The organism is Hallella seregens ATCC 51272, from assembly GCF_000518545.1.
Taxonomy (GTDB): Bacteria; Bacteroidota; Bacteroidia; order Bacteroidales; family Bacteroidaceae; genus Prevotella; species Prevotella seregens.
This window is the reverse complement of record NZ_JADU01000015.1, coordinates 1-105,367: the sequence shown is the minus strand read 5'-3', so window position 1 is coordinate 105,367 and position 105,367 is coordinate 1. Positions and strand designations below refer to the sequence as shown.

General features: G+C 58.2%; 97 protein-coding genes, 2 tRNA genes and 1 pseudogene. 39 read left to right on the top strand and 61 right to left on the bottom strand.

Annotated features, from left to right (window positions below; genetic code table 11):
* Positions 1–370: 370 nt before the first annotated feature.
* Genes L888_RS0106295 through L888_RS0106270 form a run of 6 tightly spaced genes read left to right on the top strand, consistent with a single transcriptional unit; the run spans position 371 to position 4,906 of the window.
* Positions 371–769 (top strand): PH domain-containing protein, encoded by a 399-nt coding sequence (locus tag L888_RS0106295; RefSeq protein WP_027952268.1) that lies wholly within the window; start codon positions 371–373, stop codon positions 767–769.
* 12 nt (positions 770–781) lie between these two features.
* Positions 782–2,059 (top strand): D-alanyl-D-alanine carboxypeptidase/D-alanyl-D-alanine endopeptidase, encoded by a 1,278-nt coding sequence (dacB, locus tag L888_RS0106290; RefSeq protein WP_005844594.1) that lies wholly within the window; start codon positions 782–784, stop codon positions 2,057–2,059.
* A 24-nt stretch (positions 2,060–2,083) separates the two neighbouring features.
* Positions 2,084–3,199, top strand: coding sequence for a mechanosensitive ion channel family protein (locus L888_RS0106285; RefSeq protein WP_027952267.1), 1,116 nt, complete (start codon positions 2,084–2,086; stop codon positions 3,197–3,199).
* A 28-nt stretch (positions 3,200–3,227) separates the two neighbouring features.
* Positions 3,228–3,821 carry a cytidylate kinase-like family protein gene (locus tag L888_RS0106280; protein WP_005844591.1) on the top strand — a complete coding sequence of 198 codons (594 nt, stop codon included), beginning with the start codon at positions 3,228–3,230 and terminating at the stop codon, positions 3,819–3,821.
* 27 nt (positions 3,822–3,848) lie between these two features.
* Entirely contained in the window at positions 3,849–4,217 is a 369-nt protein-coding gene (locus tag L888_RS0106275; protein WP_005844589.1) for a CidA/LrgA family protein, read from the top strand.
* Positions 4,214–4,906, top strand: a complete 693-nt coding sequence (locus L888_RS0106270) for an LrgB family protein (RefSeq protein WP_005844587.1) — start codon at positions 4,214–4,216, stop codon at positions 4,904–4,906. The genes L888_RS0106275 and L888_RS0106270 overlap by 4 nt, the downstream gene beginning before the upstream one ends.
* Positions 4,907–5,005: 99 nt before the next feature.
* Here L888_RS0106270 and L888_RS0106265 read toward each other — a convergent pair whose 3' ends face one another.
* The 3 genes from L888_RS0106265 to L888_RS0106255 form a co-directional block, all read right to left on the bottom strand.
* On the bottom strand, positions 5,006–5,350 hold the full coding sequence (locus L888_RS0106265; RefSeq protein WP_027952266.1) for a HigA family addiction module antitoxin: 345 nt from the start codon (positions 5,348–5,350) through the stop codon (positions 5,006–5,008).
* A gap of 16 nt (positions 5,351–5,366) precedes the next feature.
* Positions 5,367–5,684: a type II toxin-antitoxin system RelE/ParE family toxin gene (locus tag L888_RS0106260; RefSeq protein ID WP_005844584.1), complete on the bottom strand. Its 318-nt coding sequence runs from the start codon at positions 5,682–5,684 to the stop codon at positions 5,367–5,369.
* Positions 5,685–5,785: 101 nt separating this feature from the next.
* Positions 5,786–7,357, bottom strand: a complete 1,572-nt coding sequence (locus L888_RS0106255) for a ComEC/Rec2 family competence protein (protein WP_245594834.1) — start codon at positions 7,355–7,357, stop codon at positions 5,786–5,788.
* 82 nt (positions 7,358–7,439) lie between these two features.
* On the opposite strand from L888_RS0106255, the gene L888_RS0106250 reads away from it, so the two are divergent.
* Complete coding sequence (locus L888_RS0106250) at positions 7,440–9,302, top strand: ATP-dependent DNA helicase (protein WP_027952264.1); 1,863 nt, start codon at positions 7,440–7,442, stop codon at positions 9,300–9,302.
* On the opposite strand, the gene L888_RS0106245 is transcribed toward L888_RS0106250, so the two are convergent.
* The 5 genes from L888_RS0106245 to L888_RS0106225 form a co-directional block, all read right to left on the bottom strand.
* Positions 9,299–9,712 (bottom strand): hypothetical protein, encoded by a 414-nt coding sequence (locus L888_RS0106245; protein WP_027952263.1) that lies wholly within the window; start codon positions 9,710–9,712, stop codon positions 9,299–9,301. The genes L888_RS0106250 and L888_RS0106245 overlap by 4 nt on opposite strands.
* A gap of 36 nt (positions 9,713–9,748) precedes the next feature.
* Positions 9,749–10,951: an L-serine ammonia-lyase, iron-sulfur-dependent, subunit alpha gene (locus tag L888_RS0106240; RefSeq protein ID WP_027952262.1), complete on the bottom strand. Its 1,203-nt coding sequence runs from the start codon at positions 10,949–10,951 to the stop codon at positions 9,749–9,751.
* A 68-nt stretch (positions 10,952–11,019) separates the two neighbouring features.
* Positions 11,020–12,738, bottom strand: a complete 1,719-nt coding sequence (locus L888_RS0106235; protein ID WP_027952261.1) for an acyl-CoA dehydrogenase family protein — start codon at positions 12,736–12,738, stop codon at positions 11,020–11,022.
* Between the two features lie 15 nt (positions 12,739–12,753).
* The gene (locus L888_RS0106230; protein ID WP_027952260.1) at positions 12,754–13,776 is read right to left on the bottom strand and encodes an electron transfer flavoprotein subunit alpha/FixB family protein; all 1,023 of its coding nucleotides are present in this window, start codon (positions 13,774–13,776) and stop codon (positions 12,754–12,756) included.
* Positions 13,777–13,827: 51 nt separating this feature from the next.
* A complete protein-coding gene (locus L888_RS0106225; protein ID WP_005844572.1) occupies positions 13,828–14,697 on the bottom strand; it encodes an electron transfer flavoprotein subunit beta/FixA family protein in 870 nt (289 codons plus the stop codon).
* 159 nt (positions 14,698–14,856) lie between these two features.
* Here L888_RS0106225 and L888_RS0106220 point away from each other — a divergent pair, with 159 nt between their 5' ends.
* The 4 genes from L888_RS0106220 to cls all read left to right on the top strand — a co-directional run bounded on the left by L888_RS0106220 (position 14,857) and on the right by cls (position 21,813).
* On the top strand, positions 14,857–16,491 hold the full coding sequence (locus L888_RS0106220) for a rhamnogalacturonan acetylesterase (protein ID WP_027952259.1): 1,635 nt from the start codon (positions 14,857–14,859) through the stop codon (positions 16,489–16,491).
* Positions 16,492–16,529: 38 nt separating this feature from the next.
* Positions 16,530–18,509: a DNA primase gene (dnaG, locus tag L888_RS0106215; protein ID WP_027952258.1), complete on the top strand. Its 1,980-nt coding sequence runs from the start codon at positions 16,530–16,532 to the stop codon at positions 18,507–18,509.
* A gap of 129 nt (positions 18,510–18,638) precedes the next feature.
* A complete protein-coding gene (locus L888_RS0106210) occupies positions 18,639–20,360 on the top strand; it encodes a hypothetical protein (protein WP_027952257.1) in 1,722 nt (573 codons plus the stop codon).
* Positions 20,361–20,388: 28 nt separating this feature from the next.
* Entirely contained in the window at positions 20,389–21,813 is a 1,425-nt protein-coding gene (gene cls, locus L888_RS0106205) for a cardiolipin synthase (protein WP_027952256.1), read from the top strand.
* A gap of 196 nt (positions 21,814–22,009) precedes the next feature.
* On the opposite strand, the gene rsmD is transcribed toward cls, so the two are convergent.
* The 3 genes from rsmD to L888_RS0106190 all read right to left on the bottom strand — a co-directional run bounded on the left by rsmD (position 22,010) and on the right by L888_RS0106190 (position 23,965).
* Positions 22,010–22,540, bottom strand: a complete 531-nt coding sequence (rsmD, locus tag L888_RS0106200; protein WP_027952255.1) for a 16S rRNA (guanine(966)-N(2))-methyltransferase RsmD — start codon at positions 22,538–22,540, stop codon at positions 22,010–22,012.
* 83 nt (positions 22,541–22,623) lie between these two features.
* Positions 22,624–23,418: a DUF3822 family protein gene (locus tag L888_RS0106195; protein WP_027952254.1), complete on the bottom strand. Its 795-nt coding sequence runs from the start codon at positions 23,416–23,418 to the stop codon at positions 22,624–22,626.
* Positions 23,419–23,470: 52 nt separating this feature from the next.
* Positions 23,471–23,965 carry a hypothetical protein gene (locus L888_RS0106190; RefSeq protein WP_044248799.1) on the bottom strand — a complete coding sequence of 165 codons (495 nt, stop codon included), beginning with the start codon at positions 23,963–23,965 and terminating at the stop codon, positions 23,471–23,473.
* Positions 23,966–24,065: 100 nt separating this feature from the next.
* On the opposite strand from L888_RS0106190, the gene L888_RS0106185 reads away from it, so the two are divergent.
* Positions 24,066–25,586 carry an ATP-dependent DNA helicase gene (locus L888_RS0106185; protein ID WP_027952252.1) on the top strand — a complete coding sequence of 507 codons (1,521 nt, stop codon included), beginning with the start codon at positions 24,066–24,068 and terminating at the stop codon, positions 25,584–25,586.
* On the opposite strand, the gene L888_RS0106180 is transcribed toward L888_RS0106185, so the two are convergent.
* From L888_RS0106180 to alaS, 5 genes are read right to left on the bottom strand one after another with little or no spacing between them, the layout of a single operon-like run.
* Positions 25,576–26,229 carry a SprT-like domain-containing protein gene (locus L888_RS0106180; protein WP_027952251.1) on the bottom strand — a complete coding sequence of 218 codons (654 nt, stop codon included), beginning with the start codon at positions 26,227–26,229 and terminating at the stop codon, positions 25,576–25,578. The genes L888_RS0106185 and L888_RS0106180 overlap by 11 nt on opposite strands.
* Complete coding sequence (locus tag L888_RS0106175) at positions 26,219–27,322, bottom strand: metallophosphoesterase (protein ID WP_027952250.1); 1,104 nt, start codon at positions 27,320–27,322, stop codon at positions 26,219–26,221. Before L888_RS0106175 ends, L888_RS0106180 begins: the two co-directional genes overlap by 11 nt.
* Before the next feature lie 15 nt (positions 27,323–27,337).
* The gene (locus tag L888_RS15000) at positions 27,338–27,466 is read right to left on the bottom strand and encodes a hypothetical protein (RefSeq protein ID WP_262489288.1); all 129 of its coding nucleotides are present in this window, start codon (positions 27,464–27,466) and stop codon (positions 27,338–27,340) included.
* Positions 27,450–27,725 (bottom strand): hypothetical protein, encoded by a 276-nt coding sequence (locus L888_RS13450; RefSeq protein ID WP_245594833.1) that lies wholly within the window; start codon positions 27,723–27,725, stop codon positions 27,450–27,452. The genes L888_RS15000 and L888_RS13450 overlap by 17 nt, the downstream gene beginning before the upstream one ends.
* Before the next feature lie 29 nt (positions 27,726–27,754).
* On the bottom strand, positions 27,755–30,415 hold the full coding sequence (alaS, locus tag L888_RS0106165) for an alanine--tRNA ligase (RefSeq protein ID WP_027952249.1): 2,661 nt from the start codon (positions 30,413–30,415) through the stop codon (positions 27,755–27,757).
* Between the two features lie 194 nt (positions 30,416–30,609).
* Here alaS and L888_RS0106160 point away from each other — a divergent pair, with 194 nt between their 5' ends.
* On the top strand, positions 30,610–30,960 hold the full coding sequence (locus L888_RS0106160; protein ID WP_027952248.1) for a MerR family transcriptional regulator: 351 nt from the start codon (positions 30,610–30,612) through the stop codon (positions 30,958–30,960).
* Positions 30,961–31,256: 296 nt separating this feature from the next.
* On the opposite strand, the gene L888_RS0106155 is transcribed toward L888_RS0106160, so the two are convergent.
* From L888_RS0106155 to L888_RS0106125, 7 genes are all read right to left on the bottom strand, one after another.
* Entirely contained in the window at positions 31,257–35,372 is a 4,116-nt protein-coding gene (locus L888_RS0106155; RefSeq protein WP_027952247.1) for a pectinesterase family protein, read from the bottom strand.
* A gap of 94 nt (positions 35,373–35,466) precedes the next feature.
* A complete protein-coding gene (locus L888_RS0106150) occupies positions 35,467–36,444 on the bottom strand; it encodes a pectinesterase family protein (protein WP_027952246.1) in 978 nt (325 codons plus the stop codon).
* Between the two features lie 3 nt (positions 36,445–36,447).
* A complete protein-coding gene (locus L888_RS0106145; protein WP_027952245.1) occupies positions 36,448–38,733 on the bottom strand; it encodes a RelA/SpoT family protein in 2,286 nt (761 codons plus the stop codon).
* 30 nt (positions 38,734–38,763) lie between these two features.
* A complete protein-coding gene (locus L888_RS0106140; RefSeq protein ID WP_027952244.1) occupies positions 38,764–40,179 on the bottom strand; it encodes a lytic transglycosylase domain-containing protein in 1,416 nt (471 codons plus the stop codon).
* A 20-nt stretch (positions 40,180–40,199) separates the two neighbouring features.
* On the bottom strand, positions 40,200–40,949 hold the full coding sequence (locus L888_RS0106135; protein ID WP_005844541.1) for a DUF5683 domain-containing protein: 750 nt from the start codon (positions 40,947–40,949) through the stop codon (positions 40,200–40,202).
* Positions 40,950–41,846, bottom strand: a complete 897-nt coding sequence (locus tag L888_RS0106130) for a ParB/RepB/Spo0J family partition protein (RefSeq protein WP_027952243.1) — start codon at positions 41,844–41,846, stop codon at positions 40,950–40,952. It lies immediately after the preceding gene.
* Between the two features lie 21 nt (positions 41,847–41,867).
* Entirely contained in the window at positions 41,868–42,632 is a 765-nt protein-coding gene (locus L888_RS0106125) for a ParA family protein (RefSeq protein WP_005844536.1), read from the bottom strand.
* Positions 42,633–42,798: 166 nt separating this feature from the next.
* Between L888_RS0106125 and surE the strand changes: the two genes are divergently transcribed.
* Complete coding sequence (surE, locus tag L888_RS0106120) at positions 42,799–43,575, top strand: 5'/3'-nucleotidase SurE (protein WP_245594832.1); 777 nt, start codon at positions 42,799–42,801, stop codon at positions 43,573–43,575.
* A gap of 39 nt (positions 43,576–43,614) precedes the next feature.
* A complete protein-coding gene (gene lpxB, locus L888_RS0106115; protein WP_005844532.1) occupies positions 43,615–44,775 on the top strand; it encodes a lipid-A-disaccharide synthase in 1,161 nt (386 codons plus the stop codon).
* A gap of 229 nt (positions 44,776–45,004) precedes the next feature.
* Here lpxB and L888_RS0106110 read toward each other — a convergent pair whose 3' ends face one another.
* The 3 genes from L888_RS0106110 to rsfS all read right to left on the bottom strand — a co-directional run bounded on the left by L888_RS0106110 (position 45,005) and on the right by rsfS (position 48,408).
* The gene (locus L888_RS0106110; protein WP_027952241.1) at positions 45,005–45,877 is read right to left on the bottom strand and encodes a phosphatidate cytidylyltransferase; all 873 of its coding nucleotides are present in this window, start codon (positions 45,875–45,877) and stop codon (positions 45,005–45,007) included.
* A 65-nt stretch (positions 45,878–45,942) separates the two neighbouring features.
* Positions 45,943–47,991, bottom strand: a complete 2,049-nt coding sequence (gene ftsH, locus L888_RS0106105; protein WP_005844528.1) for an ATP-dependent zinc metalloprotease FtsH — start codon at positions 47,989–47,991, stop codon at positions 45,943–45,945.
* 57 nt (positions 47,992–48,048) lie between these two features.
* Complete coding sequence (gene rsfS / locus L888_RS0106100; protein ID WP_005844526.1) at positions 48,049–48,408, bottom strand: ribosome silencing factor; 360 nt, start codon at positions 48,406–48,408, stop codon at positions 48,049–48,051.
* Between the two features lie 307 nt (positions 48,409–48,715).
* On the opposite strand from rsfS, the gene L888_RS0106095 reads away from it, so the two are divergent.
* A tRNA-Gln gene (locus tag L888_RS0106095) sits at positions 48,716–48,786 on the top strand.
* A gap of 107 nt (positions 48,787–48,893) precedes the next feature.
* On the opposite strand, the gene hemG is transcribed toward L888_RS0106095, so the two are convergent.
* Positions 48,894–50,258 carry a protoporphyrinogen oxidase gene (gene hemG, locus L888_RS0106090; protein ID WP_027952240.1) on the bottom strand — a complete coding sequence of 455 codons (1,365 nt, stop codon included), beginning with the start codon at positions 50,256–50,258 and terminating at the stop codon, positions 48,894–48,896.
* A gap of 370 nt (positions 50,259–50,628) precedes the next feature.
* Here hemG and L888_RS0106085 point away from each other — a divergent pair, with 370 nt between their 5' ends.
* Both L888_RS0106085 and L888_RS0106080 read left to right on the top strand, forming a co-directional pair.
* The gene (locus L888_RS0106085) at positions 50,629–51,345 is read left to right on the top strand and encodes a M15 family metallopeptidase (protein WP_245594831.1); all 717 of its coding nucleotides are present in this window, start codon (positions 50,629–50,631) and stop codon (positions 51,343–51,345) included.
* A gap of 83 nt (positions 51,346–51,428) precedes the next feature.
* Entirely contained in the window at positions 51,429–51,854 is a 426-nt protein-coding gene (locus L888_RS0106080) for a hypothetical protein (protein ID WP_027952238.1), read from the top strand.
* A gap of 47 nt (positions 51,855–51,901) precedes the next feature.
* Here the strand turns inward: L888_RS0106080 and L888_RS0106075 are convergent, their stop codons facing one another.
* The 14 genes from L888_RS0106075 to rlmN form a co-directional block, all read right to left on the bottom strand.
* Positions 51,902–52,357, bottom strand: coding sequence for a copper resistance protein NlpE N-terminal domain-containing protein (locus L888_RS0106075; protein WP_027952237.1), 456 nt, complete (start codon positions 52,355–52,357; stop codon positions 51,902–51,904).
* 109 nt (positions 52,358–52,466) lie between these two features.
* The gene (locus L888_RS0106070) at positions 52,467–52,949 is read right to left on the bottom strand and encodes a DUF4625 domain-containing protein (protein ID WP_005844517.1); all 483 of its coding nucleotides are present in this window, start codon (positions 52,947–52,949) and stop codon (positions 52,467–52,469) included.
* 18 nt (positions 52,950–52,967) lie between these two features.
* Positions 52,968–53,711, bottom strand: coding sequence for a DUF4625 domain-containing protein (locus L888_RS0106065; RefSeq protein ID WP_027952235.1), 744 nt, complete (start codon positions 53,709–53,711; stop codon positions 52,968–52,970).
* Positions 53,712–53,782: 71 nt separating this feature from the next.
* On the bottom strand, positions 53,783–55,954 hold the full coding sequence (locus L888_RS0106060) for a TonB-dependent receptor (RefSeq protein ID WP_027952234.1): 2,172 nt from the start codon (positions 55,952–55,954) through the stop codon (positions 53,783–53,785).
* A gap of 181 nt (positions 55,955–56,135) precedes the next feature.
* On the bottom strand, positions 56,136–56,462 hold the full coding sequence (locus L888_RS0106055) for a hypothetical protein (protein ID WP_005844509.1): 327 nt from the start codon (positions 56,460–56,462) through the stop codon (positions 56,136–56,138).
* Positions 56,463–56,815: 353 nt separating this feature from the next.
* Positions 56,816–56,892 (bottom strand) — tRNA-His (locus L888_RS0106050).
* Positions 56,893–56,981: 89 nt separating this feature from the next.
* Positions 56,982–57,395 (bottom strand): preprotein translocase subunit SecG, encoded by a 414-nt coding sequence (gene secG / locus L888_RS0106045; RefSeq protein ID WP_005844507.1) that lies wholly within the window; start codon positions 57,393–57,395, stop codon positions 56,982–56,984.
* Between the two features lie 6 nt (positions 57,396–57,401).
* Positions 57,402–58,169, bottom strand: coding sequence for a hypothetical protein (locus L888_RS0106040; RefSeq protein ID WP_027952233.1), 768 nt, complete (start codon positions 58,167–58,169; stop codon positions 57,402–57,404).
* 4 nt (positions 58,170–58,173) lie between these two features.
* Positions 58,174–58,755 (bottom strand): LptE family protein, encoded by a 582-nt coding sequence (locus tag L888_RS0106035; RefSeq protein WP_005844504.1) that lies wholly within the window; start codon positions 58,753–58,755, stop codon positions 58,174–58,176.
* Positions 58,736–59,989, bottom strand: coding sequence for a sigma-54 interaction domain-containing protein (locus L888_RS0106030; protein WP_027952232.1), 1,254 nt, complete (start codon positions 59,987–59,989; stop codon positions 58,736–58,738). Before L888_RS0106030 ends, L888_RS0106035 begins: the two co-directional genes overlap by 20 nt.
* Before the next feature lie 88 nt (positions 59,990–60,077).
* Positions 60,078–61,088, bottom strand: a complete 1,011-nt coding sequence (locus tag L888_RS0106025; protein ID WP_027952231.1) for a lysylphosphatidylglycerol synthase transmembrane domain-containing protein — start codon at positions 61,086–61,088, stop codon at positions 60,078–60,080.
* 33 nt (positions 61,089–61,121) lie between these two features.
* Positions 61,122–62,243: a PdxA family dehydrogenase gene (locus L888_RS0106020; protein WP_027952230.1), complete on the bottom strand. Its 1,122-nt coding sequence runs from the start codon at positions 62,241–62,243 to the stop codon at positions 61,122–61,124.
* 3 nt (positions 62,244–62,246) lie between these two features.
* Positions 62,247–63,194: a DUF4837 family protein gene (locus tag L888_RS0106015; protein ID WP_027952229.1), complete on the bottom strand. Its 948-nt coding sequence runs from the start codon at positions 63,192–63,194 to the stop codon at positions 62,247–62,249.
* An 11-nt stretch (positions 63,195–63,205) separates the two neighbouring features.
* A complete protein-coding gene (gene rlmN, locus L888_RS0106010; protein ID WP_027952228.1) occupies positions 63,206–64,276 on the bottom strand; it encodes a 23S rRNA (adenine(2503)-C(2))-methyltransferase RlmN in 1,071 nt (356 codons plus the stop codon).
* A gap of 186 nt (positions 64,277–64,462) precedes the next feature.
* On the opposite strand from rlmN, the pseudogene L888_RS0106005 reads away from it, so the two are divergent.
* From L888_RS0106005 to L888_RS0105990, 4 genes and pseudogenes are all read left to right on the top strand, one after another.
* Positions 64,463–65,779 (top strand): annotated as a pseudogene (locus L888_RS0106005) (SpoIID/LytB domain-containing protein); the annotation flags it as partial.
* A gap of 16 nt (positions 65,780–65,795) precedes the next feature.
* Positions 65,796–67,112, top strand: coding sequence for an MFS transporter (locus tag L888_RS0106000; protein ID WP_015298483.1), 1,317 nt, complete (start codon positions 65,796–65,798; stop codon positions 67,110–67,112).
* 40 nt (positions 67,113–67,152) lie between these two features.
* Positions 67,153–67,410 (top strand): hypothetical protein, encoded by a 258-nt coding sequence (locus L888_RS13445; RefSeq protein ID WP_156924988.1) that lies wholly within the window; start codon positions 67,153–67,155, stop codon positions 67,408–67,410.
* Between the two features lie 104 nt (positions 67,411–67,514).
* Entirely contained in the window at positions 67,515–67,910 is a 396-nt protein-coding gene (locus L888_RS0105990; protein ID WP_084567346.1) for a DUF6169 family protein, read from the top strand.
* A gap of 104 nt (positions 67,911–68,014) precedes the next feature.
* On the opposite strand, the gene L888_RS0105985 is transcribed toward L888_RS0105990, so the two are convergent.
* The 4 genes from L888_RS0105985 to L888_RS0105970 all read right to left on the bottom strand — a co-directional run bounded on the left by L888_RS0105985 (position 68,015) and on the right by L888_RS0105970 (position 72,153).
* Positions 68,015–70,090: a glycoside hydrolase family 20 protein gene (locus tag L888_RS0105985; RefSeq protein ID WP_245594830.1), complete on the bottom strand. Its 2,076-nt coding sequence runs from the start codon at positions 70,088–70,090 to the stop codon at positions 68,015–68,017.
* Positions 70,091–70,438: 348 nt separating this feature from the next.
* Positions 70,439–70,798, bottom strand: a complete 360-nt coding sequence (locus tag L888_RS0105980; RefSeq protein WP_005844482.1) for a DUF2023 family protein — start codon at positions 70,796–70,798, stop codon at positions 70,439–70,441.
* An 84-nt stretch (positions 70,799–70,882) separates the two neighbouring features.
* Entirely contained in the window at positions 70,883–71,371 is a 489-nt protein-coding gene (gene fldA / locus L888_RS0105975; RefSeq protein WP_005844480.1) for a flavodoxin FldA, read from the bottom strand.
* A 389-nt stretch (positions 71,372–71,760) separates the two neighbouring features.
* Positions 71,761–72,153, bottom strand: a complete 393-nt coding sequence (locus L888_RS0105970) for a hypothetical protein (RefSeq protein WP_005844478.1) — start codon at positions 72,151–72,153, stop codon at positions 71,761–71,763.
* A gap of 320 nt (positions 72,154–72,473) precedes the next feature.
* Here L888_RS0105970 and L888_RS0105965 point away from each other — a divergent pair, with 320 nt between their 5' ends.
* Positions 72,474–73,142, top strand: a complete 669-nt coding sequence (locus L888_RS0105965; protein ID WP_027952223.1) for an FKBP-type peptidyl-prolyl cis-trans isomerase — start codon at positions 72,474–72,476, stop codon at positions 73,140–73,142.
* A gap of 14 nt (positions 73,143–73,156) precedes the next feature.
* The gene (gene aroC / locus L888_RS0105960; RefSeq protein WP_027952222.1) at positions 73,157–74,233 is read left to right on the top strand and encodes a chorismate synthase; all 1,077 of its coding nucleotides are present in this window, start codon (positions 73,157–73,159) and stop codon (positions 74,231–74,233) included.
* A 319-nt stretch (positions 74,234–74,552) separates the two neighbouring features.
* Here the strand turns inward: aroC and L888_RS0105955 are convergent, their stop codons facing one another.
* The 5 genes from L888_RS0105955 to holA all read right to left on the bottom strand — a co-directional run bounded on the left by L888_RS0105955 (position 74,553) and on the right by holA (position 80,973).
* Positions 74,553–76,619 carry a glycoside hydrolase family 43 protein gene (locus L888_RS0105955; protein ID WP_027952221.1) on the bottom strand — a complete coding sequence of 689 codons (2,067 nt, stop codon included), beginning with the start codon at positions 76,617–76,619 and terminating at the stop codon, positions 74,553–74,555.
* Positions 76,620–76,662: 43 nt separating this feature from the next.
* Complete coding sequence (locus L888_RS0105950) at positions 76,663–77,568, bottom strand: dihydroorotate dehydrogenase (protein WP_027952220.1); 906 nt, start codon at positions 77,566–77,568, stop codon at positions 76,663–76,665.
* Positions 77,562–78,335, bottom strand: a complete 774-nt coding sequence (locus L888_RS0105945) for a dihydroorotate dehydrogenase electron transfer subunit (protein ID WP_027952219.1) — start codon at positions 78,333–78,335, stop codon at positions 77,562–77,564. Before L888_RS0105945 ends, L888_RS0105950 begins: the two co-directional genes overlap by 7 nt.
* Positions 78,336–78,701: 366 nt before the next feature.
* Positions 78,702–79,157: a helix-turn-helix domain-containing protein gene (locus tag L888_RS0105940; protein WP_027952218.1), complete on the bottom strand. Its 456-nt coding sequence runs from the start codon at positions 79,155–79,157 to the stop codon at positions 78,702–78,704.
* Positions 79,158–79,944: 787 nt separating this feature from the next.
* Positions 79,945–80,973, bottom strand: coding sequence for a DNA polymerase III subunit delta (gene holA / locus L888_RS0105930; protein WP_027952217.1), 1,029 nt, complete (start codon positions 80,971–80,973; stop codon positions 79,945–79,947).
* A gap of 79 nt (positions 80,974–81,052) precedes the next feature.
* On the opposite strand from holA, the gene L888_RS14040 reads away from it, so the two are divergent.
* Positions 81,053–81,502 (top strand): type I restriction enzyme HsdR N-terminal domain-containing protein, encoded by a 450-nt coding sequence (locus tag L888_RS14040; RefSeq protein ID WP_075261850.1) that lies wholly within the window; start codon positions 81,053–81,055, stop codon positions 81,500–81,502.
* Between the two features lie 122 nt (positions 81,503–81,624).
* Here L888_RS14040 and L888_RS0105920 read toward each other — a convergent pair whose 3' ends face one another.
* Complete coding sequence (locus L888_RS0105920; protein ID WP_027952215.1) at positions 81,625–81,834, bottom strand: hypothetical protein; 210 nt, start codon at positions 81,832–81,834, stop codon at positions 81,625–81,627.
* Between the two features lie 128 nt (positions 81,835–81,962).
* Between L888_RS0105920 and L888_RS0105915 the strand changes: the two genes are divergently transcribed.
* Positions 81,963–82,787, top strand: a complete 825-nt coding sequence (locus L888_RS0105915; protein WP_027952214.1) for a TerB family tellurite resistance protein — start codon at positions 81,963–81,965, stop codon at positions 82,785–82,787.
* A gap of 109 nt (positions 82,788–82,896) precedes the next feature.
* Here L888_RS0105915 and L888_RS0105910 read toward each other — a convergent pair whose 3' ends face one another.
* Positions 82,897–83,739, bottom strand: coding sequence for a zinc ribbon domain-containing protein (locus L888_RS0105910; protein ID WP_005844455.1), 843 nt, complete (start codon positions 83,737–83,739; stop codon positions 82,897–82,899).
* Positions 83,740–83,765: 26 nt separating this feature from the next.
* Positions 83,766–84,587, bottom strand: coding sequence for a Nif3-like dinuclear metal center hexameric protein (locus L888_RS0105905; protein ID WP_027952213.1), 822 nt, complete (start codon positions 84,585–84,587; stop codon positions 83,766–83,768).
* 169 nt (positions 84,588–84,756) lie between these two features.
* On the opposite strand from L888_RS0105905, the gene L888_RS0105900 reads away from it, so the two are divergent.
* A complete protein-coding gene (locus L888_RS0105900) occupies positions 84,757–85,692 on the top strand; it encodes an Rpn family recombination-promoting nuclease/putative transposase (protein ID WP_027952212.1) in 936 nt (311 codons plus the stop codon).
* Positions 85,693–85,777: 85 nt separating this feature from the next.
* Positions 85,778–86,038 (top strand): hypothetical protein, encoded by a 261-nt coding sequence (locus tag L888_RS0105895; RefSeq protein WP_015298476.1) that lies wholly within the window; start codon positions 85,778–85,780, stop codon positions 86,036–86,038.
* A 12-nt stretch (positions 86,039–86,050) separates the two neighbouring features.
* Here the strand turns inward: L888_RS0105895 and L888_RS0105890 are convergent, their stop codons facing one another.
* The 7 genes from L888_RS0105890 to L888_RS0105860 form a co-directional block, all read right to left on the bottom strand.
* A complete protein-coding gene (locus L888_RS0105890) occupies positions 86,051–86,455 on the bottom strand; it encodes a PaaI family thioesterase (protein WP_027952211.1) in 405 nt (134 codons plus the stop codon).
* On the bottom strand, positions 86,455–86,883 hold the full coding sequence (locus L888_RS0105885) for an amino acid-binding protein (RefSeq protein ID WP_027952210.1): 429 nt from the start codon (positions 86,881–86,883) through the stop codon (positions 86,455–86,457). The genes L888_RS0105890 and L888_RS0105885 overlap by 1 nt, the downstream gene beginning before the upstream one ends.
* Before the next feature lie 35 nt (positions 86,884–86,918).
* The gene (locus L888_RS0105880; RefSeq protein ID WP_027952209.1) at positions 86,919–88,241 is read right to left on the bottom strand and encodes a phenylacetate--CoA ligase family protein; all 1,323 of its coding nucleotides are present in this window, start codon (positions 88,239–88,241) and stop codon (positions 86,919–86,921) included.
* 27 nt (positions 88,242–88,268) lie between these two features.
* Positions 88,269–89,579, bottom strand: a complete 1,311-nt coding sequence (locus tag L888_RS0105875) for an aminotransferase class I/II-fold pyridoxal phosphate-dependent enzyme (RefSeq protein WP_027952208.1) — start codon at positions 89,577–89,579, stop codon at positions 88,269–88,271.
* Positions 89,576–90,151 (bottom strand): indolepyruvate oxidoreductase subunit beta, encoded by a 576-nt coding sequence (locus tag L888_RS0105870; protein WP_005844441.1) that lies wholly within the window; start codon positions 90,149–90,151, stop codon positions 89,576–89,578. Before L888_RS0105870 ends, L888_RS0105875 begins: the two co-directional genes overlap by 4 nt.
* On the bottom strand, positions 90,148–91,755 hold the full coding sequence (locus L888_RS0105865; protein ID WP_015298474.1) for a thiamine pyrophosphate-dependent enzyme: 1,608 nt from the start codon (positions 91,753–91,755) through the stop codon (positions 90,148–90,150). The genes L888_RS0105870 and L888_RS0105865 overlap by 4 nt, the downstream gene beginning before the upstream one ends.
* A gap of 178 nt (positions 91,756–91,933) precedes the next feature.
* Positions 91,934–92,686 carry an amidohydrolase gene (locus L888_RS0105860; protein ID WP_005844435.1) on the bottom strand — a complete coding sequence of 251 codons (753 nt, stop codon included), beginning with the start codon at positions 92,684–92,686 and terminating at the stop codon, positions 91,934–91,936.
* Between the two features lie 666 nt (positions 92,687–93,352).
* Between L888_RS0105860 and L888_RS0105855 the strand changes: the two genes are divergently transcribed.
* From L888_RS0105855 to L888_RS0105810, 10 genes are all read left to right on the top strand, one after another.
* Complete coding sequence (locus tag L888_RS0105855) at positions 93,353–94,240, top strand: M48 family metallopeptidase (RefSeq protein ID WP_005844432.1); 888 nt, start codon at positions 93,353–93,355, stop codon at positions 94,238–94,240.
* A gap of 161 nt (positions 94,241–94,401) precedes the next feature.
* Positions 94,402–94,851: an NfeD family protein gene (locus L888_RS0105850; RefSeq protein WP_005844430.1), complete on the top strand. Its 450-nt coding sequence runs from the start codon at positions 94,402–94,404 to the stop codon at positions 94,849–94,851.
* Positions 94,852–94,886: 35 nt separating this feature from the next.
* Complete coding sequence (locus L888_RS0105845; RefSeq protein ID WP_005844428.1) at positions 94,887–95,831, top strand: SPFH domain-containing protein; 945 nt, start codon at positions 94,887–94,889, stop codon at positions 95,829–95,831.
* Positions 95,832–95,948: 117 nt separating this feature from the next.
* On the top strand, positions 95,949–97,052 hold the full coding sequence (locus tag L888_RS0105840) for a UDP-N-acetyl glucosamine 2-epimerase (protein ID WP_027952207.1): 1,104 nt from the start codon (positions 95,949–95,951) through the stop codon (positions 97,050–97,052).
* A gap of 33 nt (positions 97,053–97,085) precedes the next feature.
* Complete coding sequence (locus L888_RS0105835; protein WP_027952206.1) at positions 97,086–98,165, top strand: bifunctional methionine sulfoxide reductase B/A protein; 1,080 nt, start codon at positions 97,086–97,088, stop codon at positions 98,163–98,165.
* A gap of 14 nt (positions 98,166–98,179) precedes the next feature.
* Positions 98,180–99,535 (top strand): MATE family efflux transporter, encoded by a 1,356-nt coding sequence (locus L888_RS0105830; protein WP_005844423.1) that lies wholly within the window; start codon positions 98,180–98,182, stop codon positions 99,533–99,535.
* A gap of 22 nt (positions 99,536–99,557) precedes the next feature.
* On the top strand, positions 99,558–100,127 hold the full coding sequence (locus L888_RS0105825) for an AraC family transcriptional regulator (protein ID WP_027952205.1): 570 nt from the start codon (positions 99,558–99,560) through the stop codon (positions 100,125–100,127).
* Positions 100,128–100,200: 73 nt separating this feature from the next.
* Complete coding sequence (locus tag L888_RS0105820; RefSeq protein ID WP_005844419.1) at positions 100,201–101,154, top strand: DUF4595 domain-containing protein; 954 nt, start codon at positions 100,201–100,203, stop codon at positions 101,152–101,154.
* 158 nt (positions 101,155–101,312) lie between these two features.
* The gene (locus L888_RS0105815; RefSeq protein WP_390182951.1) at positions 101,313–101,528 is read left to right on the top strand and encodes a heavy-metal-associated domain-containing protein; all 216 of its coding nucleotides are present in this window, start codon (positions 101,313–101,315) and stop codon (positions 101,526–101,528) included.
* 54 nt (positions 101,529–101,582) lie between these two features.
* On the top strand, positions 101,583–103,547 hold the full coding sequence (locus tag L888_RS0105810) for a heavy metal translocating P-type ATPase (protein ID WP_027952203.1): 1,965 nt from the start codon (positions 101,583–101,585) through the stop codon (positions 103,545–103,547).
* 18 nt (positions 103,548–103,565) lie between these two features.
* Here the strand turns inward: L888_RS0105810 and L888_RS0105805 are convergent, their stop codons facing one another.
* Positions 103,566–104,198: a hypothetical protein gene (locus tag L888_RS0105805; protein ID WP_027952202.1), complete on the bottom strand. Its 633-nt coding sequence runs from the start codon at positions 104,196–104,198 to the stop codon at positions 103,566–103,568.
* Between the two features lie 202 nt (positions 104,199–104,400).
* Between L888_RS0105805 and L888_RS0105800 the strand changes: the two genes are divergently transcribed.
* Complete coding sequence (locus L888_RS0105800) at positions 104,401–104,976, top strand: hypothetical protein (RefSeq protein WP_245594829.1); 576 nt, start codon at positions 104,401–104,403, stop codon at positions 104,974–104,976.
* The last annotated feature ends 391 nt before the right edge of the window (positions 104,977–105,367 follow it).

The following is a 105,367-nucleotide window of genomic DNA, read 5'->3' as shown; positions in this document are numbered from 1 at the left end:
ACATATAGCTGCGCGGTGTGGTTTTAGACAGAACAACATATTTGAACATATAGCTGCGCGGTGGAAAGGGGCACGCGGATTCCATGCGTGGCGTTTTCCCACAGATTCCATGCGAGGTAATTTCTCACAGATTGTACGGATTTCACAGATGCTGCGCGGAGGGTGCGACATTGGGTTTGGGCGTAGGGGTCGGCACGGAGGCCGGTCTTTACGGCAATACCATGAATTCCGCCCCCTGCTCCTCGCGATGGTGTAAAAAGTTGAAATAAAAGCTAAACGGACACGCCAATTGGCGGAATCTTTGTAATTTTGCAGCCAATATGTTGTTTTACCCAAGGCCCGGACTGCTGGCCCGAGTCAAGAACTCCGAATGACAAACCGAACTTTTCACCACCGGTTCACGCTGGGTGCCCTCTGCGGCATCCTGCTCTTGGCATGCCTGATATTCTGGCTGCTGTGGACCAAGGCCGTGGCAGCGGCCTTGGTGCTGGTGGCGTTCGAGGTGGCACTCGTCGAGCGCACACTCCACTCGGCCTACGTCTTCACCGACGACAGCCTGCTGGTGCGCCGTGGCCGTTTTGCCCGCGAGCGGCGTATCCCGCTGGACAGCATCGTCTCGTGCCGCCCCATGACCACCACTTTCGGACTGGTGCACTATCTGCTCATCGGCTACGGCGCACAGCGCATGCTGGCTGTGCAGCCGGAGAATGAGGCCGAATTTGTGCGCTGTCTGCAAAGGCTCGTGGGGCTTCGGAGGGTGGAAGAATAGATGTAGAGGTATATGTCTTTTGATCTGAAAATAAGAATCAGGCTGACGGCCCTGCTGGCTTTGCTCGCCGTCGTGCCCCTCCAGGCGCAGACCGATGAGGACGAACTCACCGAGGACAACGACACCACGGTGGCCGATTCTGTGTGGGCCGACTCGCTCGTCCTGCGCAATGACACGCTGCCCTGGCCGCAGAACGTGCAGGCCCAGCTCGACGAGCTGCTGCGCCACGACATGTTTTCCACCTCGCAGGTGGGCATCATGGTGTGGGATTTGGATGCCGACTCGGCCATCTACCGCCGCAACGAGCGGCAGCTCATGCGGCCGGCCTCCACGATGAAAGTGGTCACGGCCATCGCGGCCCTCGACCGTCTGGGCGGCGGCTACCCGTTCAAGACCGAGCTGTGCTATACCGGCCGCGTGGACAGCTGCACGCTCACGGGCGATGTTTATTGTGTGGGCGGGTTCGACCCGCGTTTCAACGGCGACGACCTGCGGGCTTTTGTCGAGGCCCTGCACAAGATGGGTGTCGACACCATTCGCGGCAACATCTATGCCGACAAGTCGATGAAAGACCCCGACCGTCTGGGTGAGGGCTGGTGCTGGGACGACGACAACCCCGTGCTCTCGCCGCTGCTTATCTCGCGCAAGGATCGGTTTGTGGAGCGGTTCTACGACGAACTGTGCAAGGTGGGCATCTATCTCACGGGCACTCTCGGCGAGCGTCGCAAGCCGCAGGAGGCTAACTGCATCGTGAGCCGCTTCCACACCATAGACCAAATCCTGATGCGCATGCTCAAGGAGAGCGACAACCTCTATGCCGAGGCCATGTTCTACCAGATTGCCGCCGCCACGGGCAACCACCCGGCCACGGCCAAGAGTGCGCGCGTGCTTATCAAACAGCTGGTGAACAAGCTGGGGCTCGATGCCTCGCGCTACAAGTTTGCCGACGGCTCGGGCCTGTCGCTCTACAATTATGTGAGCGCCGAGCTGGAGGTACGCCTGCTGCGCCATGCCTTCCGCAACGAGAACATCTACAACCATCTGTTGCCCGCCCTGCCCGTTGCCGGGCTCGACGGCACGTTGAAGAAACGCATGCAGACGGAGTTCACCCGTGGCAACGTGCGGGCCAAGACCGGCACCCTGACGGGCATCAGCTCGCTCTGTGGCTATCTCACGGCGGCCAACGGCCACAGGCTCTGCTTCTGCATCATCAATCAGGGTGTGATGCACGGGAGCAACGGCCGCCGATTTCAGGACTGGGTGTGCTCTGTGCTATGCCGTCCGCAGTAGGTGTTTGACCATAAAATTATAGGAATGGAAGAAATCAGAATATTCGTAGAGACGCTGGTGCAGCAGTGGGGTATTTCGGGCTGCATGGTGCCTGTGGTTCGCCATGCGCTGCTCATTGCCGTGGCCGCCCTGCTGGCGCTGCTGGCTGACGTGTTGTGCCGCCGCATACTCATCCCCGTGGTGACCCGGATAACGCGCCGCACAACCGCCCAATGGGACGACGTGGTGCTGGGACGGCCTGTGCTCACGGCCGCCTGCGGTATCGTGCCGGCCATCGTGGTGTGGTGGCTGCTACCCATGGTGTTCTATCAGTTTCCCACGGTGCGTGAGGTGCTGGCCCGCGTTACGGCCATCTATATCACGCTGGCCTCGGTACATCTGTGCTTGGTGTTCATCAGCAGTCTGCACCGGCTCGACAACGGCCGTCGCACGAGCATGCAGCAATACATCCTCTCGTTCTGCAGTCTGTTGCGTGTAGTGGTCATCTTTGTGGCTGTCATCGTGGTGGTGGCCATCGCCCTGGGGCGCAACCCGATGACGCTACTGGCCGGTCTGGGGGCCACGTCGGCCGTGCTCATGCTCGTGTTCAAGGACACCATAGAGGGCCTTGTGGCCGGCATCCGCCTCACCTCAGCCGACATGATGCACGTGGGCGACTGGATCACGGTGCCCGTAGCCGGAGCCAACGGCATTGTCACCGAAATGAGCCTCACCACGGTGAAAGTGCGCAATTTCGACAATACCATCGTCACCGTGTCGCCAACTACGCTGGTGGGTGGCTCGTTCCAGAACTGGAAAGGCATGCAGGCCAGTGCCGGCCGCCGTGTGAAGCGCATGGTCTACTACGACTTCCACAGCATCCGCTTCGTGGACGACGACCGCCGCGAAACCAACATGGCGCGGTATCGTCGGGCCGTGGAGCAGTATCTGGCGGAGTGCGCGTGGGTGAATCATGACATGTTGCTCATGGTGCGCCAGCTGGAAGCCACGCAGAGCGGGCTGCCGCTGGAATTTTATTTCTTTCTCAAGGACAAGGAGTGGAAGACCTATGAACACCAGCTGGCCGCCATTATGGAGTATGTCTATGCCCTGGCACCCGAGTATGGGCTCAAGGTTTACCAGCAATACCCTGAACAGTAACTCCGAACTTCTTAAATTCACAACGCGTATGATTATCACCATTGCCCGCCAGTGCGGCTGTGGGGCCCTGCATGTGGGCGAAGCCCTGGCCCGGCATTACCACCTGCCCATCTACACCCGCATGAACCTGCTCGACATGGCCCGCGGGCGAGGCATTCTGAACGAGATGGACGATTTCTTCGAGGAGCGGCCCGTCGACGACCTCCTGTTTGCCATCTCCGACGACTATCGGGCTGCTACCGGCCACGTGAACGACCGGCCGCAGCGCATGCTGGCCGACATGCTGGGCCGTGAGAGCTGCATCATCGTGGGCCGCTGCGGCAATTATATCTTTCGCCACCGCCCCGATTTGGTGTCGGTTTTCCTCAAGGGCAACATCCACAAGCGCATCCGAAACATCGAGGCGGAGCGCAGCATGCCCTATCGCGAGGCCAAGGAATTTGTGCAGGAGCAGGACGACCGGCGGCTCACCTATCACCGTTTCCACACGGGCCTCACCTGGGGCAATGCCGACGACTACGACCTCTGTCTGGATAGTTGCCGGCTCACGGCCGACCAGGCGGCCCTGCTCATCGAGGATTATATCGACCATGTGCAGGTGAAGCGGCACACGTTCGAGTAGGTTTACGGTAAAAATGGATTTCTGGATATGAAGTTTTTGATTCAGTTTCTCGTCATTGTCATCTTCGCTTTCATGGGCGAAGTGTTGCACCATGCCATTCCTTTCCCCATCCCGTCCAGCATCTACGGCATCATCCTGCTGTTTACAGCGCTCGAACTGAAGTGGATTAAGGTGAAGGACATCCGCGAGGTGACGGTATTTCTCATTGCTGTCATGCCCGTGGTGTTTGTGCCGGCGGCAGCCGGACTCATCGATTCTTGGAGTGTGATAAGCAGTTCCATCGTCGAGTATGCCGTCATCACGGTGGTGAGCACGTTTGTAGTAATGGGTGTGGCCGGTCGTGTGACACAGGCCGTGATTCGCGCCGGGCGGCGACGGAAGGAGGAAGCGCAATGAACGGTTTGTTTCAGAACTCGGTTTTTCTGGGTGTGATGCTCACGCTGGGCAGCTATGGATTGGGCATGGTGCTCAAGCGCAAGACGGGCTGGAGCATCATGAACCCTCTGCTCGTGGCCATTGCGCTGGTCATTGTGTTCCTGTTGTTGAGCGGCGTAAGCTACGAACGCTACAGCGAGGGCACCACCATCATCAGCTATCTGCTCACGCCATCGACCATCTGCCTGGCCGTTCCCCTGTATCAGCAGGTGGAACAGCTCAAGAAAAACTACAAGGCTGTATTGGCCGGCATCCTTTCGGGCGTACTCTCGTCCATGGTTACGGTGCTGGTGTTGGCCCTGCTGTTCCATTTCGACCATGCGGCTTACGTCACTTTTCTGCCCAAGTCCATCACCACGGCCATTGGCATGGGCGTGGCCAAGGAGCTGGGCGGCTATGTGTCGGTGACGGTGGTGGTGATTATCATCACGGGTGTGCTGGGCAATATCTTCGCCGAAAAGTTTCTGGCGTTGCTCAGCATCCGCGAACCCGTAGCCCGTGGCATTGCCATCGGCAGTGCGTCGCATGCCATCGGCACGGCCAAGGCCATGGAAATGGGCTCTGTTGAGGGTGCCATGAGTGGCCTCTCCATCGTAGTGAGCGGCATCCTCACCGTGTTTGGTGCCATGTTGTTTTCGGTGTTCGTGTGATGTTTTATCCTTGGTCGACCGTGTCGGTCAGCATCCACCACGACAGAATCAACGGGCTGCATGGTGGTTTTGTACGGCTATGTTTATGGGCAGACGAATCTACAGCATGGCGGCCAATTGGCGGATATGCTCGAGTCGTTTTTGTAATTTCAGGTCTCTCTTGGCCACTTGTTTGTTGTATTCTGCCTGCATGCCAATCCAAAGGTCGGCATCGATGCCCAGTGCGGCCTCCAGCATCAACGCATATTCCACGCTGACAGGACGCTTTGCGTTTAAAATTTCGTTGAGTACACTGTACGAAACGCCCATTTGCTTGGCCAACTGCCGTTGTGAAATGCCCCGTTCAGCAATTTCCTCCTTGATGGTTTCGCCCGGGTGGGTGGGGACAAATGCCTCCAGATTGTTGGCTATCATATCTGTGCTAACACCTTTCTGTTCTATCATTTTCGTTCCTCCTGTTTTATTGATAATGATTGGATAAATCCGTAATATTGCAAATGGTTGCGATTTCCTCGTCTCCTTCCTTGCGCTCCTCGAACTCAATGCGGTATCGATGGTTGACTCTAACCGAGGATATTCCTTTTTTCTCGCCTATCAGTTTCTCATAGTGCAAGGAGCCGATTGCATTCAGAGCCAGCACATTTTTAGAGTGCTTCATCAGATTGATCATCCTCGCATATTTCTGAATAATCTGAGGTTGAAACCTGTGCTTCTTGTCGTCGGTCTTTCCTTTGGTGTAGAGATCTCGCAGATATTCCTCATTGAATGTAACAATCATGGGCTTTTCGTAACTGGGTGCAAATATAAATTATTTAGTAGTTATTCGCAAATTATCGAATGATTAATTGGTGACTGGTTGGTGAAAACACCCATATTCCCTCATTTATAGAATGCTTCGAGACGTGACTGGTGGCGCACTTTCCAAGCGTAGCGGACAATGACGGTGAATGAACAGAGAATCATATAGATGATGAAGAGTTGGAGGCGGCCGATGACGATACCCTCGATGCTGGATCCGGGCAGGGTGGAGAGGGCTGTGAGCGAGGCGTTGAGCCAGTCGGCCACGTGGCCTAAGGCCGTAGCGATATACTGTTGAAGTGGCGGGATCGGTGTGGCAAGCAACATGAATACGGCCCCATAGAGAATGGCTGTGGCCGCCGGGACAACCAGAAAGTTGGCTGGCAGGAAGTAGCAGGAGAACCGGCCAAAGTAGTACATGACCAGTGGAGCCGTGCCCAGCTGGGCGGCTATGGAGATGCAGGTGAGCCCCCAAATCCATTGAGCAAGCGGGTTTTGCAGGTGGAGCAGCCGGTAGAGCGGCCTGTAATAGATCAGAATGGACAGCACGGCGAGGAATGACAGCTGGAAGCCCACGTCCCAGAGACACAGCGGGTTGGTTATCAACAGGATGATAGCGGCAAAGGCCAGCGTGTTGACCGAGGCCCGCTGTCGGCCCAGCAGCAGGCAGAGGGCGTAGATGGTGAGCATGGAGGCTGAGCGGACTACGCTTGGGGGAAGTCCCACGAGGGCGGCATAGGTCCAGATGGCCGTCAGTACCGCGCCTTGGGCAACTGCCCGATGACGGAAGCGGCCCAGCAACAACGTGAGCAAGGTATAGATGATGCCTAAGTGGAGTCCCGATAGAGCCAGCACGTGCGAGGCTCCGGCGACGGCATAGGCCGACTGCGTGTCGCGGTTGAGTTGGCTTTTGTCACCTAATGTCATGGCAGCCACGACTGCATACGACTGGTGGTTGAGTCCGAGCATGCGGTAACGCTGGAGGAGGCGTTGGCGCAACAGGAGTAGGTGAAGACGGATGCGTTGCAGCCAGGGGAGCGGCCGGAGGTTGGGCGGTGACGCATGCCAGTTGCTTGGGAGAACGAAAGTTTGGGCCACGATGCCGTGCACGTGTAGCCAGCGCACCACGTCGAAGTGGGGGCGTCGGTTCTGGGTGGCGGAGTAAGGGCGGAGTGGTTCCAATTGAGAAGCGGCCCGGATGCCGCTGCCTACGTGCAGACTGCGCCAGCGGTTGGTGAAGGTGTCGCGCAGCAGGGAAGCCTGGATGTGCAGGGGATGGTCGAGCATCCGCCCGATGGGTAGTTGGGTAATCATGAGCTCGCACCGCAGGATTTTGCCCCTGACCTGCGGCTCACCCACGACGACAGCCTCGTAGCTGACGGGGTGGGGAGGGCAGACGACGTGTAGCTGACGATTCTGCCAGTCGGCCAGCGTGGCCCCTACCAGCAGCGTGGTGCACAGAATCAGCGCACCCTGGGCCGTGCGGTGAACCCGAAAAAGTGTGAGGGCCATGCCTAAGCAGATCGCCGCCAAGGCCAGCCACAGCCACAACGGCACATGAAGCCATAGCCCGTCACCGACAAGAATGCCGGCGATAAGGGACAGCGCAATGCGCAGCAGGGGGCGGGTGTCGAGTGTCTTGCCTCGTTCCATGCTGCAAATATAGGACTTTTCCCACATTCTTGGCCCAATTGTCAGACTGTTTTGGAAAAATCACCGTATCTTTGTAGTGACTATGGAACAGAACAAGGAACTGAGGCAGGCCTGGGATTTTGTGGAGCATACAGGCACGAGCATATTTCTGACGGGCAAGGCCGGAACTGGAAAGACCACGTTTCTGAAAGCCATCAAAGAGCGGTCGGCCAAGCGCATGATTGTGGTAGCCCCCACGGGCGTGGCGGCCATCAATGCCGGCGGCGTGACCATTCACTCGTTTTTCCAGCTTCCTTTCACGCCCTTTATTCCCGGAATGGCCATCAAGGACCGTTTCGATTTTGGCAAGGAGAAGCGTCGTATCATCCGTACGCTCGACATGGTGGTCATCGACGAAATCTCGATGGTGCGCAGTGACCTGCTCGATGCCGTCGACTCCGTGTTGCGCCGCTACCGCGACCGCACGCAGCCGTTTGGCGGTGTGCAGTTGCTCATGATTGGCGATTTGCAACAGCTCACCCCTGTGGTAACCCCGCAAGACGAGGAGATGCTTCGCCCATACTATGACACGCCTTATTTTTTCGGGTCGAAGGCCCTGCTGCAAATCAGTTATGTCACTATACAGCTCACCCACGTCTACCGCCAGCAGGACCAGGCTTTCATCGACATTCTGAACCATATTAGAGACGGCCGGCCCACGGCCGGAGACATGGAACGGCTGAACGCACGTTGCCGTCCGGCTTTCTTCCCCAAGGCCGAGGAGGGCTACATTCGTCTCACCACCCACAACCGGCTGGCCGACAACTTCAACGAAACCGAGCTGCAAAAGCTCAAAGGCCGCCGGTACACCTATCGGGCAGAAATCAAAGACACGTTTCCGGAGTATAGTTACCCGGCCGACGTGAACTTGGAACTCAAGGTGGGGGCGCAGGTGATGTTCATCAAGAACGACGGCTCGGGCCGCCACCTTTATTATAATGGCCGCATCGGGCACGTGACGGCTCTCGACGAGAAAGGCATCGAGGTGAAGTGTCCAGGCGACGAGGAGCCCATCAAGGTGGAGCCGCAGGAGTGGGAAAACACGAAATACGCCATTAATGAGCGCACCAAAACCATCGAGCCGCAGGTGCAGGGCGTGTTCCGGCAATATCCGTTGCGGCTGGCTTGGGCCATTACCATCCACAAGAGTCAGGGACTTACGTTCGACCGTGCCATCATCGATGCCGGCCTGTCGTTTGCCTCGGGTCAGGTCTATGTGGCGTTGAGCCGCTGCAAGAGTCTGGAGGGACTGGTGCTGGCATCGCCCATCAGTGCCGGGAATGTCATCAACGACCGGCGTGTGGCCGAGTATATCGCCCATCAACAAGAGGCCGCCGAGGCCAGTATCCGCAACTTGCCGGGGCTGAAAGAGGAATATTTCAGATTCCAACTGCTCGACCTTTTCGACTTTTCGACCCTGTTTGCCGCCGAGCAGATGGTGTACCGCACGCTGTTGGAATACTTTCGCAGCCAGCCCAAACTCTCTACTTTGCATGGCAATCGCATATTGGCGTTCAAGGCCCGGGTGGTGGATGTGGCGTATAAGTGGCTGGCGGTGATTCGGAGCACGCCGTCGGATGAGCTTCACACCGATGATTTTTTGCAGCGGGTAAAGCGCAGTGCCGGCTATTTCCTGCAGACCTTGGAAGAGGAACTGGGCGATGTCATCACGCTTACGCGGCAGGCCAAGAGCCAGAATCAACGCGGCATGGAGCAGATGGAAGAACGCTACAAGGAGTTGTGGCTGGCCTATCTGGCCAAGGACAAGCTGCTTCGGCGGATGGAGGAGGAGCCTTTTACTGTGTCTGCCTACATGCTCGCCAAGCAGGAAGCCATGCTCGACGCACTGGATGTGGTGGCACCGGGAAGTGTGCGGCGGCGTGCGCCCCGCAAGCGCAAGAGTTAGGGCTGGTCCGATGTGGGAACAACCTCTTCCAGTCGGGTAACGAGGGAGTCGCCTCCAGGTGACACCCAGAAGCGGGCGCGCACGATATGGTCGAAGTCTGCATTGCCGCTCACCTTGATATGGCGGCCTTTGCCGTAGACGGCCGTGTCGCGACGGCTGGGATAACTCACCAGCTGTACCGTTGTTTTGTTGGATTCCGAACCGATGTAGAAGATGTCAAGGCTGTCTTTGACGGGGACTGTCGCTGTGTCCTGCATCTGTGTCCTGCGGGCCAGGGTGGTGTCCATGGGTTCAAAGACGTGGGCTTCGACAGTGTCGCCCAGTTGTTGCGACGGGGCCATGCGGCAGGAGGTGGTGAGTGCGGCCGTAGCAACCAGGCCGGTTAGGATGGAGAGCAGTATCTTTTTCATGACAAGAAAAACGTAGGGTTGTGGTAAGGCTTGGGTTTAGAGCGTGACACCCATGCTCTTGGCCAGCCCTCCTTCTGATGTTTCCTTATAGAGCGAAGGCAGGTCGTGTCCGGTCTGATTCATCACTTCGACCACGCGGTCGAAATTCACACGGTGCTTGCCATCGCTGAACGAGGCATAGAGATTGGAGTCGAGGGCACGTGTGGCGGCAAAGGCATTGCGTTCGATGCAGGGAATTTGCACCAGCCCGCACACGGGGTCGCAGGTCATGCCCAGATGATGTTCCAGTCCCATTTCGGCAGCATACTCAATTTGCGACGGACTTCCGCCGAAAAGCTGGCAGGCCGCAGCCGAGGCCATGGCACAGGCTACGCCCACCTCGCCTTGGCAACCCACGTCGGCACCGGAGATGGAAGCGTTCTCCTTGACAATGTTGCCGATGAGTCCGGCGGTGGCCAAGGCGTGGAGAATCTTGCGGTCGGAGAAGTTGTGTCCGCGCGATAGGTGATAAAGCACGGCCGGAATAACGCCACATGCCCCGCAGGTGGGGGCCGTGACGATGGTGCCGCCCGAGGCATTCTCCTCGCTCACGGCCAGGGCATAGGCATAGACCAGCGCGCGGGTTTGCAGACTCTGCTTGTAGCCTTTGGCCTTAATATAATAGGTGGAGGCCTTGCGCTGCAGATTCAGTGGGCCGGGAAGCACGCCTTCGCGGTCGATGCCACGTTCCACCGCAGCTTGCATGGCCTCCCAAACAGTTTGCAGATGATCCCATACGGCCGGGGCTTCGCTCGACTGCACATACTCCCAGTAGGTGCGCCCATGGCTGTCACACCAGTGCTGAATGTCCGCGAGATGGGTCAACGGGTAGATGTCGGGCGATTCCGGGAGCAGTCCTGTGGGTTGGTCGCCCTCCGAAAGTGCACCGCCACCGATGCTGTAGACCGTCCAGGTCTCGCCTTTCTCGGTCTCGAACTTCATGCCGTTGGGATGGAAATTCAAGAAAGTGTCGGGACACCAGACAATCTCTACCGGGGCCGTGGCTTGGAGCACGTCCTGAATGGCAGTGTCGGTCATGTGTCCTTTGCCCGTAGCTGCCAGACTGCCATAGAGCGTCACACGGAAGTTCCGGGCATCCGGATGCTTGGAAAGATAGAGCTGGGCCGCTTTCTGCGGGCCCATGGTGTGGCTGGACGAAGGGCCTTTGCCGATGCGGTATAGTTCTTTTAGTGATTTCATGACGTGAAAAGGGCAAGGTGCGGCCCGCACTCCTTGGGGAGCACGGCCGCACCTTGGCGATGGGATAATTATGCTTCGGCCTCGGTCTGCACGAAATGTTGCAGGTCTTCAGCCTTGAAAGCCTGGATGTAGGCAGCGTGCCCGACAACCTCTTCTTCGGCCATGCGCACGTACACGTTGGTACTCTTGGCAAAGAGTTCGGGAGCTTTCGAGGCATTGTCGAGCAGCAGCAACGACATGACGATGTCGCCGGTCATGTTGTAAAGGCGACGGCCCAGGAAGTCGTGCTCATCCTGATTGTCGTCTGCTTTCACCTTGTCGAGGGCCTGTTCGTAGAGTTCCACGCATTTGGCCATGCGTTCCTGCAGCGGCTTCATGTCCTCAGACACCTCGCCGTCCAGCAGTTCTTTCATGATGCCGAGGTAGGTTCCGTTGGTGATGTAGCGGATGGCGGCCACCACTTGCAGCTGCGTCGTGCCTTCGTAAATGGAGAAGATGCGGGCATCGCGGTAGAGACGCTGGCACTTGTACTCCATGATGAAGCCAGAACCGCCGTGCACGGAGATACTGTCGTAGGCATTCTGGTTGGCATATTCGGAGGCCATTCCCTTGGTCAGCGGTGTGAAAGCATCGGCCAGACGGTTGTATTTCTTCATCTCCTGACGCTCTTCGGGTGTGAGCTTGCGCTCGCGGGAGATGTCGTCCAGCGTCTTGTAGATGTCCACGTAGCGGGCCGTCTGGTACAGAATGGCGCGGCTGGCATCGATTTTTGCTTTCATGCGCGACAGCATATCGTAGACTGCCGGGAAGCTGATAATCTTCTTGCCGAACTGCGCACGCTCCTTGGCGTAGGCCAAGGCCTCGTTGTAAGCCTCCTGCTCCAAGCCTACGCTTTGGGCTCCAATGCCCAGCCGGGCACCGTTCATCAGGCTCATGACGTACTTGATGAGGCCCAGTTTCCGGTCGCCACAGAGCTCGGCCTTGGCATTCTTGTAGACCAGCTCGCAGGTGGGCGAGCCGTGGATGCCGAGCTTGTTTTCTATGTGGCGCACGTCGACACCGCCGTCTCGCTTGTCGTAGATGAACATGGAGAGGCCGCGCCCGTCCTTGGTACCGGCTTCAGAGCGGGCCAGCACGAGGTGAATGTCGGAGTCGCCGTTGGTGATGAAACGCTTTACACCGTTCAGTCTCCACGTGCCGTCCTCGTCCTGCGTGGCTTTCAGCATCACGCGTTGCAGGTCTGAACCGGCGTCGGGCTCGGTGAGATCCATTGACATGGTCTCGCCGGCGGCGATGCGTGGAATGTATTTTTGCTGCTGCTCTTCGGAGCCAAACTCGTAGAGCGTGTCGATACACGACTGCAAAGACCAGATGTTCTGGAAGCCGGAGTCGGCCGCCGCCACCAGCTCGGAGAGCATGGAGAAGACGGTGATGGGCAGGTTCAGTCCGCCGAAACGGCGTGGCATCGACACTCCCCACAAGCCGGCCTGGCGTGTCACGTCAATGTTCTCCTTGGTCTTGCTGGCATAGATCATGCGCCCGTTTTCCAGATGCGGACCTTCCTGGTCCACGCTCTCCGAGTTGGGCTCCAGCACGTTGGCTGCCACGTCGCCCGTAATTTCAAGGATTCGCTTGTAGTTTTCGATGGCATCCTCGTAGTTGACGGGGGCATCGGCATAGTTTTCTTTGTCGGCATAGTTGCGTTCTTTCAGCTCAACGATGCGCTTCATCAGGGGATTGTCCAAATAGAAAGCAATCTCCGGGTGGTCGGTATAATAATTGGCCATGACTGTTTATCTTGATTATTTGCTGTTCTGCTTGTAATACTTAATCATCTTGGGCAGCACCTCTTCCACCGTTCCATTGATTACGTAGTCGGCAATCTGATTGATGGGAGCGTCGGGATCACTGTTCACCGAGATGATGATGCCGGCATCCTGCATGCCGGCGATGTGCTGGATTTGGCCGGAGATACCACAGGCGATATATACTTTCGGGTGCACGGTAACTCCCGTCTGTCCAACCTGCCTGTCGTGGTCAACCCATCCGGCATCGACGGCGGCACGTGAGGCTCCGACCTCGCCATGAAGCTCCTTGGCCAAGTCAAACAGCAGGTTGAAACCCTCCTTGGAACCCACGCCATAGCCTCCGGCCACGACGATGGGCGAGCCCTTAAGGTTGTTTTGGGCTGCTTCCACGTGGCGGTCGATGACCTTCACCACATAGTCCACCTCGGGCACATACTTGGCTACTTCGGGGTAGACCACTTCGGCACGGGCCTGACCCTCGTAAAGGGCTTTCTGCATGACACCCGAGCGCACGGTGGCCATCTGTGGACGGTGGTCGGGATTGACGATGGTGGCCACGATATTGCCGCCGAATGCCGGACGAATCTGGAACAGAAGGTTCTCATAGTGCTTGCCGTTCTTCCTGTCGTCGTAGTCGCCAATCTCCAGTTGGGTGCAGTCGGCCGTAAGACCCGACGTGAGCGAGGACGACACGCGCGGGCCCAAGTCGCGCCCGATCACCGTGGCGCCCATGAGGCAAATCTGCGGTTTCTCCTCTTTAAACAGATTCACGAGAATGTCAGTGTGGGGTGCAGAAGTGTATGGAAAAAGGCCCTCGGCATCGAAGACAAACAGGCGGTCTACGCCGTAGGGCAGGATTTGGTCTTCTACCTTGCCTTTGATGCCGGCTCCGGCCACGACAGCCTCCAGCTCCACGCCCAGCTCGTTGGCCAGCTTGCGGCCTTTGGTCAGCAGTTCCTGGGACACCTCCTGCACGGCGGTTCCCTCTATTTCGCAATATACAAATACGTTGTTCATGTCTTTGTCGTTAAATGGTGAAGAATCGTTTTGGGTCTTCCGATTCTTTCGTTAGCCGATAATCTTTTCTGCCAGGAGCTCTTTCATCAGGCTCTCCACGTCGGCATCGCTGCCAGAAAGCGTCTTGCTCTCCTTGGCTTGGAACACGATGTTCTGTACCGACTTCACTTTCGTAGGCGAACCCGAGAGGCCGCACTGCACCTCGTCGCCGTCCACGTCGGCCACGCTCCATTGGTTCAGGGTCAGGTAAGGCCTCTCCTCGTATAGGTTGGCCCAAGGCTCGTCGCCCTTGCGCTCCATGGGGCAGGTGGCATATTTGTACTTCATCACCAGTTTGGCGTTGCAGGGCCGTGCCGGTGCCGCCGTGCCGTTCACCGTCACGAGCACGGGCAACGGAGCCACCACGGTCTCTACGCCGCCGTCGATGTGGCGGCGGATGGTGGCCTGCCCGTCCTCGATCTTCACAATCTCCTCGGCGTAGGTCACCTGGTTCAGTCCCAGTTTCTGGGCTACCTGCGGCCCCACCTGTGCCGTGTCGCCATCAATGGCTTGGCGGCCCCCCACGATGATGTCCACGTTTCCAATCTTTTTGATGGCGGTGGCCAGCGCATACGAGGTGGCCAACGTGTCGGCTCCGGCAAACTTGCGGTCGGTGAGCAACCAGCCCGTGTCGGCCCCGCGGTAGAGTCCCTGGCGGATGATTTCGCCTGCGCGTGGAGGGCCCATCGTGAGAACGCCCACGGTGGAGCCGGGGTTCTGGTCTTTCAGGCGGAGAGCCTGTTCCAAGGCATTCAAGTCTTCCGGATTGAAGATGGCGGGCAGGGCGGCACGATTCACGGTTCCTTCCGCGGTCATGGCATCCTTGCCCACGTTTCTTGTGTCGGGCACTTGCTTGGCAAGTACAACAATTCTTAATTTCATATCCTATATTATATAATGTGAAGTCGTCTAAGTCGGAGGCAAAAATACGAAGATTTTACTTCCCTGCCAAACAAATGGCACAAAATCCACCGAAATGTGCACGTTTCGTTTGCCAAAAATGACTACCTTTGCACTGTCAACGACCAACTATAACTCCGTATGAAGAGAATACTATCTACTATGATAATGATGGCTGCAGCCCTGTCGATGGCCGTGGCCCAGAACTTTGACAATCTGCCCACGCCTGTAGAGGACGTCAACAAGGTGGTGGACAACACGCCCGACTCCATAGCCAAAGCCTTGATGTCGCGTCCTGCTCCCGGCAGCACGCGGCAGGGCAGCAACCCCGTACTCTTTCTAGTGGGCAACTCCACCATGCGCAATGGCACTCGTGGCGACGGCAGCAACGGCCAGTGGGGCTGGGGATACTATGCCAGCCAATACTTCAATGGCAGCAAGATCAGCGTAGAAAACCAGGCCTTAGGCGGCATGTCCACCCGCACGTTCTACCGCAAACTGTGGCCCGACGTGCGTCAGGCCCTGCGTCCGGGCGACTGGGTCATCATCTCCATCGGGCACAACGACAACGGCCCCTACGATTCCGGCCGGGCCCGCGCCGTGCTCCCCGGCACGGCAGAAGACAGCATCCGCGTGACCATTAAGGAGACGGGCGAAACCGAAACGGTCTATACTTACGGCGGTTATCTGCGCCGCTATATTGCCAATTGCCGTGCTGCCGGAGCCCATCCCGTCCTGATGAGCCTCACCCCCCGCGATGCCTACGACGAGCAGCACCGCATCATCCGCAAGCCGCAGACGGGTTGGGCTGCCCTGGTGGCCGCCGAAGAGGGGGTGCCTTTCGTGGATCTCAACGAGATAAGCGGCAGGAAACTCGACTCCTACAGCCCGTGGAAGGAGAAGTACCACTTCTATGGCGACCACATCCATACCAGCTACTGGGGGGCCGAAATGAATGCACGTTCGGCGGCCGAGGGGCTCATGGCCAGCCGCAATCCCGACCTTCGGCCCCTGCAGGCCATGATGGTGGGCACGTCGCTGCCCGTTTGGCCCGTCAGGCGCGAGGCGGGAAAGCCTGTGGTCTGGATAACGGGCGACTCCACGGTGAAGAACAAAGACAAGGACAGCGACGGCATGTGGGGGTGGGGTGCCTTGGCCGAGACGGTTTTCGATACCCGCAAGTGCACCCCCTACAACGCTGCCCAGGCGGGCCGCTCCACGCGTAGCTACATCCGTGAAGGCCGTTGGGAGAAAGTGTACAATGCGCTTCGCCCCGGCGACATCGTGCTCATCCAGTTCGGCCACAACGACATCTGCCCCATCACCGATGCCAAGGAGCGCGGTGTCATTCCTGGCACGGGCGATACCTGCCACGTCTATAAAATGGAGAAAGACGGCCGCTACGAACTGGTCTACAGCTTTGGCTGGTATCTTCGGAAGATGATCGACGATGCCCGCGAGAAAGGAGCCACGCCCGTTCTCGTGTCGCTCACCACGCGCAACGAGTGGCCCAATGGTAAGGTGGAGCGTCGCAATGACAGCTATGGCCAGTGGTACCGTGAGGTGGTAGAGGCTACGGGCGTGGATTTCGTGGATGCACACAACCTCATTGCCGACTATCTGGACAAGCATTACAAGAACAAGGAGCAAGCCGCCGAGTACTTCAAGCAAGACCACACCCACACCTCGCTCAAGGGCGCGCTCACCAATGCCCGCATCATTGCCAAGGCGTTGGCCGCCTTGCCGTCGGGCAAGTTTAGGCAACTTGTCAAGTAAATCGATAGTTTTAAGCACCAAGGATCACACAAAGACCTATGATAGACCGCCAGACCGTAGAGAAAATCAAGGATGCTGCCAATATTGTGGACGTGGTGTCCGAGTTTGTCACGCTGAAACGGGCCGGGGCCAACTACAAGGGTCTCTGCCCGTTCCACAACGAGAAAACGCCTTCGTTCATCGTGTCGCCGGCGCGTGGCACTTGCCATTGCTTTGGCTGTGGCAAGGGAGGAAACGCCATAAACTTCATTATGGAGCACGAGCAGATGACCTATCCCGAGGCCCTGCGCTGGCTGGCCAACAAGTATCACATCGAGATACGCGAGCGCGAGCTGACCGACCGCGAGAAAGAGGAGCAGAGCCAGCGCGAGTCCATGTTCATCGTGAACGAGTGGGCCAGCAGCTATTTTGAGGGTTTGCTCCACAATCATGCCGACGGTGTGGCCATCGGCATGCAGTATTTCCGCAGCCGCGGCTTCCGCGACGACGTGATTCGGGCGTTCCGTCTGGGTTACGATCTGCCCGACCGGCTGGCCCTGGGACGTGCCGCCCGGCAGAAAGGCTACCAGGAAGAGTTTGTCGTGAAGACCGGCTTGTGCTACAAAACTGACCGCGGCGAACTCTTGGACCGCTATTCCGGCCGGGTGATTTTCCCGTGGATTGGCGTGAGTGGTAAGGTGGTGGGCTTCACGGCCCGCGTACTCGACAGCCGCACCAAGGGCGTGAACCAGAAGTATGTGAACTCGCCCGACAGCGACATTTACCACAAAGACCATGAGCTCTACGGCATCTGGCAGGCCAAAAAGGCCATTGCCAAGGAAGACCGCGTCTATATGGTGGAGGGCCAGGCCGACGTGATTGCCATGTACCAGTGCGGTTTGCAGAACACGGTGGCCAACTCGGGCACGGCCCTGAGCCAGCACCAGATTCACATGCTCCACCGCTTTACGTCCAACATCACCCTCATCTACGACGGCGACGCCGCCGGCATCCATGCCGCCCTGCGCGGCACCGACATGCTGCTGGCCGAGGGCATGAACCTCAAGGTGCTGCTGCTGCCCGACGGACAAGACCCCGACGAGTTTGCCCGCAACCACACGGCGGCTGACTTCCGCCAGTTCATCGAAGACCATCAGGCCGACTTCATCCAGTTCAAGACCTCGTTGTTGCTCCGGGGCGTGACCGATCCCAAGAAGCGGGCCGACGGCATCAGCTCCATCGTGGAGTCCATCTCGGTCATCCAGAACCAGATATTGCGCGACACTTATATCCACGACTGCGCCCAGCGCATCGGCATCAGCGAGACCACGCTCATCAATCAGATGAACAATTTCATCCGCAGCCGCCGTGCCGGCAGCTCGTCGTCCGTGCAGTCCGCCGCACCCGCGGCCCAGCCGTCGGCGGTTCCTTCGGATTCCGCTGCCCAGCCCTCCACGCCCATGCAGCAGGCTTCCAAGGTGGAACACATGCTCATGCAGCTCATTGTGCGCCATGGCGAGCGCATCATTTTCGAGAATGTGGAGGATGAGGAAGGCCGCGTCTACAACCTCACCGTGGCGCAATATGTGCACTACAGCCTGGGGGCCGACCATCTGCAGTTCCACAATCCCGTGTACAATCGTATGCTGGCCGAGGCCGCCGACCGCAGCACGCAGCCGGGTTTCAAGGCCGAAACCCACTTCCTGAACCACGACGACATCGCCGTGAGCCAGGTGAGCGCACCCCTTACGACCGACAGCTACCACCTGACCCGCCGTGACACCTCCAACCCCCTCAACGAGGAAGACCTGCGCCAACGCGAGGAAAACGAGACGAGCGACCTGCGCAACCAGACCGTCCACCTGCTGCTCGACTTCCGCATGGACTATGTGGAGCAGCACCTCAAGGACCTGCAGGCGCAGATGGCACGCGTTGCCGGCGACATGGAGCGGCTGCGCCACCTCATGGAAGAATACCGCGACATGCAGGGCATCCGCAACAAACTGGCCCGGCAGCTGGGCAACAACATCATCGTGTAGTCCCTGCCCGTCCCTGCGCCGTCGCGCCATTGCGGCGCGACGGCATTAAATAATCCTAATTTTTCACGCACGTTCCGCCTATTATTGCTATATTTGCGCATCTAAACGGCTGGTTGTCAGTCAAGCAATATGGCATACGTCGCGATTATTCTCCTTCTTTGGGCCATGGCCTCCATCGGGGCTTTCGTGTACCTCCTCCTGTGGCACCGCCGCCACAAGACGGGGCGAAGCCTCGGCGACCGCTCGATGGACGACAACCGTGTCTGCATCAGAACGGCCCTGAAAAGGCTCAATTGCAAGGGCCGGTGGGACAAGGAGGGCAGTGACCTCATCGTGCGCTACGACTACCAGAGCGGGCATTTCCGCATCCGGCTGGAGTCTGCTTCGCCCTATGTGCGGCTGGCCTATCTCTTCTTTTTCGAGGCCGAGGCCGACTATCTGGAGCACGTCCGCAACGTCTGCAACCTGTGCAACCTCAACACCGAGACCTGCCGGCTGGTCTATTCGCTCAACAAGGAGACGGGTATGGTCGATGTTCACATCGTGAGCATCCTGCTGATCGACGCCGCCACGGCGGCCGACGTGCTCGAGCGAGCCATGAAAGAGTGCTTCCGCTGGCAGTACAGCTTTGCCGACAAGTACAAGGCTTTGTGCGCCGAGAACGAGCGCAGCAGCTCGCGCGACGAGGAGAAAGACGAAGCCACGTGGTACCGGGCGCAGTTCCTCATCCGCGAGCAGGAGATGATACACCAGGACGAGGGCCCCGACTGGCACGCCTCGCAGGCGGCTCCCATCCGTCTGCGGCAGCTACTGGCCTCGGCCATGGCCCTGGCAGACGTGGTTCCTGCCCGCCTCACGCTCACCGTAGGCACGCAGGTATCGACGCTCGACGACGTGGATGCCATCCTCGATTTCGACATCTCCACGCCGCTCATTGCCGACGGTGCTTTCGTGGCCGCGGCGGCCATGGCCCGTCTCGACTTCTACGACCCGCGCAATCCCGTGCGGCTGCGCCATCTCTCACTGGACTTCTGCCAGGAGACCCAGATCCCCGACACCCTTTATTACCGCATCACGCTTGCCCTCGTGCCGCTGTCGGCGGGCGAGGCTGTGAGTCCCGACAGCTCCGAAACCAGCCGCCAGACGGCCAGTGTGCTCCTGGGATTCGACCTCACCCCGGCCGCCGACCGCATGCTGGAGTTCCGCTATCTTTGGAAAGAGGCCATGGCCAAACAGCGTTCAGGTAACACCGGCGACATGTCGCGCGAGGAGCAACTGCTCTGCGGCATGCAGACTCCCCGCCATGGCTACCTGCTCTTCCGTGGGCGTACGCTCTACGGACAGCAGCGGTTCTATGAGGCATCCCTGCTGCTGGAGAATGTCTACTGGGCCATTCAGGCCCACGTGCACAAGCTCTCGCCCCAACGGCTTGCCGCTTTCTACGAGGTGTGCTACCTGGTGGGTGCGTGCCATGCCCACCTGCACCAGTATGCCCGGGCCTGCTATTATCTCCAGATCACCCTCCCCATCCACAACATTGCCTATACCGAAGAGTACATCAACTGCCTGGTCAACAGCGGCGACTTCCGGGCCATGGACTACATCAACAGCTTTCTCGACGACCTGCAGCCCGCCCGGCCCGAGGCCGACGACGAGCCCGCCGCCCGCCCCGAAGCTCCTGCCGTGGCCTCGTTCCGCGCATTCCTGCAACGGCGCAAGGCCTACCTGCTCGTGCGGCAGGGCAGCTACGACGAGGCCGAGAAACTGCTCAAACAGCTGATTGGCGACCCGGCCAACAGCACTTTCGCCCTGAAAGAGCTGGCCTGGATACAGAAGATGAGGGCCAAGTAGGGGGGCAGGGCACACACAGCGACACGTCATGATATACTTGCATTGGCTTTGGGTAATGGCCTACGGGCTGGTGGTGGTCATCGTCATGCTGAAGGTGCTGATGGACAATCGGCAGCCTTCCAAGACGATGGCCTGGATATTGGTGCTCTGGTTCCTGCCCCTGCTGGGCATTTTGCTGTATTTCTTTTTCGGCCAGAACACGCGCAAGGAGAAGTTCATCAGCCAGAGCTCGCTCGACCAGCTCACCAAACGCGCCATGACGAGCTTTGCCGAGCAGCGCGACCTGCGTCTGCCTAAGTCGCACCAACCCCTCATGCAGCTCTTCAAGAACCAGAACATGGCCCTGCCCTTCAAGGACAACGAGGTGGAAATCTTCACCGACGGCTATGGCTTCTTCCCGGCGTTGCTGCGCGAGATAGGCCAGGCGCGGCACCACATCCACATCGACATCTTCATCTTCAACGACGACGAGCTGGGCCGGCTCCTGGCCGACGCCCTCATGGACAAGGCGCGCGCGGGCGTGGAGGTGCGGCTCATCTACGACGATGTGGGCTGCTGGCACGTGCGAAACCGCTTCTTCGAGCGCATGCGCGAGGCGGGCATCGACGTGCATGCCTTCATGCCGGTGAAGTTTCCGGCCTTTACTTCCAAGGTGAACTACCGCAACCACCGCAAGCTCATCATCATCGACGGCCAGGTGGGATTCATCGGCGGCATGAACTTTGCCACGCGCTACGTCAAGGGCACCGGCCGGCAACCGTGGCGCGACACCCATCTGCTCGTGCGCGGCGGCGCGGTGTACGGCATCCAGCGGGCGTTCCTCGTCGACTGGTATTTCGTGGACCGCACGCTCGTGACCAACCGCCGTTACTACCCCGAGCCCGCACGGTTCATCGAAAACAACTGTCTGGCCCAGGTGGTGACGAGCAGCCCCATCTCGCCTTGGCCCGACATCATGCAGGGTTATGTGCGCGTGCTGCTCGAGGCCAAGCGTTACGTCTACATGCAGAGCCCCTATTTCATGCCCACCGAACCCATCCTCTTTGCCATGCGCACGGCGGCGCTGACGGGCGTGGACGTGCGCCTCATGATTCCCATGCGGGGCGATTCGAGGATTGTGGAGTGGGCCAGCATCTCCTATGTCATGGAGACGCTCGAGGCTGGAGTCAAGGTTTACCTGTATCAGGGGGGCTTCAACCATTCCAAACTGCTCGTCAGCGACGACTGTATCTCCACCTGCGGCAGCACCAACGTGGACTTCCGCAGCTTCGAGCATGACTTTGAATCCAACATTTTCTTCTACGACGAGGGCATGGCCCTGCGTTTCAAGCACATCTTTCTGGCCGACCAGCAGTCGAGCGTGCTCATCGACGAGGTGCGGCGCGTGGTGGGCCGCACCTTCTTCCGCCGCCTTTGGGAGAGTCTGCTCCGTCTTCTCAGTCCGTTGTTGTAGGGCCCTGCCCGTGCCGTCGAGGCGGGGTGGGGCTGTGAGGGTGCTGTCGCGGCTGCGCGACGGCATGGCAATGGCTGTGCGTTGAGGCCGTAATCGCCCCGCGATTACGCCGTAACGGTGATGCGTTTACGGCGTGATGGCGATGCGTTTGCGGCGTGATGAAAAAGCGGGGAGGGAGTGGCAGTCGGCGGACGGCCTATTTGAACAGGCTGAAATTCACGCTGCCGTAGCTGCGGTGCTCCACAAAATGGGGGTGCCGGACAAAGTCGTGGGCCTTGCCATGCTCCAGAACGAAGATACCGTCTTCGCGCAGCAACTGGTGCTCGAAGACGAGGTCGGGCAGGGAGGACAGCTGTTCGAGGGCATAGGGAGGGTCGGCAAAGATGAGGTCGAACTGCTGGCGGCACGATTTCAGGAAGCGGAACACGTTGCCCCTGACGAGCACGTGCCCGTGGATGCCGAGTTTCTGCATGCACTGCCCGATGAAGCGGGCATGGTCGCGGTCGGCCTCCACGCTCACCACGCCGGTGCAGCCGCGCGAGAGCAGCTCCAGCGAGATGCTGCCCGTGCCGGCAAAGAGGTCGAGGGCGGTGGCTCCGTCGAAGTCGACGTAGCCGTTGAGCACGTTGAAAATGTTCTCCTTGGCAAAGTCGGTGGTGGGGCGGGCCTTGAACGTGCGGGGGATGTCGAAGTGGCGGCCCTTGTAGATTCCGGTGATGATGCGCATGATTACAGGTGTTGTAGGGTGGCTGGAGGGGTGCCGGGGGCCGGCTGACGGGATGCGCCCTGTGCCGCGTCGGCATGCCGTTGTCAGCCCAGATAGAGGGCCAGCAGGTCGAAGGGGATGCCGCGGATGGCCGTCATGGGCGCGCGGTTGAAGTCGGCTCCGGGGTTGATGGTGCTCACTTTCTTCACGTGTTGCTGCAGGGCGGCCGTGAGTTGGCCGTGGTCTACGATGGCGCCCGAGAGGTAGAGCTCGTCCTTGAGCTGGTCGAGGGCCAGCTGTTTCCACACGAAGAGGATGAAGTAGACCGCGTCCTGCGTGTGCTTGGCCGGGAAGCTGTTGCAGAAGACAAACCGGTTTCGCTCGAAGCTGAACACCTCGAGCCGGTGGTCGTGGAAGTGGGCATAGAGCTTGCGACGGGTTCCAATGAAGCTGCGGTGGTGCAGATAGCTCCACACGGGCTGCATGATCGGCAGCACTTTCACGTCTTTATAGTGGTCGTCGACCACGAGGCGCAGGTCTTTGTTAACGGCAAAAAGAGCCACGGCATTCAGGTCGGGCAGGATGCGGCTCTCCACGTAGCAGCCCTCGGTGTCGGGAAAACTGTGTTGGTAGAGCGTGTCGCCATGGCCCTCCTCGTACTCCTCGATGGGAATGAGCAGCGAGGGAGAGTCCACGAGCAGCTGGGCGCGGTAGGTGTCGCGCTGCAGCAGGTCGGACGTTTTGAAGGCTTCACGCAGGTTGGCGGCCATCGACACGCCGCTCTTGGCCGTGTAGGGACGGTACACTATTTGCTCTTTCGCCGCCTTGTCGGCAATGGCAAAGGCCAGCGAGCCCTTGCTCACGCGGATGGTCATGCGGGGTGGCTTGTTGTTGTCCATGGGTCTTGGGGAGTTCTGAGAGGTTGTGATGGATGGGCCGGCAGTCGGGAGTCTACTCCCAGTTGCCGGCATTGTTGTTGGGGGCGGCGAGGTCGCCTATCTTCAGTCCGGCGAAGCGCCCGGCCTGGCTGGCCTCGCGGGTGAGGGCGGCCACGGCGTCGGGGTCGAGCCCCTGCAGGTAGTCGGCATAGCCGGCACTGCACTCCATGAGAGGGATGTGCCGTCCGCTCTTGCCCGTGATGGTGGTGGTGAAGAGGGCAAACCGCTTGCCGCCGGCATAGGGAATGCGCTGCAGCGAGTCGGGCAACAGCCCGGCGTGCACGAGTTTGTCCAGTCGGTCGGCATAGACACCGTGCCGGGCCTTGTAGGCTTCCGCGGCCGTGCGGATGCGCACGAGCCGCTGCTTCACGGTCTGCTCGCGCTGCGTCCGCTCGCGTTCAAAGCGGATGGGGCTGTAGACGCTCAGAAAACAAATGGCGCAGAGCACCAGCGTGCAGACCGTGAGCAGGTGGATGTTTTTGAAGTTATTCTTCAGACCGGACTTCATTTCTCGTTTTTTATCGTTACCTTTGTCTGTGAAAAAGCCGTAATGGCCTTGCAAAGTTAGCAATAACAATTTGAAATCAGCCCACTAAAGACGAAATTCGTTGACGATAGCAGAATTTATTGACCGCATCAAGGAGGAGTTCGGCTTCGAGCCCACCCCCGACCAGCTGCTGGCCCTACGCACTTTTGGCCGCTTCCTGGCCGACCGCGGGGAGCGCGTGGCAATGGTTCTCAGGGGCTCGGCCGGCACGGGAAAGACGTCGTTGGCCGGGGCCATGATGCGCACTTTGCACCGGCTTGGGCAGAAACTCACGCTCATGGCGCCCACGGGCCGGGCGGCCAAGGTGCTGTCGCTGGGCAGCGGTCTGCCGGCCTACACCGTGCACCGGCGCATCTATCGCGAGAAAGCCTATCAAGGAATCGACGGGCAGTTCTGCCTGAACGACAACCGTTATCGCGACATGCTCTTCGTGGTCGACGAGGCTTCGATGGTGAGCAGCATTCCCACGGACGGGAGTGCATTCGGCTCGGGCAGTCTGCTCGACGACCTGGTGCAGTATGTCTACAGCGGGGAGAACTGCCGGCTCATGCTCATTGGCGACAGCGCGCAGCTGCCTCCCGTGGGCGAGGCCGAGGCCCCTGCCCTCAGCGCCGGTGTGCTTGGCGGCTACGGACTGCGCGTGTACGAGTGCGACCTGAACGCCGTGTTGCGTCAGAGCCGCGAGTCGGGCATCCTCTACAACGCCACTTTCATCCGTCATCTCATCACCCACGACGAGGCCACCGAGCTGCCCCGCATCGTGTTCGACGGGTTTGCCGACGTGGTGCGGCTGCCCGGCAACGAGCTCATCGAGAGCCTTGCGTCCAGCTACGCTGAGGTGGGCATTGACGAAACCATCGTGGTGACGCGCTCCAACAAGTGGGCCAACGTGTACAACCAGGGCATTCGCAACCGTGTCATCGACCGCGACGACGAGCTCTGCTCGGGCGACATGCTCATGGTGGTGCGCAACAATTACTTCTGGACAGAGCGGTTGGCCGCCGCGACGGCCGCCGACGGGCTGCAGCCCCGGCAACCTGTGGGGCAGGGCGGCGAACCCTCGGCTCTGTCGGGGCCCGCCTTTCTGGCCAACGGCGACCGGGCTCGGGTGCAGCGCATCCGCAACGTGCGCGACTTCTACGGGTTCCGCTTCGCCGACGTGACGCTGCTTTTTCCCGATTACGACGACTTCGAGATGCAGCTCACGGTCATCATGGACTCGCTCTCCACCGATGCGCCGGCCCTCACACGCGAGCAGATCGGGCAGCTCTATGACCAGGTGATGGCCGACTATGCCGACCTGCCCACCAAGGCCGACCGCCTGAAAGCCTTGCGCAAGGACATCTATTTCAATGCCCTGCAAGTGAAATTTGCCTATGCCGTGACCTGCCACAAGGCGCAGGGCGGGCAGTGGCAGCACGTGTATCTGGACCAAGGATACATGACCGACGACATGCTCACCCCCGACTACATCCATTGGCTCTACACCGCCTTCACCCGTGCCACGTCCAAACTCTTTCTGGTGAACTGGCCGATGACGCAGGTGGACGAGGGCGAACACCGCGTGCCACTTAGAAACTGACGGGTGTCATGGCCGCAGTCTTGTCGGTGTAGACCTCCGGGGTGACGCGGCGGCCACGCAGACTGCGCACCTTGGGCATGTCCTCGAACCAGTGGTCTGAGGTGGTGAACCAAGCAAAGTGGGTAATTTCGCGGGCCGAATGCAGTTTGGCGTGAAGCTCGCGGGCAAATTTGGGATTGACAGAAGAGAGGAAATGATACCCGTCGCGCGTCTCGATGGCCAGCACCAAGTACTGGCTGATGACGGTGGCAGAGCCTGCATGGGCTTTCTTGTAGCCTTTAGTGGAGGTCATTACCCGGATGTTCCAACCCTCTCGGTTGAGTCGTTGCATCATGCCGCGGAAGACAACGCCGTGCGGCGACGTGTCCTTGATGCCGCTGTAAGCAATGCTCAGGTGAATCATTTCGTGGAGCAGCACGCTCTGGAACTGGTATTCCGTCTGGTCATAGAAGTTGCTCAGCGAGATGGAAAAGTCGTAGTGCCGGGTGCGTCCAAAGGGTTGAACCTTGCGTTTGAACGACATGGAGCCGAGCCTTGTGCGCGAGTGCCCCACATGAAAGCGGGGCACAGGCAGCGTGTCGGAGAAGTAGCGGGTGTTGAAGCGGGCGAAATTCTCCCGCAGCCAGCCCATGTCAATCTGCATCTTGGGCTCCTTTTTGCAGTCGGGCCACGACGTATTCCGACTGTGTGCCCACGCGGAACTTGCCGCCCCAGATGCCTATACCACTGGTCACATAGTATTGGGTGCGGCCCTTTTGCAGCCCGCCGTAGGCTTTTTCATAGATTAAATCCACTATCCAACTGACGGGCCACAGCTGCCCGTAGTGGGTGTGGCCGCTCAGTTGGAAGTCCACACCGGCCTGTTGTGCCTCTTCAAGATGATAGGGTTGGTGGTCGAGCAGGATGGTGTAGCGGCTCCGGTCGACTCCCAGCATGAGCTGGACCAGGGGCTTGCGGTGGGCATTGGTGCGGTCGTCGCGGCCTATGATGTTGATGCCTTTCACGGTGACGGCCCAGTCGCGCAGCAGTGTGATGCCGGCCTCACGGTAGAAAGCCTCGGCCTCGCGCTCGCCGCCGAAGTATTCATGATTGCCCAAGCAGGCCACTACGGGGGCTTGGATGCGCCTGAATTCCTGTGCCATGCCCTGCTCCCAGAGCGGTCTCATGTGGCCGTCCATGATGTCTCCGCCGATGAGTACCAGGTCGGGGCGCTCCGCATTGACGAGATCGACCCACCGGGCCAGCTCAGGTCGCTGGTTGTGGTAGCCGATGTGCAGGTCGGACAACATGACGATGGTCCGGGCTTCGGGCGTGGCTTTGGCCGTGTGTAGCTCTAGCGGCACGCGCACCTTGTTCATATAATGGACGTAGCCATAGGCAAACACGACGACGAGCACGCCCGCCACCGTGAGCGTGCCCCGCCAGCTGTCATGGAGAAAGCTGCGCGGCACGAGGTAGACGAGCCGCCCCAGGTCGAGCGCCAGATAGAGTAGCACGGCATAGAGCATCACAAAAAGGCTGGAGTTGCCCACCTCGTAGGAGGCCGTAGCCAGCGGCATGGGCCATCGGTCAATATGGAAAAAGCCGAAGTTGGCAAAGAGCAGGAACACGCAAAAGCCCAGCACCGCCAGCACAATCCACTTGTAGGTCTGCGGCAGCGGCAGGATATGCCATGTGCGCCAGAAGCTATAGGTGATACCGGCCAGCGGCAGCACAAGAAAAACAAGTCTCCACATGTTGTTGAATATGTTTTAAAAGAAGAACAGGTCGCGGCCTCTTTGCAGTTTCTGTTCCAGTTCGTCGTGCATCTGTTCCATGGCAGCCTTGAAGAAAAAGGGCACCAGCTCCACGTCGAAAGCGTGGTCAAGCTGGCTGTGCATCCACTCGTAGGCGGCAAAATGGTCGGCCATTTCCAGACATTCCAGCAGCGATTTGCCCACGGGCCGGTAGCCCAGGCCCCTCCTCGAAGAGGGCCCGGGTGTCGTCTACAGAGAACGAAGAGCCCTCGATGCCACAGCTGTGGCACGAGAGCATAATCTCCGAATACTTCTGGAATCCGGCTTTTCCCATGGGCTCCACCACCTGCCGGACGTATTCCTTGGCCAGCAGGTCGTAACGATGGATGTCTTCTTCAAACATGGCTTCGCGGTATAAGGAGGCAGCCGACCCTACAATTGGGCCAGCTCGATCACCTTGTCGACGGCGGCCGAAAGGCCGTCGGCGTTCTTTCCGCCGGCCTGGGCATAGTGGGGCTGACCGCCGCCGCCGCCCTGAATGAGCCGTGCGGCCTCACGCACCATCTTGCCGGCGTTGAGGTTGCCCTCGCTCACCATGTCGTCGGAAAGCATGACCGAGAGCATGGGCTTGTCGTCATGGACGGAGCCCAACACGCAAACGAGTTTCTCGGGAAGCCGCTCACGCACCTTGAACACGATGTCCTTGGCCGATGCCGGATCGACTGGAATCACGGCCTTCACTACGTTCACGCCGCCCTTTGTCTGCACGCGCTCGACGAGAGCCTTGGCCGTGCGGTCCACGGCTTGGGCGCGGAAGCCCTCTATCTCTTTCTTCATCGCGGTGTTGTCCTCGATGTATTTGCACACGGTGGACTGCAGATCCTTGGCGTTGTTGAACATGCTGCGCACGTATTTCAGCGTGTCTTCGAGGGCGTAGAGGGCCTCCTCACAGGTCTGTCCCGTCATGGCCTCGATGCGGCGAACGCCTGCTGCCACGCTGCTCTCGCCCACAATCTTGAAGAATCCGATACGTCCCGTGCTGCGGGCATGGATGCCACCGCAGAACTCGCAGCTCGGGCCGAAGCGCACTACGCGCACTTTATCGCCGTATTTCTCGCCGAAGAGCGCCACGGCCCCCATCTCCTTGGCTTCCTCGAGGGGCGTGTCGCGATGCTCGTCGAGGGGATAGTCCTCGCGAATCATCCGGTTGACGAGCCGCTCCACCTGGCGCAACTCCTCGTCGGTCACCTTTTGGAAGTGGGCAAAGTCGAAGCGCAGCGTGTCGGGGCTCACGAACGAACCTTTCTGCTCCACGTGGTCGCCGAGCACTTGTTTCAGGGCATAGTCGAGCAGATGGGTGGCTGTGTGGTTGGCGGCGCTGGCGTTGCGCTTGTCCGTGTCCACGCAGGCCATGAAGTCTGCGGTGGGTTCCTGGGGCAACTGCCTGACGATATGAATGCTCTGATTGTTCTCGCGCTTGGTGTCGATGACGTCTATGGTCTCCGTCTCGGACACGAGCACGCCCTGGTCGCCCACCTGTCCGCCCATCTCTCCATAGAACGGCGTGTGGTCGAGCACCAGCTCGAAGAAGGTGGTTTTCTTCTGCGTCACCTTGCGATAGCGCAGGATGTGGCACTCGTGCTCGGTGTAGTCGTAGCCCACAAACTCCTGATCGCCCTCGCGCAGCATCACCCAATCGCCGTTCTCCACGGCGGCGGCGTTGCGGGCGCGGGCTTTCTGCTTGGCCATTTCAGCGTCGAAACCGGCTGCGTCTACGGTGAATCCGTTCTCCCGACAAATCAGTTCTGTGAGGTCGAGGGGGAAGCCATAGGTGTCGAACAAACGGAAAGCACTCACGCCATCGAGCTGGTTGCGGCCCTGGCTGCGCAGGGTGTCCATGTCGGCGTTGAGCAGCTGGATGCCTTTCTCGAGCGTGCGCAGGAAGCTGTCTTCCTCCTCTTTCATCACGCGGCTGATGAGCTCTCGCTGTGCCGGCAGCTCGGGATAGGCCTCGCCCATCTCCTGCACGAGCACGTTGACCAGCTTGTAGATGAAGGCTTCTTTCTGGTCGAGGAAGGTGTAGGCGTAGCGCACGGCACGGCGCAGGATGCGGCGAATGACGTAGCCAGCCTTGGCATTGCCGGGCAGCTGGCCGTCGGCAATGCTGAAAGCCACGGCCCGCAGATGGTCGGCCACCACGCGCATGGCCACGTCTGTCTTCTCCTGCGCACTGGCTTCGCCGCCCTGTGGACCCGTGGGCGTGGTGAAGCCGTATGTCTTGCCCGAGAGGGCCTCGATTTCTTTGATGATGGGCTGGAAGATGTCGGTGTCGTAGTTGGAGTGCTTGCCCTGTAGCATGCGCACCAGTCGCTCGAATCCCATGCCGGTGTCGATGACGTGCATGGGCAGCGGTTCCAGCGTGCCGTCGGCCTTTCGGTTGAACTGCATGAACACCACGTTCCATATTTCGATGACCTGCGGGTTGTCCTTGTTCACGAGTTCACGGCCGGGCACGAGGGCCTTCTCCTCGTCGGGGCGGGAGTCTACGTGTATCTCGGTGCAGGGTCCGCAGGGCCCTGTGTCGCCCATTTCCCAGAAGTTGTCGTGCTTGTTGCCGTTGATGATGTGGTCGGCAGGCACGTGCTTGGCCCAGTAGCGGGCGGCCTCCTCGTCGCGTGCAATGCCTTCTTCAGGTGCGCCCTCGAAGACAGTGACGTAGAGATCGGCCGGATTCAGGTGGAGCACATCCACCAGATACTCCCAGGCATAGTCGATGGCGCCCTCCTTGAAGTAGTCGCCGAAACTCCAGTTGCCCAGCATCTCGAACATGGTGTGGTGGTAGGTGTCGTGCCCCACCTCTTCCAAATCGTTGTGTTTGCCGCTCACGCGCAGACACTTCTGCGAGTCGGTGCGGCGGCGTGGCGCGGGATCCTTGGTGCCAAGAATGACGTCTTTCCACTGGTTCATACCTGCATTTGTAAACATCAACGTCGGGTCGTCCTTGATTACCATCGGGGCAGACGGAACGATGACGTGTCCTTTCGACTCGAAGAACTTCTTGTACGAGTCGCGGATTTCGTTTGCTGTCATCATCTTGCTATTATGCTTTTGTTGTTTTTATGTTCTGAAAATTCCGTTGCAAAGTTACTAAAAAGATTGCAGACCGACGGGCGGCTCCCGCGATTATTTGTAAACGGGCACGGGACGGCGGCCGCAGATTCTTGGCAAAAACGGTGGCTGTTACGCCGTTTTTTCGTAAGTTTGCACAAGATAAAAGCAAATCCGCTATGGCATTGAAGACAACACCCCCCACCAGACTCTACTATTCCATCAAGGAAGTGGCGCAGATGATAGGCGTGAACGAGAGCACGCTGCGCTACTGGGAGACCGAATTTCCCAACCTGCGGCCCAAGACGGTGGCCTTGACCAAGGTGCGGCAGTACACCGAGAAAGACATCGACGAGATAAAGGTCATCTACAATCTCATCAAGGTGCGCGGCTTCAAGATTGCCGCCGCCCGCAAGTACATGCACGAAAACCGGGCGAGCGCCGAGCGCAGTTCCGAGATATTGGAGACGCTCACCGGCGTGCGCGACCAGCTGAAAGAGCTGAAACGGCATCTCGACGGCATTGTCTGACGGCCGCCGCGCGCCGCCGCGCCGGACCGCCCAACGGGGTGTGCCTCGCTGTCTGCCGTGCGCGGACTCTGCGTCGGCGGGTTTAAGGCGCGGCGATGACGGCTTTTTCGCCGCGCGTTTGCGGCGTGTTCGCATCGCGTTTACGGCCTGATGGCCAGGTGTTTGCGGCGTGGAGAAAAGGCGATGGCTGTTTGCGGGGAAAACGTGGGCCCGTTCGGGGCAGATCTTCCCACAATGAATCGCGGCATGAAACCCAAGGTTTCATGCCGCGATTGGTTTTGTTTGGTGGTGCCGGTCTATCTCACCATCACTTTCTCCGTGAGCTGCCGGCCGTCGGGCAACGTGCTGACGCGTAGGTTGAGACCGCGCCGGGGCTGTGCCAGCTGCACGCCCGAGGGCGAGTAGTAGCGGGCGATGGCCCCGGCTGCAGCCGACTGCACGGCCGTGGCGCCGCCCACGCTCTGGGCCGGGCCGAAGCCGCCCATGGCGTTGGCCGTGCGCACGGTGCAGCGTGTTGCGCCGCTCGGGGCCTCGAAGGAGGGCGTGGTCGTGATGCCTTGGAACACGCCGTCGGCAAAGACGGCATAGCCGGGCGCACCCTCGGCGGCATTCCACGTGAGGCGGTTGGCCGAGCGCACGAGGCCTGTGGTGGCGGCCTGTGCGGCCAGGGCCTGTGGGTTCCAGTCGGGGAAGACGGCTGCCAGCGCATACTGCCCGGTCTCGTCGGTGGCGAGGGTGGTGTCGTAGGTGCGGCTGTCGTCGCCTTTTGTGAAGGTCACCACGTTGCTGGCGGGGGTCACTACGGTGCCTTTGCTGTCTACCGAAGCATACTCTTTAAAGCTGTAGGCGGGGGTGTTCATGCCCCGGGCGGTGAAGCGCGTGGCCACGATTTCGGCGGGCTGCATGAGCGTGGTGTTGAGCCACGCCAGGCGCGACTGCCCGCCCCACGAGCGGCCCAGGCTCAGCTCCTTGGCCCGGTTCACCACGGTGCAGCTGTCGAACACGTAGCCATGGGCCACGCTGCCGCCGGGATAGGGGGCGGCAATGACGTTGCTGCCCGTCTTGCTGCCGGCCGAGCGCGACTCGCTCACCAGCGTGACGCGGCGGAAGAACACGTCGCCGCTGCCGCAGATGAAGTCCACGGTGCCGTGTATCTCGCCGTCCTCGAAATAGTACTGGCCGTCGGCATTGCTGTAGTAAGTGTCTTGATAGGACAGCAGGCGCACGTTCTTGCAGATGGTTCGGTGGCCTTTGTCCTGTATCACGACGGCGCGCCCGGCGTTGCCGCTGGCGTAGTAGTCGAGTGCGTTTTGCAGGGTGAGGTCCTGCAAATAGGCGTTGCGGCCGGTGATGAGAAAGGTGGCCGTGCGGCCGATGCCCTCGTTCTCGACCTTGGGTGCGTTCACCACGACGGTGCCGTCGCGGTCTTCACCGATGATGGAAATGTTGTCGCCCGCGATGGGTGTGAGCGTCTTCTCGCCCAGGTCGTAGCGTCCGCGGGGCAGGAAAATGTAGGTGCGGGCCTCGCCGGCAGTGGCATTGGCCACGTCGAGCGTGGTGAGCAGGTTGTCGGCGTCGCCGGCCTTCACCACGTAGTATCCGGCTGCATTCTTGGCCACGGCGGCCTCCTGCACGTTGGCCATGGTGATGGCATGCACGTAAGGAGCCCCGTCGAACACCAGCGTGAGGCGGCCGGCCGGGCCTTGGTAGTAGTAGGAGGCCACGGCTCCGTCCTTGGCGGCCGGGGTGCTGATGGTGGTGAGCAGCCGGTCCTGACCGTCGAGCAGGCGCACGTTGGCCGCGCTGCCATACTGGCACAGCCGGACCATGATGTAGGCGTTGCCGCCCACAAGCAGGTGGAGCGAGTCGCCCTTGGCCATCTGCCAGCCGTGGTTGCTGTCGTGGAAGCGGCCCGCGCCCACGAGCTGGAAGGCCTCGTGGTCTTCGTCGTAGAAGTAGCGGTCGGTCAGGTCGAAGACATATCGGCGCGTGGTGCTCTGCCCTTCGCGCTCGGTGGCCACGGCGTAGAGGGCCATGTCGGCCGTCACGGCGTCGGCCACGGTGTACTTGCGGTTGCCCGACCCCCGGGCAGCCTTGAACCAGCCGCGGAACACACAGCCCTCGGCCACCGTGGCGTCGGCACTGCCGTAGGCGAAACTACCGATGGCGGCATCCTGCTCCACGCGCTGCGTGCCCAGCACGGTGGTGCCGTCGGTGTCGTAGTAAGTGAGTGTGTATTGGGGCATGGGCGTGTCGCCCATGTGCACTTTTCCGTAGATGTCGAGCTGGAAGAGGTAGGCGTTTTGCGTGCCGTTCAGATTGGTAAAGCGCAGCCGGCAGTTGGTGCGGTTCACCTCGACGGTCACCTCCGTGCCCGCGGGCTTGGCGGCAACGGCCTCGCTCAGCGTCACCCAGTCGGCGTCGCCGTCGCCCTTGGCCTCCAGCTTCCAGCCGCGGTTGCTGCCCGTGGCCCCGTGGATGAAGTGCACCTTGGTGATGCTGGCCAGCGGAGAGGTTGCCACGTAAGGGTCTTTGCTCTTGCTGCACATGAGGTATCCGCCCGCCCAATTGGGAAACTTGGCGGGGTTTTGGTTGGTGGAACTCACCTGTGTGTCGTAGAGCGTGAAGCTGAGCGGCTCGTGGCTGTAGCGCGTGGTCTTCGCCACGGTCGACTCCGTGGCCGTGGCCTTGGCGTCGGTCCAGTCGGTGAAGGTGGTGGAGTAGATGGCCATTTCGTGCACGTTGTCGGTTGTGTCGGTCTTCGTGGTGTCCTGTTCGGTCACGCGTTCCACCAGCCGCCCGGTGTAGTAGTCCATGCCGCTGGCCTTCTGGCAGCCGGGGAAGTATTCGTCCACGGCGGTCTGCGCGTCGGCGTTGCCGCCTCGCACGATGTCTTCGACGAGGGCGTTGGCATAGACTTCAAGGTTGGTATAGTAGCCCTTGGCATCGAGCGTGGAGGCCGATGCGTCGGCCGGGTCGTTGGGATTCAGGCGGTTGGCCGTCTCCCAAGCGTCGGGCATGCCGTCGCCATCGGTGTCGAAACCTGCGGGACGGGAGCCTTTGGGGAAGTTCTTCTCGGTGTAGCCGTCCACGTCGGCCACCACGTCCACGCGGCCTTTGACGCGTGTCTTCGAGCCGGTGTAGGTGGAGGTGCCGCTCCGGGCCTCGGTCATGTAGCGATGGTCCACGTCGTCGCGGAAGAGCGACGCGCCGCCGAAGGCCAGAATCTTGGCGTAGGCCTGTTCGGCGCTGTGGGTGGTCACCTCGCCGGCAGGGGCGTGGGGCGTGTCGAGCTTGATGCTGACACAGGGCACGCCGGCGGCATTTCGCACGTGGGCCACGTCGCGGCCGTAGGCGTAGAGCGAGTCGCGCGTGTAGGGCTGGCCGCCGATGGTCTGCACGCCGCTGTCGTATTTCACGCCCCGCCAGTCGTAGTCGGCGCCGTAGCCATGCACGTAGTTGCCGCTGATGAAGTAGCGGCTGGTCATGTCGAGATAGGTCTTGTCGTCGGAAGAGGTGGTGGAATTGGCCACCGAAACCTGTGTCACGCGGTCCTTGGCACTGGTTTCGGGCGTGGCCTTGTAGTAGTTGTTCACCATGTTGATGTAGCCGCCGCCGGGCCCTCCGTAGCATCCGCCGCCGCCCCAGTCGAAGACAAGGCAGTTGCGGAAGTCCACATTCTCTGCCTGTACGGCGTTCTGCCAGCCATGTTTGGCGTACTCGGCGTTGGCCGTGTAGCCCGTCCAGTTGTAGCGGGCGCCGTTGAACCGGGGTGCGCGGTTGTTCACATGGGCAATCATGTTGTGGTGGAAACTGGCCAGTTTGCCGCCCCAGATGCCGCCGTAGCCGTGGGCGCCCTTGCCGTGTCCGGCGTTGTTCAGGCTCTCGCCCACGGTGCACCACTGCATGGTGAAGTTGTTGTTGTCGTAGAACGAGGCCACCTCGTCGATGCTCCAGGAGAACGAACAGTGGTCGAGCATCACGCCCGTGAGGTGCCGGTTCCAGATGGCGTCGGCCCCGTCGTTCACGTTTTTCTCCTGCCCGCGGCGCACGCGGATGAAGCGAATGATGTTGTTTGAGCCGGGCTCCACGGTGTAGTAGCGCAGCGTGATGCCGGGGTAGGGAGCCGTTTGGCCCAGGATAGTGGTGTTGGCGCCTATCTTGAGGTCGGACGCCAGGGCGATGACACCACCCACGTCGAACACCACCATCTTCTTGCCGTTGCCGCTCACGGCGGCGCGCAAGGAGCCTGTGCCCTTGTCGTTCAGGTTGGTGACGTGCACGATTTTGCCGCCGCGGCCGCCCGTGGTGTAGCGGCCGTTGCCTTCGGCACCGGGAAATGCCGGCGCCTGCGCCCATGTGGGGCAGCACAGTCCTGACGCTGCCAGGACCAGGAGAGTCTTGAATTGCATGTGTTGAAAGGTTTATTTAAGTAGTTGTGGAAAAAGTTTCGGTCGGGGACAGACGGGTGCGGGGCGGACGACGGGCGGGCCGTGCGCCGCCCGATCACTCGGCGGGCAGCCACGTCGTGTGGCTGTCGAAGACGCGGGCCGGGGTGACGGCTGCCGCCTCCTTGCGGCTGAGCTGCCGGGTCCAGGGGGCGCGGCCGGCGGTGGAAGCCCCTGCGCCCGTGTTGCCGAACTCGGCATAGCGGGCCGTGCGCTCGTTGTCGGCATTGTTCCAGTTGTGCCATCCCTCGGGGCGGATGTGCCGCCCGAGGTCGCTATATATAAATAAGGTGTAGGCATAAGGCCGCCATGGCCGGCCGAGGTACACCTGCGTGGCTTCGGGGGCGGCGGTCAGACGGCAGTGGCTGAAGACGTAGCCGTAGGGCTGCGAGGCGGGCGTCGAGGCGGCAGTGACGTAGCTGTTGGCCTTGCTGTGTACCGTGCAGTGCTCGAACCATGCCGTGCTGGGCCCGAAAATAAAGTCGGTGGTGCCCTCGATGTAGCAGTCCTTGAAGTAGAGGCGCGTGCCGGCGGCCCCGGTGTAGACGGTGTCTTGATTGCCCAGGAAGCGGCAGTTGACGAAGACCAGACGGTCGCCCTCGGTGTGCAGGGCTACGGCTTGGCCCAGCAGGGCGGCATTGTTCTCGATTGTGAGGTTCCTGAGCGTGATGTCACTGCCCTCTATCTTGAGCGTGTAGGTGCGGAAAGTGCCCATGGGCAACCCCGTCTCCGGCCGGCGGATATTGGCGTGGTCGTCGTAGGTGATGATGGTGTGGTCGCGGTCTTCGCCGCAAATCTCAATGTGGGTGAGCCACGAGGGCACCACGAGCTTCTCCTTGTAGGTGCCCCGTTTCACGAAGATGACCTTGTGGTATTCCATGAAAGCGCGGCACACTTCAAGGGCTTCGCCGATAGTTCGGAACTCAGCCGTTCCGTCGCGGGCCACAAACAGCGTGTCGGGATTGTCGTATTTGTTGGCTGCGCCAACGGGCAGCAGGGCTGCGAGGGCCAGCAGAAGCAGGAACGTTTTGGCCATGGTTCAGATGATTTGTTGCACTTCTTTCAGGTCGGGAATCTTCTTGAGGCGGGCCATGATGACTTTTACCTCGTCGCGGTCGTGCACGCGAATCTCGATGGTGCCTCCGAAAATGCCTTGATTTGCAGTGAAGCTCACCTTGTGAATGTTCACGTTCATCTTGTTGGATATGACCTCGGCCACGTCGTGCAACATGGCTTTTCGGTCGATGCCATGCACTTCTATCGTGGCGTCGAAGAAGAGTTCCTTGTGCATGTTCCACTTGGCATCGAGAATGCGAGGCCCGAAACTCGTCTTGAGCTTGCTGGCCACGGGGCACGAGCGCTTGTGTATCTCCACCCTGTTCTTGCCGTCGATGAAGCCCAAGATGTCGTCGCCGGGGATGGGATGACAGCATTGCGGGAAGATGTACATGCCGATGGTGTCTTCGCTAATGACGCAGGGCTTCTTCTTGTTGAAGTCTTTTCCCACGATGAGCAGGTCGCGCTGTGGGGGAGTCTGCCCGTCGTCGTCCTTGTCTTTCTTGTTCTTTCCAAGGAAAGGCACGTATCTGCGCCAGCCCGTGCTGCCGCCCTCTTTCCTGCCGTTGCCGTGGAGTTCTTCGATGTCCTTGTCGCTGAGCAGGATGGTGTGCTCGCCCAAGGCCAGGAAAAAAGCCTCGTGATTGCGCACGTCGTGCAGTTCGCACAGGCGGTCGAGCAGGGTGTTGGTGAGGTCGAGACCGTTTTTCTTGAGCCATTCGTCGAGGATTTTCTCGCCCTTTTTCTGCTGTTCGCGGTTGTCGCGACGCAGGATAGCCTGTATCTTTCCCTTGGCCTTGGCGGTGGAAACAAAGCCTGCCCACGCCGGCTGCACGTGCTGCGAGTTGGAGGTGAGCACCTCCACCTGGTCGCCGCTCTTCAGTTTATGGCTCAGGGGCACAAGCTTGTGGTTCACCTTGGCCCCGATGCAGTGGCTGCCGAGAAAGGTGTGTATCTGGAAAGCAAAGTCGAGCACGGTGCACCCCGCGGGCATGGTCTTCACCTCGCCCTTGGGTGTGAAGACGAAGATTTCCGAGGCGAAGAGGTTCAGTTTGATGGAGTCGAGGAAGTCCATGGCGTCGGGCTGCGGGTCGTCGAGTATCTCCTTGATGGTGCTCAACCAGTTGTTCAGCTCCTCATCGTCGTCTCGAGTCTCCTCGCCCTCCTTGTATTTCCAGTGTGCTGCAAAGCCTTGTTCGGCCAGTTCGTCCATGCGGTCGGAGCGTATCTGCACCTCAATCCACTGTCCTTGACGCGACATCATCGTGGCGTGCAGGGCCTGATACCCATTGGCTTTGGGGTGGTTTACCCAGTCGCGCAGACGGTCGGGGTGGCTCTTGTAAATCTGATTCAGAGCCACATAGATGCGGAAACAGTCGTTGATTTCGTTCTTGCGGTCCTGCGGGGTGAAGATGATGCGCACGGCCAGAATGTCGTAAATCTCGTCGAAGGTGACGTGCTTGTTCTGCATTTTGCACCAGATGGAGTAAGGACTCTTTATCCGAGCTTTGATGACATACTGGAAACCCATGGCGTCGAGCGACGCGCGGATGGGCACAGTAAAGTCGGAAAAGAGCTTGTTGCGCTGGTTCTCGCTGAACGAGAGCTTGGCCACGATGTCGGCATACTCCTGTGGATGCTCGTAGCGGAAGCTCAAATCTTCGAGTTCGGTCTTGATTTTGTTCAGCCCCAAGCGGTTGGCCAGCGGTGCATAGATATAGAGCGTCTCGCCGGCAATCTTGTATTGCTTGTTGGCCGGCTGGGAGTCGAGGGTGCGCATGTTGTGCAGACGGTCGCAGATTTTGATGAGAATCACGCGGATGTCGTCGCTCATGGTGAGCAGAAGTTTCTTGAAATTCTCGGCCTGGGCCGAGGCATGGTCGCCGAAGATGCCGCCGCTGATCTTGGTAAGACCGTCTACAATCTGTGCGATTTTCTCGCCGAAGATGTTCTGGATGTCCTCGGTGGTGTAGTCAGTATCCTCTACTACGTCGTGAAGCAGGGCGGCACAGATGCTCGTCGAGCCCAGCCCCATCTCCTCGCAAGCTATCTGAGCCACGGCGATGGGGTGCATGATGTAGGGCTCGCCCGACAGTCGTCGCACCCCCTTGTGGGCCTGGCGGGCAAAGTTGAAGGCCTTGGCGATGATGTCAACTTTCTTGCGATGGTTTGAGTTGAGGTAGGTCTCCAGCAGACGGTTGTAGGCATCGGTGATGAGTTTGTTATCGGCAACCTCACGTTCGCGGCTCTTCAGCTCTTGTTCGTCCATAGTCGTATAGATATGTGTAAGGAGGGATTGTTACTTCACCTTGATTTTCTTGCCGGTCCGAATGGTGTTCCCGCTGATGCCGTTGAGCTTGCGCAGCTTCTTCACGGTGGTGTGGTTGCGCTGGGCTATCTCGCTCAACGTGTCGCCGTTGCGCACGGTAACGCTTCTCGAACGCTCACGCCGCTGCCGCTTCGAGCTGCGGCTCTTGCGGGCTTGGGACGACGAACGCCGCCCGCCCGACTTCTTCACGCTGGCCCCATCGGCACTGTCCAGATCCTCGTCGGCCTCGTTTCCGCCTCGGGCAATGCGTGTCACCTGGTTCCGATTCACCACATAGCTGGCATCGTCGACCACTCGCACCTCCTTGCGCTTGGTGAGATACAGGTCGGAGTTGTAGGCGTAGACCGAGTCTTCGCGGTCGATAAAGTCGTTGATGAGCATAGCCGGCAGCCGCAGCGGCGAGGGCTTGGTGCTGCCGTTGACGAGGTTCCGGCGGTACTGCGGGTTCAAATCTTCCAGCTCCTCAACGTTGATGCCCGTCACATGGGCTATCTGTTCAAAGTGTGCATCCCGTGTAAGCATCACCGTATCGGTCTTGGCGGGCAGCGTGGTGTAGAGCGGACAGATGTTGTGTTCGCAGTAGAAGTTCATGATGTAGTTGGCGGCGATGAAAGCAGGGACGTATCCACGCGTCTCGCGCGGCAGTCGCGGATAGATCTTCCAATAGTCTTTCTCGCCCTTGGCACGGTGGATGGCATGGTTGATTTTGTCGGGCCCGCAGTTGTATGCGGCTATGACGAGATTCCAGTCACCGAAGATTTTATAGAGGTCGCTCAGGTAGTGGGCGGCGGCATACGAGGCCTTCACCAGGTCTTTGCGCTCGTCGACCAGCGAGTTCACCTCCAGCCCGTAGCGTTTGCCGGTGGTAATCATGAACTGCCACAGGCCTGTAGCCCCCGCGTGCGACACGGCCTGGGGGTTGAGAGCCGACTCGATGACGGGCAGATATTTCAGTTCCAGCGGCAGCCCGTAGGCTTCCAGCGCCTCCTCGAAGACGGGAATATAGAGGTTTTGAGCCCCCAGCATGTAGGCCACCGAGCGGCGCAGCTCGCCGCTGTAGCGGTCGATGAACTTCTGTACGATGTCGTTATAGGGCATTTCAATGACGGTAGGGAGCTGCCCCAAGCGTGCTTTGAACACGCCGGGCTCGTACACCGGGTTCACGTCGGGCATGTTGCAGTTCGAGTCGGGACGCAGGAAAGTCTTAGCATTGTAGAGGTTCATCAGGCTGTCGAGTTCCTGATTCATCGACTCGGGCAGGTCTATCTCTTCCTGTTCTCCATTGGCGCCGGTCACAGTGATGGTCTTCTCGTTGGTCTGGGCCTGTGCGGAGCACATGCCTCCGAGGAGCAAAAGTCCGGCTGTCAGTATATGTTTGTAATTCATAAATCTTGTTGTCGTTCTTGTTAAAAGGTCAGACTGCACTGTAGTCCGATGCCCGCGGCACGCATGGCGCCGCGTTCCGGTCCGCCGCCGATGAGGGCGGGGGCCACGTGCAGACTCAAGTCGGGCGAGACGTCAAACTCTGAAAGCGAGGCGTCCACATAGGCATCGATCACCGACAAGGCGTAGACACCCAGCATCACGAAGAAGCTCAGGTCGCGCCACCGACGGTAGCGGTCCTTGCGTTTGCGGAAGATTTCCTGCCAGCGCCCCATGTTTTCGGGCGTGATCTGATTGCCCAAATGCAGGAACTGATTGTAGCTTTGCGTCATCGGGTCGCTGTCCATGATGTCGAGATAAGCCTGGCTGTAGTCGCGGTACATCATGTTATTCCAGCGCATGGCATAGGCGCAGCCCACAAATCCACCGTAGATGATGGGCAGCTTCCAGTACTTGCGGTTGTATATCTGTCCGGCTCCGGGCAGCACCAGACCCAGCCACAGGGCCCGCTTGGGCGTGGGCCGCCACGTGGTCCAGTCGCGTTTGGCCCGCTTGCGGCTGCTGTCTGCGGGAGCCGCGGCAGCCGCATCGAGGCGCGTCAGGGCGGCCGCCATGCTGCGTGTGCTGTCGGCCCGGAGCGTGTCTCCCTCCGTCCCGGCGGGCGGGAGACGGTGCACACCGCCATCCTCCTGCCGGGCAGCGGCGGTGAGCGGGGCCGGCCACAGCGGGCCGGCCAGCAGGAGTGACGAAAGGACGGTCTTCAGGATGTTCACCTATTGTTGCTCCTTGAGTTTGTCGAACACGTTCATGATGCGTTCGAGGTCTTGTTCGTTGTTGAACGGAATGCTGATTTTCCCCTTGCCCTTGCTCGAGCATGAGAGCGTCACCTTGGTGTTGAGGAAGGTGGACAGGCGGTTTTTCAGCAGATTAAACTCCTCGGGCAGCGGGTTGCGGGCCATGATTTTCTTCTTGCCGCTCTCGATGTCCTCGCCGTTTTTCAGCTGCTGGGCCATCGCCTCCACCTTGCGCACCGACCACCCATTCTTCAGGATTTCGCGGAAGAGCTTCAGTTGCATCGACGGGCTGTCTATGGCCAACAGGGCCCGTGCATGGCCCATATCGATCTCTTTCTTCTGCAGGGACATCTGCACCTGGGCCGGCAACTTGAGCAGGCGCAGGTAGTTGGTGATGGCCGTGCGGCTCTTGCCCACGCGCTCCGACACTTTCTCCTGGGTCATACCCGACTGTTCGAGCAGGTGTTCGTAAGCCAGGGCGATTTCGATGGAGTTCAGATCCTCGCGCTGAATGTTCTCCACGAGGGCCATTTCCATCACGTTTTCGTCCTTGATGGTGCGTATATAGGCGGGCACGGTCTTCAGTCCGGCTATCTGCGAGGCGCGCCACCGCCGCTCGCCGGCGATGATTTGGAAGCGGTTTTCGGCCGTCTGCCGCAGCGTGATGGGCTGGATGATGCCTATTTCACGGATGCTGTTGGCCAGTTCCTGCAGGGCGTCCTCGTTGAAAAGACTGCGCGGCTGGTCGGCATTGGGCTCTATCTGGTCCACGGGAATCTCGTTGATGGTCGACGACCCCTGGGTGCGCACGGCCTCGGTCGAGATAAGAGCGTCGAGCCCGCGGCCCAGCGCGTTGTATTTCTTGTGTACTGCCATGATGGTTTTTCTCTTTTACCTTTATACGTTCTTGCCGATAATCTCCTTGGCCAACGCCAGATGGTTCTTGGCTCCAGTGGAATCTGCGTCGTAGAGAATCACGGGCAGGCCGTGGCTGGGACTCTCGGAGAGCTTCACGTTGCGCTGGATAACAGTCTTGAACACCAGTTCCTGGAAGTGCCGTTTCACCTCGTCGTAGATCTGATTGGCCAGTCTCAGGCGCGAATCATACATAGTCAGCAGGAATCCCTCTATCTCGAGCTTCGGGTTCAGCTTGCTCTTGATGATCTTAATCGTGTTCAGCAGTTTGCTGATGCCCTCGAGGGCGAAGTACTCGCACTGCACGGGGATGACGACAGAGTCGGCTGCCGTGAGCGAGTTCACGGTGATGAGGCCCAGCGAGGGCGAGCAGTCGATGAGGATATAGTCGTATTCACTCTTGAGCGGCTCGAGGATATTCTTGATCACTTTCTCCCTGGACTCCAGGTTAAGCATCTCTATTTCGGCCCCCACCAGGTCGATATGGCTGGGAATAATGTCCAGCCCCTCGATGTCGGTAGTGTAGATTGCATCGCGCACGTCGGCATGGTCGATGATACATTCGTAGAGCGAGCAGTCCACTTCACTGATGTCTACGCCCAGTCCGCTGGAGGCATTGGCCTGCGGGTCGGCGTCGACCACGAGCACAGTCTTCTCCAGAGTGGCCAGCGAGGCGGCCAGGTTGATGGTGGTCGTGGTTTTGCCCACGCCGCCTTTCTGATTCGCTAAAGCAATGATTTTCGCCATTTTTTATTCAGATTTTCTGGTTGGCCCGGCCTGGAAAGGCTGTCCTTTCCCGCTGTTTACGCGCTTGCCGGGCACGAATAAGTATTGAATGCAAAGATACATATTTATTGCGAGAAAGAAGATAATTAAAGGTTTTTTCGTATTTTTGCACCGCAAAATCAACATCATGAACAAAGAAAACAAACGTTCTCTCATCCTTATCTCCAACGATGACGGCTATCATGCCAACGGCATCAAGAAGCTGGTGGACATCGTGAAGCCACTGGCCGACGTGCTTGTCGTGGCTCCCGAGAGTGCCCGTTCGGGCTACTCGTGCGCTTTCTCGGCCACCGACTATCTGCGTCTCAAGCCGCGCCACAACATGGGCGACACCGAGGTGTGGTCGTGCAGCGGCACGCCGGTGGACTGTGTGAAGATAGCTCTCGACCAGTTTTGCCGCGACCGGCAGCCCGACCTGATACTCAGCGGCATCAACCACGGCGACAATTCCACTACGAATAATCATTACAGCGGCACGATGGGCGCGGCCAAGGAGGGCTGCATGAAGTATATTCCTTCCGTCGCTTTCTCGAGCTGCTACTACGACGAGAACGCCAACCTGGAGCCGCTGCGCCCCTACGTGGAGCGCATCGTGCGCAAGGTGCTGGCCGACGGACTGCCCAAGGGCGTCTGCCTGAACGTGAACTTCCCCGCCGCCGAGACGTTTCGCGGCATCCAAGTGTGCCGCATGACGATGGGGCGCTGGATGAAAGAAATCGTGAAAGAGCGCCACCCGCGCGGCTACGACTACTATTGGGTGGTGGGTTCCTACGTGAACGACGAGCCCGGCGTGGAGGGCACCGACCAGGAAGCCCTGCGCCAAGGCTACGTGGCCATTACGCCCACGCAGATCGACGTCACGGCCTACGCCTGCATGGACGAGCTGCGCGCCGCCCTCGGATAAGGGCCGGGGCGCAAGGACAAACGGTTAAAAGTCAAGCAAATGCGTTATTACCTGATAGTCGGCGAGGCCTCGGGCGACCTGCACGCCAGCCACCTGATGTGCCGTCTGCGCGTGCACGACGAGGCGGCCGAGTTCCGCTTCTTCGGCGGCGACCTCATGGCGGCCGTGGGAGGCACCCGTGTGAAGCACTACCGCGAGCTGGCCTACATGGGCTTTGTGCCGGTGCTGCTCCACCTGCGCACCATCTTTCGCAACATGGCCCTGTGCAAACGCGACATCGTGGACTGGCAGCCCGACGTAGTGATACTGGTGGACTATCCGGGCTTCAACCTCGACATCGCCAAGTTTCTGCGGGCCCACACCCACATTCCGGCCTACTATTACATCTCGCCCAAGATTTGGGCGTGGAAGGAATGGCGCATCAAGGCCATCCGTCGCGACGTGGCCGAGCTCTTCTCCATCCTGCCTTTCGAACTGCCTTTTTTTGAAGAGAAACATCATTACAAGATTCATTACGTGGGCAATCCCACGGCCGAGGAGGTGCGCGGCTTCCGCAACGGCTATCGCGAAACGCTTTCCGACTTCTGCCAACGCCACGGCCTCGACCCTGCACGGCCCATCATAGCCCTGCTGGCCGGTAGTCGGCGGCAGGAAATCAAGGACAATCTGCCCGCCATGATCGAGGCCGCCGCAGCCTGTTGCACCGGTCCCGACGGCTGCCAGATGGTGCTGGCTGGGGCCCCGTCCATCGACAACGCATACTATGAGCCGTTTGTCGGCGGCCACTCCGTGCGCCTGGTGAGCAACGAAACCTATGCGCTGCTCAGCCATGCCACGGCTGCTCTCGTGACGAGCGGCACGGCCACGCTGGAGACGGCACTGTTCGACGTGCCCCAGGTGGTGTGTTACGAGACCCCCGTGCCGCGGCTCATCCGCTTCGCTTTCGACCATGTCATCAAGGTGAAATACATCAGTCTCGTGAACCTCATCGCCGATGCCGAGGTGGTGCCCGAGCTGCTGGCCGACCGTTTCAGCGTGCGGTCCATCCGCGAGGAGCTGGCCCGCATCCTGCCCGGAGGGGCCGGCCGCGAGCCGATGCTCCGGGCCTACGGGGAGGTGCGACGCCGGCTGGGAGACCGTGTGGCCTCGGACGAGGCGGCCCGGCAGATGGTGGAACTGCTGCGGCAACGGGCCCGATGAGAAGAGGCAACAGGCTGACAATCAACGAAGAAGGCGTTTCCCGCAAATAGGGAAACGCCTTCTTGCATTTTGACAACGCCGTAATGGCCTGGCGATAACGCCGTAACGGCGGTGCGATTGCGCCGCAAAGGCGCGGCGATTACGGCGTGGCGGCGATGCGATTACGCCGTGATGGCGGGCCCATGAAGCCGCCAAGTGTGGCGCGCCGCACGGTGGCGGCCCGTCTGGCTCAGGCAAACTGCGTGAGCGTGTACAGGTAGACCACGGCCGCGGGAATGGCCATGAGCGAGGAATCAAAGCGGTCGAGCATGCCGCCGTGGCCGGGCAGGATGCTGCCGCTGTCCTTGACGCCGAGCGTGCGCTTGAATAAACTCTCCACCAAGTCGCCCCAGGTGCCGAAGAACACCACCACCAAGCCCAGCCCCATCCAGCCTACGATGCCCAGCGTGTGGGGCTCGGGGCCCTGCCCTGCCAGCCAGCCCGTCACGCCGGCTACGATGAGCACGAGGATGCCGCCGCCGATGCTGCCCTCCCACGACTTGCCCGGGGAGATGCGGGGAAAGAGCTTGTGGCGGCCCAGTAGCGAGCCGGAGCAGTAGGCGCCGGTGTCGTTGGCCCAGAGAAAGACGAAGACGCTCAGCGGCAGCAGGGTGTCGAAGTGCACGCCGCTGCCGTCGGGGGCCACCTCGAAAGCCAGAATGTTGATGAGCGAGAAAGGCAGGGCGATGTACATCTGCCCGAGCATGGTGTAGGCCCAGTCGTGCACGGCGTTCTTGTTGCCCGTATAGAGCTCGCTGACAAACAGGTAGATGACGGTGAGCACATAGGGCACCATCACGATGAAGTTGCTCACCAGGCCCGTGCGCCAGCCCGCCACGGCCACGAAGAGATAGACTCCGGCCACGGTGGAAATGAAGCGGTTGACCTGCACTTCGGGCACGCGGTCGTTCACCAGCCCCGTGTATTCCCACAGGGTAAGGCCGGTGATGAGGGCGAAGAGTGCCGTCATGGCCCGGGGATTGAGAAAACCTGCCACCATGATGGCGACGAACAAGATGCCGGTAATGGTTCTTACGACGAGATTTTTCTGCTTGGCTGTCATTGTGTTATACGTTTAAGGCCTCTCCCGGCTCCCCTCGGCGAGGGGGCGGGGAGAGGCTCTTGGCTTTACTGTTGTGTGGACGCCTCGTGCTCGGCCTGGGCTTGGCGCACGGATTCGGGCATGTCTTCCAGCCGCGGCTCCTCGGCCTTATCCTTGGCCTCTTCCAGGGCTTTGTTCTCGCGCAGCAGCTCTTCGGTGCGGCTCACCCAGGGGCGTTTGCCGAAGATTTGCTCCACATCCTCGGCGTAGATCACCTCTTTGGTGTAGAGCAGCTCGGCCAGCCGTCGGTGTCCCTCCTGGTGCTCGGTGAGGATTTGCTTGGCGCGGGCGTACTCTTCGTTGATGATTCGCAGCACCTCGTCGTCCATCACCTTGGCCGTGGTCTCGCTGTAGGGGCGTTGGAACTGGTATTCCTGGTTGTTGTAGTAGCAGATATTGGGCAGCTTGTCGCTCATGCCCGCATAGGCAACCATGCCGTAAGCGCTCTTCGTGGCGCGCTCCAGGTCGTTCATGGCGCCGGTGGAAATGCGGCCGATGAAGAGGTCTTCGGCGGCCCTGCCGCCCAGGATGGCGCACATTTCGTCGAGCATTTCGTCCTTGGTGGTGATGACGCGCTCCTCGGGCAGGTACCAGGCGGCGCCGAGAGCCTGGCCTCGGGGCACGATGGTGACCTTGACCAGCGGGTTGGCGTGCTGGCAGAACCAGCTGATGGTAGCGTGTCCGGCCTCGTGTATGGCGATGCTGCGCTTCTCCTCTGCGGTCATGACCTTGGTCTTTTTCTCCAGTCCGCCGATGATGCGGTCCACGGCATCGAGGAAGTCCTGCTTGGAAACGGACTTCTTGTCGTGGCGTGCGGCGATGAGGGCTGCTTCGTTGCACACGTTGGCTATGTCGGCGCCCGAGAAGCCCGGAGTCTGTCGCGACAGGTAGTCGATGTCGAGGCTCTCGTCGGTCTTCAGCGGTTTGAGGTGCACTTGGAAGATGGCTTTGCGCTCGGCCAGGTCGGGCAGGTCCACGTGAATCTGCCTGTCGAAGCGGCCGGCACGCAGCAGGGCTTGGTCGAGCATGTCGACCCGGTTGGTGGCTGCCAGCACGATGACGCCCGAATTGGTGCCGAATCCGTCCATCTCGGTGAGCAGGGCGTTGAGCGTGTTCTCGCGCTCGTCGTTGCCTCCCATGGCCGGATTTTTGGAGCGGGCGCGGCCCACGGCGTCTATTTCGTCGATGAAGATGATGCAGGGAGCCTTTTGCTTGGCCTGCGAGAACACGTCGCGCACGCGGCTCGCGCCCACGCCGACGAACATTTCAACGAAGTCGGAACCCGACATCGAGAAGAAAGGCACGCCGGCTTCGCCGGCCACAGCCTTGGCCAGCAGCGTCTTGCCCGTACCCGGGGGGCCGATGAGCAGGGCGCCGGTGGGTATCTTTCCGCCCAAGTCGGTGTACTTCTGCGGACTCTTCAAAAACTCCACAATCTCCTGTACTTCCTGCTTGGCGCCCTCCTGTCCGGCCACATCCTTGAACGTGACGCCCAGTTCGCCGGCCTTTTCGTAGAGCTTGGCCTTGCTCTTTCCCACGCTGAACACGCCGCCACCACCGGCTGCACCGCCCATGCGGCGGCCCCAAAACCAGAGCAGGGCAAAGAGAATGATGAGCGGGGAAAGGTTGATGAGCAGGGCCGTGAAGTCGTTGCCCTTCTCATTGTTGTAGCTGAAACTGGCCAGACGGCCCTTTTGCTGCGCCTCGGTGAGATAGCGTTCCAGCTCGTCCACCGAGCCGAACTGCACGCTCACATAGGGATTGCTGCCCACCTGCTGGGCCGACATGTGGAAGACATTGCGGATATATTTGGGCTTGACATACATGCGAAGCGTGTTGTCGGTCTTGTTCACGACGACGCGCTGCGCGTAGCCTTTTTCCACGTATTGCTTGAAATCGGTGTACTGGGCTTCCCGGCTTGCGCCCGAACCCTTGGCAAGTGACTCTCCGCCACCCGTAAAAAGCAGGGCGGCCAGGGCAATCGCGATGATGATGTAAATCCAGTTCATGTTGAATCGGGGCATCTTCGGCTGATTGTCGTTGTTGTTGGGGAATGGTCTTTTGTTGTTGTCCATCGTTGGAATGTTGTATGGTTACATCATCTTGCTGGCTATCAAACGATGTGCCAAAGGTCAGTCGATGTTCGGGATTTTAGTTAATTTAGCATCTTCCCACAGGTCTTCGAGGTTGTAGAAAGCGCGCACCTCGGGCTGAAAGATGTGCACCAGCACGTCCACAAAGTCGATGGCCACCCACTGATTGTTGCCCAATCCGTTCACCCCAACGGGCTTCTCACCCATCTGTTTGCGGCAAAAGTCGCCCACCGACTCGGCTATAGCCTCGACCTGCGAGGGCGAGTTGCCTTGGCAAATAACGAAATAACGGGCGATAGCACCGTCTATCGGGCTCAAGTCTACGACAACAATGTCCTGTCCTTTCTTTTCTTGAATTCCTTGGGTAATGGTCTCTACGAGCTTTGTTGATTCTGTCATGGATAATCGTGAATGAGGCATACCGCGGGCGATATGCCCGGTATGGTTTACTTTGTTTGCTGTACCTTATTAATGTATAACCGGTAATCGGTGGCAAAGGTACGCCGATTTTGTGGAAAAGGAGCACCTTTCGGCGTATTATTTGGAATTTTTAGGAAGTGTCTCCTGCCGTGCCCGGCGGTCAGGCAAACGGGTGAAAAAGGGGTCGTGACCCATTTTTCTTGCAAAAAAATGGGCCAAAGTTTTGGAGGTTCAGAAAAAAGCCGTACCTTTGCAACCGCAATACGAAAGCGATTGCAACAGACATTGGGATATGGTGTAATGGTAACACTACAGATTCTGGTCCTGTCATTCCAGGTTCGAGTCCTGGTATCCCAACGGTTTAAGAGATAGGCCCGCCATGGATGGCGGGCCTGTTTGCGTGATGGAAGGTGGGTGTCGGCCCGTGCATGAGCGGTTGGAGCCGTGCTGTGTGGGCGTCAGTGTCAGGCCCGTTCGTCGTTGGCAATGTCGAAGCCCTGCTTGATTCGGTCGCCGATGCCGATGCCGTCGCGTAGGTTTCCGGCGATGGTCAGCGTGGGAAACTGCTCGCGCAGCCGGGCCACGGCGGCCAGCCGGTCGTCGGTGGACAGCTCGTATTGCGGGATGGCACGCTCGTGACGGAAGACGCACACGCGGCTGGCCTCGGTGCCGGCCGGGTATTTCAGCATGTCGTGGAGCGTGCGGTTGGTCAGCTGTGTCAGTTCGTCGTCGGTCATGCGCAGCATGTCCGGGTGGCGTACACCGCCCAGAAAACAGGACATGACCGCCCCGCCCTCAGGGGCCCGCCCGTCGAAGCAGGCCGAAGGGAAGAGTATTCCCAACACCTGCTGCCGTTCGCACGAGGGCACCAGTCCGCCGAAAGCGGGCCAATCGACCCCGCCTGTCTGGCGCAGCCCCACTCCCAACTGCACCACGGGGGCGTAATAGAGATGGCTCAGACGGCCCATTGTCTCGCCGTCTACAAAGGGCAGCAGGTGGGGCAGGGCGTAGGCCCCGCAGGTGGTAACCACTCGCCGCGCCGTGAGTTCGCAGTGTTCGCCGTTGTGCTCATAGGTCACGCGCCAGCCTTCGGCCGTCGGTTTCACGACAATGTGGCGGGCCGACGTGATGATGCGGTCGCTGCCGATGGCTGTGGCAAGGGCTTCAGTGAGTGTGCCGAAGCCGCCTCGGGCCGAGAAAACTTTCTTCGTGGCCTTGCGGTCGCGCTCGGTTTTGGGCTGTCGCGCCTTGGCCAGGGCACCGCGAATGAACGATCCGTAGCACTGTTCCAGCCGGTAAAGCCGGGGCAGGGCCAGGCGCGTGGGCAGCCGGTAAGGGTCGCCCGCATAGACACCAGAGAGAAACGGGTCTACGGCATAGTCCACATACGACTTGCCCAACCGCCTTTCGGCCAGACTTCCCACCGACTCGTTCGGGTCGGTTCCCTTGTGTCGCCAGGGCTCTCCCAGGATGCGCAGCTTGTCGCTCCAGCTGAAAAGCGGCGTGGCCAGTGCGCCGGCCAGCGACGAGGGCAGTTCGTGGAAGCGGTCTCCTTTCCAGACAAGCCGCCGTTTGCTCGACTCGCGGGCCGTCTCCATACGGCAGTTCTGCCCCAATTGCTCGAAGAGTTCGGCCACCTCGGCATGTTTCACCACACCCGTGTTGGGCCCGCTCTCAAAGGTGAAACCGTCTACACGATGGGTGTTTATCTGGCCGCCCACCCGATTCTGACGCTCCAGCACAGCTACGTCCACGCCCTTGCGCCTCAGCTGGAAGGCGCAGGTCAGGCCGGTAATGCCGGCTCCTATCACGATGGTATCTCGTTTCATGAAAAGGGTTTCGGGTACTTTTTTGTTCGCATTGATGGCATTTCCCGATGAAATTCATCTTGTTTTTTGTAGGCAGCACCGCGCGGAGGTCTGCCCATTGGGCTTTGGAGCCGGTGCCGTGCCTGGGGCAAGAACGCATGGTTCGGGTGCAAAGGTAGTTGAAAGACAGGACTCTGGCTATCCTTGTTTATGATGATTTCCGGTCCTTTTTATGCAGATCCACATCCCTGTTTATGTCGATTCCTGTCCCTGTTTATGTCGATTCCTGTCCCTGCTGCCGCTCACGGTTCCTCTGATTTATGGCGTTCGGTGGCCGATGGCTGGAAGAAAAGCACTACCTTTGCGTGCGGAAACCCTTTTTCAAAATGGTATGCAACAGCTGTTCAAACGTTTTTGCGGGTGCCTGGCGGCCCTTGCGGTGATGGCTCCGGGCTGTCGGGCACAAACCGCCAGCCCCGAATGGAAGGCGGGCAGAGTGGTCACGGCCGAGGCGGTGAAGCGTGCCGGCGAGTCCCATTGGTTCTCGCAGGAGCCTTTGCCCGACGGTGTTTTTGCACGCATGAGGGGCTATTCGTACCCGGAAGACTGCTCCGTGGCGCGGTCGGAGCTGCGCTATCTGCGGGTGATCCACTATGATGTGGACGGCCGGGTGCGGATGGGAGAACTGGTGTGCAACCGGGCCATTGCCGACGACCTGCTGGCCATCTTCCACGAACTCTACCGGCAACGGTACCCCATTCACAGTCTGCGGCTTATCGACGACTTCGGGGCCGACGACGAACGGTCTATGCGAGCCAACAACTCCAGCTGTTTCTGCTATCGTGTGGTCAAGGGCGCGAAGCGGCTTTCGGCCCACGCCCGCGGCATGGCCGTAGACCTGAACACGCTCTACAACCCTTGTGTGCGCCAGCGCGGAGACCGTATCATCGTGCAGCCCGCCACGGCCCGGGCCTACTGCGACCGCTCGGCCACCTTTCCTTACAAGATAGATCGCCACGACCTGGCCTACCGGCTCTTCGTGCAGCACGGCTTCAAATGGGGTGGGGCATGGTGTACGGTGAAAGACTATCAGCACTTCGAGAAGTAACACCGCCCCCTCCGGCTGACTGTAAAAAGAGGATTTGGACAAACGGCTTGGGCTTGGCGCACTGCCGGAATACGCAAAAAGAGATGACTTACTGGATTAGAGCTTACAATCACAAGCAGTACCGCGTGGCCGATTTCATCCGTGACCATGGCTTCATCGACTGGGGCATGCGCCACCGCTATGCCTTGGGCGACCTGCTGTTTCTTTATGCCACGGCTCCCGAAAGCCGCCTCACGTTCATGATGGAGGTGGAGCAAGTGGACATGCGCTTTGAGGAAACGGTGGACGACGGCGCCTATTTTATTTCCCAAGCCTACTATGACGACTGGCTGGCCCGCCGTGAACAGTGCCGTTATGTACGCTACGGGCTACTCAAAGAACTGTCTTCACCCGCACTCACACTGGTGCAACTGCGTGCCCACGGACTGTCGGGGGCTCCGCGGTCGCCGCGTCGGCTCGGGCTGGAGACGGTGGACTATATCATGCAGCACCTGGGGGAGGGATGCTAAAAAACGCGTGTCCCTGCAAACAAAGCGTTTGCAGGGACACGTATGGATTACTTGACGAGCTTCAGGTCGTAGTTCAATTCCTTGGTGGCGGCCTCTTCCAGCTGGTCGTTCACCAGGCGCAGGGTAGAGTCGTTTACCACGAGGAAGTTGGTCGTGGGCTCGTTCTTACCCATCGGCAGCTTGTAGTAGGTGTTCTCCTTGCCGCCTACCGTGGCTTTCTGCTCTTCCAGTTTGCCGGTATAGGCATAGGTGTTCTCCACCTCGGTTTCCGACTTGAGGTAGCTCTCTGTGAGGCTGAAGCCCTGGGTGGAGTCGTTGGCCACGGCCAGACGATAGCGGATGCCGGCGCAGTCGGCGGCGGGCAGCACACCCTCGTAGACGATAGAGTCGGCGGTGGCTGTGGTGTCTGCCTGTGCGTCGGTAGTGTTGGAGGCTTTCTTGCCGTTGTTACATGCAGCCGTCAGAGCGGCGCAAGCGATGATTACAAATACTGTTTTTTTCATTTTTTGTTGTTTGTCAATGATAACTGTTCTTATTTAACTCGCCGCAACTCCGATTATTGCATGGCGAGACCACCTTTTTTTGAACCGCGGGGCCGGTTCCGGCGTATCCCTATTCCACAATCTTGATGCTCATGGCCTTGAGTTCTTGCCATCCGGTGGCATCGGTCAGGCGAATCATGAAGTGGTAGTCGCCGGCATCGATGTCGGCCGGAATCCGGATGTCCTGCCGGCCGGTGAAAGTCTTGGTGCCGGCCGGGATGCTGAAGTCCTGGTTGTAGACCCAAGCCTTGACGGGGGCTTTCTTGGCGTCGAGCGGGCAGTCGGTGGCCGATGTGCCGTGGGTATGGTGGTCGAAATTGTTGTGAATCTCGATGTTGTAACTGCCCAGGGCCTTGTTGTCCTGGAATACATACTGGAAAGGAATCACGTCGCCGCGCCTGTAGACCTGGCAGTCGATGGGATTGGCAGTGATTCCTGCGTCGGTGATGACGGGCTTTTCCATGTCTTTCTCCTCTTCGTTCTCGCCGCTGCAGGCAGCGAGCGAGAGCAAGGCGAGGAGAGAGAACACGGCTTTGTTGGCAACTCGAATCATGCGTGTGACGGATGAGCGTTACTTGGTGATGTTGAAACCCTTGAACTCTTCCGTGGTCGAGCGGCCGTCGGCATCCTCTACAGTGAAGTGCACATGGTACTTGCCGGCTGCACATTCGGCCGGAATGGTGATCTCCTTCTCGAAGTCAATGCTGCCCGTCTTGCCGTTAAAGTCGTCCACCTTGATGGGGTATTCCTTGTCGCCGTGGAACTCAATCTCGATGCCTTTCACGGCACTCTTGACCGTGAGCTTGGCCTTCACGGTGAACTTTCCGCCGGCCACGCCGCTGTTGGCCGACGCGCTGGGGCTCAGAATCTCCACCTTGGGGGCGTTAGCATCCACGGCTTTCAGCGTTACGTCGGTCTCGTAAGCTTTCTTGGCATTGTTGGCATCGGTCACCGTCAGCGTGAAGTGGTAGGTGCCGGCAGCCAGTCCGGCCGACAGCTCCAGGTGCTCGTGGAACTTGGTGTTGAGCACGCCCACGTACTTGCCGTCGGTATAAATCCGGTAGGCGCTACCCGTTCCGTTCTTCTGGATGAGGGACATCTCGATGGATTTAATCTTTGCTTCCGACTTGATGCCGCACTCCACGTGCAGGTCCTTGCCCACCATGGCCTCACGCGAGTTCTCTTTTCCCACCTCCACGTCGCTGAAAGTCACGTTGGCCACGGCCGTGGGCTTGTCGTCATCGTCGCAGGAAGTGAGCGACAGGGTGAAGAAACTCAGGAGTGCGAAAGCTCCAATCATCCATTTGTTTTTCATCGTTTTTTTCATGATTTTGTTTTTTTAGTGAGGCCGAGGCCTCTGGTTCGTAATTGAAATTTGATGTTATGTTAAAAGTTTAGTGTGGCCATCAGAGCCATGTTGCGCCCCGGTTCGGGCACGTCGATGAGCCGATAGTAGCTCGTGTGGTCGTAGTAGCGACGGTTGAGCAGGTTGTCGGCGTTGAGGCTGAGCCGTAGCGAGCGGTCCTCGCCCAAGGCAAAAGTCTTGCCCGCCGTGAGGTTCAGCGTGCAGTAGCCCGGCGTGGGCTTCTCGGGGGGCACTATCTGGTGTTGGGCCCCCACCACGTGCAGGTTGAGCGAGGCATAGCCCTCGCGACCCTCGCGGCGGCAGAAACGGTAGGTAGCGGTGGCGTCGGCCGACCACGGGGTGGAGAAAGGCAGGGTGAATCCTTTCTTTTCTCCCGACTGCTGCCGGGCGTAGAGGTACTCGCCCTTGGCCTCGGCCTCGAGGGCCGGAACAATGTGCCACGTGGCCTGCAGCTCGAAACCGTAGCGCAGCACGCGGCTCTGCGTGTAGTGATACATCTGCAGACCCTCGTAGTAGCCGGCTGTGGGGTTCATGTAGATGTAGTTGGGGAAATAATTCAGATAGGGATCCAGCTCCATGCTCACCGCCTGGTTGCTCCAGCTGATGCCGGCGTCCAGCTGATACGACACCTCGGGTCGCAGCTCGGTGTTGCCCTGCTCGTAGCGGAAGATGTGGTAGTTCACGCCGTCGGCTCCCAGCTCCTTGGGGATGGGTGTGCGGAAACTCTTGCCCGCATTGGCCTTGAGCACCCAGCCGCCATGGGCATAGTTCACGCCCGCCGACCACGTGAGGCTGCCGAACGAGCGGTTCACCTCGGCCGACCGCTCCTTGTACACCGAGTCCGTGGGCCCGGTGGGCGTGAGGTACCAGTCGCGGTAACTGTGGATGCGCGTGCGGGCACGGTCGTAGCGCAAGCCGGCATTCAGAATCAGATGGGGCGAGAGCGTGAGCCGGTCGAGCACGTAGGCGCCGGCCGATGCCGTCTCGAAGTCGGGGATGATGAAACCCCAGCCGCTGCGCCGGTTGTGCTGGTACTCGGTACAGAGACCCGCGTGCAGCTCGTTGCGCTCCGACTGCCGGAGGCACATGCCCAGGTTGGCCGTGAGCGTGTGCTTGTCGAACTGCCGTTCCAGCGTGCCCTCCGGGCGGGGCATGTAGCCGTGCGACACGGGCTCGCTGTATTCGCGGCGGCGGTTGTTCTGATAGGCCAGGTTGGCCTCGAGTGTCGTCCGTTCGAGCTGCCATACGGTGTGGCTGCCCACCTTCAAGTGGTTCACCTGCTGGCGGGGCAGGTCTATGTCGCGGGCGGAACGGTCGTAGTCGATGTCGGACAGACGCACCTCCAGCCCATGGGCATTGGCAAAGAAGCCGATCTTGGCAAAGGAGTCGGAGATCTTGAGCGACGTGCTCACGCGGCGGCCCACGTAGCCCAGTGTCACGCTGCCGTCGAGTTCGCGCCCCGCCGTGTTGCGCAGACGGCGGCGGTGCAGCCCGATGCGGTAGGAGTAGTACTCGATGCTGTCGGTCGGAACCTGGTAGTCGGCATAGCTGATGGCCGTCAGGTGGGTGCGCCAGTACAGCCGGTTGCTGCGCCCCTGCAGCCGCACCGACGTGCCCAGCGAGGCGTTGTTGGTGCGCGTAAAGAGCGAGGCGCTGCCCTGTAGCGGGGCTGTGGGCACGTAGTTGCCGTACAGGCTGAGCACGCCGCCAATGGCATCCGAGCCATAAAGCAGGGCTCCGGGGCCCTTGATGACCTCGATGCGGTCGATGGCAAACTGGTCTACTTCCAGCCCGTGGTCGTCGCCCCATTGCTGTCCTTCGTGCTTGATGCCGTCCTCGGCCACCACCATGCGGTTGAAGCCCAGACCGCGAATGGCGGGCTTGGACTGGCCCGAGCCGATGCTCATGGCCTTGATGCCGGGGATTCCGCTGAGCGTTTGCATCAGGCTGCCCGCGAAATGGGTCGACAGATAACCGCGGTCTACCAGTATGCGGTTGACCGAAGACTGCATCTGGAACTCTTTCTTCTGGTTGCCATACACCATGATTTCTTGCAGTGTGGTGGCGGAGTCTGTGCGGGCGGAGTCGGCCGGCGTGAGCGTGCCGACCGGCAGCCCCGCCGGCATTGCCGGCTCATGAGCCCACAAAGCAGCAGGTGACAGCAGAACCCAGGCCCATAGAAACTTGTTCATAGCCTAATTCCTTGTCTGATTGTTGTCTGAAAGCGTAGTGTTGTGTGGTTGCCATGCCGCTCGGCGTGCGGCATGTGGAGGGTGCCGGCAATCTATTGCCGCACACCGGTGCCGGACACGTGAGGACATGGCTACCCCCTATGGTTGTGGCCATAAGGTGTAACCCGCTGAAAAGCAGGGGTTAGAACAAATAGGGAGGAGCCCTAAGACTGGCCGTGGCGAGCTTCTTCGAGACGTAGCTCGTCTGGAAGAAGACGGTCAGCGTAAAGACCACTGTGGCAACGATGACGCCCAAGGTGATGAACTCTGCCTTGTCGAAACTGAGAAAGGCAAAGTGGCAGATGGCGCAGTTGTCGCTGTGGTGGCCGTCGGCTTTGCCGGTGCCGGCCTCGGTATTGGGGTGAATCTGGCAAACATGCACCGCCTTGGCTACGATTGGCAGCATAAAGAGCAGCAACAGCAGCCAGGCAACGAACGTGCGTTTGGTGTTATGTTTGTTGATTCCCATAGGAAAATGTATGCACTTGCAAAAGTACAACCTTTCCTTATATAAACGAAAAAAACGTGCGAAAATTAACCTTTGTTGAGAATGCGGCACCGTATTTGCCCCGCGTTTGCGGTGTTGCCGCGTGGCGTTTACACCGTATTCGCCCCGCGTTTGCGGCGTATTCGCATGGCGTTTATGGCGTATTCGCCCTGCGTCTGCGGCCTTATGCTCCGGCCTCTATGCCGTGCAGTCATTATGTCGGGGGGATGGACGGGGCAGGAGGGCCGGGTCGCGGAGTCTGTATGAGCGGGAGCCGGGGGTGCCGGGAATAGGGCAAAAACAAAGCGGAAACCCTTGTTTCAAGGATTTCCGCTTGGGGTGGAGGGTGGGACTCGAACCCACGACATTCAGAACCACAATCTGACGCTCTAACCAACTGAACTACATCCACCGTGTTGGCTGCTTTCTGGAAGCGGGTGCAAAGGTAAGGGATTTATCTGGTACGGCCAAATAAATCCCTCTCTTTTTTCAATAAATCTTTTATTTGGCAGGTGCAGCCGGTGCCACGGGGGCCTTCTGGGCGTCTGTGGCGGGAGCCTGGGCGGCACCCTGACTGCCTGAACCCTGTGCGGGAGCAGTCTGCTGGCCGGCCTGGAAGCCCTGCGTGTTGGTCGGATTGGTGGCCTGCGACTCGGTGGCGCTCTGCTCGAGCACGCTCTGGTCGGCCGAAGCCTGTGGAGCGGTATGGGCGCAAATGATACTGAACACCACCATGGCGGCAGCCAAGCCCCAAGTGGCTTTCTCTACAAAGTCCGTGGTCTTGCGTACGCCCATAATAGCGTTGGAGGAGGAGAAGTTGCTGGCAAGGCCGCCTCCCTTGGACTCTTGGATGAGTACAATGCCGATCATCAACAGTGACACCACGACGATGAGAGCTACAAAAAATGTGTACATAATACTTTACTTATTGTTTTTGTTGTTTAATATCAGCTTTTCCAAGAAGCGAATCTGGTCTGCAAAGTAAGCATTTTTTTTCGGATAATTCAAATTTAAGCGTTGAATTATTTCGAGTGCTTTGCCATATCGTCCTTGTTTGATGTAAATGCGGGCCAGTGTTTCCGTGAAATAGCCCTCGTTTCCCTCCCTTTCTTCCTCGGGTTCGGCCGGCAAAAGGTCGGGCATGTATTCGGGCTCTTCCTTGAGTTTTATCTTTCCACCCTCATTGTTTATGAAATTATCTATCAAACTCTGGCCTTTCAGCAGAGGGGCGGATGGCGCTTGCAGCTCCTTTTCCTCGCTGGTCTCCAGCAGATAGGAAACGTAGTCCACTGCTGCATCGGCGGGTGTGGGCTTGCGGTGGGTCTTCTGCTGTTCCTGCTTCTCCTCCTCGGGGATGGAGTCCAGAAAGTGGTCTATGAGGGAGATGGTGCGGTCGGCGCCGGCCGTCTTGGCGGCGGTGGCCGGTGGGGTGGAGCCTTGGGGCCGGTCTATCTTGAGCCGGTAGTGGGCGGCCTCCACCAGGTTGAAGATGACTTTGCGGTCGGTGATGTAGATGGCGGCACGGCGCAGCTCCTCGTCGAATGTGGGATCGTGGAGCAGATAGAGGTTCTGGAGCAGCAGTAGCCGGGCAGTCTGGTAGTATGGGTACAGGGCCAGCAGGCTGCGTAGCTCGTAGAGCGTCTCGCTGTCCAGCTGTTCGGGATGCTTGATGAGGTTGGCTATGTCCATGTCGTTACCAGTTGGCCACGGTGGCGTTGAATATTTGGTCGGTCAGGTCCTTGCACATTTGGGTGACGAGTTCTTCCTGAACGCTGTTCAGGCTTCTGGTCGTCTCGTAGGTTTGCGTGGCTGTGAACGAGCGTTCAAAGTCTTCGCTGTGGTTGGTATTGTTGGTGAACCGCACGTTGACCGTCATCGAGAGTTCGGTCTGTGCCGAGTAGCCCTCGCTCGAAACCGACTTGTTGCGCTGCGAATACTGCGTGATTTCGCCGTCGACCACAAGGTCGCCGTTGCGCTTCACCTGCTGCAAGTGGGTGTGGTTGGCGTATGTATCTTTCAGCTGGTTGTTGAAAAGCGGGCCCATTGGCCCCCAAACGTAGCTGCTGCGAATGGGAAAATCGGCAATCTGGATGGTCTTGGTCTTGGTGTAGTCGATGCTGGCCCCGTTGAAACCATAGTTCACCTTGCATGCCGTCAGCAGGGTGAAGACGCACAGGCAAACGCCCGCTGCCCGCAGCAGCAACCCGCCGTCGACCCGGCAAATGGCGGGCAGGCGGCGGCCGTTGGGCAATGGATTATTTCTTGTCGAGCCCATATTGTCTGATTCTTCTGTAAAGGGTGCGGTCGGAAATGCCCAGTTCCTGGGCGGCCTTTTTGCGGTTGCCGTCGTTGCGTTCCAAGGCTTTCTCCACCATTTGGCGGCCCAGGTCGCTTAGGTTGAGGCTTTCGGGCTCGGCCTTGATTTCCTCGGCTTCGGCTTCTTCGGCCGATGCCGGTGCATAGCTTTCAAGGGTGGCGTGGTCGGTGCGGAGGGCCGGCATCGGTGCCTGTGCGGTGTTGATGAACTTGCTGTGCTGGAAAGTCGCGGCTTCGTTCAGGGCATAGGCTTCGTCGAGTTGCTTGCGCAGGCTTGTCATGTCGCGGCGCAGGTCGGAGACATTGCCCCGTAGCTCGTAGAGAATCTTGTAGAGAATCTCCCGCTCGCTCTCGTAGGAGTGCTGCCCGCCCTGGCTGATGGGGGCCAGCTGGGTGCTGTCGGGGTTGTCGGGAATGTACTTGCTGAGTTGGGCGGCATCAAGTTCACGGGCCTCGCTGAGCACCGACATCTGCTCGGTAATGTTCTTGAGCTGTCGTACGTTGCCCGGCCATTTATAGCGGAGCAGCAGCGATTTGGCATCCTCGGTGAGGGCAATCTTGGGCAAATGGTACTTCTCGGCCATCTGCATGGCGAAGAGGCGGAAGAGCAGCACGATGTCGTTGCCGCGGTCGCGCAGGGGCGGCATTTGGATGGGGATGGTGTTGAGCCGGTAGTAGAGGTCCTCGCGGAAACGGCCTTCGGAGATGGCTTTGCGCATGTTCACGTTGGTGGCGGCCACGATGCGCACGTTGGTCTTGCGGATTTCCTGCCCGCCTACCCGGATGTACTCGCCCGTCTCCAGCACGCGCAACAGGCGCGCCTGGGTGGCAATGGGCAGTTCACCCACCTCGTCGAGGAAGATGGTGCCCTTGTTGGCCACGCCAAAATAGCCATCGCTCTCGCCGATGGCGCCGGTGTAGGCTCCTTTCTCGTGGCCGAAAAGCTCGCTGTCGATGGTGCCTTCGGGGATGGAACCGCAGTTGATGGCAAAGTAACGCTCGCGGCGGCGCGGCGAGTTGTCGTGGATGACGCGCGGAATAATCTCCTTGCCCACGCCACTCTCGCCCACAATGAGGACGCTCAAGTCGGTCGATGCCACCTGCAGGGCCACGTCCAGCGCATGGTTGAGCCCATCGCTGTTGCCGACGATGTTGTAGCGTTGCTTTATCTTTTGCAGTTCGGATGTATTCATTTGCCTGTAATCAATGCGTGACAAAATTACGCAATTAAATCGACATACCTGCAAAAATGGCAGAAAAAGATGGCGTTTACGGGCTGCTTTACGAGTTTTTGCGCACCATCTTAATCATGAGAAGACCGATACCTGTCCACACCAGTTCGCGGATGCGCACGATGAGCGCCACGAAAATGCCGGCGCTTGCACTGATGCCCAGGCCGGCCGTGGACATGAGGAAGCCGCCCTCGCGACCGCCCAGCTGAAGCGGGATGAAGAACAGCAGGTTGGCAAAAAGTGAGGTGAAAGCCAGGATGAGGATGCAGTTTACATAGTTCACGTCGGGCATGAGCACCAGCAAAATGAAGAAAATCTCAAGGGCAGAACAGATACGGCATGAGAACTCCAGCAGTACGGCGCCTATAAAGTTATAGGGATTCTGACTGTGGAGGGCGGCAATCTGGCGGTCGATGGTGTCGAGCTGGCTGCGATGTTTGTCCACGAAAGGACGGGCCCATTTCTTGATAAGGGGGAGGTGCCGCAGCAGACTCATCACGCGGTTGGCCAGTCCCTTGCGGTAGCCCACGGTGAAAAACCAGATGCCCAACAGGCAGAACGCAAGGATGGCACCCATGAGCGAGCCCATCCATAGGCCCACATGCTGGGTGAAAAGAAAGAGCAAGACGGAGAAAAGCCAGAACCAGAAGTGGCTGAAGATGTGGGTCATGGCATAGAGAATCACCGACGAAGAGGCTCGCTCGGTGCCTATCTTGGGGGCCAGTTCCATGATGCGGTAGGGCTCGCCGCCCATCAGTCCGCCCGGGGTGGCATAGTTGAGGGCAAAACCCGATACGCTTACCTTGTAAAGCCAGGCAAAGGGAATGCGCTTCGGGGCGGGTGCGTCGGCCGATGGCTGGCTGCATACGCCCTTGATGATGAGGTACCAGGCGGCGGTGTTGAACAAGTAGAGAAAGGCCCATAAGGCGACAACGGCGAAAAACCAATAGCCTGCATGCCGCAGCCCCTGCCACACTTGGGTGAAGTCGAGCTGGGTAATCATGATGACGAGCACCAGCAGCCCGAAGACAAAGAACCCGTTCTGATATTTCTTGTTCATGGTGATGGTCGGAGGATGGATCGTGGCCGGAACCTACTTCTGACGCTCCTTGATGGCATTTTCGTGCTTCTTGGGGATGGAGAAGCGCACTTTCTCGCTCTCGTCGCGGCGTTCATGGTAGAGCTTGGGCAGCGGATTGGCCAGGGGTGCGTCATAGTAGGCGCGGTTGCGGAAACCGTCGATGGCTTGATAGATAGCGCGGCGGAGTGCCGTGGGGTCGGCCGTGCCCTGCCCGGCAATGTCGTAGCATGGTCCCATGTCGGGGGCGGTACTCACAAGCGGCAACCCACCCAAGTAATGGATGTTGCCCTCGGGAGCCATGGCTTTGAACGGCGCGATACCTTGGTCGTGGTACATGGCCAGAATGCCGTCAAAGGCCGTGAACTCGCCGTTACCGAAGAAACTTGCGGCCTGGTAGGGGCCAAAGGCATTGACTCCGGCATCGGATAGCTTCTGCACGGCGGGGATAATGGCCTCGCTCTCTTCCTTGCCGGGACGATCGTCGCAGTCGTTAGGGTTGAGGGCCAGGATGGCAATGCGTGGGCTGGAGATGCGCATGTCGCGGCGAAGCGTAGCAAAAAATATGGCCACTTTCTCGATGACGCGCTCCAAAGTGATGGCTGCGGGCACGTCTTTCAGGGCAATGTTGTCAGTGACCAGGGCCACGCGCAGGTTCTCATTGGTCAGTATGTCAAGGCCTTTTTTGCCCTCGCCAATGCTCGTCTCGATGTATTTGTCACTGCTGGGCAGTGTGTAGCCCTCAAGGCTGAGGTGGGACTGGTCGACGGGACAAGTGACAAGCACGTCGAAGAGCCCGTCCTTGTAGTCGGTGATGGCCTTGTCGAGTGCCTTGACGGCGGCGTGTCCCGACTCATCCGTAGGCGTGCCCAAATCCACTTTGATGTCTTCGTCGAACACGGTCAGCAGGTTCACGCGGTCTTCCTGCGCCTCGCGGGCATCGGCAATGATTCTGAAGTTCCCCTCAATGTTGAGTGCCTTGCGGTGATAGGCGGCTATCTTGGGCGAGCCGTAGACGATGGGAGTACAGAGCTCCAGCATTTCGGGCTCGGCAAAAGTCTTGAAAATCAACTCATAGCCTATGCCATTTGTGTCTCCGTGGGTGATGGCCACGCGTATCTTGCGGTTGTTGTCCATTGCTTAATATTTTAAAGTATATAGTGCGGCTTCAAGTTGCCGCAGTTTGTTTCGCTTCTTGGTGCCCGGGGCATAGACGAATGCTTCGACCGTGATGTCGCCTACGGTGTGACTCACGAAAGGGCCGCCCATGTCGTCGCCCGCCATCTCCCATAGGCCGCGGTGTACCACAACTGACCGCCCCTTGTGGGTTGCCGTGTACCGGCGGACAGTTCCCGACACGGTCTGCATGGCCATGCGGTCGGTCTCGCCCTTGATGTTGGCACCCATAATACTGTCCCGTTGGGCTGTGTAGGCTTGTAGGGTGTGGCAGCGACGGGCCCGGTAGACCACGATGTTCAGCGGTTCGGAGGCAGTGTTGTTGCTCATCCAGAGGAAGCTGCGCCCCCTCTTGCTGGCGGTCATGTCGGCTGGTATCCACATGGTTGCGCCGAATTGCCGTTGCAGCTGCTTCTCCATCTGTACGTTGCGATGGTGTTGCAGTCGGGCGATAGCCGCTTGAAGCTCGGTGCGATTCAGCAGTCGGCGCAAGGCCGTTCCTTGGCTTTGCATGCCGGTCTGGAGGGCAGCGGCCGAGGGAGCACCGACATGCACTACAAGCTGCGGGGTGGCATGTACATTCCGTTCGTAGCGGATGCGGGTCACGGTATAGAGCTGCGGATCAATGTGCACCATCACGATGTTGCGCGCCAAAGCCAAGGCGGCTGTGAAATGGGCACTGTCCACGTTGGATACATCGAACTCGGGCTCGCTCTGTGGTAGACAGTCCACATCGGTACTCAGTGCGCGTGTCACGGCCTTCTGGCGGTCGCCCACCACCAACACCTCGTAGGCCCGTCCGCCCGATTTGGGCAGAAGTCCCTCGTGCCCGGTGCAAGCCACCAGCATAAGGAGGATGACGGCACATAGCAGACCGTGGGCCGGGTGGGGGAAGAAGCGTTGGCGAACCATGGGCGACGGTGTCAGGCTTGCTCCTTGCGGTCTTTGTCCACCTGTGCCGAGGTGCTCAGCAGACCGCAGGCGGCATAGATGTCCTGGCCTCGGCTGGCCCGGATGGTGGTAAAAATGCCGTGGGCCGTGAGATAATCACGCATGACTTCCATCTGCTTTTCACTGGCCCCGTGCAGGTCTACATGGGGAATTGGATGAAAGCGGATGAGGTTGACACGACAGTGCAGCCCCTTGAGCAGTTGTACGATTTGGCGGGCGTGGGTCATGGAATCGTTCACGCCGCCAAAGACAATGTACTCGAACGAGAGTCGTCGCTGGTGTGCAAAGTCGTAGTTGCGCAGCAGTTCCACGAGCTGCTCCACGGGCATACTCCTCTCTGCGGGCATCAGTTCGGCCCGTTGCTCGGGGATGGGGGAGTGCAGACTGACGGCCACATGGCACTCGCTCTCCTCAAGAAATCGTTTGAGCTTGTCTTTGAGGCCCACACTGCTCACCGTGATGCGCCTAGGACTCCAGGCGTATGCGTATTCGGCCGTGAGTATCTCAGTGGAGCGCAACACGTTGTCCAGGTTGTCCATGGGCTCTCCTTGCCCCATGAAGACAATGTTGGTGAGCTTGTCGCGCTCGGGCAGACTGTACACCTGGTTGAGAATGTCGGCGGTCGAGAGGTAGCCCTCGAAGCCCTGTTTGCCTGTCTGACAGAAGAGGCAGTTCATCTTGCAGCCCACCTCGCACGACACGCAGAGCGTGGCGCGATCGTCTTCAGGGATGTAAACCGTCTCAACAAACTTGGTGGAAAGCGCGCCGGAGTCGGCCGATGTAGTGCGCACGGGGAAGAGGTATTTGATGGTGCCGTCCTTGGAATACTGGGCATCGATGGGGTTGGCACAGCCTATTTCGTACTTCTCGGACAGTCGCTCGCGGTTGGCTTTGGAGATGTTGGTCATCTCGTCAATGGAACGCACGTGCCGCGTGTAAATCCATTGAGCCAGCTGTCCGCCTGTAAAAGCGGGCATGCCGAGCTCCTTGGCTACGCCTTTGAGCTCGGCCAGCGTCATGCCGAGAAGTGTTTTCTTGTTCATAATGCAAAGATACAAACTTTTTAAGTAAAGTCTGTGTTTTGTGCCTTAAAATCGTTATCTTTGCAAAAGATGATAAAGGTGGCGTGCCCACGGCACGCCCATTGTGAACGGAACATGATAGAAAAGAAAAACAGAACGAAGCAGCAGCCGGCAGGAAAGCCTGCTCTGCCCCGTTTTTTTCAGGGGCGTGAGCCCCAGGTGGCCGTGGGCATCGTCAGTGGTGAGAAGATTTGTTTTGCACTGAATGCCCCTTACGAGGCCAAGGGCGACACTGTAACGGGCGAGCAGGAGGTGGAGTTTGCCGAGGGCGGAATCCGCTGGCATGGCAACCTCTACCGCGAGCTGGCTTTTCGGCCCGGAGGAAGCGGCGCATCGTTCTCGCTTCGCAATGTCACCATTGGCATCGATTTTCATTGGGAGCGCAAGGAGACCCAGACGTTTCTGGGGGCCTTGCGCTTTGTCGTGGATGAGGGCAAGGTATGTGCTATCAACGAGTTGACCGTGGAGCATTATCTGGAGAGCGTCATCTCAAGTGAGATGAGCGGCACGTCGAGCTTGGAGTTGCTCAAGGCCCACGCTGTGATTTCGAGATCGTGGCTGCTGGCCCAGATGGAGAAACGCCGGCAGGAACAGGAGAGCGACAGCCGCCCTTTCTCTTTTGTAAAAACGGAGGATGCCCTCATCAGATGGTACGATCGTGAAGACCATGCCATCTTCGACGTCTGTGCAGACGACCATTGCCAGCGATACCAGGGCATCACGCGGAGGACCAGTCCGCACGTGACCGAGGCCGTCCGACAGACACGTGGCCGTATCCTCACGTCGGAGGGCGGGATATGCGACGCACGGTTTTCCAAATGCTGCGGCGGTGCCACGGAGGAGTTTCAGTATTGCTGGGAAGACGTGCCCAAGTCTTATCTACAGGCTGTGGCCGACACTGACAGTCCCGACCGGCTGCCCGACCTCACCGTTGAAGCCAATGCCGATCGCTGGATACGGTCTGCTCCCCGCAGCTTCTGCAACACATCCGACCACCATGTGCTCTCACAGGTGCTCAACGACTACGACCAAGAGACCACCGATTTCTATCGTTGGCACGTCGGCTACACACAAAAAGAACTTTCCCGGCTACTTTGTAGCCGCCTCAATATGGACTTTGGCGCCATTCTCGACCTCGTTCCCGTGGAGCGTGGCCGCAGTGGCCGCATCTCCCAACTCAGGATAATGGGTACCGACCGCACTTTCACCATAGGCAAGGAACTGGAGATTCGGCGTGCGTTAAGCGACACCCACCTCTACAGTTCGGCCTTTGTCGTAGACAAGCTGGAGGTAGATGCCGCCACCGGAGTGCCCGCCCGCTTCGAGCTTACAGGGGCAGGGTGGGGCCATGGCGTGGGACTTTGCCAGATTGGCGCGGCCATGATGGGAGAGAAAGGCTATGGCTACGACCAGATTCTAACCCACTATTATCCTGGTGCCAACATCACCAGAATATACAATTAGACAGTATAACCCTTTTATGAAACCAACACCTCAACCACCTCGCCACACTCCGGGCAGCCCCAGCCGCTCGCCGTGGCTGTGGGTTCCCTCGCTCACCTTTAGCGACAGTCTGCCCTCTGTGGCCGTGATGACCATCTCCGTCATTCTCTACAAGCAGCTCGGACTGAGCAATGCGGCCATTACTTTCTATACCTCCTGGCTCTACTTGCCGTGGGTGTTGAAGCCCGTGTGGAGTCCGTTTATCGATCTTGTCAAGACCAAGCGCACGTGGATTCTGGCCATGGAGGTGCTTATCGGAGCAGCTTTTGGCGGCATTGCCTTTACCATTCCCACCTCGTTGTGGCTGCAAGGGTCGCTCTTCTTCTTCTGGCTCATGGCCTTTGCCGGCGCCTCTCACTGCGTGGCGGCCGACGGTTTCTACATGCTCGGTCTCAATGGCCACCAGCAAGCAGGATTCATGGGCATCCGCACGCTTTTCGACCGCTTGGCCACCATCTTCGGACAAGGCATTCTCGTGATGATTGCCGGCAACCTGCAGGTCATCTTTCGCAACAGCATCTCCTATTCATGGAGCCTGATGTTCTATGGCGTCACCGGATTGTTTCTGGCCCTATGGCTGTGGCACAGCCATGCCCTGCCTTATGCACGCGAGGACGTGCGCCGTAGTTACATCAACGCCCGTACCATTTGGAGTGGGTTTCTGGACACTTTCCGTTCGTTCTTTACCAAGCCGCAGGTGGTGTATGCCGTGCTTTTCATCCTCTTTTTCCGCATGCCCGAGGGGTTGCTTTCCAAGGTGTCCGAGCTGTTTCTGATAGATGCCGGGCACAACGGCGGGCTGGGACTTTCGCCCCAGGAGTACGGACTTGTGCAGGGAACAGTGGGTATTATCGGTATTGCCTTGGGTGGCATCCTGGGCGGAGTGGTGGCCAGCCGTGACGGTTTGCGCCGTTGGCTGTGGCCCATGGTCTTCGCTTTCATGCTGCCCGAAGTGGTCTATGTATTCCTCAGCTACACACTGCCTTCCAGCCTGCTCGTGGTCAACGCCTGTGTTTTTGTCGAACAGTTTGGCTATGGCTTCGGCCTCACGGCCTATATGCTATACCTTATTTATTATAGTCGCGGTGAGTTCAAGACCAGTCATTACGCATTGGCATCGGCCATGATGTTCCTCTCGATGATGCTGCCGGGCGTTCTGGCCGGCACGTTGCAGGAGCAGATGGGCTATCGCCACTTCTTCATCTTCACACTCGTAAGCTGCATTGTGATGGTGCTCGTAACGGCTTTTCTCAAGATAGACCCGGCTTTCGGCAAGAGCAAGGAGGAGAATTGAGCTGCCACTGCCTTTTCATCTTTCAACGAAAAACACCATTTTGAGCATGCTCTTTTGGTGTTTTTCCGTTTTTTCTCTTGCCGATATGGAAACAAAGGGCTATATTTGCACAGAAAATGATTGGCAAGAAGAAAGGAAACGTATGGAAGAAGTAAAGATGACAAAGGAGGTGGCTATGGCTCGCTTTATGGCTGCCAAGCGCAAAAAACAGGAATGTGTGGATAGAATGTCAAAGGAACTGAAAGAACAATACGAGAAAGAAACAGGACTAAAGGCCAGATATATTTCAGTATTGTAATACCTCTTTCGACAGCAAGTATCAACGCAAAGGCTCCGTATAACGTTCAACCGACGCGGAGTGAGGGATTTGTTACGTTCTTCACAGATTATGGAGTGCGCTATATGGTGGGTTTTGAAGCCGATGATATTTCCATGAGCTTCAAGGCTTATCAGCTTGTCATCATCAATGCCAATAACAAGAAATCACCCCGAGACCTTAAAGTCAAAGACACAATCATTGCCATTGTCGAGGACTTTTTCATTAGAAACAATGAAACTTTATTGTATATTTGCGAAACCGGAGACGACAAACAATCCATGAGAAGCAGGTTGTTTGAGTATTGGTTTGCACATTACGAAAGGAAGCTATGGTTTACATTTCTTTCCACCTCCATTGTAGATGAGGACGGAATCGTCAATTTCGCAACCATAATTCTGCGGAATGACAATCCCTATATCACGGACATTATCAGTGAATTTACAAATACTGTAAAGTATTTAAGCGAAAAACCCGAATGACGGGGTATATGCAATGTCCCCCAATCATTCGGTTACTTTCTCTTTTCTCCTGCCACAACTACAGCCTCAACCGTGCCTTGCGGCATACCTGCAAATGTCGCCGCTTACTGTTTGTTTACTACAATCTCATCGGTGAAGAGCCATCCGCCGTCCCTGTCGGTTCTGGCCTCGTAGCGTATGTAGCGTCCCTTGGCATGCCCTCGCCACTGATAAGTGCGGATGCTGAGCTTATCCTCGTCTTTGATAGACGGGCGATGATCGATGGGCGTATAGTTCTTGCCGTCGGAAGACACGGAGATCGTAAGCTCGCAAGGCTGGAATATCCAAAGTTCAGCGAACTGCATAAAATCGGCGGATATGTCGATCAGCTCCGTTTCCTGCCCCATGTCGACGACCACATCCATCTTTTTGTCGGCAATGAAGCCTTGCCACTGGCCGTCTTTATGGCTCCAGTCGCCCTGCTTCCCGTTGGTGAGGGTGGCATCGCCGGCCGCAGCATATTTCTCTGAGTAGGGCGAGAGATAGGTTACTTTCTTGCCTATGGCGGCATGAGACACGCCGGTAAGGCTCTCCTTGCGCGGCCCACTCTCGTGGTGCAAGTCGAAAGGATGATAACCGGCCGTGCGCATTTGGTCGGCCAGGGCCTGTGCCCGCTCTCTGAAGGCGGCATAGTCTTTCGCTCCGCCGTTCCATCCTATCTCGGCAATGGCCATCAGCCGGGGGTATGCCATGTATTCCACACGGTCGGCATGCTCTATATATTCTGTCCACAGATTGCCCTGAACGCCGTCGATCAGGCTGATTTCAGCACTGTCGGCCAATGCTTCAGGCACGGGCTCTAAGGCATAGGTGACTTTCAAGGGGGTGTATCCGCCCATGGCTTCCGGTTGGGTAAAGGGGTTGTCTTGATAGAAATTGAGGTAACACCAGTCTGCCGGACTCATAATAACATGGTGCCCGGCCTTGATGGCCTCTACACCCTTGTCGATACTACGCCATGCCATGACGGTGGAACCCTGCGGAAGCCCGCCGTCTATCATTTCATCCCATCCGATGAGACTGCGCCCGTGCGCCTGAAGAAAGGCATTGATGCGCTTCATCATATAGGCTTGCAGCTGCGACACGTCGTTCAGATGATGGTCTTGCATGCGCTGCAGGCAACGCTTGCACGTCTTCCAATGTTCTGCTGCCGCCTCGTCTCCGCCGATATGAATATATTTGGAAGGGAATATGTCCATCACTTCGCGGAGCACGTTCTCTGCAAACCGAAACGTTTCTTCGGTGCCGATGCACAGATCGGAGTACACTTTGCCGTCGCAGGACAGCTGGGGCAGGGCAAACGTCACTTCCTCGCTGTGGCCGGGCATGTCTATTTCGGGTATCACGGTGATGTGGTGCAGGGCCGCATAGCTTACGATCTCGCGCAGATCATCCTGCGTATAATAGCCGCCATACGCCCCGGCGGCGTCCGCCTCGCAGTAGCGCCGGTCGCCGCTGCTCCACCATTTGTCCCAATGGGAGTGGGTGCGGTAGGCTGTTTTCTGTGTGAGCTCGGGGTAATGCTTGAGCTCCATGCGCCATCCGGCGGCGTCGGTCAGGTGCAGATGGAGGCGGTTCAGCTTCAGGCGAGCCATCATTTCGATTTGCTTCTTGATGAAATCCACCGTCCAGAAATGGCGCGAACAGTCGAGCATAAAGCCTCTGTAAGCGAAACGAGGGGTGTCTTCAACATGCACGAACGGCACCTCGCCCCCCGTGAGCAGCCCCCGCAAGGTCTGGAGACCATAATAAAGGCCCGCCTCGGAACGCGACTTGATGGTGACGCCCTCTTTCGTCGCATCCAGCGTATAGCCTTGAAGCCGTCTGTCGAACGGCACTTGCTCCGGGTCGGCCGCCGGATTCGTGAGCAACAGGCGGAGCTGACCTTTCTTCTTCTTCCCCTCACTGCTTGTCAGATTCATGCCCAACAGCCCGCTTGCCGTTTTGGTCAGCCGGCGGTCTTGGGACGACTCCAGGTTGGTATAAACGCCTGTTTGCTCGTGAATACGGAATTTTCCCGAGCCGTAAACGAGCTGGTTGGGCAAGGGAAGCAGTTGCTGTGCCTTGGTTTCACTTGGCGTCAGGCCCAGACACACACAGCAGACAAGGCCGACAAGAAACGAACGGTTTTGTTTCATCATGATTTTTCTGAATGGATTGCCTGTGGAAACAAGTGTCTTTCCCATGTGTCGTAATCGACCGGCACATGCCTTTTCCACAGTTGTACGGTTGCAAAAATACGGATAAACCGAGACATGGGCAAATTTATACGCATGTTTTTCGAGCCGTGCCCAGCCTGTTCCGCAGCTCTCCGCCCCCTTTCGCGGCTCTCTCCGCAGGGCAGAGCGCCGGCAAAGACGGCAAAAAGATAAAAGGCTGACTTCACAGCCAGCCTAATACATACTATACAAAAACATTATGAATTTCTATTTTATAGCGAACAAGATGTAATTTATGGTATTGTGATATGTGCTTAGAATGGGTGCTTCTCAGCAGCCGGAGCAGTGGCAGGAGCGGCTCTTGCGCTGGCAATAGCGCTCGCACTGCATGCGAATGTCGTATCCGAGCAGGGCACCCAGCATGAAATCCTCTTCGGGCGAGAGCTCGCTGAGCGACTTGTTGACTACAAGCCGGATGGCATCCAGGCACTCCTGGCGGCCAAAGAAGAGGTTGATGGTGTCGGCCCCGGCGGGTTGGACGATGTAGCCAATGTTCTGATGTTCCAGCCGCTTGATGGCAAAATCGGCATAGCGACGGTTGAAAGTGTAGAGCACCATCTGGCGCACACCTTTCTGGTATTCGTAGATGTGGTTCATGAGAACCTTCATCTCTATGGGCACATCAGACATAAGGCTGTGTATTTGTCGGTCTAAATGCAAATAAGGGTAGGGGTGAGGAATAGGGGTGTTTCCTTGTTGTCGATACCTTGCGGTTTAGAATCCGAGTGCAGCCACCCAGGCATCTATGCGCCCGGCGGTCTTGTCGTCTTCGTTCACGTCGTCGAGGGCCAAGCCAACAAACTTGCCATCTACCACGGCGTCGGAGTCGTCGTAGGTGTAGCCGTCGGTCGACACGGCACCCACAACGGTTGCACCGGCAGCCTCGGCAGCGTCGCTGAGCTCTTTCATGCCGGCGCAGAACGTGTCGGAATAGGAGGCAGAGTCGCCGCATCCGAAGATAGCCACCTGCTTTCCGGCGAGGTTTGCACCTTTCACCACGTTCACACCGTCGTACCAGTCGTCCTGCAATTCGCCGGCACCCCAAGTGGAAGTGCCCAGCAGAATGTGGTCGGCGGCCTCCAGTTTGTCGGCGGTCAGGTCGGTTACATTGATGACTTCGGCACCCAGCTTGTCGCCCAGGGTCTGCGCGATGCTCTCGCAGGTGCCGGTTGTAGAGCCATATACTACAATCGTCTTACTCATTTCTGTTTGCTTTTTATTCGTCTTTTGATGTTTACGGTTGCAAAGATAAGCGGTTTTTCCATATCGTGCAATACCTAAAAATAAGGGTTTCGCCGAAATACCTACAAATGGTGACGGCCCGAGGGCTGCGGGGCCGTGGGGCCATGACGGGGAGTTGATGGTTCGGCGGCGGCGAAACGGCGTTGTGTTAGCGGTGAAATCGCGTGGCGATGACGGTGTAATCGCGCAGCGACGACGGCGTAATCGCACGGCGTTGGCGGTGGAATCGCGCAGCGTTTCCCCACGGACGGCGAGTGCAGGGCTGCATGGGGCGTGCGCCCCAAACGCAAATATGCAGACTCCCGGCGGGAATCTGCATATCCTATTCTGCGTTGGAAGCCGCTGTTGGCTTAGTCCAACAGGCCGCGGTTGCTCAGTGTAAGGTTGAGCAGGGTGTTGAACTTGCTGTACTGCTTGTCGTTGAGCACGTAGCCCATGTACTGCAGTTCGCGGGCTGCGGCGGCCTTGACCAGCTCCTTGCGCTGGGCGGCATCGGCCTGGGCGGCCTTGTCCATGTCGCGCACGAAGTTGTTGTGGACAATCTGTACGGCCTCCATCTGATAGTCGTCGAGCCCGAGGGTTGTGCCCAGAACACGGTAGTTCACCGTCATGTCATAGTTGGGAGCAGCCACGGCAACGGCCTGGGCTGCATTCACCGACTTGTTGGCGTCTTTCTCGTTATTGCCTGCAAAGGCCATGGTCATACTTAGCATAGCTACCATTGTCAATACAATCTTTTTCATCTTTTTACCTTTTGAGGGCCGGCCGCTCCGTCGTGCGGGGTGTGCCAGCCGTTAAACATGTTATCCTAACGAAATCCTCACGATTTCTTTTGCAAAGTTAATGCTTTTCGCGGCACGTTGCAAGCAATCTGATAGTCTGTGTGCGGAAACAGCTGTAAATTTTGATATAGGTCAAACCGAGCCGTACAGCCGGCGTTTGGAGACGGCAGAGCAACAATTGTGGGGCGGTGGCCGCGATTGTGGGAAAAAAGCACTATCTTTGCATCACCGTCTCATGTAGGGCGCTATATAATAAGGTATATAACAATAGAAAAAGGAATATGGACAAGAAACCCAACAAGTACATCGACGCTTATTACCAACTCTACGACGTAACCGACGGCGGGCGCATGCTCATCGAGGAAACCACGGCCGACCGCCCTTTCCGCTTCGTCAGCGGAATGGGCTTCCTGCTGGAGGCCTTCGAGGAGCAGGTGGCAGGCCTGGCGGTCGGCGAGACGTTCGATTTCATCCTTGCGCCCGAGCAGGCCTACGGTCGGCACGAGGAGGAGCGCGTGCTTGAGCTCGACCGTGAAATCTTCTTTGTGGACGGCCATTTCGACGAGGAGCACATCTATCCCGACGCCATCGTGCCGCTGCAGAACGAGGCTGGCAACCGTTTCAACGGCAGGGTGGTGAAGCTCACGGCCGACAAGGTGACGATAGACCTGAACCATCCGCTGGCCGGCCGCCGTTTGAACTTCTGCGGCAAGATATTGGAGAGCTGTGAGGCCACCAATGAGGAGGTGGCCGCTTTCGTGAGCAGCAGCGCGGGCCACGGCGAGGGCTGCTGCTGCGGAGGCCATGGTGGCTGCGGTCACGACGGCGAGGGCTGCGGCCATCACGAGGGCTGCTGCGGCCATCATGACCATGAAGGCCATGGCGAGGGCCATCACTGCCGTCACCACGGCGAGGGGGAATGCTGCGGAAAGCACAGGCACGACGACTGACAAAGGGGCAAATCATGAGAAATACGTTTGGAAATGTGTTCACGCTGACCACCTTTGGCGAGAGCCATGGGGCGGCCGTGGGCGGCGTGGTCGACGGCATGCCGGCCGGCGTGGAGATAGATTTGGACTACATTCAGCACGAACTGGACAGGCGGCGGCCCGGCCAGAGCCGGGTGACCACCTCGCGCAACGAGCCCGACCGGGTGGAACTGCTCAGTGGTGTGTTCGAGGGGAGGTCCACCGGCGCTCCCATCGGCTTCGTGGTGCACAACCGTAATCAGCATTCCAAAGACTATGACAACATGCGCCAACTCTTCCGGCCCTCACATGCAGACTATACTTATTTCCAGAAGTATGGCCTGCGCGACCATCGCGGGGGTGGCCGCTCGTCGGCACGCATCACCATCAGCCGGTGTGTGGGCGGTGCGTTGGCGCGCCTGGCCCTGCGCCGTTTGGGCGTCACGGTGACGGCCTATACGGCCCAGGTGGGGCCCGTTGCGCTGGAGCGCGGCTACCGCCACTACGACCTGACACAGGCAGAAGGCAACATCGTGCGCTGTCCCGATGCGGAGAAAGCACGGCAGATGGAAGAGCTCATCCTCCGGGTGAAAGAGGCGGGCGACACCATTGGCGGCATCATTGGGTGCGTGATTCAGGGGTGCCCGGTGGGCTTGGGCGAGCCCGAATTTGGCAAGCTGCACGCCCAGCTGGGGGCGGCTATGCTGAGCATGAATGCCGTGAAGGGTTTTGAATACGGTGAGGGATTTGCCGGTGTGACGGCTCGTGGAAGCGAGCAGAACGATGTGTTCGAGAGCCGCGACGGGCACATCACCACTCGGACCAACCACAGTGGCGGCATCCAGGGCGGCATCAGCAACGGGCAGGACATTTATTTCCGTGTGGCTTTCAAGCCTGTGGCCACCATCCTGCAGCCGCAGCACACGGTGGATTTGCAGGGCCGCCCCACGATGCTCGACGCGCGTGGCCGCCATGACCCCTGCGTGTTGCCGCGTGCCGTACCGGTGGTGGAGGCCATGGCGGCCATGGTCATTCTGGACCATTACCTGCTGAACAAGACTACACGAATGTGATATTTTTGGATGAGCCCAATAATTTAACGTATTTAAACACGGGTTTTCGGAATAATATCGTATATTTGCAATGTCACCGAAGAGGGATTTGCGAAAACCCTGAATCGGTTTAGTTAAGTCTAGTTTAGTTTTTGTGTTGGTTGGGGGCTGTCTCTGCACAGCTCCCACTTTTTGTATTTCCATGTCCCGTTGGCGGCTTGCGGAAAGGCCGGCAGTGCTTGCCGGGACTGCGAGCAGCCGGTTGTGGCGGACTGGAAACAGTTTGGGCCGGTCTGCCCAAACGGCAGACCGGCCCAAACGTAGCTGTGGTACACAGTGCTTAGCGGCGATTCTTCTTCCAGTATTGCTCCAGACGACGGGCCTCCTCTTGGGTGAGCCAGCAAACGGCGCCGTGCTTCTGTTCCTCAAAATTGGTGTGGCGCATGGGGCTTCCGGCATCGCCAAAGTGTCCGAGATTGGTGAAATGGCTGAAGTCTGTGGTGGCGTAGAAGCCGAAGTTGTGCTTCTTTTGACCATAGACGTCGGTCATGAGCATCCACTTTTTCTGCCCGATGAGCTTGTACACATGGGGTGCTTCGCAGCTGACGCTCTCCTCATCGCAGAACCGATCGTCGTAGGTCCAGGGGCCGGTGATGCTGCTGCTCGTGGCCTGTTTGATGCCGGGCGTGCCGTCGTGAGCCACATAGAACAGATGATATTGCCCGTTGCCCCAGCAGATGTCGCCGTCGATGGCGGTGATGCCGGGCTTGGGATAGGTGAAGAGGGGCTTGGGCAGCGAGGTGAAGCGGTTGAAGTCGGGGTTCACGTAGGCGTAGTAAAGGCTGGCCTGGCCCGTGCCTTGGCGCATCGTGAAGTAGACCATGAGGCGGTGGGTCTCGGTGTCATAAGCCGTCTCGGGGGCCCAGGCGCAGCCTATTTCGCGCAGCGAGGCGTCGAGGGAGTCCAGGCAAACAGAGGTGTGGGCCCAGTGGATGAGGTCGCGCGACTTCATGAGCACGAGGGCTCGGTTGTTGCCCCAGCCGTACTTTTCGCCGGGACGCTCCCACTCTGTACTGCGCAAACCCTCGCGTTGGGCATAGATATGCAGGTCGGTGGCGGCCAGGTAGAAGTTGCCTTCAGCGTCTCGATAGATGTGCGGATCGCGTACGCCGCGCTGCCTTGCTATGGTGTCGCCCTTGACAACAGGCCTATCTTCGTTGAGTGCGGTGAAGCTGTAGCCGTCTCGGCTCAGGGCAAAGTGGATGCCGTGGTCGGCATCTTTGTGGTACACCATCAGGTAAGCCCCCATCTTTTTTCCCTGTCGGGCCTGTTGGTCGGCCCAGTATTGCTCCAGCCGCCGTGCCTCTTTCTCGGAGATTTGGCACACGGCACCGTGCTTCTGCTCTTGGAAATTGGTGTGGCGCATGGTGCCCTGGTTTTTGCCAAAATAGCCCAATGGGGTGAAGGTTTTGAAGTCTGAGGTCTCCATGAAACCGAAATTGTGTGGGCGGAGACTGTAGACGTCGTACATCATCACCCACTTGTCCTGGCCGATGAGCTTGTATATCTGTGGGGCCTCGCAGCCCCGTTTCTCGTTGTCTATCTGTCCCTCGGTGTACTGGTAGCCGCTGTTCACGCGGTCGGAAATCATGTAGCGTATGCCGCCGGGCTGTTCCTGGGCCACATAGGTCATGAAGAAGCGGCCGTCGGGTATGGGTGTGATGTCGGCATCGAGCACTTGGATGTTGGGGTCGGGATAGTCGAAGAGCAGCTGTGGCTCGGTCTCCAGGTCGTCGAAACTGCTGTTGGCGTAGGTGTAGTAACAGCGTGTCTTGCCGTCGGGAGTGGCGCGAATGGTGAGGTAGATCATCATACGGCCCGTTGTTGGGTCGTAAATGGTCTGGGGAGCCCAGGCACAACCCATGTCGCCGAAGCGTTCGGGGAACCGCTCGTTGATGAACACTTCGCGGTGGGTCCAGTGGATGAGGTCGCGCGACTTCATGAGCACGATGCCGCGATTGTTGCCCCAACCATACTTGTCGTCGCGCTCCCACTGGGTGGTGCGGAAGCCCTTGGCCTTGCCGTCTACGTGCAGATCGGTGGCCACCATGTAGTAGCAGCCGTCGGGGCCGCGGTAGATGTGTGGGTCGCGCACGCCGTGCTGGGCGGCGATGGTGTCGCCGTCGAGGATGGGGCGGCCGTCGTTCACGTCGGTAAACGTGTGTCCGTCACGACTGGTTGCCATATAGAGGCTCGACGTGGCATCCTTGTGATACACCATAAGATAGGCCCCCATGCCTTTCTCGCCGGCGATGGGACGGGCGGAGGACTTGGTCTTGGCAAGGACAGGAGCTGCTGCCAGCGGTGCCGCCAGCAGCAAGTAGAGGAGGAGATTTGCTTTTTTCATGGATAGTTTTTAGTGTTCTTATATATAATAAGGTGGAGGCAGACTACACGGTGCCTATGATTTCGGTGACGCTCCGGCAGCCGTGGCTTTCGAGCCAGTCGGCCATTCCGTTCTTCACTTTTACGGTAACGGCCGGGTCGATGAAGTTGGCGGTGCCTATTTCAATGGCTGTTGCCCCCGCCATCATGAACTCGATGGCATCCTCGGCGGTCATAATGCCGCCCAGTCCCACGACGGGAATCTTTACCGCATGGGCCACATCCCACACCATGCGCACGGCTATGGGCTTCACGGCAGGGCCGCTGAGGCCGCCCGTGCGGATGCTGAGCTTGGGCTGCCGCCGTTCAATGTCGATGGCCATGCCCATGAGCGTGTTGATGAGCGACACGGCATCGGCTCCCTCTGCCTCGCAGGAACGGGCAATGTCGGCAATGCTTGTCACGTTGGGGGAGAGCTTCACGATGAGCGTCTTGTGGTAAACCTTCCGCACGGCACGCACCACGCTGGCCGCTCCTTCGCAGGTAACACCGAAAGCCATGCCGCCATCCTTCACGTTAGGACACGAGATATTCAGCTCGATGGCCGGGATATGCTCCAGTGTGCCTATCCGGGCCGCACAGGCTGCATAGCTCTCGGGCGAGTGCCCGCTCACGTTGACAATCATCGGTGTGGGCAGATGGGCAATCTGAGGATAGATGTATTGGCAGAAGTGGTCGGCCCCCTTGTTCTGCAGCCCCACGCAGTTGAGCATGCCCGAAGCCGTTTCGGCCATGCGCGGATAGTCGTTGCCCTCGCGCGGCTCGAGCGTGGTGCCTTTCATGATGATGGCTCCTATTTCTTCCAAAGGCACGAGATCCTGAAACTCCAGCCCATAGCCGAAGGTGCCGCTGGCCGTCATCACGGGATTGGCCAACCGCAATTGATTTATCTTTACACTTAAGTCTACCATAACAACCTCTTGATATTAAACACCGGGCCCTCCTTGCACACGCAGAGATTACCCTCTGTAGTCTTTTCCACACAGCACAGACAGGCCCCCAGTCCGCAAGCCATCAGGTTCTCCAGCGAGGCTTCGCATGCAATGTCTTTCTCGCGTGCGTAGCGTGCCACCGCCACCATCATGGGCTTGGGGCCGCAGGTTTGGATGAGGTCGAAGTGCTCACGCTGCAGGATGGAGTGGTTGGTCACGAAGCCTTTCTCTCCTGCTGAGCCGTCCTCGGTGGTGATATGGACAGGCCCCACCTGCTTGAACCAGTCGAGTTCCAGCAGGTCGGCGGCCGTGCGTGCACCGAGCAGGAAGATGGGTCGGCCGCCTGCCTGACGAATCTGTTCGCCCTGATACAGCAGTGGGGCCACGCCCACACCGCCGCCAACAAGGAGCACGCGCCGTGCCCCCGACTCGTCGGCGCTGCTGAATCCACGGCCCAGGGGCAGGAGGCAGTTGAGCTTGTCGCCAGCCTTGAGCCGGGTCAGCCGGCGTGTGCCTTCGCCTACGGCTGCCACGAGCAGCCAGAGTTCGTTGCGCGAGGGGTCTGCCCAGTTGATGGAAATAGGCCGGCGAAGGAAAGTGGTGGGCGAGTGGTCGACCCGTACTTCAACAAATTGACCTGGCTGCATTTCCGGCAGGGGCTCCTCGTGGGTAAGCCTGATGAGCGCGTGTTTGGCACTCAAAGCCTCTGTCGAACTGACGGTCAGGTCAAGACAGTATTTCTTCATGGGTTTATCTTTGATGGATTGTTAGCTCACTGCAAAGTTAGAGATTTTTTAGAGAAGGGGCGACATGGGGGCGTGGAAAGTTTGTGTTTGCACGCGAAAGTCTCCTACAACAGCCCATCTGTGCCCGTCATAGAAATCATAAATGCCGGACATCCGTTGCCCGTACGCTCCGCTTGAAGACGGCAGCCTCTCGAAGCTAAGACAATCGGCACTCGAAGAACGGGTAGCCAGAAACCATTCCTAAAGCCACAGGATATTAGAGAACGGACAGCCGGAAACGCAGCCCAATATAATAAGGTGCCAAACAACAGGAAGCCGGAGCCCAATACCAAGGTCTGGACTCTGGTGTGTGCCATGCTCTTTCCGTTAGCTCTTGGGAGTGAAAGTCTCCCAAGTCTGGTCATCGTAGAAGATGCGAATCTCGGTGATGCGCCGTTCCAGTTTGTCAATATATTTAGTTATCGTTTTATCAATATGGTTGGGTGTCGTGGCGACACCGCCATAAGCATCGCCACTTTGACCTTCAAAAAGGGAGGGGGAGAGGAGACTTTGCTGGCCCTCTTGGTGGACATCTGTTCCGGGTGACTGTTCGCCTGAAGCCACTGAAAGGCTGTCTGTGTACATGGGGCCCGTTCCAAACAGCATCCATTCCACAGAAATGTTGGGCAGATGCGAATGGATCGATTCCACCATCTGTATGGTGGGGCGGGTCCTTCCGTTGAACACGCCACTCAGAGAGCCCTCTGAAATTCCGGTGAACTGGGCGAACACTTTTTGCGACATGTGTTGGCTCTCCATAATTTTCTTGATTCTATCTTTCATAAGCTCCTTTTTGTGGCAGTGCGAGCCTTGGGAGACCGTTTTGCCGTTTTTTGCTTCTATTTGCAAAGGTAAAGTGAAAATTTGAAATCTCCAACGGTTAATCGCAAAAGTTTTACGGTGTAAATTCGAGTTTAAAAACCCGTATTCGCGCAGGGAATAACGGGAAATCGCAAGACGTACAGCCGTTATTCGCAAATCCAAATTCGCATGCTCAAATCAAGACAAAGAGTTTCTGACACATAAATAGCTAATGGATTGACATGTATGCTACTATACAATGTTATATGTTGTACTACAATGCGATTATGCAATAAACGGGCAGACCTTGGCCCAATATACTGTTGAATTTATACGAATGAGAACTTCAAATATCTGATTCTTAGCCATTTGTGTTTTGATTATAAGATTGCATGAAGATTCGATTTGCGTTTTTGAATTACAAACCAAGATTTGCAACCTTGAATTTGACAAACTGAACGGAAGATAAAGATTATGCCTTTTGGTTTTAAAACCTGAACCACGAGCTGCAAAATCTTCAATTTGACACTTTGAATTTCAGCTTGTCGAATTAAAACAAACGTTAACGGTGAATTCGCGCTTCTGGAAAAAGGCTGTTATTTGTGATTTTGAGCCTATAGCGAATGACGATGCACGAACTTTGAAATACGCGAATTTCAAAGGGGGTAAAATGGGTTTAACTCACGGAAAAACAGTGGAGTTAAAGCAAAAAAAGCATCCTTTGAGGATGCTTCTTCCAGAGAAAATAATGCGTTAAAATGTCAAGGAATCAGTGTAAAATGAAGAAAATAAGCTCTTTCATCAGGTCTCCGGCACTCGTATTTGGGTTGTCCAGCCCCTTGCTTTTGGCATCAACCTCGCATATTTTCTCTAATATCTCCAACGTTTTCGTGCCCGAGTAATTCCGCATGCCGGTCATATAGTCGTTGACACCCCAAATACTGCGGAGCTCCAGATAGTCGGCGACGCTTTGTTTGTCGGCCTTGTTGGGCGCGTAGAACGCAATCATGAGATTCTGAAAGTAATTGAAGAGCAACGGGAGAAACGCATAAATGGAACCGGCCTTGGGGTTCTTGTCAAAATAATTAATAATTTGATTGGCCTTGAAAACATGGTGATTTACGATGGCATGACGTAGTTCAAAGGCGTTGAAATCCTTGCTTACGCCGATATTGCGCTCTACCAGCTCGGCCGTTACCCGCCGGTCACCGTCGGGCAAGGAGAGTAGCAGCTTGTCGAGTTCCGATTTCAGCCGGTTCATGTCGGCGCCGATGTGCTCTGCAATCATGCTGGAACTCTTGTCGTCAATGGTGGCTTGGTGCTTGGTGAGGTAGGCCCGGATGTGGGCCGGAAGCTCCCATTCGCGCAGTTTCTTGCTCTCAAACACCACCCCCAAACGTTCGGCCATCGATACAAACTTGGTTCGACGATTCAGCGTTCCGTTCTTATAGCAAATCACCAAAATCGTTTTGGATTGTGGTTTCTCCAAATATTTTTCTAGTCTGTCGAACGAACGCAGGCCTTGTGCCTCTTTCACGATAATGACTTTGCGCGGTGCCATCATCGGGTATTGCATGGCCAGGTCGGCCAATTGGGCGGCGTTGACATCGGCTCCGAAGACTACGGTCTGGTCGAAGGCTTGTTGGTCGGGACTCAAGGCATGGGTCTGGATGTAGTCGCTAATCTGGTCGATGTAGTAAGATTCGTCGCCCATCAATATATAAATAGGTGAGAAATTGCCAGCCTTGAGCGTGTGCATGATGGCGTCAAAGGTGGTTGCGGTTTTCTTTTCCGGCATAATTCTGAGTGGTATTTTCTGTTTCTCGGTGCAATTTGCTACCTTTGCACCAAGAAGATTTCCGTGCAAAGATAATAAAATGATTCCATTAAACCTACCCCTCTTCGACATAAAATTGCAGGGCTCGCGGGAGCATCCGCGCATTCTCGACGTGTTGCGTCGGCGCTATGTAGCCTTGACTCCAGAGGAGTGGGTGCGTCAAAGCTTCGTGCATTACCTCATCGAACACTTGGGTTATCCAGCCACATTGTTGGCCAATGAGGTGAGTCTGCAAGTGGGGCAGAAGCAGTTGCGGGCCGACAGTGTGCTTTATGATCGCCGCCTGAAGCCGCGCATGATAATTGAATACAAGGCTCCAACCGTCCAGCTCACGCAGAAAGTGTTCGACCAAGTCTCTGCTTACAACCTGCTGCTCCACGTAGACTATCTCATCATCTCCAATGGCTTGCAGCACCATTGCTGCCGAATGGATTATCCAAATAAAAAATATTTATTTATGGATCACATTCCGAGATATGAAGAAATCTGACGTTTTGAACGCTCTCCAAACGCCAAATCCCGCATGAAACCATGTATGGTTGCATGCGGGATTTGTGCTGTGTGGGTGGAAAGAGCCGCAATACGTCCTGCGGGCGCACGGACACGGGAGGGTCAGCCTACGGCATCGAAACCCTTGGTGCTGTTGTCACGCATGATGTCTCGGATGTTCAGCTCCTTGTAATCACCGTCCTGATGAGCTGTAGGATCCGGGTGATGAGGCTTGTCCTCCTTATAGTGGAAGCCCTTGTAGTTCAACTCGCCTATACCCCAAAGGGCCACGGCTACAACGAGGAAAGCTATGAAAGCAATTGCTATATTCATAATGGTTGCTTGTTTTGTTGGTATTCGTGTTGCAAAGTTAGTGAATTTTTGCCAAAACGCTGACCTATAGCCAGTTTTTTAACAGAAAAACGCTACCTTTGCTGCCGTTTAGAACAAGACTGAAAGATATGGCAAAATTAGGCAAATGGATAGGAGGTTTCTTTGGTTTTATCACTACGGGCAGTCCCTTGGGCGCATTGGCCGGCTTCGCGCTGGGCGCCCTCTTCGACTCGGACACCGACACAGCCGATGACAAATACACCGGCGACTCCCAGCGTGGACACCGCAGCGGCTTCTCGCAGCAGGGATTCGGCACCGGCAGATACGATACTACTGAGGGCGTGCGCAACACGTTTCGTTTCTCTCTCCTCGTGCTGGCTTCCTATATCATTCGTATAGATGGGCGCGTGATGCATTCAGAGATGAATCTTGTGCGCCAGTGGCTGCGCACCAATTTCGGCGAAACAGCTGTGGCCGAGGGGGAGCAGGTGATGCGCAAACTCTTTGAACAGCAGAAGATGCTCGGCCACGCCGAATATCGTTCGGCTGTGCTCAGCAGCTGCCAGCAGCTACGCCAGCTCATGACCTACGAGCAGCGGCTGCAGTTGCTCAACTTTCTGGTGATGATTGCCCAAGCTGACGGCGTGGTGGTCAGCGAGGAAGTGAATGCCCTGCGCGAGTGTGCCCAGTATTTGGGACTGACCGATAGCGACGTAGACTCCATGCTCAACCTGCATGATGGAGGTTCCAATCTTGACGCTGCCTATAAGGTTTTGGGCGTGGCTCCCACGGCAACGGACGCTGAGGTAAAGGCTGCCTACCGGCGGTTGGCCCTGCAGAACCATCCCGACAAGGTGGCTTCCTTGGGCGAGGACGTGCGGCTGGCTGCCGAACGGAAGTTTCAGGAAATCAATGCTGCCAAGGAAACGGTGTGGAAAGCCCGTGGCATGTAGTTTCAGGTGCCCTTTCTTTTTCCTTTTTCTTATACGTTGAAGCCCCGCCACAGCCTGTTGGCCGTGATGGGGCTTCAATGATTGATGTGGTAAAACTGCTTGGCGAGGCTTATGCCTCTTCGGTGGTTTCCTCGTCTTCTGCCTTTTTGGTGCGGCGTGTGGTACGCTTGCGCTTGGGCTTTTCCTCCACGGCAGCCTCTGTCTTGACACCGGCCAGTTCCGGGTCAATAAGGATACGACCACAATATTCACACACAATAATCTTCTTGTGCATCTTGATATCGAGCTGACGCTGGGGCGGAATCTTGTTGAAACAGCCGCCACAGGCATCGCGTTGCACGTACACAATGCCCAGTCCGTTGCGGGCACCCTTGCGTATGCGCTTGAAGCTCGTGAGCAGACGCGGTTCGATTTTCAGTTCCAGTTCCTTGGCGCGTTCTTTCAGTTTCTCCTCTTCCTCGCGCGTTTCCTGCATGATTTCGGCCAGTTCGTTGCGCTTGTGGTCCAAGTCCTGCTGACGATCGGCAATGGTAGCTTGGGTTTGAGCCAGGTCCTCCTGCCGTTCGGCCACCTTGGCAGTAGCCTCCTTGATCTTCTTGTTGCAGAGTTCAATCTCCAGACTCTGAAACTCAATCTCCTTGCTTAGCGTGTCGTATTCGCGGTTGTTGCGCACCTCGTCGAGCTGCGATTTGTAGCGCTCCACGCTCTGTTGGGCAGTTTCAATCTCGTTGCGTTTCTGGGCAATGGCCTGCTGAAAGTCGGCAATGTCGTTCTCAATTTTGCTCTGTCTTGTGTTCAGGCCGGCAATTTCATCTTCCAAGTCCTGTACTTCCAAGGGCAGTTCGCCGCGCAGGGCACGCTTCTCGTCGATGGCCGACAGCGTGGTTTGCAGCTGGTAGAGTGCGTTCAGCTTCTCTTCGACCGACAGCTCTGTGGGTTCTTTCTTCGTCATAATGTGTGGGTATGTGATTTAAAATGTTACAGATAGATAATCGGATTGGTGTTCGTCCGCGTCAGGTGGCACGTTACACCCGGACAGGCCGCGGTAATAACGTCGCGGAACACCTCGTTGGTGAACTGCTCGCTCTGGTAGTGTCCAATGACGGCAATCTGCACTTCCTGCTCATGTCCGAAGTATTCGTGATAGTGCATCTCACCTGTAACAAAGGCGTCGGCCCCGGCAGCAATGGCCTGGGGCAGCAGGAAAGAACCCGCTCCGCCGCACAGGGCCACCCGTTCGATGCTGCGGCGCAGCAACTGGTTGGCCGAAACACATTCTACATCAAATGTCCGCTTCAGCATCAGGATAAAGTCATCAGCTGCCATGGGCTCCGCCAACCGGCCGATAACGCCTTCTCCTCCAGCCACCGTTTCGGAAGACTCCTGTCCGTCCGCACCCGGTATGGGCACCGATTGTTGCCGTCCGAAGAAGTGCAGATCGCCGAGTCCCAGCTTCTGTGCAATCCTGTAATTCACCCCGCCGCGGGCACTGTCCATGTTGGTGTGCATGGATACGATGGCCACATGATGCTCTATGGCTTTCATCACGGTGCGCTGCACGTAGTCCTCGCCCGTGATGCGACGCAGTTTGTGGAATATCAAAGGATGGTGCGACACAATGAGATTGCAGCCCAAGGCCACGGCCTCATCTACCGTTTGCTCGGTTACATCCAGACACAATAAAGCCCCTGAGACTTCCGCTTCTGTTAATCCGAGCTGCAGACCGGCATTATCATAGTCTTCCTGCAGGGGCAGAGGCGCGAATCGTTCAAGGGCGTTCACCACTTCTTTTATTTTCACGCTAAAGTACGTTTAGGGTGCAAAGATAGTGAAAAGTGGGCGAAAAAGTTGGTGTACTCTTGCTTTTTAACCAAATTTAGCGTGCTCTCCGTATGCCGAAAAGCAGTCAATCCTTGGTACGTTGGGTATTTTTCCGTATTTTTGCCACGAGGAATAAAGACCGAAGATTATGGCAAGCTATATCAGATTCGACTGGGCCATGAAGCGTATGCTTCGCGACAAGGCCAACTATGGGGTGCTCGAAGGACTCATCACCACGTTGTTGGGCAAGCGTATCAAGATTCAAAAGCTGCTGGAGAGCGAGAGCAACCAGGAGCATGAAGACGACAAGCAGAACCGTGTGGACGTGCTTGCCGAGGATGAGAGCGGCGCACTCTACCTCATTGAGGTACAGAACGAGACCGAGTTTGCCTATTTCCAGCGTATGCTTTTCGGCACTTCAAAGCTCGTCACCGAGTATATTAACCGTGGACAGGGCTACGAAAACATCCGTAAAGTATATGCCATCAACATCGTTTACTTCAAACTTGGCGAAGGTAGCGACTATGTTTATCACGGCAAGACGGAGTTTCGGGGCATTCACGACAACGAAGTGTTGCGGCTCTCGCCCTTTCAACAGCAGAAATTCAGCGTCGATGCCGTGAGTGATCTCTATCCCGAGTACTGGATTCTCAAGGTAAACGACTTCAGCCGTTGGAGCCGCGTGCCGCTGGAGCAGTGGATTTATTTCCTCAATACAGGCGAGATTCCCGACGATGCCGACGCTCCGGGCTTGGACGAGGCCCGGCAGAAGCTCAAGCTGGATCACATGACACGCGAGGAGCTCCGCGCTTATTACCGTCATTTGGACAATGTAGTCATTCTGCGCGACAATATCACCACGGCACGTGGAGAGGGTAAATTAGAGGGCCGGGCCGAGGGAATCGCCGAGGGTAGAGCCAAGGGAATCGCTGAGGGTAGAGCCGAGGGAATCGCTGAAGGGCGGGCTGAAGGCCGAACCAAAACCTTGACGGAAACGGCTCGCAAGCTCAAGGCCATGGGGCTCCCAGCCGAACAGATTGCCGAGGGAACAGGGCTTTCCATAGAGGAGATAGCCCGGTTGTAATGCTTTCGTCGCGACAATGGCGGCTATCAGAGCCTTGGGGCGGCAATTGTTTTTTGTATGTTATGGATTTGAGTTTCTCTTTTTTATGAAGACTATTCTTGTTGCCGCGCGGCGCAATCTCGGCAAGCTGTCCTTTCGTACTGGTGTCATGACGCTGTTGCTCTGCATTCCTTTTTATATCCTCTCCTTTGCCCAGCTGGCCTTTGTCACCTCTGCCGTAGCCAAAGGCGTGCTTTGGTTCATCCTCTTTGGCTTGGCCAAATGCTTCCAGTATGCCGGTCTCACCATCCTTGGAGTCGAGGGCGTGAAGCGGCTGAAAGTGTGGTGGAAGCAAAAGAAAGGGTAGATTCCCAGGAATCTACCCTTTCCTTTCTCCGTGTTTCTCCTTTCGATAGCCGCTGGCCGTGAAGACAGCGAGCAACTCCTGGTGCTGATTGTACACACGAACTTCGGCAAATGGCATCTTGTGGTGGTTCACCACCTCGTGTCCTTCGGCCGTGAGCCGATCGCCAAGTCTGGCCGATTTCACATACGTGATGCTGGCATTCGTGGTGAGTGTACTGATGCCATGGCTGTTCACGGCGGCGGCAAAGGCCAGGTCGGCCAGGGTGAACAGGGCACCGCCCTGACACACTCCATAGCCGTTGAGATGGTGTTCGGCCACGGTCATCACGGCTTTGGCATATCCCTCATGGGCTTCCACCAACCGGGCGTCAATGTGATTGATAAAACGGTCGCTCTGGAAATAAGTCAAGGTGTCCATCATTCGGCCAGTTTCAGCAAGTCTTTGTCGTCGAGTGCTGTGAGCCGGTGTTCTGCGATAATCCGGTCGGCCCGCTCTTTGTTATCGGTCTTAAAGATGAGTACGCCCCGGTTTTTCAGCAGGAAAGAGTACAGATAGTTTATCTCTATCTCGTCGGCTGCAAAGATTTCCAGTGCATCTGCGGCCATGCCCGGCGTGTTGTCCAGGCTGATTGCTTGTACCTGCGTGAGCGTAGCAGTGATGCCAGCCTCCTTGAGCACCAGGCAGGCGCGCTGCGGCTCCGTGCAGATGACACGGCAGATACCGAAGTCCTGCGTGTCGGCCACGGTGGTGGTGATGAGCTGTATCCGTGATTGCTTGAAAAGGCGCAACACCTTTTCAAGCGTGCCGGCCTTGTTTTGTATGAAGATTGAAATCTGGTTTACCATGAGTCTGTGGGTTGTTGGGTTAAGAAAAACGGAGTCTACCGCCTGTCGCCAAGGAATGCCCGGCGGTCCACCACGCGCACAGCCTTGCCGTCGCTTGTGGGCAACGTGCCGGCAGGAAGCAGTTTGACGTGAGGCGTGAGCAGTATCTCGTCATGCAAAGCATGTGCAATGTTGCGTGTAAGCTGCTGCAACACGGCAAAGTCGTCGGTGAAACCCTGCTCCAATTCCACCTCCACCGTCATGGCATCGTTGCTTTCTTCGGTGTCGAGCGTAATGAGGTAGTTGCTGCCCAGCTCCCTGAATTGCATGAGAACCTGCTCGATTTGGATGGGGAAAATGTTCACGCCCTTGAGCACAATCATGTCGTCCGACCGGCCTTTCATGCGGTCGATGCGGCGATGGCAGCGGCCGCAGGGGCATGTTCCGGGGATGATTCGCGTGAGGTCGCGCGTGCGATAGCGCAGCAACGGCATGGCCTCGCGGTTCAGTGTAGTGAGCACCAGCTCGCCCACTTCGCCGTCGGGCACAGGCTCCAGGGTCTCCGGATCTACGATTTCCACCAAGTAATAGTCCTCCCAAATGTGCATGCCGTTCTGCTCCCGACACTCGAAAGCCACGCCCGGCCCGCACATCTCCGACATGCCGAACGAGTTGTAGGCCTTCACGCCCAGCATCTCTTCGATACGTTTGCGCTGCTCGTCGCTGTGGGGTTCTGCGCCGATGGCCAGAATTTTGAGCCGTGTGTCGCGTCTGGGATCGACGCCTTCCTGCTGCATCACCTCGTAGATGCGGGTGGCATAGCTGGGTATGGCGTGCACCACCGTGGTGCCAAAGTCGGTCATAAACTTGATTTGCCGCTTGGTATTGCCGGCTGCAGCGGGCACGGTGAGCATGCCCAGCCGCTCGGCTCCATACTGGAATCCCAGTCCGCCGGTGAACATGCCGTAGCCCGAGGTGTTCTGGAACACGTCGTCGGGGCGCGCTCCCACCATCCATAGGCAGCGGGCCACGGCATTGGCCCACTCGTCCAGGTCACGTTGGGTGTGGAGTATCACGGTGGGGTTGCCCGTGGTGCCGCTCGACGAGTGCAGGCGCACGCAGTCGCGCAGCGGCACAGAAGCTATGCCGAAAGGGTAGGTATCGCGCAGATCCTGCTTGGTGGTGAAAGGAATGCGGCGCAGGTCGTCGAGCGTCCGGATGTCGTCGGGCGAGAGGTCGGCCTCGGCAAACCGCTGCTTGTAGAACGGGGAGTGCATGCAGCGGGCCACCGTCTTTTGCAGACGTTCCAGCTGCAAGGCCTCTATCTGCGGGCGCGGCATGGTCTCCAGCTCGGGGTTAAAGTAGGGAGAATGGTTCATAACATAATAGGTAATTAAGGTAGTAGGCTACAGCTGATGGTCGTCGTGGAACTGGCGCATGCGGTCGTCGAGCACAGTATAGAGCTCGTCGCGCATGCGGCTGGTACAGGCTCGCACACCCTCCTGACGGCTGCCGGTGGTGTCGAGAGAGATGCTACTCACGCCGTAATACATCAATTCCTTGGCCAGCTGACCGCCCGTGAGTCCGGGATAGCCCAGTGTGAAGAAGAAGCCGTCGCCCACTTCGCGTGTCACGTCGCGGTCATAGACCACGCGGAAGCCGTGCCGACAGAATATCTCCTTCATCTTGTTGGCCCGCCGTTCGTACTCGCGCGTGTCTTCCACGAAGTTGATTTTGCCCTCGCAACTCAGTCGCAGCATCTCGGCATAGCCGTACTGCGTGGAGGCGGTGCAGCCGCTGGTCATCATGTAGAGTATCTCGGCGATGAACGTGCTGCCGAACACCCCCGCGTCATGGTAGCGTTGCTGCAGGGCGGGATAGTGCTTGTCGAACAGGGCGTCGCTGATGCAAACCAGCGCCATGCGCTGACCGGCGTAGCTGAATATCTTGCTCGACGAGAGCATCAGCACGTAGTTTTCCGTGTATCGGGCCACGGTGGGCACGTAGGGCGGCCGGTAGGGATGGCCCAGGTCGCGCCGGTAATCCATGCAGAAGTAGGCCAGATCCTCCAGCACCACAGCGTCGTATCTGGTGGCCAGCTCGCCTATCACTTGCAGCTCGGGCTCCTCCAGGCATATCCATGCCGGGTTGTTGGGATTGGAGTAGACGATGGCCGCCACGTCGCCGTCTTTGAGTTCGTCTTCGAGCTTGGCTTTCAACTTCTCGCCGCGGTAGGGATAAATGTCGAACTCTTTCCACTCGATGCCCAGCACGCGGAGCTGCGACTTCTGGATGGGGAAGCCCGGGTCGATGAACAGCACCTTATCCTTGCCCGGAATGCGCTGGGTGGTGGCGATGAAAGCGCCGAAGCTCCCGGCCACGCTGCCCGTGGTGGGCACGCAGCTGCGTGCGCTCACGTCCACGTTGACAAAGGCTTTCACAAACTCATGGGCGGCCTCTTTCAGCTCTCTCACCCCGGCGGCCGGCGGATATTGACTGCCCACCCCGCGGTCGAGTGCACGCTTTTCGGCTTCTATGCCGTAGTGGTTGGCGGGCAGTCCCGGCGACCCTTGGTCCATGCGCACAAAGGGAATGCCCGTCTTTTGTTCCAGATACTGGGCCACCAGAAGCGTCTCGCCGATGGTGGCATGCGAGAGGTCGGCCACGTGCGACTGTGCGCAAGCCTCGTCGACCAACTGTTCACTGAATATCTTCATCGCTCTTCTTTTAATCCCAAATCAAAGGCCTTGTAGTTGTCTTCCACCACGCGCGCGCCCTTGGCGGCAAAGATACGGCCGATGGCGGCCCGTAGTTGCTCGGGCGAAAGTATGCCGATCGTGTCGGCTGCCATGCCCAGCAGGAGCATGTTGGCGCTCTTGGGCATGTGGTGTTCCCTGGCCATGCTGTTGATGGGCAGGGCCTTGACGTGGGGCAAACGCCGCAGAGCGTCGGCCACGCGCTGCGCGTCCGGGTAGTTGGGAATGTTGACGAGGGGCTCCGACGAGGTAATCACCCATCCGTCCTTGTTCAGGAACGGCACGTAGCGCAGGGCCTCCATGGGCTCCATGGCGATGATGATGTCGGCCTGTCCCTGCGGTATCAGGTCGCTGTATATCTCCTCGGTGCTCAGCCGCAGGTTGCTCTGCACGTCGCCGCCGCGCTGGCTCATGCCGTGTACCTCGGCCTGTTTCAGATGGAGGCTGGCCGCCGTGGCGGCCTCGCCAATGACTGTAGCGATGGAGAGGATGCCTTGTCCGCCCACGCCCGACAGGATAATGTTCTTTCTCATGACTTCTTTTCAGCTTTGTTCTTACGTGCTTTGCGGCTCAGTGTCTGCACGCATTCTCGGCGTGGGATGATGACACTGACGCCCTGATACTCGAATTCTTCGCGCAGCGTCTGCGTGATTTCCGGCATGTTCTTGGCCAGCGGCGTCACCACGCGCACATGTTCCGGCTCCACGCCCAGCCCCAGGCAGATGGCCTCGAACTTGTTGGTTCCGGCCGAATCCTGCCCTCCGGTCATGGCCGTCGTGAGGTTGTCGGAGATGACGACCGTGATGTTGGCCCTGTCGTTCACGGCATCGAGCAGGCCCGTCATGCCGCTGTGGGTGAAGGTGGAGTCGCCGATGACGGCAATGGCGGGGAACAGTCCGGCGTCGGCCGCGCCCTTGGCCATGGTGATGCTGGCCCCCATGTCCACACAGCTGGCGATGGACTGGAACGGGGGCAGCGCGCCCAGCGTGTAGCAACCGATGTCGCCGAAGATGCGTGCACCCTCGTATTCGGCCGCCACCTCGTTCAGGGCGGTGTACACGTCGCGGTGGCCGCAGCCTTGGCAAAGGGCCGGCGGACGCCCCACCACGTCGTCGATGGGGGCGAACGGCATGTCGATGGTCTGGCCAAGTGCCTTGCCCACGTTGTCGGGGGTGAGCTCGCCGGTGCGCGGCAGGTCGCCCGTGAGGCGGCCGCAAACCTTGTAATCCTTGCCCAGCAGGGCTTTGAGGCTCTCTTCGACAAAGGGCTGCCCGTCTTCCACCACGAGCATTCGGTCGCTCATGGCGGCCAGTTCTGCAATCAGCTTCTCGGGCAGGGGGTACTGGTTCAGTTTCAGAATGGCCGACACGCCCGTGGCCCCGGCCTCCTTCACATAGTTGTAGGCAATGCCACAGGCTATCACGCCCACGCCCTTGCCCTCTTGCAGCTCCAGCTGGTTGCGGCCGCCCTCCTCCGAGAGGCGCAGCAATTCGGGCTGTTTGGCAATGAGGCCGGCGTAGTTCCTGCGGGCGATGGCGGGCAGCAGCACCCAGTGCTTGCCCTCGTCGGGGCGGAGCGCGTTGGGCGCTTTCAGTTCGCTGCCGATGGTCACCGAGGCGCGCGAGTGGGCCAGACGCGTCACAATGCGCACCAGCACGGGCAGTTTCAGGGCCTCCGACGTGCGGAACGCCAGCTTTGGAATGTCGAAACACTCCTGCTGGTTGCTCGGCTCGAAGATGGGAATCATGGCAAACTTGCCATAGAAGCGGCTGTCTTGCTCGTTCTGCGACGAGTGCATCGAGGGGTCGTCGGCCACGAGCACCACGATGCCGCCGTTCACTCCCGTGATGGCTGAGTTGACAAAGGCATCGGCACAGACGTTCAGGCCCACGTGTTTCATGCACACCAGGGCGCGCTTGCCGGCATACGACATGCCCAGTGCGGCCTCCATGGCCGTCTTTTCATTGGTGCACCATCGGCTGCGTATGCCGCGCTGCGCGGCCGTCGGGTCGTTCTGGATAAACTCTGTAATCTCTGTCGAGGGTGTGCCCGGATAGGCATAGACACCCGAGAGACCGGCGTGGATGGCACCCAGAGCGATGGCTTCGTCGCCGAGCAGCAGTTTCTTTTCTGTCATGTTATTCGTGTTCAAATGGGTTTTCTGGGGTTGGATGGGGTGGTGTGCGGCCTGCTGGCGTCGCGATGACGGTGTAACGGCCTTGCGATTGCACCGTTTTGGCCTCGCGATTACGGCGTTTTGGCGTTGCGATTACGCCGTGACGGCGCGGCGATTACGGCGTTGTGGTGCAGCGGCTTCAGGGCAACGGGTCGGCGTCGTCCAGCACGGGGAACTTGCTGCGAAAGGCTTTCAGCGGCTCTATGTCGAGATCTGCCGTCACCACGTCCACCTGCCCGCGCCTGCATGCGGCGATGGTGTTGCCGTAAGGGTCTATCAGTTCCGTGCCACCGCTGTAGCTGCATGCGGGGTCGTTGCCCGTGCGGTCCACGCCGGCCACGTAGCATTGGTTTTCGATGGCGCGGGCGTGGAGCAGCGTGGTCCAGGCCGACAGGCGCGCAGTGGGCCAGCTGGCCACGTAGAGCGCGAGGTCGTAGTCCTTGCGGTTGCGGCTGAAGACGGGGAAACGCAGGTCGTAGCACACTTGCAGCAGGATTCTGAATCCGGCATATTCCACCACCACGCGCTCCCGCCCGGCCGTGAACTGCCGGTCTTCGCCGCCGTAGGTGAAGAGGTGCCGCTTGTCGTAGTGACGCTCGCTGCCGTCGGGAAACACAAAGTAGAAGCGGTTGTAATACCGCCCCTGCTCCTCGGTGGCCACGCTGCCGGCCAGTGCACAGCCGCGCTTGCGGGCCTCGCCCTGCATCCATGCCAGGCTCTGTCCGTGGGCCTCGGCTATGCCCCGGGGGGCTGTGGCAAAGCCCGTGGAGAACATTTCGGGCAGCACGTAGAGGTCGGCCCCGGCGTTGGCGTCGAGCAAGGCGGCTATAGTCTTGTGGTTGGCAGTGGGTTGGGCCCATGCTATATCGGTTTGGAGCAGCGTTATTTTCATCTTGTTCGCTCTTGTTTTACATATTGAAAGCAAAAGTACGAAATAATCTTCGGTTTAACAAGAAATGTTTCTCCTTTTTACATTCGTGTTACATCGGCGTCGCCTTGCCCCCATTTGCGGCTATGACCGCCGCCGCTCCGACAAAACAAGGGCGGCAGACCGTCCGAAGACAGTCTGCCGCCTTTTCAACCTAAAACAATCTAATCTTAACTTTCTTTCTTGTTAAACCAATCATCAAATCTAACAACCATTTGGTAAATGGTATGCTTCGAGGCCTCGCGGGCCTGTCGGCTTCTGCTCTTACACTTTTTTTTCTACTGACCGGAACCCACAGGCCGCGGTTGTTGCCCTTGGCTTTGAGTCCGCTGCAAAGATAGGCAGAAAATCCGTGTGGCCGCCGCAAAAGAGGGCACGAAACGGCCTTTTCCTTGTGCAATCGATTGAACAGCCCGTATTCCGCCCGTTGCGGCAGGGCGGTCGGGGCGGCAGGGCGACTGTCTCCTCCTATATATAATAATAGGTGTAACCCCGGTTTGCCCCTGGTGCAGATTAAAAAAAAGCAAAAGATGCGGCCTCGGGTGGTCTGCTCTACGGATTAATCCGTACCTTTGCAACCCAGTACGGAAGTTCGGAAAGACAGTTATAAAAATCAAATTCAAGAAGAGAATGAGAAGTATGAAGCTTTTTCTGACGGTGTTTCTGGCCGCCACACTGCTGGCTGGCTGCGGCACAGCCTCCAAGGTTCCCCTGACGGGGCGCACCCATCGCATCTCGGGCAGCTATTCCGATGCCCAGATTCTGAGTCTCAGCAACGCGGAATACACCAAGTTTATGGCCTCGGCCAAGCGGTCTTCCAATGCGGCCAACACGGCCATGGTGACGCGCGTGGGCCGGAAACTGGCCTCGGCCGTGGAGACTTACCTGCGCAACAACGGCTACGCGGGCGAGCTGAAGAACTTCCAGTGGGAGTTCAACCTCGTGCAAGACAACCAGGCCAACGCCTTCTGCATGCCCGGAGGCAAGATCGTGGTCTATGAGGGACTGCTGCCTTACACGCAGAACGAGGCCTCGCTGGCCGTGGTGCTGGGACACGAAATAGCCCATGCCGTGGCCAAGCACAGTGCCGAACAGCTCACCAAGAAGCAGAATCAGGGCGCGCTGACCTCCATTGGCGGTGCCGTGCTCAACGGTGTAGTGGGCAGCGGCGTGGGCGACATTGCCTCGCAAGTGGCCAGCGGCGTGTTCTCGTTCCGCAATCTCAAGTATTCGCGCGACAATGAGACCGAGGCCGACTACATGGGACTCATCTTTGCTGCTATGGCCGGCTACGACCCGCAGAACGCCGTCTCGTTCTGGCAGCGTATGTCGGCGGGCTCGGGTGGCAAGACTTCCGACTTCATGAGCGACCATCCCAGCGACGCCAAGCGCATTGCCAACATTCGGGGTTGGCTCCCCGAGGCCGAGAAATATTACGCCGCCAGCGGGGCCAAGACGGTCACGACGACTGCCAAACGCCCGGCTCCGACGCGCAAGGCCACCCGGAAAAGAAGATAAGCCGGCGGGGAGCCGGTCGTCGGACAAGACGCATCTGCCGGAAGCGTCATCGGGGCTTTTCGGCTGCATATTCGCAAAATAATGGCGGCAAATCCTTGCTGCCATTATTTTTTTGCCTATATTTGTAAGCGAAAAGACTCATATCAAACATCAAAATCACGATGGACTACCTTACGCATAACCTGTGGCTGGTGTGGACGCTGATTAGTGTTCTGGCCCTCATCCTGGAGGTTTCCTCGGGTACATTCTATATTATGTGTTTCGCCATTGGCGCGGCTTGCGCCGTCGTGGTGTCATTGTTTGCCGCGCCGTTCTGGGTTCAGGTCCTGGCCTTCATCGTCTTTTCGGCCGGCAGTGTGCTCGGCGTGCGTCCTTTTGTCGTGCGTTATCTGCACAGCAGCGACAGGGAGCAGGCGAGCAATGCCGACGCCCTCATCGGGCGCGAAGGCATTGTGGTGGAAGACATTCCGGAGCGTTCCACCGGCTATGTGAAGATAGACGGTGACATGTGGCAGGCGCGCATGGACGCCTATACCGGCGCTGCGGTCAGCGGAGACCGGGTGAGGGTCGTGGCGCGCGACAGCATCATCCTCTCCGTGGAACGGCTCTGAACCACTGACAAACCATTATCTTAACTTTAAATATCATGATTGGAACCTATGTTTTGATAGGACTCATCGTCCTTGTGCTTCTTTTTGCCAAGATGTCGCTGGTCATCATCCCCCAGAGCGAGACCAAGATCATCGAGCGGCTCGGCAAGTACTATGCTACCCTCAAGCCGGGTATCAATATCATCATCCCGTTTATCGACCGGCCCAAGACCATCATCACCCTTGTTCAAGGGCGTTACACCTATAGCAACTCCATTGATTTGCGGGAGCAGGTGTACGATTTCGACAAGCAAAACGTGATTACCAAGGACAATATCCAGATGCAAATCAACGCCCTGCTCTACTTCCAGATCGTCGATCCGTTCAAGGCTGTCTATGAGATTAGCAACTTGCCCAACGCCATTGAGAAGCTCACGCAGACCACGCTGCGCAATATCATTGGCGAGATGGAGCTGGATCAGACGCTCACCTCGCGCGATACCATCAACAATAAACTGCGCGGCGTGCTCGACGATGCGACCAACAAGTGGGGCATCAAGGTGAACCGTGTGGAGCTGCAGGACATTATTCCTCCCAAAAGCGTGCTCCAGGCCATGGAAAAACAGATGCAGGCCGAGCGCGACAAGCGGGCCACGATTCTGACTTCGGAGGGCCACAAGCAGTCGCAGATTCTGCAATCCGAGGGCGACAAGACCGCAACCATCAACCGTGCCGAGGCCGACAAGCAGCAAGCCATCCTTCGCGCCGAGGGCGAAGCCCAGGCACGTATCCGCAAAGCCGAGGCCGAAGCCGTTGCCATAGGGAAGATTACCGAGGCGGTGGGGCAGTCAACCAATCCCGCCAACTACCTCCTTGCCCAGAAATACATCCGCATGATGCAGGAATTGGCCACGGGCGACAAGAACAAGACCGTCTTCCTGCCCTACGAAGCCAGCAACCTGATGGGCAGTCTGGGCGGAATCAAGGAGTTGTTCAAGTAGCGGCCGCGGGTCTTTGCGCCCGTCCGAAGAGCAATTTCTGTGGAAAGAATGACTGTAAATCTATTGGCAGTCATTCTTTTTTTTATTACTTTTGCAAGAGTTATAAGTCGAAAATCCATGAATATTTGCATAGTTTGTGGGGCTCGCCCCAACTTGATCAAGGTGGCTCCGGTCATCAGAGCGATGGAGACGGCTGAGTCCCGGGGCCGGCAAATCCGTTATCAGCTGGTCTATACCGGCGCAGCCGACGATGCGACACTCGACGGCACGCTCTTCGACGACCTCCGGATACGCCGCCCCGACGTGTTTCTGGGTGTCACTTGCTCCAATCTCAACGAGCTGACGGGCCGGGTCATGGCTGCCTTCGAGCGTTATTTGCAGCAGCAGCCGGCCGACGTGGTGGTCGTTGTAGACGACCTGGCCTCCACGATGGCCGTGTCCATCGTGACCAAGAAGCAGGGCATTCGCCTGGCACATATCGCTGCCGGCACCCGCAGTTTCGACATTTCGATGCCCAAGGAAATCAACCGACTAGTCATCGACGGCTTGTCCGACATGCTTTTCACGGCCGGCATCAGCAACAATTCCATTGCCAACCGCGAGGGAGCGGAGCTCTCGCGCGTGTTCATGGTGGGCAATGTGCTCATCGACAACCTGCGTTTCAATCACGGACGGCTCGTTCGCCCCACCGTCTGCGACGAGCTGGGACTCAAGGAGGGCCGCTACATCGTCTTCACCCTCAACCGCAAGGCCCTCATCCACGATGCCGACAACCTGCGCGAGATGGTGCGCGCGCTCGACGCCCGGGCCGACGGTGTGCCCGTCGTGGCTCCGCTGCGCGGGCCGGCGCGCGAGGCTGTCGAGGCCTGTCTGCCCAAGACGGGTGGCAGCCATATCAAGCTTATCGACTCGCTGGGCTACCTCGAATTTTGCTGGCTCACGACCCATGCCATGGGTATTGTCACCGACTCGGGCAACGTGGCCGAGGAGGCCACGTTCAATCAAGTGCCGTGCATCACGCTCAACAGCTACACCGAGCACATCGAAACCGTCAAGGTGGGCACCAATGTGCTCGTGGGCGAGAATGCCGCACAGCTGTCGGATGCCGTGGGCCGCATGGTGCGGGGCGAGTGGAAGACGGCTGGCATTCCCGACCGCTGGGACGGCCGCAGTGCCGAGCGCATCGTCCGTATCTTGGCCGAAAGCGGTGTTCAGACCTAAGCCACGAATCATTTTTAACCCAAGAAGGATAACATGAGAACGAGTATTTTTGGACTTTTAGCCTTGCCGCTACTGTTCTCGGCCTGCCACGTCAACGGGCAGACCAAGAAGAACGGCCATAATACAACGCCGCGTATGGAAATCAACGACACCCATCAGTATGTCAAACTCAGCGAAGCCCAGCTTCGCAGGACGCTTACCCCAGAGCAATACGAGGTGACGCAGCACGCAGCCACCGAGCGTCCCTTTGCCAATGCCTACGACCATGAGTTCCGGCCGGGCATCTATGTGGACGTCACCACGGGCCAACCGCTCTTTGTCTCGACCGACAAGTACGACTCGGGATGCGGCTGGCCGGCTTTCTCCCGCCCCATAGACGACGGTCTGCTCGAGACCGTCACCGACCGTTCGCACGGCATGGTGCGTACCGAGGTACGCAGCAAGTTGGGTGGAGCCCATCTGGGCCACGTGTTCGACGACGGCCCTGCCGAGCGTGGAGGTACGCGCTACTGCATTAACAGTGCTTCGCTGCGCTTCGTGCCCGAGGCGCAGATGGAGGCCGAAGGCTATGGAGCCTACCTGAAATTGTTGGGCAAAAAACAGAAAACGATGAAAGAAATTTATCTTGCCGGTGGCTGCTTCTGGGGCACTGAGCACTATTTCAAACAAGTGAAAGGCGTGGCAGAGACCGAGGTAGGCTATGCCAACGGCATCACTCCCAACCCCACCTATGAGGAGGTGTGCACTGACAAGACGCAGTTTGCCGAGACGGTGCACCTGCGCTATGATGCCGCCAGCATAGGGCTTGAGAAGCTGCTCGACCTCTATTTCCTGGCCATCGACCCAACCAGCCTCAACCAGCAGGGCCACGACCGCGGCACACAGTACCGCACGGGCATCTACTATACCGACGAAAGCGACCTGCCTGTTATCCGTAGGGTCATGGCGCGGCAGCAGCAAAAGGTGGGCCGTCCCATCGTCGTGGAGGTGAAACCGCTGAAGAATTTCTATGCCGCCGAGACCTATCATCAGGATTATCTCGACAAGAACCCCAACGGTTACTGCCATCTGCCCAAGGCGCTCTTCGAGTATGCGCGCAAGGCCAATCGCTAAACCGACGTTGCTCCATGCACGGACATACTGACAATTACACCTTTCTCACCTCGGCGCCTATCCACCGTGTCATCATCACGATGGCCGTCCCCACTATCGTCTCCATGTTGGTGACGAACCTTTACAACATGGCCGACACCTTCTTTGTCGGCCATATCAACACGCAGTCCACGGCCGCCGTGGGCATTGTGTTCAGCATGATGTTTGTCATCCAGTCGTTCGGTTTCTTCTTTGGACACGGTTCGGGCAATTTTATTTCGCGCGAACTGGGGGCGCGTCGGCACGATACGGCTGCACGCATGGCGGCCACGGGCTTCTGTTGGTCGTTCCTGACGGGGGTGGTCATCCTGGCGCTGGGTGAGTTGTGGCTCACGCCGCTCAGCCGGTGGCTTGGCTCCACGCCCACCATCCTGCCCTATACCGAACGCTACATGGGCATCGTGCTCCTCGGTGCGCCGTTTCTCACGAGTTCGCTCACGCTCAACAACCAGATGCGCTTTCAGGGCAACGCCTCGTTGGCCATGGTGGGCATTGTCACTGGTGCCGTGCTCAACGTAGGGCTCGACCCGCTCTTCATCTTTGGGCTGGACATGGGTGTTGACGGCGCGGCCCTGGCCACGGTGGTGGGGCAGGTGGTGAGCTTCGCCATTTTGCTCTATATGACTTATCGTGGCGAGAACATTCCCATCCGTCTGCGCAGCTTCAGTCCGTCGCCCGCCTTGCTCAAGGAGATCTTCTTTGGCGGCAGCCCGTCGCTCAGTCGGCAGGGACTGGGAGCCGTGGCCACGTGGGCTCTCAACGTGGCCTCCGGCCGTTACGGCGATGCCGCCATTGCGGCCATGAGCATCGTGGGCCGCATTTCCATGCTCGTCATGTCGGTGGTCATCGGCCTGGGCCAGGGCTTTCAGCCTTTCTGCGGCTTCTGTTATGGGGCCGGTCTCTACCCGCGTCTGCGCCAAGGCTTCTGGTTCACGGTGAAGCTGGGCACGGCTTTTCTGGTGGTTGTGTCCGTGGCGTTCATGCTGTTCAGCGGGAGTTCCATCGGCATCTTCCGCAACGACCCGGCCGTGATAGCCATAGGCGTGAAGGCTCTGCGTCTGCAACTCATCACGTGGCCCGTCAATGCGTTTGGCATTTGCAGCAACATGCTCATGCAGACTTGCCGCAAACCGTGGCGTGCCAACCTGCTGGCCGCCGCCCGCCAGGGACTGTTTTTCGTACCTCTGGTGGTAGTGCTCCCCCGCTATTTCGGTCTGCTGGGGGTGGAAATGTGCCAAGCGTGGAGCGATGTGCTGGCCCTCTTGCTCACCGTTCCCATCGTGTGGGGATTCTTCCGGGAGTTGCGCGCCACCCCGATGAGGGCGGCCTGAAAACCTGTTAAAGCATCAAGGTATGTCAGAAACAACTTTATACGTCAAGAACATGGTGTGCGACCGCTGCAAGATGGCAGTGGACAAGACGTTGCGCCAAGTGGGGCTGGAACCCGTCGAGGTGGATTTGGGCGTGGTTCGTGTGGCCGGAGTGCCCGGCGAGAGCCAGTTGGCTCAGCTGCGTGAGGGGTTGGAGGCTCTGGGATTTGAGCTGCTCGATAACCGCCGCTTGCAGACCATTGAGCAGATCAAGGCCGGCATCATCAAGCTGGTGCACTATCTCGACAACCAGACGTCGCTCAATCTCTCGGGCTTCTTGCAGCAGGAACTCCATCAAGATTACTCCACACTCTCCAAACTGTTCTCCGAATACACCTCGAAAACCATCGAGCGTTACTATATAGAGCAGCGTATCGAGCGGGTGAAAGAGTTGCTGACCTACGACGAGAAGACGCTCACCGAGATAGCCCTACAAATGAACTACTCCAGTGTGGCCTATCTGTCGAGCCAGTTCAAGAGCGTCACGGGCATGACACCGTCGCAGTTCAAGACGCTGAGGCGGCAGGGCCGGAAAGGCCTCGACACCATTTAATCTGTGTCCATAGGCCGTGAGCCAGCATGCCCCGCAAGGGAAAACGATGAATATTAAACCATAAAATCACAAGATGAAAAGAAGAATTTTAGTGTTTGCAGCCATGCTGCTGTTGGCTGGGAGTGCCTTGGCACAGCGCAGCCCCAGGTTGTTGAGGTTTACAGCCCAGCAACAGTCTCTCAAGTTTGAATATGATGCGCTCGGCAGAGTCGTCAGAGACGTGTACAGTTCAGAGGACGCAGAAGAGGGAGTGGAGTTTCGCACCAACACCTATGCCTATAGCATGAACAAGATTGTGCAGCGTTATAGTGAGGGAAGCCTCATGGATACTGACTCGCGTACCAGTATACTCAAGGATGGAAAAATCGTGAAAGAGACCGTCGTGATGAATGATGACGAAAGCGGTTTGCCCAAAAGCACGTATACGCTCAACTTTACTTACAATGCCGACAACCAGTTGGTGAAGGTGGAAACGCTTGCGGGGTCTGGGAAAAACATCAATATTCATGAGGTGACATGGGCCGACGGGTGTCCGTCCAATATTAAGACCTATCGGGAGGGCGTGCTTGTTGGTGAGATGAACTTCACCTACGACACCTCCGTGACCAACCCCTACATCATTGCAATAACCAATCCTTTCTTGCATGTGCTGGACTATGAGGCCATCCTGCCGTATGGGCAACTGCTGGAAGACAGCTATGGAGAGCCGGTGAAGTATGCCATGCGCAGCGTGAAATACACGGAACACGTGAGCCATTCCTATGATTGGGATCCCAGGGATGACTTTGAATTAGCCTATACTAAAAATGCAAAGGGCGAAGTTGTCAGTGCTGTTCAAACCGGCCCTGAGGAAAATGAGACAATAAGTTTCGAGTGGGAAAATGCTACGGGCATATCTGTACACAACAATAACGGCACGGGTACAGACAGCTATTATCGTGCCGACGGCGTGCGCCGGACGAGCACGGGCAAGGGCCTGAACATCATCCGCTCGGCTGATGGTACCGTGCGCAAAGTGCTGAAATAGCCTCCCCGCCGTTTGTCCTCCTTAAGAAAGGAGGATGGAAACTTGTAACGAACATCCAGAATTCCGTAACAGACTCACCCTGTAAAGGCCGTACCTTTGCAGGGTGAATGGTAATATGGCAGTTCCTTGCCATTTTCAAATCGTTAAAAACAGACATCATGATGGAAACAAAGACATTTGCAGTAAGTGGAATGAAGTGTGAACATTGCCTGGCCAAGGTGGAGAACGCTCTCAAATCGCTGCCGGGAGTGAGCGCTGTGGAGGGCAGTCTGGCAGACAAGAGCGTCACCGTGACTTATGACGAGGGGCAGGTCAGCCCAGCCCGGATGAAAGAGAGCGTGGCCGCCAGCGGCCGATACGAACTGAGTTTGTAGTTGCCCGGCTTCCCTTTCCTAAGGGATAGGGGACTGGAAAAAATTTGATTGGATATGAAACAAACCATTCCTGTCATCGGCATGGCCTGTTCGGCCTGTTCGGCCAACGTGGAGCGTAGGCTCAACGAGCTGGAGGGCATAGCCAGTGCCTCGGTCAACCTGCCCGGCCGTACTGCCCTTGTGGATTTCGATCCGGCACGCATCTCGCTCGAAACCATGAAAAAAGAGATCAATGCCATCGGCTACGATCTCGTGATAGAACAAGACCGCTCGGCCGAAGAAATACAGAAGCGTGAGTATGTGCTGCTGCGTCGCAAGACCGTCGTGTCGTGGTTGGCCGCTCTTTTGGTGATGTGCATCTCCATGGATTGGCTCTCTGTGGGCAGCCGCAGCATGGCCAACCAGGTCAGTCTGCTGCTTGCACTGGCCAATATGCTGTATTGCGGTCGGACGTTCTACGTGTCGGCCTGGCGGCAGTTGCGCCACGGCACGGCCAATATGGACACGCTGGTGGCCCTGTCTACGGGCATCAGCTTTGCATTCAGCGCGTTCAACACGTTTTGGGGAAACGTGGTATGGGGGAGCCGGGGCATCGTGTGGCACACCTATTTCGATGCCAGCGTGATGATTATTACTTTCGTTCTCACCGGCCGTCTGCTCGAAGAGAAGGCCAAGGACGGCACGGCCAGCAGCATTCGCCAGCTCATGGGCATGGCTCCCAAGACGGCGAGAATTGTGGCCTCCCCCGTTCCCTCCAGTGGAAAGGGCGAAGCGGAGCCGCAGTCTGTGGTCGATGGCGAGGATGTTCCGGTTTCGGCTATAGAGGTGGGCGACCTGCTGGAGGTGCGGCCGGGCGAAAAGGTGCCCGTGGACGGCGAGGTTACCTGGGCCGCCTCGTTCATGAAAGGCGATGCTGCCTACGTGGACGAGAGCATGATTACCGGCGAGCCTACACCCGCCGAGAAGAAAGCGGGTGCGCGGGTGCTGGCCGGCACCATCCCCAGCCAGGGCAAATTCCGCATGCGCGCCAGCCAAGTCGGCGAGCATACGGCCTTGGCCCACATCATCCGCATGGTGCAGGAGGCGCAGGGCAGCAAGGCTCCCGTGCAGCGAATCGTGGATCGGGCCGCCTTGGTGTTCGTGCCCGTAGTGGCGGGCATTGCGGTGCTGACCTTTCTTGCGTGGTGGGCCATTGGCGGCACGGCGGCCCTGCCCCAGGCCATTCTCAGTGCGGTGGCCGTGCTTGTGGTGGCTTGTCCATGCGCCATGGGCCTGGCCACGCCTACGGCTCTCATGGTGGGCATTGGCAAAGCCGCCCAAAAGCAAGTGCTCATCAAGGATGCCACGGCATTGGAGAACCTGCGGCGGGTGGACGTGCTGGTGACCGACAAGACGGGTACGCTCACGATTCCCAATCAGAATGTGGACTTCACACAAGCCGATGCACTGCCTATGGAGCAGCGCGAAACGCTGAAACCGCATGCCCGCGAGGCCATGCAGGCCTTGCAGAAACGCGGCATCGAGGTCTATATGATGAGCGGGGACAAGGAAGAGGCGGCCCGTTACTGGGCCCGGCAAGCCGGCATTGCCCACTATCGGAGCAAGGTGCTGCCACAGGACAAGGAGAATCTGGTGCGGCGGTTGCAGGCCGACGGCAAGCGGGTGGCCATGGTGGGCGACGGCATCAACGACACACAGGCCTTGGCCCTGGCCGATGTGAGCATCGCCATGGGCAAGGGCACTGACGTCGCGATGGACGTGGCACAAGTGACATTGATGACGGATGACCTGCGGGCCATTCCCGAAGCTGTGACGCTGAGCCACAAGACGGTGCGCATGATATGGGAAAATCTGTTTTGGGCTTTCGTCTACAACATCGTGTGCATTCCACTGGCGGCCGGGTTGTTGCACCTCTTCGGCATCGACTTCCAGATTACACCCATGTGGGCCTCGGCCCTGATGGCCCTGTCGAGTGTGAGTGTGGTGCTCAACAGTTTGCGGCTCAAGCTGATGGATTGAGCCGTGTTGTGGCTCCGCTTACTGTTGTGGGGTGGGGTAGTTGTACTTGTATCGGTCGGCATAGCCGACGTGGTAGGAGGGAAACCAGTTCTTTTCCACCGAGAGTTGGAGCGAGAAGCTGGGGTTGGGCGTCCATCGCACGGCGGCCCCCAGCCTGTCGCCCAAGTCATTATATAAATAAGGTGTACCCAGATAGTCCAGCCCGCGGCCGTAGGGATAGCCGTAGCTCCCCACGCCATTGTCGACAAGCGACTTCTGTCCGTACAGATAGGCCGACCAGTGTTCGTTGAACTGATAGCCTAGTTCGCCGTAAAGGCCGCCGGTGGTATAGCTGTCACCACTCCAATTCACATGGTTCACGTATCCGCCCACGGCCAACCAGGCGCGTCGGCCCAAGGGTTGCAGCCAAGTGGCCGAGAGCCTTTGGGAGAATCCGGCCCCGTGACGTGCGTGCTTGCCAAACTGGGCAAACACGCTCAAGTCAAGGCTGGCATTGAGTCCCTGATGGAGCGAACCGTATCTGTAGGCCGAGTCGGGCAGGGCCGGCCGGGCAAAAGTGGGGACAGGGGCCAGCGGTTGCAGGTGTTGGGCATGGGCTGCAAGGGCCGGGCAGAAAGCCGCAGCCAAGAGGATATAGGCCGTTTTTCTCATCGTCGGTATGGTTGAATCTTCAAATGCTTATGCCGCAAAATTACGCATTCCCGGGCAGAGGCAGGGAGGGAGAAGCGGTTTTTTATTATACTTTTGTATAAAAAACGCTAACGGGAAAACCTCTCCCTGCATAGAATTGCTACCTTTGCCCCATATCCGGCAGGACGATGTTGCCCTGCCTTCGGACAAGAACAACATGCCGATGAAAAAGAATTGTCTCATGGCCGTGGTGCTGTTCGCATTGGCAGCCCCGGCGAAAGCTCAAGTCTATAAGGACACCAACAGGAGCGTGAAGTCGCGCGTGACCGAACTTTACGGTCAGGCCCGTAAGGGCGTGAAGAAAGCCGGGAAGAACGTGGGCGACTTTTTCGGGTTGCATCATCGCGGCGACAGCGACGAGGTGGAGATAGACGGGGTGAATTACATGCCTGTGTACAGGGTCAATCTTTTCCGTGACGATACCGAGGGGCTGCGCGAAATCTGCCGCAAGGACTTTGCCCGACGCTATGCCCGCGCCCAGATTGTGAGTGTGGCCATTCCGCAGCGGTCGTGGACGGAGACGGCCGTGAAGCAGCGGGGAAAGATTATTGCCTACCGCCGCCGGGCCTACTGCTACGTGCTGGCCAAGGACGGCACCGACGGATATATCAATGCCCGCTATCAGTTCAAGAGCTCGCGCGAGCCCGGCAAGGCTTGGGTGATACCTGAAGGCTATTGGCCCCGCTTCGAGCGGGCCGACGCCATCCCCAACGTCCATTTCGAGAAACTGAAAGATTGAGGCAGGGCACGATTTGATGGTTTGGGGCATGAATAGACGTTTTAAGGGTATATAAATAGACACTTTAGGGCAGAATAGCGCGCAATAATTGCCATTTCTCTTGCGTATTTCTGTTTTTATCGCTACCTTTGCGCCCAAATCCAAGTTTTTGGTATTGAACATCATAGAGAGACATCAGCGTCCGCAGCATTTCCACAACGAGAGCAAAGGGATGTGCGCAGCACAGGGAAAGACAACTTTTCCTGCAAATTTTTCGTCGAATTGTTTGGTAGTTCCAAATAATTTGCTACTCTCTCTCTCTCTCTCTCTCTCTCTCAAGCCACTGGCGTAACCTCTCTCTAAAACACTTACGCGTACGCGCGCGAGGTGAACCTCGTGCAACCCCAATAGG

Excerpts from the sequence above, each read along its gene's own strand:
- L888_RS0106070 (WP_005844517.1), bottom strand. The coding sequence starts at position 52,949 with ATGATTCGAGTTGCCAACAAAGCCGTGTTCTCTCTCCTCGCCTTGCTC.
- L888_RS0106180 (WP_027952251.1), bottom strand. The coding sequence starts at position 26,229 with ATGCAGATTGACATGGGCTGGCTGCGGGAGAATTTCGCCCGCTTCAAC.
- L888_RS0105885 (WP_027952210.1), bottom strand. The coding sequence starts at position 86,883 with ATGGTAAACCAGATTTCAATCTTCATACAAAACAAGGCCGGCACGCTT.
- L888_RS0105870 (WP_005844441.1), bottom strand. The coding sequence starts at position 90,151 with ATGAGAAAGAACATTATCCTGTCGGGCGTGGGCGGACAAGGCATCCTC.
- L888_RS0105985 (WP_245594830.1), bottom strand. The coding sequence starts at position 70,090 with ATGATGAAACAAAACCGTTCGTTTCTTGTCGGCCTTGTCTGCTGTGTG.
- L888_RS0105945 (WP_027952219.1), bottom strand. The coding sequence starts at position 78,335 with ATGAAGAAATACTGTCTTGACCTGACCGTCAGTTCGACAGAGGCTTTG.
- ftsH (WP_005844528.1), bottom strand. The coding sequence starts at position 47,991 with ATGGACAACAACAAAAGACCATTCCCCAACAACAACGACAATCAGCCG.
- L888_RS0105875 (WP_027952208.1), bottom strand. The coding sequence starts at position 89,579 with ATGAAGATATTCAGTGAACAGTTGGTCGACGAGGCTTGCGCACAGTCG.
- L888_RS0106020 (WP_027952230.1), bottom strand. The coding sequence starts at position 62,243 with ATGGACAACAACCGCAAGATACGCGTGGCCATCACCCACGGAGACACA.
- L888_RS0106080 (WP_027952238.1), top strand. The coding sequence starts at position 51,429 with ATGACTTACTGGATTAGAGCTTACAATCACAAGCAGTACCGCGTGGCC.
- L888_RS0106110 (WP_027952241.1), bottom strand. The coding sequence starts at position 45,877 with ATGACAGCCAAGCAGAAAAATCTCGTCGTAAGAACCATTACCGGCATC.
- L888_RS0105860 (WP_005844435.1), bottom strand. The coding sequence starts at position 92,686 with ATGAAAATAACGCTGCTCCAAACCGATATAGCATGGGCCCAACCCACT.
- L888_RS0105810 (WP_027952203.1), top strand. The coding sequence starts at position 101,583 with ATGAAACAAACCATTCCTGTCATCGGCATGGCCTGTTCGGCCTGTTCG.
- L888_RS0106255 (WP_245594834.1), bottom strand. The coding sequence starts at position 7,357 with ATGGAACGAGGCAAGACACTCGACACCCGCCCCCTGCTGCGCATTGCG.
- L888_RS0106220 (WP_027952259.1), top strand. The coding sequence starts at position 14,857 with ATGAAGAGAATACTATCTACTATGATAATGATGGCTGCAGCCCTGTCG.
- L888_RS0105800 (WP_245594829.1), top strand. The coding sequence starts at position 104,401 with ATGAAAAAGAATTGTCTCATGGCCGTGGTGCTGTTCGCATTGGCAGCC.
- L888_RS0105865 (WP_015298474.1), bottom strand. The coding sequence starts at position 91,755 with ATGACAGAAAAGAAACTGCTGCTCGGCGACGAAGCCATCGCTCTGGGT.
- L888_RS0105890 (WP_027952211.1), bottom strand. The coding sequence starts at position 86,455 with ATGGACACCTTGACTTATTTCCAGAGCGACCGTTTTATCAATCACATT.
- L888_RS0106060 (WP_027952234.1), bottom strand. The coding sequence starts at position 55,954 with ATGAACAAGTTTCTATGGGCCTGGGTTCTGCTGTCACCTGCTGCTTTG.
- L888_RS0106270 (WP_005844587.1), top strand. The coding sequence starts at position 4,214 with ATGAACGGTTTGTTTCAGAACTCGGTTTTTCTGGGTGTGATGCTCACG.
- L888_RS0106235 (WP_027952261.1), bottom strand. The coding sequence starts at position 12,738 with ATGGCCAATTATTATACCGACCACCCGGAGATTGCTTTCTATTTGGAC.
- L888_RS0105990 (WP_084567346.1), top strand. The coding sequence starts at position 67,515 with ATGGTGGGTTTTGAAGCCGATGATATTTCCATGAGCTTCAAGGCTTAT.
- L888_RS0105850 (WP_005844430.1), top strand. The coding sequence starts at position 94,402 with ATGGACTACCTTACGCATAACCTGTGGCTGGTGTGGACGCTGATTAGT.
- aroC (WP_027952222.1), top strand. The coding sequence starts at position 73,157 with ATGAGAAATACGTTTGGAAATGTGTTCACGCTGACCACCTTTGGCGAG.
- cls (WP_027952256.1), top strand. The coding sequence starts at position 20,389 with ATGATATACTTGCATTGGCTTTGGGTAATGGCCTACGGGCTGGTGGTG.
- L888_RS0106075 (WP_027952237.1), bottom strand. The coding sequence starts at position 52,357 with ATGAAAAAAACAGTATTTGTAATCATCGCTTGCGCCGCTCTGACGGCT.
- dacB (WP_005844594.1), top strand. The coding sequence starts at position 782 with ATGTCTTTTGATCTGAAAATAAGAATCAGGCTGACGGCCCTGCTGGCT.
- L888_RS0105805 (WP_027952202.1), bottom strand. The coding sequence starts at position 104,198 with ATGAGAAAAACGGCCTATATCCTCTTGGCTGCGGCTTTCTGCCCGGCC.
- rsfS (WP_005844526.1), bottom strand. The coding sequence starts at position 48,408 with ATGACAGAATCAACAAAGCTCGTAGAGACCATTACCCAAGGAATTCAA.
- lpxB (WP_005844532.1), top strand. The coding sequence starts at position 43,615 with ATGCGTTATTACCTGATAGTCGGCGAGGCCTCGGGCGACCTGCACGCC.
- dnaG (WP_027952258.1), top strand. The coding sequence starts at position 16,530 with ATGATAGACCGCCAGACCGTAGAGAAAATCAAGGATGCTGCCAATATT.
- rlmN (WP_027952228.1), bottom strand. The coding sequence starts at position 64,276 with ATGAACAAGAAAACACTTCTCGGCATGACGCTGGCCGAGCTCAAAGGC.
- L888_RS0106040 (WP_027952233.1), bottom strand. The coding sequence starts at position 58,169 with ATGGACATAGCCAACCTCATCAAGCATCCCGAACAGCTGGACAGCGAG.
- L888_RS0105915 (WP_027952214.1), top strand. The coding sequence starts at position 81,963 with ATGGCAAAATTAGGCAAATGGATAGGAGGTTTCTTTGGTTTTATCACT.
- alaS (WP_027952249.1), bottom strand. The coding sequence starts at position 30,415 with ATGATGACAGCAAACGAAATCCGCGACTCGTACAAGAAGTTCTTCGAG.
- L888_RS0105970 (WP_005844478.1), bottom strand. The coding sequence starts at position 72,153 with ATGAAAAAGATTGTATTGACAATGGTAGCTATGCTAAGTATGACCATG.
- L888_RS0106085 (WP_245594831.1), top strand. The coding sequence starts at position 50,629 with ATGCAACAGCTGTTCAAACGTTTTTGCGGGTGCCTGGCGGCCCTTGCG.
- L888_RS0106190 (WP_044248799.1), bottom strand. The coding sequence starts at position 23,965 with ATGAAGTCCGGTCTGAAGAATAACTTCAAAAACATCCACCTGCTCACG.
- L888_RS0105955 (WP_027952221.1), bottom strand. The coding sequence starts at position 76,619 with ATGAAAAAAGCAAATCTCCTCCTCTACTTGCTGCTGGCGGCACCGCTG.
- L888_RS0105855 (WP_005844432.1), top strand. The coding sequence starts at position 93,353 with ATGAGAAGTATGAAGCTTTTTCTGACGGTGTTTCTGGCCGCCACACTG.
- L888_RS0106035 (WP_005844504.1), bottom strand. The coding sequence starts at position 58,755 with ATGGGCTCGACAAGAAATAATCCATTGCCCAACGGCCGCCGCCTGCCC.
- L888_RS0106025 (WP_027952231.1), bottom strand. The coding sequence starts at position 61,088 with ATGAACAAGAAATATCAGAACGGGTTCTTTGTCTTCGGGCTGCTGGTG.
- L888_RS0105845 (WP_005844428.1), top strand. The coding sequence starts at position 94,887 with ATGATTGGAACCTATGTTTTGATAGGACTCATCGTCCTTGTGCTTCTT.
- L888_RS0106015 (WP_027952229.1), bottom strand. The coding sequence starts at position 63,194 with ATGGTTCGCCAACGCTTCTTCCCCCACCCGGCCCACGGTCTGCTATGT.
- L888_RS0106145 (WP_027952245.1), bottom strand. The coding sequence starts at position 38,733 with ATGGACGAACAAGAGCTGAAGAGCCGCGAACGTGAGGTTGCCGATAAC.
- L888_RS15000 (WP_262489288.1), bottom strand. The coding sequence starts at position 27,466 with ATGCACAGCCAGCTTGACCACGCTTTCGACGTGGAGCTGGTGCCCTTT.
- L888_RS0106130 (WP_027952243.1), bottom strand. The coding sequence starts at position 41,846 with ATGGCAGTACACAAGAAATACAACGCGCTGGGCCGCGGGCTCGACGCT.
- L888_RS0106285 (WP_027952267.1), top strand. The coding sequence starts at position 2,084 with ATGGAAGAAATCAGAATATTCGTAGAGACGCTGGTGCAGCAGTGGGGT.
- L888_RS0105980 (WP_005844482.1), bottom strand. The coding sequence starts at position 70,798 with ATGTCTGATGTGCCCATAGAGATGAAGGTTCTCATGAACCACATCTAC.
- L888_RS0106055 (WP_005844509.1), bottom strand. The coding sequence starts at position 56,462 with ATGGGAATCAACAAACATAACACCAAACGCACGTTCGTTGCCTGGCTG.
- L888_RS0106250 (WP_027952264.1), top strand. The coding sequence starts at position 7,440 with ATGGAACAGAACAAGGAACTGAGGCAGGCCTGGGATTTTGTGGAGCAT.
- surE (WP_245594832.1), top strand. The coding sequence starts at position 42,799 with ATGAACAAAGAAAACAAACGTTCTCTCATCCTTATCTCCAACGATGAC.
- L888_RS0106280 (WP_005844591.1), top strand. The coding sequence starts at position 3,228 with ATGATTATCACCATTGCCCGCCAGTGCGGCTGTGGGGCCCTGCATGTG.
- L888_RS0105835 (WP_027952206.1), top strand. The coding sequence starts at position 97,086 with ATGAGAACGAGTATTTTTGGACTTTTAGCCTTGCCGCTACTGTTCTCG.
- L888_RS0105830 (WP_005844423.1), top strand. The coding sequence starts at position 98,180 with ATGCACGGACATACTGACAATTACACCTTTCTCACCTCGGCGCCTATC.
- holA (WP_027952217.1), bottom strand. The coding sequence starts at position 80,973 with ATGCCGGAAAAGAAAACCGCAACCACCTTTGACGCCATCATGCACACG.
- L888_RS0105910 (WP_005844455.1), bottom strand. The coding sequence starts at position 83,739 with ATGACGAAGAAAGAACCCACAGAGCTGTCGGTCGAAGAGAAGCTGAAC.
- L888_RS0105880 (WP_027952209.1), bottom strand. The coding sequence starts at position 88,241 with ATGAACCATTCTCCCTACTTTAACCCCGAGCTGGAGACCATGCCGCGC.
- L888_RS0106265 (WP_027952266.1), bottom strand. The coding sequence starts at position 5,350 with ATGATAGAACAGAAAGGTGTTAGCACAGATATGATAGCCAACAATCTG.
- L888_RS0105895 (WP_015298476.1), top strand. The coding sequence starts at position 85,778 with ATGAAGACTATTCTTGTTGCCGCGCGGCGCAATCTCGGCAAGCTGTCC.
- L888_RS0105950 (WP_027952220.1), bottom strand. The coding sequence starts at position 77,568 with ATGGTAGACTTAAGTGTAAAGATAAATCAATTGCGGTTGGCCAATCCC.
- L888_RS0106245 (WP_027952263.1), bottom strand. The coding sequence starts at position 9,712 with ATGAAAAAGATACTGCTCTCCATCCTAACCGGCCTGGTTGCTACGGCC.
- L888_RS0106230 (WP_027952260.1), bottom strand. The coding sequence starts at position 13,776 with ATGAACAACGTATTTGTATATTGCGAAATAGAGGGAACCGCCGTGCAG.
- L888_RS0106030 (WP_027952232.1), bottom strand. The coding sequence starts at position 59,989 with ATGAATACATCCGAACTGCAAAAGATAAAGCAACGCTACAACATCGTC.
- L888_RS14040 (WP_075261850.1), top strand. The coding sequence starts at position 81,053 with ATGATTCCATTAAACCTACCCCTCTTCGACATAAAATTGCAGGGCTCG.
- hemG (WP_027952240.1), bottom strand. The coding sequence starts at position 50,258 with ATGAAACGAGATACCATCGTGATAGGAGCCGGCATTACCGGCCTGACC.
- secG (WP_005844507.1), bottom strand. The coding sequence starts at position 57,395 with ATGTACACATTTTTTGTAGCTCTCATCGTCGTGGTGTCACTGTTGATG.
- L888_RS0105820 (WP_005844419.1), top strand. The coding sequence starts at position 100,201 with ATGAAAAGAAGAATTTTAGTGTTTGCAGCCATGCTGCTGTTGGCTGGG.
- L888_RS0106140 (WP_027952244.1), bottom strand. The coding sequence starts at position 40,179 with ATGAATTACAAACATATACTGACAGCCGGACTTTTGCTCCTCGGAGGC.
- L888_RS0105840 (WP_027952207.1), top strand. The coding sequence starts at position 95,949 with ATGAATATTTGCATAGTTTGTGGGGCTCGCCCCAACTTGATCAAGGTG.
- L888_RS0105940 (WP_027952218.1), bottom strand. The coding sequence starts at position 79,157 with ATGAAAGATAGAATCAAGAAAATTATGGAGAGCCAACACATGTCGCAA.
- L888_RS0106295 (WP_027952268.1), top strand. The coding sequence starts at position 371 with ATGACAAACCGAACTTTTCACCACCGGTTCACGCTGGGTGCCCTCTGC.
- fldA (WP_005844480.1), bottom strand. The coding sequence starts at position 71,371 with ATGAGTAAGACGATTGTAGTATATGGCTCTACAACCGGCACCTGCGAG.
- L888_RS0106125 (WP_005844536.1), bottom strand. The coding sequence starts at position 42,632 with ATGGCGAAAATCATTGCTTTAGCGAATCAGAAAGGCGGCGTGGGCAAA.
- L888_RS0106160 (WP_027952248.1), top strand. The coding sequence starts at position 30,610 with ATGGCATTGAAGACAACACCCCCCACCAGACTCTACTATTCCATCAAG.
- L888_RS0106155 (WP_027952247.1), bottom strand. The coding sequence starts at position 35,372 with ATGCAATTCAAGACTCTCCTGGTCCTGGCAGCGTCAGGACTGTGCTGC.
- L888_RS0105920 (WP_027952215.1), bottom strand. The coding sequence starts at position 81,834 with ATGAATATAGCAATTGCTTTCATAGCTTTCCTCGTTGTAGCCGTGGCC.
- L888_RS0105900 (WP_027952212.1), top strand. The coding sequence starts at position 84,757 with ATGGCAAGCTATATCAGATTCGACTGGGCCATGAAGCGTATGCTTCGC.
- L888_RS0105825 (WP_027952205.1), top strand. The coding sequence starts at position 99,558 with ATGTCAGAAACAACTTTATACGTCAAGAACATGGTGTGCGACCGCTGC.
- L888_RS0106260 (WP_005844584.1), bottom strand. The coding sequence starts at position 5,684 with ATGATTGTTACATTCAATGAGGAATATCTGCGAGATCTCTACACCAAA.
- L888_RS0105815 (WP_390182951.1), top strand. The coding sequence starts at position 101,313 with ATGATGGAAACAAAGACATTTGCAGTAAGTGGAATGAAGTGTGAACAT.
- L888_RS0106150 (WP_027952246.1), bottom strand. The coding sequence starts at position 36,444 with ATGGCCAAAACGTTCCTGCTTCTGCTGGCCCTCGCAGCCCTGCTGCCC.
- L888_RS0105965 (WP_027952223.1), top strand. The coding sequence starts at position 72,474 with ATGGACAAGAAACCCAACAAGTACATCGACGCTTATTACCAACTCTAC.
- L888_RS0106225 (WP_005844572.1), bottom strand. The coding sequence starts at position 14,697 with ATGAAATTAAGAATTGTTGTACTTGCCAAGCAAGTGCCCGACACAAGA.
- L888_RS13450 (WP_245594833.1), bottom strand. The coding sequence starts at position 27,725 with ATGTTTGAAGAAGACATCCATCGTTACGACCTGCTGGCCAAGGAATAC.
- L888_RS0106275 (WP_005844589.1), top strand. The coding sequence starts at position 3,849 with ATGAAGTTTTTGATTCAGTTTCTCGTCATTGTCATCTTCGCTTTCATG.
- L888_RS0106195 (WP_027952254.1), bottom strand. The coding sequence starts at position 23,418 with ATGGACAACAACAAGCCACCCCGCATGACCATCCGCGTGAGCAAGGGC.
- L888_RS0106000 (WP_015298483.1), top strand. The coding sequence starts at position 65,796 with ATGAAACCAACACCTCAACCACCTCGCCACACTCCGGGCAGCCCCAGC.
- rsmD (WP_027952255.1), bottom strand. The coding sequence starts at position 22,540 with ATGCGCATCATCACCGGAATCTACAAGGGCCGCCACTTCGACATCCCC.
- L888_RS0106210 (WP_027952257.1), top strand. The coding sequence starts at position 18,639 with ATGGCATACGTCGCGATTATTCTCCTTCTTTGGGCCATGGCCTCCATC.
- L888_RS0106240 (WP_027952262.1), bottom strand. The coding sequence starts at position 10,951 with ATGAAATCACTAAAAGAACTATACCGCATCGGCAAAGGCCCTTCGTCC.
- L888_RS0106065 (WP_027952235.1), bottom strand. The coding sequence starts at position 53,711 with ATGAAAAACAAATGGATGATTGGAGCTTTCGCACTCCTGAGTTTCTTC.
- L888_RS0106175 (WP_027952250.1), bottom strand. The coding sequence starts at position 27,322 with ATGTGGAGACTTGTTTTTCTTGTGCTGCCGCTGGCCGGTATCACCTAT.